A 115,343-nucleotide genomic window follows, 5' to 3' on the forward strand; every position below is an offset into this window, starting at 1 on the left:
TCGAAGTTGTGACACGACATGCCATGATTCAGGGGTTTGGTGAAGAAGAAATAGAGGAGCTTAGCGTCTTTTCCCTTTATATCGGGGTAGATTTTAGTAAAATTGCAGCCTCCGCTATCATCATGAGCACAATAGGAGCGATTACCGATGTTGCAATTTCTATTACGTCTCCCATGCGTGAAATTTATAATCATAACCCTTTGATTAGGAGGAAAGAGTTATTCACCTCTGGATTTAGCATTGTGAAGGATATATTAGGCACAAATACAAATACGTTGTTTTTTGCCTTTTTTGGAGGATATATGGCGTTGCTACTATGGTTTAAAGACTTATCTTATTCCGTAGGAGAAATCATAAATTCAAAAGTATTCAGTGCCGAGATGATTTCTATATTTTGTGCAGGAATTGGCATCGCTCTCATTATTCCAATCACCTCCTGGATTAATGCCTATTATTTGATAAAGAAAAGAGAGAAATCACATGAAAGTTAAAAAAGAATGAATGTTTTTATTTGAGACCACGGCTTTTCTCATTTAAGTGACGAAAGTTATACTTGATTATTAAAAATGAACGGGAATTGAAAGAACTAGGGAATTTACCACAATGTGTTGAAAATGCATTGTTATTGCTGGTGCTAGGAAAAAGATGGGATACCAGCAATATAAATGGCTTCCTGGAAATAGTTTAGAATAAACAAGTCACTTTGGATGCCACCGTCCAGGCCTTGTAGGGGTTGGTATTGGTTTTGTTGTTGCAGTCATATTGGTTAGCTAGGAAGAGGATACCCATCCATATGTCTTTCCGAACGCGATTTTGCTCCACGTCGACTGTTTTTCATAGACTGTAACAACCTGATTCTTTTTCAAGGATTCGATTCTGGAATACTGGGTTCCTGGCTTGAAACGGACATTTAAGCTGTCCACATTCACCTTCATTTGAACAGAAGCCGCGTCTGATAAAAGGAGCTTGTTACAGGAAGCCATGCTTTTACAGAAATCTTCGGAGTAGAAAATTTAGCCAAGAAACTGAAAGAATGACATAACGACGCTGTTAAATGATTTTTGCAAGTGTTTTTTCAATAATTTTTTTCAAATAAAAAAGCCAACCACAATGAGTTAGCTAACGAAATACATTTACAAGTAGCACGGGAGGCCTATTTCTATCAAGAAGACTTATGCTAATATCAAATTAACCCGTATCCTTAATTGTAGAGGGATCTTTAATCTTTCCCTTCTTCAACTAACCTGCCCCTTTAGTTGAACAAGAAAAAAACCTTACTCCTTATTGAAGTAAAGCACCCGTTAGTTTAAGTAGAAACCTTCACAATATCTAATTATTGACAGAGACAAAAATAAGAGGGCAATAAAATACAGCCCCCTTTCCAACAATTTTATATTCATGTAGCACCAATGAATTTCGGTTTCCAATACGTGTAGTTTGTTTGTTTAAAATCACTGAATACTCGTATCCCAATCATTTAGAGTCTTAGGATAGCAGCAAATATATCTTATTGTATTCCTGATTAATTTTTATATGCTCCGTACAGTCGATCCACTTGATTTTACTGCTTCTTAATTCCAGTTTTGTGGTTATCTCATCCTCTATTTCATGCATTAACATCAATGTTTTGCCAAAGGTCAAATTAAATTCATTTGCCGCTTTTTGGTGCGGAGAATGGTTCTTCAGTAACCCCAAGAACTCTTCCGGTGTTTGAGATTTACTGGCCAATTCATCTTCTAAATTAACAATGAATTCATAGACCTTTCTCTTTTCAGGTGCAAGGCTCGCCACAACTTCTCTGAACAGGATTTCAAGGAGTCTTTCATTCATTGTCATGTCACCTCTCCTTATACTGTTCTTTATACTAGATTACATTTACCAGCTCGCTTTTCGTATCCCGGGAATCTGTCCTTTAAGGGCAAGTTCCCTGAAAGCAATACGTGACATCTTAAACTTTCTCATATACCCTCTCGGTCTACCTGTCAATTCACAACGGTTGTGTAGCCTATTAGGTGCTGAATCCTTGGGCAGCTTTCTCAACGCTTGGTAATTACCCGCTGCTATCAACTGCCTTCTTAAATCTGCATACTTTTGAACGATTTCCTCTCGTTTTAGTTGTTTCGCCTTCTTTGACTTCTTAGCCATATAAAAACACCTCCAACAATACCGTAATGATTACGATTTAAAAAACGCATAAAAAATTTACTTTGTCTCCCTATGAAGGGTATGCCTCTTTAATCAAAATATAAATTAAATTAAAGTTGATGATTCCTTATCGTAGGAGAATCGGCTTTACTAAGCTGTGAAACATGCTTGTCTAAGTATAATCAGGCTACTCCTTTAATGGCTCATCATCTCATGGGCAATATCGTGTCCATCCATTTTTGATGGATAGTAGGTAGGCCAGTTGATGACTTCAGCCAATAAAGCTGCACGGTTGTCCCCCCAATACAGGTGATAGTGACTAGCTTCATTCGGATAGATGCTATGATCACTAAATTGAATATATCCAGGTAGTCCTTCAGATTCTTCTTCGAGTTTAAATATGTATCTTACTCCTCTATTTCCCGCATTATATGTTAGAATTTCGTAACCGTCATAAAAATAATTACCAGAATACTCTTTTCCATTTTTGAAGAACGTTACAGTATCATCTTGAATCAAGATACGGTCAACATCTGTTTGATACCCGTCATTATAATACTCTTTATATTCTTCAGCTGTCATGTCACCTTCATGTTCTGCTTTATAAGCAAATACCTCGTTAAGCGTGCCATCTTGTAGATATGGATATACAGATTGCCAGTCTCCTTCCCAGTCGGAAAGGGAACGATCCTTCACTTGGCTGTCCTCAAAATAGCCTTTATAAATTTGTTCTGATACTTCATCATGTGAATGTCTATGATCGTGTTCATGTTCACTTTCATGTGTGTGACTTCCAGATGTTTGCTCTTTCTTTTCAGATGAGTCTTCTGCAACTGATGAGGAAGTTGTTTTTTCATCAGCAGACTCTCCTTCGGATGAATCTGTAGTCTGACAGGCTACAAGTAGTGAACTGATAACTAAAATACTTAGCCCTTTGAGAAATAAAACCTTCATTGAAAACACTCCTCTTGAATAAATAGTAATGATTACGATTTAAGGTGTATAAAAATTTACTTTGTCTCCCTATGAAGCGTATGCCTCTTTAATCTCGGCGAGTATTTTTTGAGTTCCAGCCTTTCGGGATTGGTTCTTTTATTTTTTGTTGTGAGATAATTCTTGTCTCCAGTTTCTGTACATCCTAATGTAATTTTCACTCTCATAACTATTTCAGCCTCCATTTTACTTAATATACGCTGGCAACTGGTCAGGAAAAGCCGTCCAATCCTTTTCCATTTCCTCTTCTGTCAGCAAACATCTATCCAATGTTTCTTCTATCGTGCTTTGATCCATTTCAATACCAATCATGACAAGCTCCGTCATCCTATCGCCGTACCTTTCATCCCATCTTTCCAGGAGATCAGGTTCCTCTTCCAGTATTCTTTTCCTTTCGATTTCTGGATAAGCTGCAAGCCACTCCCCTGCTCCCTCAATCGTCAGGGATGGGCCTGCCTGCGATAGCAAACCTGCAACATCATTCCTTGAAGACAGCCAAATGAAGCCCTTGGCACGGACTACCTCAATTGGCCACTCCTTCAGCCACTGCAGGAACCTTTCGGGATGAAATGGCTTTATCCTGCGATATACAAATGATGTGATTCCGTATTCCTCTGTTTCTGGAACATGTTCCTCAGTAAGCTCTTTAATCCACCCTGCACTTTGGCTTGCATGTTCAAAATCAAAAAGTTGCGTGTCAAGCACCTGATCCAACTCTATTCGTGCATGGTCCGCTTCTACCAGTTGTGCGTCGGGATTTAGTTTGTGAAGCACTGCCCGCAGCTCCCATACCTTCTCCTTTGTAACTAAATCCGTTTTATTGATAACGATGACGTTTGCAAATTCGATTTGGTCGAGAAGCAGATCGACAACCTCCCTTGCATCGTTATCATCATTGCCCTGTTTTCTGTCAAGAAGCGTCTCTCCTGATGAAAAATCGCTCCAAAACCGATTCACGTCCACTACCGTCACCATTGTATCCAGTCTGCAATATTTTGACAGGTCGATGCCAAGCTGTTCATCTACATAGGTAAATGTCTGTGCGACAGGTAACGGCTCACCGATGCCCGTGGATTCGATAACTATATAATCCAGTTGTCCTTGGTTGCAGAGCTTCTCGACTTCCAATATCAAATCTTCTCGTAGCGTACAGCAGATACATCCGTTTTGGAGTTCCACTAATTTTTCATCAGTGCGTGAAAAATGCCCTTGTTTAATAAAAGATGCGTCTATATTTACTTCACTCATGTCATTTACGATGACCCCGATCCGCTTTCCCTCTCTGTTATGTAATATGTGGTTCAATAAGGTTGTTTTTCCTGAACCTAGGTACCCGCTCAATACTGTGACCGGAACTAATCTGTCTTGCATACTCGTCACTCTCCTTACATGTACAAATCAAAATCATTACGATTTAATCGTGAGAAAATGCCCAGGTTTGACCTAATCGAGTCATTGGGCAATCATTATCCTTTCTCGGAACATCATAAATCATAACCATTCCGATTTGCAACATATTCCTGGTAATAGGGATGGATTTAGTCAAAAAGGTCTACTAATTGACAGCTTGGTTTAAATAACACTATTTGTTTCGTGATGTTGACTCATCCTTTAAAAAGATAAAGCACTTTATAACAATAATAGTAATCATTACGATTTGCAATAGGATTTATCATATTCATTCCTCCCTATAACGAAAGGAATCGACAACCGTTACTTTGTACATTGTGTACAGTTAGTGAATTATGTTGATATTTGTCAAAAATGTTAAACTATTCGTTTCTTTAGACCTGGCAGCTGTTACAATGATTCCTTCATAAGACTAATAAGTACAGCTCTAAAATGTTCACTGGAACTTAATAAACCTCTATTTGTCGCCAGTCCTCATGCTTTAATAAGGTTTAGAAAAGGTAAGAAAAATGATGTTGAAAGCACTGAAACTGATACAGAGAACTCCGCTGAATAATAGCGGGGTTTTTTCTTTTTAAAGGAGATATAGAGAAATGGCTTACTACGATAAGGAAGAACAAGAAACAGTAATTATTTATGACCCTTCTTCAAAACGTTGGGACATTTACACCACTGTACCAAAGCATATTAAGAGGCTAGAAAATGAGGCTATAGCTTCAGTTTTTAAGGTTGAAAAAGATTCAGAAGGTAAAACCATTGCTATACGTGTAAAGGTTAAAAAACTGCCATCTAGCTACACTTTTAACAAATAAGGGGTTGATATCAAATGGATCAACATACTAATAAACGATATACAAACATGATGAAAATTCCTAAGTCCAGTGAAGGTAGTAACAAGGCATTATATTTTTATAGGAAACAGAATGTACAGAACTGTAAAGTAACATTTATAGACGGATCTGTTTATTGGCAAAAAATGTTCTTTAACGATAAGTTTCTTTCAATTAAGGCTGAACCGAATACTCTGTACTTGGACGAACAATGTACCATTTTAGCTAAGGTCACAAGGAAACAGAAAATACAGGAATGTAAAAGATTAGGTTTAATCTAGGGTTGGGGTACTTAGTATCTTAACCTACTTTTTTATAGAATTTTTTAACTAACCCCTTTTACAGACTAACGTTATTATCCGGTGAAGCAGACATAAAAAAAGGAACGCTAGTAATTAGCGTTCTGTGGTTTCATCATCAGATTAACGTCCTTCTTATTAACAAGCTGTACGTTAAAGGCTGTATTCAGTTCTTGTATTTCAATCATACCGTTCTCGTAATCGTGGAGAACTCTATGAACCTTGTCATTTTATATTACGAGAATCATTTCTTAAAGCCCTGTTTGGTCTACACCGTAAGTCGCTTCTTCTGTTGTAAATCCGTCAAACTTTAATTGATCAATAAGACCTTGACGAGAAAATGAAGTCATATCAATATAATCCTGTGCTTTCTTTCCAGCCTGTTCTTTCCAATTCACTTTTAGGTTATTTACAGCAAAAGTAGCGTCAGCATTTGAAAATTTATCGAACTCTAATTGCTTAATAAGTCCAGTTTTAGAAAAGGCAGTCATATCAAGATAAGCCTCAGCCTTTGATACAGCGTTTTGTTGAGAAACAGACATTTCAGGTTCTTCTGGCTTTTCTTCTTCAACAGGTTCTTCCTTCTTAACTTCTTCCTTAACAGGTTCAGTTGCCTCAGTTGATTCAGTGTCAGTAGTTTTAGATTCACTTGCTGTATCATCAGAACCTTGTCCAATGATAGAACCCACGATAATTACAGCAAGCAGCCATACCCACCACCGCTTATAGAAAGGCTTTTTAACTTTTTCCTTTGCCATTATGTACTTTACCCCATAAGTTTACTAGATACTATAACAGAAACAATTTTAACATATCTGTAAATTTATTGGAATAATATATTTTGACATTCATAGGAAAATAGTTATATATAGGAAATATTTATTCGACAACTATTATAGAGAACACTGTATATTGAAATCAAATGTACCATTTGTACCATTACCTTACTAACTAAAGTTAATTGCGTTAGAATCGTTCTCGTTGTATTCAAAAAATCTGGTATACAAAGACCGTCCGATGGTTTGAACAGAATACAACTAATGATTGAAAATTCTAATGTTCTGATTACTGCTTGGGATAATGACCGACTCGTTGGTGTTGCAAGGGCTATTACCGATTATTGTTATTGTTGTTATCTATCAGATTTAGCTGTAAATCAAGATTATCAAAACAAAGGTATAGGCAAAGAACTGACGAGATTAGTACAAGAACATATTGGAGAAGAAGTTTCCTTATTGCTTCTGTCTTCCCCTATTGCGATGGACTACTATCCTAAAATTGGTTTCGAAAAAATTGAAAAGAGTTTGTAATTTCTAGAAAAAGATAGTAATTGTGAAGTGGCTTTACGTCACTTCTTTTTTATTCCTTATTGTGTTAACCTGCCCCGTTAGTTTAAGTACATTACTTCACAAAGATCAATCTGGCTATAGTTTAACGGATAACAAAATTTTATATAGAAACCCTACCTCGCTGTCACATCAAAAAAAGCCGAAGCTCCATTTAGGTGGGTCGACTTTTTCTTCTGACTAGCTATATTCATTTTTAACTCTAAAAAAGGATGTCTGACCATAACTTTATAGAAGTAATTAATATTAACAATGCTAAGGACCATTGAAGGACTTTATGATTTATCTGCCTGCTTATCTTCACACCAAGCGGGGCAGCGATCAAACTCACAATTATGATGAGTACGGCGGGCAGGTAAGGAACCTGACCTGTGGTTACTTTTCCAATGACTCCCCCTATAGAAGATACAAAGGTGATGGCCATGGAAGTGGCAATCGTGATTCGCATAGGTATCTTTAATATAATGAGCATGATGGGGAGTAAAATAAAGGAACCCCCTGCTCCTACTACACCGGATGCAAGCCCTACGACCAATGCCAGTACAGCTGCCAGAGGCTTATTGAATCCTGTAACTGTTTCTCCATTCGTTTCTTTTTTCGGTATAAATATGATAATGGCCGCAGTGAGTGCCAATACCCCGTACATGACATTGACAATGGTTTCAGAAACATACTGAGAAATATACCCTCCTGCAAAGCTCCCGACCATGATACTGGAACCCATTACAACAAACAACGGCTTGTTGATATATCCCCCTCTTCGATAAGCCCACACACCGCCTAAGGTCGAAAAAAACACCTGTACGGCCACAATTCCAGAAATCTCGTGAGCCGTAACCCCATCTAAACCTAATAGGGGTGGAATGTAAAGGTGGATCGGATAGTTTATGATTGCACCGCCAATCCCTAGTAATCCCGAAGAAAAGGAGCCTATGAACCCGAGAAGAAGAAAGGTGATTATAAAGGCTGTATTCATATCTGCACTCCCTTCTTAAAAAAGGAGATCTCTTTGGATCTCCCCTGTGCTTTATCCTTTTTTAATCCAGAACTTCATGATGCCACCCTCGCCTTGAGTATCCAACAACTCATGACCGCCAGATGCGGACCAGGCAGTCAGATCTGCGTTGGCTCCTTTATCCGTTACATGAACCTCTAATACTTGGCCCGATTGCAGCTCGTTCATCGCCTTTTTCGTCTTAACTATTGGCATCGGGCAAGCCATGCCCTTTGCATCCAACACTTTATCTGCATTCATTTTTCTACTCTCCTTAAATGTGTAATGTGTCCCTGTAAACCTATTATTATCTCACCGCACAGCGGTTAGGTCCGATTTCCATCTCGCGTTGCTGCTCTTCATCCGTAGTGATCTTTCCCATATTGGTTTCACGGATTTCTTGATATGCGTTCGGCTGAGGTGGAAGGTTGCCCGTTACCATATTTCTGAACTCTTCTTCATCTGCAATGTTCAAACCATGATTTTCCGCGAATAGTGTTCCTAATTTCTTCGCTACACTGCCGTCATCGTTCAATTCCTCGATGATCATGAAATGAGCCGGGAGCACAATCAGTTCTTCTGAAAGTTCTCTGTAACGCGTATATAGCGTTTCTCTTAGGTCCCCCACCCAGTCCTCAGCGAGTCCTGCCAAATCCGGTCTTCCTATGGAATCGATGAACAGGATATCTCCGGAAAGCAGGTATTTTTCATCCACTACAAAAGAAGTGGAACCAATCGTGTGACCTGGTGAGTAAAGGGCATCAATGTTAATCTTTGTATTCCCAACGGTTACACTGTTGCCGTCCTCTAACGGCTGGTATTCGAATGTTACCTCCTTGGCATCTTTAGGCGGCAGCCAGTACATGGCATTTGTCTTCTCCGCAATCATTCTGCCGCCAGAAATGTGGTCAGCATGAAGGTGTGTATCAAATACATTCGTAATTTTTGCCCCGATACTGGCGGCGAATGTTGTGTATACTTCCGTCATACGGGTGGAATCGATGATTGCTGCCTCTCCATTAGAAACGACCATGTACGACAGACAGCCTTTCCCAATGCGGACAAATTGGTAAATCGCACCACCATCTTTTAGTTCCCCAACTTTGACAGGTTCTAAATATTCACTCCACGCTTTCATTCCACCCTGCAGATAGGAAACTTCACGCCCTGCATCTGAGAGCATTTCAGCCACCATGATGGATGAGCCTTCTTTCGCACAGACGACCAATACTTCTTTATTGCTAGGAATCTGATCAAGAATTTCTTCTACCCCGTCCAGAAGGTCAAAATATGGAATGTTTAGATGCTCAAACTGTTGTCCCTCGATCTTCCAATCTTGAAACGCATCCTGATTTCGTACATCCAAAATGAACAATTCCTGTTTATTAAATACTCGCTGTGTAATGTCTTTGGCCGTGATAATGTTTACTGCCATGTTAATACCCCCTAAGGTATATTTGTTGGTAAAAAAAATTATCTGATTAAACGTCAATCTTGTGTGACTTTATGCAACGCGACTGTAGTACGTAATTTTGGAAATAAGGGGGATTGAATCAAAGAACGACCCAATTCCCTATGAATAAATTGATTAGATATTACAGTTCATGCTAACAGTATCCCCTGACCACTTACTCATGCCGGGCATGACATTGACCACTTTAGTAAATCCATTGGCTGTTAACTTTTGTGACGCAAAGTCACTGCGGCTGCCTGTACGGCATATAACAAATATTTCATCTTCTTTGTTAAGTTCGTGTAGACGGCGGTCTAATTCACCTAATGGAATAGAGATCGAATTAGGAATATGGTTAAACGCATACTCTGCTTCTTCCCTTACATCCAGAACCACGATATTCCCATTGGACGTTAATTTTGCTTGAAGGTCATCATTGTTGATGAAGTGAGGATGCTTCTTTTCCGCTGCTTCTTCATCAGATGTTTTTCTGAGGTAGTGCTTCAGGATTTCTCCTTCTTCAATTGTGCCCAAATATTGATGCCCTGTACTCTCAGCCCATGCTTTTATGTCTGCCTTGGAACCTTTATCAGTAGCTTGAACCTCCAAGACTTGGCCTCCCTCTAACTGAGTCATTGCCTTTTTGGTTTTCACTATCGGCATTGGACAAGCAAGTCCTTTTGCATCCAATGTGACATTTGATTTAATAATATCCATGAGAAGCCCTCCTTCAGATTATACCGCTATGGGTATTACACATAACAAAATTTATTATACGGTTTCTCCTTCCCATGCGAGCATTCCGCCCGTCATGTTTATCACCGTAAAACCATGGTTTTCTAAGAATTGACATGCTTTTCCACTTCTTCCCCTCGAACGGCAGACCATAATATATTCCTTGGACTTGTCCAGCTCGTTCATCTTGAATTCAAGCAAACCTAAAGGAATATTAACCACACCTGGAATCTTTACTTCAGCTACTTCTTTAACCTCTCTCACATCTATGATGATAAGGGAAGTACCTTGCTCTACCAATTCTTGAACTTCTTTTGCTGTGATGGTTTCCATTTTTATTTTATCCTTTCTCTTTATTATCTCCAGGCGTTCATGCCGCCCTTTACATTACTGACTCGATGGTATAATTAATAAGGAGGAAAAACAGCATGAATGCAGCGAAAATCTTAGACGCAAAAGGGCTGGCTTGTCCTATGCCGATCGTCAAAACAAAAAAAGCCATAAATGAACTGGAATCAGGTCAGGTATTAGAAGTGCATGCAACCGATAAAGGGGCGAAAGCGGATATGACCGCCTGGGCCAAATCCACAGGCCATGAGCTTGTAAGACACGAAGAAGAAAATGATGTCCTGAAGTTCTGGATCAAAAAAGGATAATTTTTTTGCTTTTAAATATACCCCACCGGGTACTGATGAGGAGGAATTAGAGTGTCTGACAAAAAGAAAACGACCATTGTATTGTTCAGCGGGGATTACGATAAAGCAATGGCTGCCTACATCATTGCGAATGGTGCTGCAGCCTATGACCATGAGGTAACCATTTTTCATACATTCTGGGGATTGAATGCGATACGCAAGGATGAACCTATTACATTAAAAAAAGGATTCCTGGAAAAAATGTTTTCAAAAATGATGCCGCGTGGAGCAGACAAGATGGGACTATCCAAGATGAATTTCGCTGGCATGGGACCTCAGATGATCAAACACGTTATTAAAAAACATAACGCCATGACCTTGCCGCAGCTCATTGAGATGGCTCAGGAACAAGAAATCAAGCTGGTCGCCTGCACCATGACCATGGACTTATTGGGCCTTCAGGAAAAGGAATTGCTGGATAACATTGAATATGCCGGTGTTGCTGCGTACCTAGGGGATGCTGAAGAGGGCAATGTGAACTTATTTATCTAAAAAATAGAGGGGACCCCATAAGGTCCTTGGCTTTAGGAGGCTTGGGATGGAGTACCTGAATTATGTATTGATCGGACTCGCCATTTTCTTTTTATTGCAGCGTTTGCTTCCTGTTAGAGGAGTAAAACAAATCACGATATCCGCATTGAAAAGTGAGCTTGCCGACCGAAACAAGCAATTCATTGACGTACGTACAACTGGGGAATTTAAAACGAATCACATTAAGGGGTTCAAAAACATTCCGCTACATGAACTCTCCGGGAAAACGAACCTGTTATCAAAAGAAAAGGAAGTCATATTGATTTGCCAGAGCGGCATGCGAAGCAATAAAGCAAGCAAGTTATTGACAAAAAAGGGGGTATGGGTATATATTTTCTAAAAAAAGAAAGGACCAATAATACCCCTAAGGGTATATTACAGAATACAATCCGGGATGTCAATCCCTAAATTGTTTACCTGCTCTTCACCAGTAAATTGACCGCTTCTTTTACAAATTCATCCGCATCTTGTCCTTTTTCAGTAGCTTCACGTACACATTCAACCAAATTGGAGCTGACAACAAGTCCTAAAGTGCGATCGATGGCCGTTCTCGCAGCCGAAAGTTGAGTGACTACATCCTTGCAGTCCTTTTTTTCTTCCATCATCTTTAGAATCCCTCTCAGTTGCCCCTCAATACGCTTGACTCTATTCTTGATTTGATCATCGTAATACATCTGGTAATCCTCCCTTTAAGCACTTTATTTAACGCACGTATATGCAGTCACCTTAAATCCATTTTCCCGCATCATCCTAATTCCAAGGTTTCTTTCCAGTTTATCAGAAACAATCAGATGGACATTCTTGCTGGTGATACCCCCTATTTCGCGTTTTAGGTAGGCTACAGGCAAGGGCATGGCCCCTCCTACTGGATTTTTAGCAGATATATGATAATCCCTTAGATCCACAATGGCTACCTTTTGGGCTGAATCTGAATATTCCGGAACTCTCGATGGAACTCCTGGGACCGGGACATATCTTCTATATATCAAAACCAATAAAATAAGGAGAATGAATAAAAACGGATAGTACATGTGATATCAACTCCCTAATCATATATAATTAAGGACAAGATGTTATGCACTAACTATATACCCTGTGGGGTATAATGTCAACAACCGGATTCTCATATTATACCCAAACTGAAAAAAGGACTCTAAAAGTCCTTTCTTACGGAACTAGACGCTCCACTATTACTATCTAACTGCACACCGGGGGGCCAATCTCCATCTCTCTCTCTTCGAGCATCCACTGCTGGAGTGATTTTTCCCATATTAGCCTGCCTTTATTTGTTCGTATGAGGTTAGCTGTGGGGGCAGATTTTCTGTTACTGTTTTTTGAAACGTCTCCTCACTATCAATGTTCAGGAAACTTTTACTCTCCAAGGTAGTCTTACTTTTTGTTAAACACTCGTTTTTATACACTCTTATCTATACACGAGAGCAATCGTCTTTCAATGTCCACTGCGATTTCTTGTAGAGCAGGCTCATCCAGCATACTAATCAGTGCAGTAGGTTTCGGCAGGCCAATCTTCGTCTGTTCGGCATCCTTGTAGACTACAATCTTGTACGGCAAAAAATAGCCAACGAGTTTGTTTTCCTTGAGCACCCGCTCAGCCTCTTTTGGATTGCACACCTCCAGCACTACAAATTCTTCGTCCAGTTGGAAGCCTTTTTCCGCCAGTTTGTCCTTTATATCGAATTTCCATAACACACCAAACTTTCCTTGCTGCAGGCTGCTTTCCAGTGCATCAATTGCGTCTGAAATCGTTTTGCCAGTACTTACTGTATTTATCCATATGTTTTGAATAATCTATGTAATGTATACTGCAGTGTTCGCCGACAGCACACAAAAAAATCAGAGATTAAAAAGAAACTCTCACGACTTCTGAATTTCTGAATCATAATGAGGTTGTGTTAACTGGTTTTCTCCTTAACTACCCTGCCCCTTTAGTCAAATAAGAAAAACCACCTTGTTGGTGGCTCAAGCAGAAACAGTATTACTGTAAGGCTGATTCCAAAATAATGTAGAGGCAGCTGGAAGTATAACTGAAAACAAAAGAACAACTAAGTTAACCACAAACCCTACTATTTTTATGGCCCCTTTTTTACTTAAAAGTACTGCTGTTAATCTAGTTAAAGGCAGAATAACGGAAAAGAAGATTATTACTGGGTCAGAAAATGCACTTTCATCAAAAACCATATCCCGAAGATTATAGTTGAAATTAAAAATATTCCAACTGACAATACACTTAATTTTTCCAATGATATCCACCTTTTCTATCTAATATAAAATATATAACAAAAAATCCCTTTATTTACCTTTTATTAATGCATTTCTTCTTCAACTAACCTGCCCCGTTAGTGAAACAAGAGAAGCTGCCACAATGACAGCTCCTTTGTTACCCCGTAAATTCGTAAAATAGCCACCTTTATATGTAAGAAAAGCTGCCCAAAAACAGATAGGTGAAATTGTCTCGCTGGAAAGAGCAGGATCAATTGGCAGAATCGTTCCACCGTGGTAAGGGGAAAAGGTGGTAAGGAAAGGGAAGTGTATTTCAGCACCCGCTGCGGAATTTGGCTAAAACGCTATCTTGAGGAACGGCATGATGGAGATCCGGCCATTTTTGTCACCGAGCGGGACCCGCATCGGATGAGTATCGCCCAGATGAGATACATTATAAGACGGATTTCAGACCGTGCCATGATCAATAAAACGATTCATCCGCACCGCACTTAGAAATAAAAACTTTGAAATTTTTTCTTTTAAAAATCTTATAATGGCACAGGTTTCACACCATTTTACCATATATTCGAATTTTCAATTTAATTCCGGGTCGCAAAAAGAAAGGAACCGCCGCAGCGATCCTGTGATGTTCTATATGCTGTTTGGTAATACCTGTCACCTATGATTATGGTTCGCACTGCTTCGACTACTTTTTAGCTAACTTACCCATTATGGAGACAACAATTACCCAATATCTTCTAGAGCTTGTTGAAGTGTGGCGTAAGTTTTAATACTCGGAAAATTGATGCCTGAGTTGATAATTTTTGATACTAAATCCGTTCTAATCCCTGTAAACACCGCATTAATCCCTAGCAACCTAAGAACATCATATATTGTAAAGATTCGAGCCGCAGTTTCGGTATCGATAGAGGCAATGGATGAGAAGTCAATAATAACACATTCAATTTTCAACTCAGTGACTCTGGGTATTACTCTATTCATAATAAATTCACTTTTTTCTACATCAATATCTCCAATTATCGGGAGAACCGCGATACCATTTTGTATAGGGATTATGGGTGAAGATAGTTCTCTGATCTTCTGGTCCTGCTTTTCTTTGGTTTCTTTTGTTATTCTCTCTCGCTTAAGAATAGTTTCAGTAATACTTAAATCGAGAAAGTAACTTAATCTACTGGTAACAGTGATAACTTCCTCAGTAGTTAGTCCATGGTCAATGCATAATTGAGACAAAATTTTTATTAATAGCTGTCTAGTTTCCGCATAGGGTTTTATAAGACTCGATAATTCCTCAATATATTGAGCATCTTCCGGTGTTTCCTGTTTGATGAGCCATTCAATGAATCTAGGTTCAACCTCTTCATTCGAAAATTTAAGCGTAATCCCTAAAAATTTAAGAAATTCAGCATTAGTATCAATTGATTTATCTATTATTTCTTGTGGTAATGTTATTTCTAACTTACTCAAATTATAATTAACAATTTCCCTGCTTATTGATTCAGCACGCTTACTTAAAAAATGTGCGAATTCTTTAATTGAATTTACCTTTTCAAAACCCATAGAGCATTACTCCTAAGTGTCTAATTTTTTCTTAAGTATATTGGTTGCAAGCACACTTGTCTATCAGCTATAAATAACAGAATAAATCAAAAAGGTAATCCATTTAAAGGTCATGAAGTATCTCGTAAAATTCTTACCGAGTTGATTGTTAAATTAGCTGAAACACCAGGAGTGAAAGTTGGTCGGAGTGTAGGAGTGAACAAACCCGAATAAAGGCTTTAAGTAGATAATGTGTCTAAACAGCTAAATGTTAAATTGAAAAGAAAGCTGATTTTCCTATTGACTTTGTGAAAAAATGCACTTAATCTAAGCTGCCCCTTTAGCACAATAAGGAAAAGCTGGAGAGATACAACTCTGGATCTTCGGCTCTTGCACCCTTTAATTTTTCACAAATTCCTCTTTTTACATAGCTATGTTAAATAATATTGTTGATAATGTTCATAAAACAAGTACCCGATTTGGGGGCCTTGTTTTAAATCCTTATTGAAGATTAGCACCCTTTAGTTGAAGAAGTTAAATCACTTTAAATTTCCTACCTCCATTTATTGATCAAACAAGGTAGAACTAAATCAGTTCTTACCTAACATTGATTTCTTTACCGCTTTCATCGAATAACTTAAACGTTAAACCCATTTAATTGGCTCTGTCGCCTTTGTAGTATGGTAGTGACAGGTCTTTTGGGACTGGTTTAGCGATGAAGAAAACGTCTTTGTTCTTTGGTACGGAAACGGTTGTTTTGATGTGTGATGTAACATGTTTTTGTTTGGTGACGGAAAATTGTTGTGCTTGTAACACGACGCTTGCAATGGGTACATTCCCGTATAAATCCTTGATTCGGTTTCCGCCAACTAATAATAATACCATGATTAATCGTTTCATCAATTCTCCTCCAAGATACCTGTTATAATAATCTTATTTATCAAATTACAAAAGCATCTCTCCAACTTCATAATTTCGATTAGAAAAGACTTTTCCCCTTCTTGTTCAACTATCCTGCTCCTTTAGTTGAACAAGAAAAAGCCTTACTCCTTTTTGAAGTAAAGCCCCCGTTAGTTTAAATGAATTTATTCACAATTTCATAAATGAAAGCAATTTTATTTATCAGTTAGCAGTGTTTTTAGTTACCTAATTCTTTACCTCATTTCCTTTTTCCATAGTGATGCTACCAATCGTAAGAAGAACTCCCCCGAATACCATGATAGAGGCCACCCATGGCGTGTGGTTTATTCCTATGGTATTCGTAACAATCCCTCCCACATATGCACCTAATGCAATCCCACCATTGAACGAAGCAATATTAAGTGATGAAGCAACATCGACCGCACTAGGAACATAACGCTCCGCAAGCGTTAAAACGTATGACTGCAAAACTGGAACACTCATAAAAGCCAATAACCCCATACCTATAACAGTAATAAGACCAACCACTTTAAACGGAGCGGTAAATGTGAAGAGTAACAAGATAATTGCTTGAACGATAAAAATATAAAATAAGGCGATAAGCGGTTTTCGGTTTCCGAAACGCCCTCCAATTGCATTTCCAAAAGCAATGGCTATCCCATACAAAAATAGAATGATACTTATGGTTGCAGCACTAAAGCCAGTAATTTTTTGGAGGATTGGGGAAAGATACGTAAAAGTAACAAACGTTCCACCATACCCCAGTACCGTAATTGCCAAGATCAGTAAAATCCTCCCATTTGTCACTAATTTTAGTTGATCTTTATAGGATGGCGGCGTTTCCGCTTTAGACAGTTGATCTGGAATGGCGACTGCATTTAAGATTAACGCCAGTATACCTATAAACGCAATTCCATAAATCGGGTATCTCCATCCGAACAGTTCACCGACATAGGTCCCTAATGGAGCACCTATTGCAGTAGCAACTGTAAACCCGCCAAATACGAATGCAATTGCCATTGCTCTGCGGTCCGCAGGGACAAGACTTGCAGCCACTGTTGAACCTATTGCAAAAAATACGCCATGGGCGAATGCAGAAATTACTCGTCCTATCAGCACAATACTGAATGTAGGGGCTGCCGCTGTTATGATATGCCCGATAATAAATAAGATAATGACAGACAATAGAATCTTTTTCCTCGAAAATTGTGCCGTCATGGATGTCAAAATAGGGCCTCCAACTGCAACTCCCAAAGCATACATGGAAACAATCAATCCAGCAGTAGATACCGATATACCAAATTCCGATGCAACCCCTGGTAGGATTCCAATGCTGATAAATTCCGTTATCCCAACGCCGAAAAACGTTACAGCCAATGCTATTAACGCAAACAGGTTTCCATGTCGTGCTTTAGGTGACGTGTGTGCAAGTTGTTGTACGTTCATTTGAAATTCTCCTTACAAGTAATGTAGTTTATAAATTTTGTACCAATCCAATTGTTTAATTAGATTTGTTAGTTACAAACGTTATTCTAATACTTGACCATATATAAAACAAATTATGTTTTTATGTATTAATGATAAAAATATTTATAGATGTTTTAATTCTTAATTGAAAATACAAAAAAAATCACCCAAATTATATGGATGATACACTAAAACGAGTACAAAGTTACCATTGATTCCGTATTTTTTGGATAAAGTCATTAATTTCAGGAAGATGTTTATCTTTCGTCTGATATGCCATAAGAAGTTTGTTCTTAACTTTCAAATCTTCGAATATGATTTTAGATTTTGCTTCATCCATTGAATTTCTTAATAAATAGGTTGGAATTAAACTTATTCCAGCTCCGTTTTCAATTGCCTTAAGAATCATGTGCAAATTTGGAATTACATGAATAGGTTTCATGATTGGACGCTTTTTAACGAGAAGAATACAAAAGATTCTTCAAGCACAGCTTCAAGCTCAGTTACAAGCTCAAGCACAAAATCAAACACAGGCTCAAACTAGCACTGATACTGACACAGTTACTTTAAGAAATGTGGGCAACCCCATTGTTAAAATTTCCAGTAATCTCTCGGTAGTCTGGTGTAATCCACTTTGTAAAAGTCATATCTGTTCTGATCAGCCTTATCAATGTTTAGGTATTTAGGTCGTCGGCCAACCGTAGATAGTGCAATAATAAAGGCAACAGACAGTATAATGGCTAGTGTCCAACCTATCAATTCGATTAGTTGCATCAAGTCATCTCCCTCGGAAATTTTATTAATTCATCTATGATAAGAACAGCCGCCTCCCTAAATCATATTATTTTACAGTAACTATCCTGTTAGGTATATTAATTACAAAAAAGTGTATAGAATTATGGGGTAATATATACAAAGAGAGGGTATATGATGGATAAATTTTTCCAGATTGGTGAAGTAAGTAATTTCATCAGTGAAAACAAACAGAGATTTGAAGATGCATTATTACATGAAGCAGCGAATGTCAGGGATAGAATAGATGACATTCTTAAATTCGGCAATATTGACCTTGTCAATAATGCCCATAAGTTGGTCGGCTTTATTCTTGAAGGTAAAAATGAAGAACTCAGACTATTTGCTAAACAGGAAGGTATAGCGTGGGCATCTCATGAACTAACATTATCATTCAAGTTAGAGTGGGTTCAGGCAATTCGTAGAACATTGTGGGCATTTATACAAGAAAATAACAAGGCAGCAAAAGAAATAGCACTTGATGACTTTTTTTTGTTTGAAAAACAAATTAATAATGGAGTGGATGCATTTTTAAATGCCTTCTTTATTAATTTTAGTACATACAAGGATGCCTTAATAAAGTCCCAAAGAGAATTGGTTGAAAATCTGTCCGTACCTATTATACCAATTTCACCCACAATATGTATTTTGCCGTTAATTGGAACGGTCGATACTTTCCGAACAAATGTGATGGAAGAAAAAGTCTTACAGGAAATAGGAAAATTACGTATTCAAACTTTGATTTTGGATTTGTCAGGGATTGCAGAGATGGATAATGAAGTAATTGATCATTTATTGAAAATTATCGATGGCAGTTCAATGATGGGATGTCGGACTGTTATAACTGGGTTGAGAGCTGAGGTCGTTAGAAAAATGATCCATTTAGGTTTCAGGTTTGGAAAGGACACCGAAACATTTGGATCTTTACAACAAGCATTGAATAAGCACATAAGTTACTTGGAATTAGATATTAAATCCAATTTTTAGAGAGGAGAGTTGCTTTGGCAACTCTTTTTGAATCGTAATTTTGTTTATCAGAAGTCGAATCATCTAAATTCTTTCTTGAACTAACCTGCCCCGTTAGTGGAATAAGAAAAGCTGCTTCAAAAGCAGCTAGGATCTTATACACAAGCACCCGATAGTTTAAGTGTATTTATTCACAAACTATATTGATATTGTAGAATAATCAATACAATCATTACAGGAATGCTGCCCCGTTATTGACATAACAAAAAAAGACTGCTAATTAGCAGTCTGATCTTAAGCTCTAGCACTCGATAATTTAAGTGTAATTATTCACAATTTTTTAGGATAACATTAAATAAATGGATTTTCAAAAGCTTAACTTCTTGGTGTATTACAATTGGGTCGGAAATTAAACCATATTTTTCATCTTCGGGGTAAGTAACAGCAATAGTTGGTTCACTACCTGCATAAAGATGAATGGCATCCCACGATGACCAAACTGTACATAGAAAGTAATGGGCAAATCTATCTTGCTCTACAATTTTTACATATGCACCTAAATTTCCACCTAGTAAAATAGCATTTTCAACCCCTGTTTTGTTTAAATGGTCTTCAAAATCTGCTTTTTTTCTATTGGTACTATTCCGTGCCAGGTACGTGTTATCACATAAATTCCTCTTTCATTTCTGATGAATATTTATAACTAAAATTTTATAATTATTCGTATACATTACCATAGACCATACTTTGCCAACAAGAATTATTTTTATTTCTTATAAAACTAACCTGCCGTTTAGTTGAAGAGAAAAAGCCTTGCTCCTTATTGAAGTAAAGCACCCGTTAGCTTAAGTGCATTTTTTCACATTTTGGGTTTACGTAAGTGTCGTTTCTTTAATACTTTCAAATTTCATAATAACTTTATCTAATTTATTCATGGAATTAATTAGATAATCCGCATCATTAATAATGGCATTATTACTTTCTTTTGTAAAAAATATCGTATGTATTCCAACAGCTTTTGCAGGAACAATATCCTTTTCGTAATCGTTACCGACCATTATACATTCTTCAGGTCTAAGGCTTAATTTTTTCACTATTTTATTGAAAAAATTAAGGTTTGGTTTTGAAACCCCAAGTTCACAAGATGTGAATAAATGTCTGAAATATTTCCTAATATTTACCCTATTTAAAGCTACTCCCATTAGTTCTGCATTTGAATCGCCGGCGTTAGAAGCTACACAACAAATATAATTCCTGCTTATAATTTCTAATGCTTCCTTCATTCCAGTGATTTCCTCTACTTTTTCCCAATATGCCATAGCACCTTTATATTCAGGGAAATCACGCATTATAGTGTCACCCCAATCAAAAATTACTGCCTTTATTTGTCGTGTCATATTATTTCTCCTTTTTTACCAAATAAGATCGTTCAATGTTGTTTATGATTTCAACAAAAGTTTGGCAATCCCTTATTCAGCTAAACTGCCCGTTAGCTGAATAAGAAAAGGCTGCCGAAATGACAGCCGAGATATTAAACAAAGCACACGTTTGTTCAACAAGAAACGTTTATATTTTCCAACTCTTTGGTTAAATCCCATTGCTTTGGTTTCTCTTTTCCCATAAACCATTCAAAGGTCACCAGATATTTCTGGTTGACCATTTTTTATTTGGTCTTATGATATCAGTAGCCAGGGTAGAACGTACCTGCCCGTGGGGCTTTGACCCCGTCAGCTAAACCGTTCGCCCCCTACTTGCAGAAACATGATTGAGGCTGGTTGGGAGATAGATCTCGTATAACAAGCGAAGCTGTGACACTGCATGGAGGAATTAGGGGTACTGGCACTGGCAAAATTATTAGTTTAGAGGAGGATTTAGACGGTGTTGAATGCACAAATTCAGTCGAATAAAAATACAAAAAGAAGGCGTTTTATTTTGCCTTCTTTCTTTTTATTTCAAAACCGATTTGTTCAATTGCAAATTCTACCCCTTGTTGTAGCGTAGCAAAGGTATGTACATTATTCAGTTGAATGTTTGTTTTTGACATCATAATTGCTTGTTCTGCGGAGATACCTACAACAAAGCATTCCCCACCTACTAAGCGGATAGAAAGAATCAGCTTTTGTATCCCATCCATAGTGTAGCTGTCCAATCCTTTCACACCTGTTAGGTCAATTAGCAGATAACTGCCTTGTTGTCTGGAAAATCCAAGCAGTGAACGTTCAATAAAATTTGCTACGCGTTCTTCATTAAAATTACCTATAAGTGGTACAACAAGAATACCTTTTAAAACTGGAATAATAGGAGATGATAATTCTTTTACAAGGGTGGAAAGTTCTTCAGTTCTTTCTTTTACCTTTTGCTCCAACTCTAAAATATGTTCTGTCTCTTTTTGTCTTGCCAATTCGAAAATGTTTCTTGAGGGTGTCACATCAGAAGGAAATATTTCAATTTCATCGTACTCATTTCCATCCAATTGACTTTTATTGATCTTGTACCATACTTTTTGTTCAAATAGACCTGTAAAAACCCCTGCCCAATGGCTCGGCAATAACACGCCAGCAGTTTCCTTGTCTGTATTATTAAAAATTCTATGTTCCCAGCTGTTGGTCAACTGAACGACTGCTCTCTTTTCCTCAAAATTATAGTAAGCAATTTTAACATTACCCCAGCCTGCGTTTCTGTATATGTCGCTATATTCTTCAAGGAGTTGTTCGAGGTCCCTTCGGCCACTATAATAAGATGATACTAAGTGACCCATTCGGTACCCTGTTGCTTCGTAAACAGTTTTAGATACAACTTCACCAGAAACTTCTTCAATGGTTTTTAAAAATAATTCTATTGCTGAATCCCAAAACAAAAGTGCTGGTGCACCATCAAAGGTAAAGAGCCCGTTTTTTGGGTCCCAGACGAACTCGTTACTGTTTACTTTAACCGTAACTTTGTCCTTTACAAACGCCATAGTATTCCCTCCCCGCTATTAATACACCCGTTTATTTTAACATGCATCATTTAGTTTTCAATAAATCATTCTACATGAAGTACCGTTATTAAATCCACCGTTCTTGTTACTTATACGAATTAAAACTATCTCATAAAGAAAATGTTAGCTTACTATTTGAACACATTAAAGATATCATTAACCAAAACAATAATCAGCCTGTAAATAATTGGTTCTATTTCGTTGACCTATAATATCCAAAAACAGCAACCGTAGTTGAAAAGGTCATTAGGAATTTTCCTGAATTTCACCTTTCTTATACGAGGATTTCCATTATGAACTTGATTATTCTAAAGGAGAAATTGCCTTTAAGAAAAAAGCAGTATCAAATATGGTTCAAGGCTATTGGCATAGTTTCAACCCTAATGGACACCACAAAAGGGTGGATTAATCAACTTTGGAAGAGGTCGCCACAAAGATTCCGAGGACCTTACCCGTTTGGAGAAGCCATATTAAGTTTTGAGAATATTGATTGGTCTAAGACAGATGAACCAATGAATCGAACTGAAATTAACCTAACTCATTTCGCTGAATGTGATTTTTTGCCAACAATTAAACGTTTCTTTCCAATTCCATTACTTTTACTAATGGCTGGGATATACGCCATAGGTATTTTCTTCTAAATACTATTGTAGAGATTCCACAACACCTTAATAGTTGTGAGTTACAATCTTCTCTGTCTAAAATTGAGGACAGCATAAAGAGCTTAAGCAAGAGAAATAAGGTCAAAACACTTACAGTCCCTTAAATAGGAAGGAGGTCCTTTTTTCCTCCTTCAAAGTGAATGTATTCTTCAACTAACCTGCCCCGTTAGGGAGCTCAATAAGGATTTCAACAAAAAAGGCCGTTAATCCTGCTGGATCATCGCACCCCTTACTCTAAAATGTTGATTTTTAAATAGTAAATAGGGGAACCTTCATTTATTGAGGTTCCCCATTGTTGTTCAACTAACGCTTCTGTTAGCGTTAGTACATTTTAAAAAATTATTTAACAGCTTCATAAGCAAATGTCTGTTTACTATTTGTTGGTTGTTTGCCGTTTTCAAAATCCGCGGACACCATAACATCAGAAAAACCGATGCTCTCTAATACTAGCTTAAATTCTTCCACACCGTACCATCGTAAGGCAAAACGCTGTAACTCAGATTGAATTAGCTTCCCTGCCCTCCACTTTTCATACTTTAAAAAGGAAACTTTGTGCTGATTAAACAAATCAGCTTCAACAAGTTTCTCCTCCATTGTAATAGTATCTCCATTTGGAAGGTTGAATACGGATGTCCCTTCAAATCTGCCTCCCACCTCGAAATTATGATCAGGCAGGAAAAGGTCAAGTATTATTTTTCCACCTGGTTCAAGGTGTTCATAAAGTCGTTTTAATACTTCGATTGATTCTTCTCTTTTTTCAATCAACAAAAAAGAACCAGCTGGAATTATAATAACCTCATATTTATTGGGTAATGAAAGTTCCTTTAAATCTGATTCAAATAAATTAGGTTTTAGTCCTCGTTTTTCACAACGGCGACGGCAAGAAGCCAACATTTCAGGGGAATAATCTACGCCATCCACTTGAAGACCAGATTCTAAAAGTGGGATAATTACACGTCCTGAACCAACCATCGCTTCAAGGATACGTCCTTTACAATTTTTAAGTATTTCTCGGTAATATTCTATATCCCCGCCAAGTGATTGTCCGACCCTTTTTGTAAAGTCGTAAACCTCGGTACTAAGCTCTCCATAGTAACTAAAAGACATTTATTCACCCTCCGAATTTGTTTATCACGAAAGGGTTCCAACAAAGTAACTATCCCTTTCGTACCTCAAATTTACATGTAGTTACAGAGGAACTGACTATCACAAGAATCACTCACTTTCTAATTTAATATAATAACTGTACCACAGAGGAAAAAACCGGACAATATGGTATCTTTTGTAAATGAATTTTCTCTTCTACTGCTATCCTGCCCCGTTAGCTGAAGAAATCAAGTAATAATAATGGTTTCCAATTTGGATCCTTTTCATCATTCTCATTAGGATTTCTAACAAACTCCGCACACTTTCTTCGCAGGCTCCAAACACAAGGAAATTTTTTTGAGCTTGCTTTAAGGAGGGAATATTGGCTCCTCCCTCATAATCTGGATCACTGAACTGTACTCCATCATCTTCCTAAAAACAAATATCACAAATGTCATATGTTCCAGGTGGTTCTTCATCTAAAGTTTTATAGCCGCTACAAGGACAAATATATTTCATACTACACCCCCTTTTGAAAAATATCCTTCTTAAGCTAACCTGCCCCTTTAGCTCAATAAGAAAAATAAGTCGTCAAATAACACGACTTTAATCCTTTGGTTGATTCCTAACTTGCGATTCTGCCTTACTTATTCTGTACTTCGCTTGTTCTATATCAAAATTTTTCTCTATTCTTATGAGTGTATCGATTAATTCATTATCCGCTTCTTGTGCAATGCTTTCTAACCTTTTAATGATTCTCTCTGTTGCCTGCAAATTGATTCCTTCATTACGGGTTGTTATCGTTTGTATAAGATATGATTTAATCCGATCAATATCTCTCAGTATATTTGTCAATAACTTAAATAGCTCTTTATTCACTACCCTCCCACCTTTTTGCTCTGGACTGTTTGATTTTCCTTTACCCACGACGACAATGGTATATGCAGAGATGACTGTAACATCCATTAGTTTCCATTTTCTATACGGAGCATATCCTATATTCAATAACACAGACGTCATATTGAAAACACACTATTTGTCTTAGTAAACTAACCTGCCCCTTTAGCACAAGAAGCGACTGTTCAAATGGAACAATCGCCCCTGTTAGCTGAACATAATACTATTCTTTGTCAAAAAACCTTTTGATGTCCTCAGTAAATCCGTGGTACTCTATCCATTCAAAAATTTCATTCTCTAATTTATGTATTTCTTTATTTTCAATATCATCTTCTGAATAAAGGTAAAAATCATTAAAGCGTGCTATCGTCTGAAATAGGTTGCTTTCCCTTTCCATTATTTCCTTTATTTCATTATGGTTATCTTTACAACTAAATTCATCGTGAAGCCGATTTAATTGGTGTGCTCCCTTTTGTAGAAAGTACATAGCAATTAAGTAACTTACGTTTTTCCTCGTCTGTCATTTCATTAAACTTCATAAAATCACCTCTCTATAGTCATTCCCTAGTTCATATGAGTCATTACCTTATTCAACTCCCTCAGTTTGACACAAATATCTTTCGAATGCTCACTTATTCTCGGAATTTCATAACCCTTGTAATTGGATTTACGGATAAATGAAATGAATTCACATCAGTTTGGCTTCGTAAAGGGATACTTTAATAAAGGAGTCAGCTACTACTCCATATTTTACACACATGTTAAATAAGGTGAGGAAAATATTTACAAGCAATTCTGTTCGACAAAAAATACGCCATTCATCACCTCATTAAAATTAGGTGAGTTCTGGCATTATTATCGTAAAAAAATTCCATAAAGATGAAAGGTCAAAAACCAAGCAAAACGATACTTTATATTTATGGAAAAAATTAACATTTTACATATGGTGATATTAAGGATTCTAGAGTTTTTTCAAAGAAAACGGCGAAAAAGAAGGGTTTTGTGGAATAAATTTCTTTTTGCAAGATTCCCAATTATTCTGTCCATGCTCTATACTCTACCTTATAGTTCTTTTTTGAGAACAAGGGTGATCTTTAAAAAGAACTTCATGTATTGGTATTTAGCGTACACACGCATAAATATAAACATATTACATAGACCGGAATGAGGTCGAGGGGAGAAAAAGTTATGAAGTTTTTGTCCACGGTAAAAGGCAAGGTCGCAGTGTCGGTATTGACAATAGGGGTAATCGGGGGCGGAGTGGCTGCTGCAGCCAGCAATGGCGTCATTAGTTTTACTGGCAGCAGCTCAATAGACTCAGCCGTAACAAGGATCCAAAGCCTAAGCGGCAAGGTGGAGTCGTACAAACAAAAAGAAAGCGATCTAACAGCAGCCGTCAACCAATTAAGGGAAGCAGCCGCACAAAAGATCGGCCTTGCTAACGGCCAAATCGCCACTAAAAGCCAGACCATCCTTACGTTAGGCGGCCAAATCAATGCCAAACAACAAGAAATCACGGCTCTAAATGGAAAAATTAAAAATCTAGAGGAAGAAATTGACCGTCTCAAGAAAGAAAGTGCCGACAAGACAACCCAAATCACTGCTCTGACACAAGAGCGGAACCAAGCACAGGCAACTGTGGAAAAGTTAACGAAGGATGTCGCAGATTTAACCAGCCAACTCACAGCTGCAAAAAATGACGTTGAAAGACTGCAGGGTGACGTTGCGAATCAGGAACAAGTAATCGCAGGCCTAGAAAGCGACAAGAAAAAACTGGAAACTGATAAAAAGAATCTGGAAGATGAAAATGCACGCCTTGCAAAGGAATTAGAAAATGCTAACACTAAGGCCGCTCAGTTAGAAAGTGCGGTCCGTGCATCTGATGCAGCCAATAATTCATCACCGAGTAAAACTCCTGTAAACACGACGCTGCCGGAAGTGAATGGCAGCCCGTCAACCGGCGGAACTATCCCTAATCCAAACACACCTATTCCCCCTCTGGAAGGCGGGCCAATCAACGGTAAACCAGGCACGCTTGAACCTGAGCCGCAACCGGGGCCACAGCCTGTTCCAGTTCCGCCAGACAGTGCAACATCTGGTGACCAATAATCAACAGCACAGCAATCTTAGAATAACACACCATATTCCATGGGTCCATTTATCTATATCCCTAATGGCAACGGTGAATAAAACAACATAAACGTACATTCGTGCTATAGACTACCTTTCGACCAGTGACTGATCACTGGTTTTTGTTTGGCTCTGTTACATGGCTCTGTTGATATATAAGAAAAATGGCAATAATTTAAGGCTTATACTGCTGAAAAAGGAATGGAAAAGGTCAGACGTCTCTATCAAATCCAAAATGTACATGATTTGAAAAAAGGACGTCGGCTGGCGTCCTTACGATTTCTTATGATTATTTGCGTTCCAAAACCAATGTATACCACCAAAAAAGCAGATTAAGCGAAACCGCTAGTTATTCATCGTTTCCAGTAGTGAGTTCGGCACTAGTCCACGTTATTGTACACCCTCAAGATTTTTAGCATTAATTTAATTACAACACATTAAAGAAGGCAAGCCAGTTTATAGTCTCGCCTTTATCTATATGATAAAGAAATAAAAACGCAGTAAGTTAACCACGTCTTCCTCCTCTTCCTCCTCGTTTTCCTTCAGTGTTACGTTTTAGAGAAGACAAGCTCTCTTCACTACTCTTTAAAAATTGAGACATTTTATCTTCAAAGGTTTCTCGTGGTTTAAAGTTACCCTTAGAACGATCATTCCCTCTTCCTTGAGTTGGGCGAGGACGTTGCTTGTAAGAAGATTGTCCTTCAGGTTTATCTATGGTTTGCTTGATTGACAATGCAACCTTACCGTCTTTCTCACTCATCACTTTTACTTCAACCATATCGCCTATTTTCAGATGATCATTAACATCTTTTACATAGCTATCAGCAACTTCACTGATATGCACAAGACCTGTTGTTCCTCCAGGTAATTCTACGAAGGCTCCAAAATTAGTGATACCTGTTACTTTACCTTGTACCTTACTTCCTAGTTCAATTGACATTAAAATACTGTTCCTCCTCGATATGTTAATAACAGTTTATTATAACAAAGTATTAAAGGTTGTAATATCAAATTTGATACTTTAGAGCAGAATCATTGTTTATTTTCGTTTATTCGCTATCGTGTCGGTTGTGGCGGTTGGCATACGTCACATTTACGTTGGTTATTATTTTTAAATTTCGTAAATGTTTTTTCAAAGTTGCTACCACATGCACATTTAAATAGTAACTTTTGAGAAAAACCGTGATATTCCGTTGTTAGCAATTTACTTTCCGAATTGTTCTCAACAAATTGTTTGATTTTAGCAATTGTCCATCGTTTATTCATTCTCTTACACCTCCATATTTTATCGCTTGCGGCTTGCGGAGGCTTTTTTGGCATCCGTTCAATTATTAGTAAAAGTCGAAATTACTCTAAGTTCCTGATTATAACATGTTAAACTAATCTGCCCCTTTGTACAATAAGAATAAGCTGAAGAAAAGCAGCTTTGGATCTTCTACTAAATGTGTAATAAGTTACACTAAGGTAGAAATTAACCACCAAAATACACTTCCAAACTTATTTATTTTTGTTTATACATATACTCTTCTACTATCCTGCCCCTTTAGTGGAACAAGAAAAGTTGCTTTAAAAGCAGCTAGGATCTTATACTCAAGCACCCGTTGCTTTAAATACAATCTTTCACAAAGTCCTTTACCAACCCTGACGATTACACAATGAAGTAATATGTGCAAGATGATGTCGACCGTGCCAAGCATAGATTCCTATATTTTTACCTACTGAAACTTCACCTGAATCTGGGTGAATAAATATCTTTTCCATATCAGAAGGACTTAGATTTCGTAAAAGGTTTGTCCAGCGTTTGTGCAAGGCTTCGAGCAGTGATAGGGAAATATCAATTGGTAATTTATAATCAGAAAGCTCAGCCCATTTCGCTTCGTCATAAGGCTTAATTACAGGTTTTTCTTCCGTAAGAGCCAATTTAAAGCGAACATAGGCATTCATATGACTATCCGTAAGGTGATGTATTACTTGTCGAACAGTCCACCCTCCTGAACGATATGGTGTATCAAGCTGTTTATTGTCTAAGCCTTTTACAGCACCTCTTAATAACCTTGGTAAATCTTCAATCTCATTTATCCAACCATTTGTAACACTAATAGTAATCTCACCATCAAATCTAAAATCCCTTATATTTTTTCGGCTAACTAATTTTGAAATGGTCCAAAATTTCTATTTCGACCTCATTTCTTTTAAATCCTTTAACACCTTTTAGTGGAACAAGAAAAGCTGCTTCAAAAGCAGCTAAAATCTTATATTTTATTTTGCTTATTTTAAAAGACCACCTAAATTATACTTGTCCTTTTTACCTAATCTTCTAGTTTGATTGGTTTCCGTTTTTTTATCATTTACATGTTCGTCTTCTGTAAACACCTTGACTAGTTACGCAATTAATTTAAAGCTCTATGGCGACTTTTTAACGGCTAACGATCGATCATTTGTCTTAGATGAGTTCAAGCATCCAGTGTGCACCATTTGTGCAAGATCAGGTCATCAATCATGGAATCAATCCAAGGACGCTACAACATGGAAATTCGTGCCTGAAATCGTTCAGCCAGTATTGTTTAAAGGAAAATTATTTGAAACCCATTTTCCGGTGTCAAATTACTTGAAAAAACATTTCCCTTACAAATTTTGTGCAGGGCACATAACAAAAAAGCCAGCTGTTAACCGGCTTTTTTGTTGTTTATATCATGCTATTAAACCCAACCCTTGATTACAATTCTTTTAAAAAGTTTTTAACAGGATTTTTTATGAAAATTTCTATTTTTATCTCGGCTGCATACGAATGGCACCGTCGAGACGAATGGTTTCACCATTTAGCATTGGGTTCTCTATGATACTTTGTGCTAACATGGCATATTCGGATGCATAACCCAATCTTTGTGGAAATGGCACCATTGCCCCTAAGGCATTCCGGACTTTTTCAGGCGCTCCGGCTAATAATGGAGTATCCATTAGTCCTGGAGCTATAGTCAAGACACGAATCCCATGTGCTGCAAGGTCACGGGCAATAGGCAAAGTCATTCCCACAATGCCTCCTTTTGATGCGCTATAGGCTGCTTGCCCCATTTGTCCTTCAAATGCTGCTACGGAAGCGGTGTTAATAATGACTCCTCTCTCCCCTTCTTCATTTGGAGTATTTTGTATCATCCTCTCCGCGGCTAGCCTAATTACGTTAAATGTACCAATAAGGTTAATTTGAATAACCCTTGTAAAAATGCCCAGATCATGGGGTTTTTCTTTGCCAACAGTCTTTTGTGCAGCTCCAATTCCCGCACAGTTAATGGCAGTATGGATTGCCCCAAATTTTTCAATGGTTTGATTGATTGCTGACTGGACATCCTCCTCGCTTGTAACATTTGTTTTTAAAAATAACACTTTATCAGAGCCTAACTTCTCGAGCAAGGCAGCTCCTCTCTCTTCCTGTAAATCAAGAATTGCTGCACGTCCCCCATTTTCTACTATTCGTGTAACTGTGGCTTCACCCAGTCCGGATGCTCCACCGGTTACAACTGCTACACTCCCTTTAATTTGCATGATATAATCTCCTTTTTTCATTAGTGGAAAAATTTAATGATGATTAATTATTTCATCCTTAGAATAAAAATTAGCTTATTCTTTCAATGATCGTGCCGTTAGCCATCCCGCCGCCTTCACAAATGGCTTGAAGTCCGTAACGCCCTCCTGTTCTTTCAAGTTCATGCATCATCGTCACCATAAGGCGGGCTCCTGAACAGCCAAGTGGATGCCCTAATGCGATGGCCCCGCCATTAGGATTAAGTTTCTTTGGATCCGCTTTCAACTCATCCCTCCATAACATGGGTACCGGCGCAAAAGCTTCATTCACTTCATAAGTATCCATATCTTCAATCGTAAGTCCTGCTTTTGATAGAGCTTTCCTGGAGGCTTCCGCTGGGCCAGTCAGCATAAGAGTTGGATCTGAACCCACCACTGAACGAGAAACGATACGAAATCTCGGTTTAAGCCCCAATTCTTCTGCTTTTTCTCTTGACATTAATAGGAGAGCAGCTGCGCCATCACTCATTTGGCTGGAATTCCCTGCATGGATTCTTCCACCCTCCTTGAAAGCTGGCTGCAGTGATGCTAACTTTTCAATAGAAGATCCTCTCCGTGGTCCTTCATCTTGTGTAACAACTGTTTGTGTTCCGTCTTCCAATGTAATTTCAATCGGCATAATTTCACGTTCGAAACGACCCTGCTCTTGTGCTTTAAGAGCTCTTTCGTGGCTCTCCAGTGAAAATTCATCCAATTCACGGCGGCTATAGCCCCATTTTTCAGCAATCCGCTCGGCAGACAGACCTTGATGTATCATTTCATATCTGGAAGTGAGAATTTCGCTCCAAGTTGAGTTTCGGCGGGACGCGCCCATTGGGATTCTTGACATGCTTTCTACCCCGCCCGCGATAGCAACATCCATGTCTCCAGCCAAAATGGCCTGTGCAGCAAAATGAATTGCCTGTTGGCCAGAACCGCATTGTCTGTCAAGGGTGGTCCCAGGAACGTGGATTGGGAAGTCAGCCATTAATGCCGCTATGCGCGCGATATTTAATCCTTGTTCTTCAACCTGTAACACACAACCCATCACTACATCTTCAACGATTTCTGAAGAAATACCGGCACGTTTAACCAGTTCCTTTAAGACTTTGGCAGCCATTTCATCGGGACGAACGGTGCTCAATGCTCCCTTTCTTTTTCCAACTGGTGTACGAACAGCTTCTACTATCACTACTTCACGCATATTTACATTCCTCCCTGATATTAGGATTTATTGGGATCATAAATAATGTATCTATATGAAAGTGGAACCCTTGTACCCGCAGTAATCCATAATTTAATAGATATGACAAGATATTTCCAAGTAGAACGTAATATTACGAAACTGACTATCTTATCCTTTAGTGTTTTCTCTATAAATTAGAAGATTGAATTAAACAGTTGAAAGCGAAGATAGACTTTTTCGAATAAACTCCAGCGATTGATTAGCTACATCAGTCATTTGATGGAACAGGTCCCGAATTCGCAGGAATTCTTTTTTTAAGCCCTTCTGATTGCCGTCATGACCAAATACCGCCGTCAATATCACCATCGAAATATACGGATTTTGCCCTTTGCCCTGTAATTAATGGAAGTAATTGTTCGTTTGTGGCACCTTCCTGCTCAAGACGGTCCATTTCCTGGCAGTCCCTCGGGAGTTACTTGTGTTTTGAATGTTATAAATCCTAATCCCCCAGCTTCGGACACAGCAGCAAGCTTAGCCCGGCCAACCTAAAACATTCCTCCGCAAATAATGGGGTATTCGATTCCTAATAGTTCTGTAATCCTTGTTTTACTGTTTTCTCATCTATGCCATATGTAGCTAAAACTTCAGTAAGATACTGTGTTTTTGGAATATGCCTTAAATGAATAGTCGAAAAAACATTTAGATCTAACATCGTTTTTTAATGTCTGTATGAACCAATTCTCTCTTCACGCTATATCAAACTATAAAATTTCAAGCCAAACAGTAAATGTCAATGATTGGGCGTTAGCCTGCTAACTTATTTCACATGGGAAACGTCTCTTAAAACCCGCTTGAGAATTTTGCCTGACGGATTTCTTGGAAGTTCATGAAGAAACTCTACAAATTTAGGTTTTTTATATGAGGCTATTTGTTCCTTGCAATGTTGAATAATTTCTTCCTCCGTGAGGACCTTACCCTTCTTAAGGACTACGTAAGCCTTCACACTTTCCCCCCATTCTTGGTCTGGCACGCCAATGACAGCGGCTTCAAGAATGTCACCGTGTTTATAGAGAGCAGCTTCCACTTCTGCAGGATAGATGTTTTCCCCGCCGCTTATAATCATGTCCTTTTTGCGATCCACTACATAAATAAACCCTTCATCATCCATGCGAACTAAATCGCCGCTGTGAAACCAACCGCCTTTAAATGACTCTTTTGTTGCATCTGGATTTTTGTAGTATCCTTTCATTAGGGTTGGTCCACGGTAAACAATTTCTCCAATTTCACCTATTGGGACATCGTTCATGTTATCATCTACCACCCTTACTTCTACATTTAAAACAGGTTTTCCTACCGAGTTTGTTTTCCTCAAGGAATCTTGAGGTAATAAGCAAGTAGTTGTCGGGCTCATTTCGGTTTGGCCAAATGCATCAAAGATACCTGCGTTAGGAAAATATTGCATGATTTTTTCTTTTATTTCGATTGGGCAAATGGCAGCCCCTGTTGAACAACGTACAACGGATGTAAGATCATAATCATCGATATGAGGGACTTGCATGACAATGTTCCACATAGCCGGAACCAGGAAAAGACCATCTATTTTTTCCTTATGAATGGTATTTAATACTTTGACCGGGTTAAATTCATGATGAATGAATGTGGTGCCGCCTACCGTACAAGTGATAAGGATATTTCCTATTCCGGCTATATGAAATAGTGGGGTTACGACCAATTGTTTATTGCCCCTATCAATTTTAGAATCCACTACACTATTCAACGCACTCATCAGCAGGTTTTTGTGGGACAAAACTGCGCCCTTAGGATATCCTGTAGTACCAGATGTATAACAAATCATGCAATCATCGTCGTCGCTTACATGTTCATGTATTGATCTGTAAGTGGTTTCAGTTTGAAAGATTGATCCGTAGGCAATCATGTTCTTCAATTTGGGTTTTCCAATTACAACAATTTGTTCTATGGAGGAAAGCTTAGGAAGGATTGATTGAATTACATCTTCGTACTCTTCCTCAATAAATAGAATTTTAGTATCCGAATTGTTGATTATATAGACAAATTCTTCAGGTACCAGGCGAAAATTAATAGGCACGCTTACCCCTCCGGATAACGCAATGCCAAATATTATTTCAACAAATGCTAAATTATTTTTTGAAATGATTCCCACTTTTTCTCCAATTCGGGTTCCTTTTTCTTGAAGCCATCCAGCCAGATGAAGGGTGTTTTTTTCAAGTTCCTGATAAGTAATTCTTTCCTCTTCATAAACAAAAGCCAAAAGATCTGGTGCTTTATGTGCTGATCTCCTTATCAATTCTCCCATTAATAATTGACGTGACATATGGATAGAAGACGTAGTCAATACGTTCACTCCTTTAATCTTTATATAGCATCTGGATACTATTCATATTAAGATTAAACTTTGGGGACGATCAGAGTTTATACACTGAAGATAGAGGTGCATGCAGATAAATTTTCAGTCTAAAAAAAGACATTGGAACCCTTTATTAGGAAATTGAGAGTAGTAGATTGTAAGGTGTAGAATGGTACAAAATAAAGAGTGTATCCATTAATTTAGATTTAATTGTTGTTCATACATTAGTGGAGTCAGTTCACTACTGGGTGTTTTTGCGGAGCTCAATTATGCTGAATTAAGATTGAGTAACAGGAGCAACACCGTAGAACGAACAGCTCCTGCTCTATAGTTGCGTTATAATCCAATATTCTTTGCAATGATGGTTTTCATGATTTCATTGGTACCCGCATAAATGGAGCCTACGGCGACATCCCTGTACCTCCTGGCAATCTCGTATTCTTCCATATAGCCATATCCACCATGAAGCTGCATACATTCACTGGCGACACTCTTGGCCAAATCAGTGAGCCACCATTTTGCCATCGAAACTTCATTAACGACATTCTTTTTCGCCATATGGTCCATTATTAATTGATCTACGAACGTTTCACCGATTTTGATTTTCGTAGCCATTTCGGCAATCTTAAATTGGGTATTCTGAAATTTACTGATCGGTCTTCCAAAGGCAGTACGCTGTTTTACATAATCAACGGTTATATCCAACATATGCCTACTGGCTGTAATACTCCCTATTGAAAGCATGAGGCGCTCTTGCTGAAGCTTTTGCATCAGGTAGTAGAACCCTTTTCCTTCCTCACCAATTAAATTTTCTTTCGGGATGACTGCATCTTCAAAAATCAGTTCAGAAGTATCATTTGCATGTTGTCCCAATTTCCGAAGCTTCTTTCCTTTTCTAAACCCAGGTGTTCCTTCTTCCACAACGATTAAACTGATACCAGTGTGTTTTGGAGTGGCATTTGGATCTGTCACACATACAACGATCACAAAATTGGCAGAATAACCGTTTGTAATAAAGGTCTTTTCTCCATTTAGAATGTAATGGTCCCCGTCTTTATGGGCGGTTGTTTGCACTCCAGCCAAATCAGAGCCGGTTCCCGGTTCAGTCATCGCAATGGCTGAAATCATATCCCCGCTAACAGCTTTAGGAAGCCACCTTTGCTTTTGCTCCTCGGAGCCAAATGCATCGATATATGGGATGACAATATCATTATGAAGGCCTATGCCTACTCCCGACCCTACTTTATCCAATTCTTGTGCGATGATAATTGAATAACCAAAATCAGCATTAGAGCCGCCATATTTTTCATCAATCCATGGACATAAAAACCCTTGTTCCCCAGCTTTTTTCCAAAATGATTTAGGTACTTGCTTCTGTTCTTCCCACTGTTCAAAATAAGGATAAGCTTCAATCTCCAAAAACTTTCTAAAAGCTTTTCTGAAAATTTCATGCTCCTCAGAAAAATATGGTTTATTCATTATGAAAGCTCCTTTGTATTTTCATTTCTTATTACTATTCTTGTATCCTATCTATTTTTCAATGGCGTTTTTAGGATCTTTCCTGTTGTTGTTTTTGGAAGCTCCTCCATAAAGTATATTTTTCTTGGGACCTTGTAATGTGCCAGTTTCTCTTTACAGTAGGTAATAATGTCGTCTGGTGTTTTTTCTTGTTTCACGACTACATAAGCAGCTATTTCCTCACCAAATGTCGGGTCTGATTCACCCACCACTGCACACTCTACTACATCTGGATGACCGTAAAGTACTTCCTCAACTTCCCGTGGATACACATTGTATCCGCCGCGTATAATCATATCTTTTTTGCGGTCAACGATATATAGAAGGCCGCGTTCATCTTGTTTGCCAAGATCTCCAGTATAGATCCATCCATCCTTAATCGTTTCTCTTGTTTCTTGTTTCTTTTTGTAGTAACCTTTCATCGCATTCGGCCCTTTGAAAATGATTTCCCCAACCTCGCCAGCTGGTACCTCTTTTCCATTTGGATCAATAACTTTTAATTCTATGCCAGGCAGCGGGTAACCGACCGATCCGTGAACCCTTTCGGAATTTGGCGGGAAACAGCTGATCATAACAGTGCTTTCTGTTTGGCCGTAGCCCTCACCAATATCTACGCCCATTGCCTTATTGACTTTTTCCAGTATTTCTACAGGCAGGGATGCACCGCCACACCCAGCGACTCTTAACTGGGAGAAGTCTAATTCATTGATTTGCGGGAGGTTCACAAACATGGTATACATCGTAGGAACACCTAGGAAAATCGTAATTTCCTCTTTCGCAATTCGATCTAGAATAATATTTGGGATAAATCGCTCTTCTAAGTATATGGTTGAGCCTGTTATTACACTGTTAAGTAATCCTTGCAGCTTTGCATAGGCATGGAATAGTGGGAGAACTACCAGAACCCTATCCTCACTGGAAAGCTCTAACATGTTTACACTTGTTTGCGTCATCCACTCCAAGTTGCCATGTGTAATTAAGGCACCTTTTGGCTTGCCTGTGGTTCCAGATGTGTAAATAATCTGGGCATAATCATCTTTATTTTTCTGTTCGATAAAGTAATCTTCAGCATCACCGCTGACATCATGCCAGGAAACGTACGGGGCAGCATCCTGCAACGAAAAAATCATATTTACTGAAGAAAAGCCCTTCTCCGCTTTTTGTACCTCAGTTAATCCGATCTCATCAACAATTAATGCGACTGCTTCCGAATCATTTAGAATATGAGTAATTTCATTTTCTTTAAATGTTGGGTTGATTGGAACCACAATGGCACCAACTGATAACAAAGCAAAGTAGGTGACAATGTATTCTGGCTTATTTCCCATCATTAGTCCCACGTGGTAATTGTTTTGAATACCGTATTGTCTAAACCCAACTGCTTTTTGTTTTACTTTTGTTGCAAGCTCCTGATAAGAAATTCTTTGTTCCTTAAAAACAATCACAGGATGATTCGGTCTAGCTTGAGCCGAGTTTAACAATAACTGAGAAATATTCATTGTTTTCCTCCTTATGATTTGGTTTTTTAAAGATTTTCTTTCCTCATTTAATCAGGCATTTACTTTCGATGACTTTCCATTTTTGAGGTATTTGATAACAAGGGATCTCGCTCGGTTTTAAGCGCTTACATTCATCCGTATGCCATAAAGATAAGGATATGTAATCGCATAGGATGCCAAAGATACAAGACATATCGATGATAATTGAAAATGTGTGAAATAAAATTTAATTACCACTCCAATTTGGCTTCCGTTTTTCCGCAAATGCACGGGGTCCTTCCTTTGCATCCTCACTGCCAAATACTTCTGCGGTGTATTGGTCATTGAACGTCCATGCTTCTGGCGGGAAACTGATCGTTGAATCTAAACCATGGTAAACGATTTCCTTACTGGCTTTAACAGCCAGTGGAGCATTTTCAGTGATTTCTTCTGCCAGTTTGATCGCTGCCTCAAGAACTTGGCCGTGAGGAACGACCTCATTCACTAATCCCCACTGTTTTGCCTCTTCTGCGGAGATACTTTTACCAGTCAGGATTGCATGCATAGCTACTTTAAGAGGAATTTGTCTTGGCAAACGCAATAGTCCCCCAGCAGCTGCGATAAGCCCCCGCTTTACCTCGGGTAAACCAAAGGATGCTTTTTCGGATGCAACAATTAAATCACAGGCTAACGCAATTTCTGATCCGCCACCAAGAGCAAAACCATTTACAGCTGCGATAATTGGTTTAGAGATGTGATTTTTTACAATTCCGGAAAAGCCCCATTCCTTCATCTCTTCAGTTGTTTTGATTCCGCCAGCGGCTATTTCTTTCAAATCAGCCCCCGCTGAGAACGCCTTTTCACCAGAACCGGTTAATATGGCCACCCAAAGATTTGGATCCCCATCAAATTCCTTTAGGGCAGTTCCCGTCTCCAACCATAACTGGCTATTGACTGAGTTCATTGCCTCGGGTCTATTAAAGGTAATAATGGCAATTTTGTCTCTTTTTTCAAATGTAATTGCTTTGTAATTCATGAAATTCCTCCATTATAAATGATGTGTTGATCAAAACATGCATAATCAATCTATAGGATTGGAAAGACTTATTGTCATCCAATACTCAAATTCTTTGGCTGTAAAAGGAATAGTTATTACTAAAATACAATCTATTTCCGTTTAATTTCAGGGAAATAATAGTTTTTTACCCTTTAACGTCATTGGACGATGCTATGAGTAACGTCCAGGTTTATTGTTAACTTGGCAGAATATTCAGTATATGAAAATTATAAGATGCCTCTTAAGAACTTACAACTTACAATAATTTATATACTGTTCGTTATTATACATATATATAGCATTTTGTAAAAAAACTGCCCTTTTTTTAACCAACGGGATAAATAGGGGGAAACTGGATCCGTCCGTTTAATTTTCTTTAAAAATTTCTCTATCATTCGAATTATGGTTCAGGATTAATATTACCTGTTCTGACATATATGCAGGAGGCAGTTTCATTCCACATCTCACCCAGTAAGAAACCGTCCCGATAATGGAAAATGTGATGCAGTCGATCAAGATTTCAAGGTTTGTACATTCTGGGCCCAATCCATGCATACATGAATGTAATTTCTTTTGAAAAAACATTCCCAATTGACATCTTAATTTCGCTAAAAATCCGGGGACAGTCCGGCCAGAAAACATAACTTTAAAGAAAACTTCTTGTTTTGCTACATAGTAAAAGATTTGTTCAATTGCTTGAAACTTATTATCACCTTGTTGTGTACGATCTTTGGGTAAAGGCGTGTTCATGAAGTGCAGCAAATCTAGGATTTTTTCATCCATCAATTCAGAAGCTAACTCCATTTTATTTTTATAATGGGCATAAAAAGTAGCTCGGTTGTAGTTCGCTTTGTTGCAAATGTCCGTTATCGTTATAGCTTCATAACCTTTTTCATTAATTAATAAAAGCAGCGCATCCTGTAAATTCTGCCTTGACCTTTGTACTCTGCGATCTTCTGTACGTAAAACCTGTGCTTTGGGCTGGTTTAAGAGATTAATAAATAACATATTTGGTGGGTTTATGTTTTGGAGGTTGATAAATTGTTGAGCCAAATAAGCCGGTGAATCTTTCATTTCTGTTTTAATCCAGTAAGATATGAGCCCTATCGTAGCAGATGTTACATACTTTCGATATATCTCGAGATCAATGATTTTCTTGTCAGATAGAAGAAAATGCTTATAGGTTTCTTCAATACAACTGATAAATAGCGGGATAAAACCTGGTATTCTTCTTTCACTAAGCATCGTTTTGAAGAAAAGTGAATGGTCATGAATATATGTGAGCATCGCCATCAAAATCGATTGCTCTTTTTGGTTGCCATGGATTCCTCCCTTTTTCGGTATACCAATCACCGATTCTTGAAAACCTTTTAATGTATTGTCAATGACATCCTCTAATAATTCATATTTATCATGGTAATGGCTATAAAAAGTTACACGGTTCACTTCAGCGTGCTTTGAGATTTTGGTCAATGTTATATCTTCGAATTTATGATAACGGAGCAGGGAAAGAAGGGCATTTCTCAAACGGGATCTTGTTTTAATTTTCCGTTGATCTATTTTCAAAGCCATTCGAACACCTCATTTCGGGAGCTTACATTTACTTCTTAACCAAACCAGATATCACTTTGTTACTTAATAATTGTGTTCGTATATACGTTAGTGATGAATTATTCTGTACATTATGATCCATGCCTTTCTTAGTAAGTAAGCAATGGCCATTCGCATGTCGCTTTTCATGGAAAATGGTTTTATGTTACAAGATGTTTGATTATTTGAAAATTTTCGGGGGATATTCATGATAAAAAGAAGTACGATGCAGTAGAAAAAAAGATTTATAGCTATAATCCATATACCAATTGAAGAAGTTCGGTTTTTGAACATTATAGATTCATCTTATACGCTGAATTTGGGCAGGAGCCACCTATATTCCATTGTAACGGATTTTTATAAACCAACACACTACTTTTTTAAAATTAGTTCAATTAGTGAAAAAGATATAAGTTTTCTTTCCTTCCATTAAAAAAGTGCCATTCATATTTAGAACGACACTAAATGGATCATACTTCCCTTTTCATGGAATCCTTATTGCTTGTGGCTGCATCTACCATAAGGAAAATAGCAGTTATGATATGAAGTATCATCCCGACAACCGGAATCCATGCGATACAAGACGTTACTATGCCCAGAATGCTTCCGTGCTTTTTTTCATTGTTTCGTGCGCAAAATACTAAAGTTATGATATGTAAAATTAACATTGCTATTAATGGTGTCCAAGCCATTCCGATAACGATCGTTCCACCTAACACAGGAATGCCTAAAATTGCTTCCAGGCCACCTGTAACCCATTTCAAAATAGTTACTACATTCATTTTGTCTCCCCCTCCCTTTTCCAGGATTATTATTCTATAACTATCCAGTGATTTTTTGTCGTCAGACCCATCCATACCGCTTGCTGTTTTAACTATATACTATACGTTTAAATCAAAGTATATTCCAATCTTTCTTAATCTATTATTTTGAGTTTTAGTAACTTAAATGGGTGCTCTGCCTTTTTCCCTGATTCATCCCTCAACGTTGTTGTAAGCTCAAACAAATCATTAGGAGCATTTGACATAATGAACGGAATTGAACAGGAATTGATCAAACAAAACTAAAGAAAAAAGCACAGCTCCTGCTAAATAGAGAAAATGGTGTCTAACCAATAAAATGCCCCAATGATTGTCACTGTCCCCCATTCCGTACTCAAAGTGGTGCGCGTTTTTTGGGGAAGTTTAATGCCCACATTGGGGATTTAGACCGTCTGGATAATCCGTCATAACTTATCCAATATATTTTCATTATCAGCTTCTTTATCAAAGGTCAGAACCTCATTCACCGGCTGATATGATTCGCCATAGAATTCCTGATCCTTATAGGTATGAATCATCTCGTATGTTTTTTTCATGGCATCGTAAATCATTTTTTCTGATTCTTCATTCGGCGCCCAAAACAGGATTTCCATTTTATTATTTTCTTGCGTTGCCAGCGATTTTCGCTTATAACCGATGGAAGCGGCATGCTGAAATCCCTCGCGTTTATAAAAATGCAGCCTTTTTTCTGAATCGCTGTCTTCGTAATTCACTGGTTCTACCTCAAGTATGATCGGCTTCCCCTTTCGTTTCAATTTTTCTATTAATTTATGGCCAAGGCCCTGTCCTCGGGCATTTTTTGAAACAAATAGATAATCCACAAACACAAAATTGTCTAATTCAACATACAGTAACACATGATTAGGGCTTTCATCTTTTTGATAAATATCTGACCGTTCTTGTAGTAAGGATTCCATATGTTCCCTTGATTTCATCTCTTCAACTGGAAAGTACTGATTTAACTTTTCGTACCAATGCATGAGCGTGCTCCTTTTATAAATTCTCCTGTCCCCTCTCGCATTAAGCCAATAGGAGATTCTTGACGGGAATGTATTTTTTGAATTTCGATATTTCATACCCTTTAAATTTTCCCTATCAAATTCATTTCATGCCATTTCCAACTGATATTTTATTAAATTTACATCTTCTATAACGAGATTTACCATATTTTTTTATTTTTTTGGTTACCTTATTTGTAGGAGGTGAGAAAATGGACCGTAATACTGATAAGGTGGAAGAAAAGTTCAATGTTGAACTTGGAGGGATGGGCATGTACGGAACGACTTCCAATGAACCATTTGCCGGTTACGAAGCAACCAGGGATATTGAAAATGCGGGAAGGCTGGATAAAGGCTTTAAAAAAGAAGAAGGACATAGGGGCGCTACCTCTTCTTTGAAGGGAAAACACCAGAGGGACTAATAAAACTTTTTTGCGTGTTCTATTATGTAAGCTCGTTGGAATTGGATGAATTTTCGGCACTTCCAGGAAGAAACAACATAAGGCTGTCGTAAATAAAAAACTGCTAATTTGCGGCTTTTTCTGCTTTTATTGGGTCTTTATATGAAATTGTCCCAGATTATCGGCTAATAAAATTATGCAGCTTATCCATTGAGATTATATTCTGATTACAATTTTGGCTGTGCCGGCGACTGTAATTTCCTCTCTTAATAAAAGCATCTTTTGCCGCCCCTTTAATTACAGAATTAACGCATTATTATAGATTACACAGATACCTTTTTTATATTCACAAGATAATGCCCTCTGTATTCCCATTAGTGTATCACCACTGGCTGCTATGGTAATTTTTTATTTGTGCCCTTCATCATTTCAGGCTAAAATAGGTGATTTGGTTTTAGTAATGAAAGAATTTTTTGCATGTACTGCTTCTATAAGATTTTCAGGTAAAACCGTGGATGCTTTGACATTTTCTTTTCCGCTAGCCCTTTTGTCTTTTTTAGGAATAAAAATAAGGGGCAAAGCCAAATATTAGAAAAGAGTCAAACGGCTTTGATGAAAGGTATACCCGAAACAAGAATTCGCCTTTCCAATATCCGGCTTTGCAGGAGTGGCTGCAGACTTTGGCGTAATACTATTTGCCAATTTTCCATGTCATTATGCACTCTGTTTCCATTTTTTGTTGCCATTCCATCATTTTGTGGGGCTCTTGTGCAAAATAAAAGAAATCCTTTTTTGGTTCAAATAGCACAGTTGAGCAGGCGTTGTTATTTTTACTATATCCTAAGACTGTGAGTGGCTACTATGAATCGCAAAGTCATTTTGATTTTTAGTGTGGTTTTTATCCTTTTTATGGCTGGCTTATTCTTCTATTATTTCACCAAACACGATACATCCCGCTGGCAGGTTGCAATTGGCGGAATCGTGGTAAGCTCCCTGCCAATTTTATTGCTTTTTGTAAGAAGCAATCCGTTTAATATTCCGATCATTTTAGGTTATTATGCTTCGATTTTTTGTACGACTTATTTGGGTTCAATAGCAAATTTCTATGTTACTTTCAAGTGGTGGGACACTTCGATTCATTTTTTCAAAGGAATACTCGTAGCTTTTATTGGCATTGCTCTATATAAATTATGGGTTCCCGAAAAACTACGAAAAAGCATTTCACGGTGGATCATTTTCCTGTTTGTCCTTTCACTTGCAGTGTGTTCAAGCGTTTTTTGGGAGATATATGAGTTCATAGGGGATCTGTATGTAACACATACTATGCAAAGAGGCGGAAACAAAGATACGATGTATGACTTGATCTTTGGTTTTGCAGGTGGTCTTCTCATTGCTATCTATGCGTTCATCAAAAAAGAGAGAGTTTAACAGGTAAGGGGTGAAAAAATGAAACGCAAGCTAGTTTTTGCGTTGAGCTTCATTTATGTGCTTTTCATGGCAGCATTAGCTATAAAGTTTTATGTGGACGAAGAATCTTTCAAAGCGATTGTAGCAATTGGCGGGATTGTTTGTGGAGCCATCCCCCTTTTATTAAGCCTGTTTACCAAACTGAAATTCAATCTGCCACTGGTCATATCCTATTTAATTTTCTTATTCTGTTCACAATTTTTAGGATCAATTTTAGGTTGGTATGGATTAGGCTGGTGGGACATCTTCCTGCACTTTTTGAGCGGTGCCCTGCTCGCATTTACTGGAGTTGCGTTATATGAACGATTGGCTCATAGAAGTGCCGGCGAAGGAATATCACCTTGGTTTGTCTTTCTTTTCATCCTTTCTTTTGCAGTTTTTGGAGGGGTTTTATGGGAATTTTATGAATTTACCTCGGACCAATTATTCGATATGACCTTGCAAGGGGGGGGAAATAAAGATACCATGACTGATTTGGTGGCTGATACTGCAGGGGGTCTAGTGATTGCCATTTGGTCAGGGATACGTACCAGGCTGAAGTTAAAGCAAAAATGAATCTTTGGGCCTAACCAGGTCAAAGAACCTTCGATTGTTAAGAGCCAGAGGGATGCCCCGCTGGCTTTTTAATTACGCCTTCTTAATCCTGGCTAAATCTCAATCTTCTTCCAAAATCTCATCAAACGCGGCAGAGACTTTCTCAAATTCCCCGTCGCTCTCTATTGCTGACAAATCGCCCTCCTCGTCCACCTTTAAAAAGAAGATATCAATATCACCTTCACTGTCTTGCTGAAGGTCCTCGACAAAGCTGACTGCTACATAATCTGTATTTTCGATCGTTAACATCGCCAGAACTTCAACTTCCTGCTCTTCGTCATTTTCATCGCTGATCGTAAAGATTTCGCCTACTTCAACTTTTTCCATGGTATATACTCCTCCCCAAACATTGGACTGATATTACTAATCATTATCTTCCCAAAACCAATGGGTTTCATGCGTTAAAAGCAATTTTTCTAATCACTGCCGAAGAGATTGTGGACACTTAACATTGTCTAATGAGAGCAGATGTTGATAATCCAAAGCTGACTTTTGTTCCATCAGCTTGCGTACTTCATTGGTTACTGTAGCCTTAAACCGTGTTTCCCGGTCAATTGTGGCGAGGATGGCTTCGGCTTGGACAACCAGCTCCTGTTTCTCGTTGATTATAGTCTGCAAAAAGGAAAAGCTCGTGATTCCAACGCGATTGATCCATGTTTTTATCCATAGCTTTTCTTTATCAAAGACTTCCTTTTTATAATCCATACTAATATGTACCACTACGGCTTCAACTTGATTAAATATACAAGTAGTACCATTATTTGCGTGCCTGGTGCAAATAGCCAATAAGTGTAACATAGCATACGTGGCCATGGCCCGAATTGGCTGCGAGTTCAAGTACCGTATAAGTCATTATGATGGCACCTTCTTTTCTAAAAATAAGACTGGTTTACAGTCCTAGAATGCTTACCACTGTAGTTCGCATATGACTGGTAAATTCCTTCCCGCAGCGTGTGCATAGAGAAAAAATATAGATTTTTTGGTTTATTTGTCATTTTATAGGAAGATTTGTCACATCCCTTCCATTTACTAATTATTTTCTGCATAATGTAGTTTATGTCCAAGAGTTTTATTGCAGTAAACGGTTAAAGAAAAAATCGATGATTAGGGGAAATTTTTTATGTTTTTGACATCAAACGATCAATTAGAAGTTAGGATTAAGCAGCTAAAAAAGGATTTAATCCGCATCGTGGAAGCAACCGGCTTGAACAGCCATGAAACTCTCAATTGCAGTCAAAAACTGGACAAGCTAATCACAGACTATCAAAAGAATAGCAGTAAAGCTGAACACAATAAGAGAGAGAAGGTAAATGTGTGAAATTGATTATTAACACAAATGAAAAATCCCCTTTGGTTAGACAGTAAAGAATGTCCTCTTTAGTGAAAGCTATCACTGTCTAACCAAACTCCCTTTCAATCTTTTCCCCGTCTAACAAGGTTCGTTATATCCCCACATTGCTTAATTCATTAAGGAGTGACTGCATTTTAATCCCTAAAATCCTTCCAAAACATTCTTTGAATTGGTATTCACGTCCATTGTAGCCGCTTCCATTTTGATGCTTATTCATATTCTATTATGAAAGGCGGTAAGAATATGGAAGAGAACCTCGTTTTGTATTTGGCGGTTTATTTCTTTCTCTTGTATGCTGGTGTTTTTCTGATTGGAACGGTATGTTTGGCTGGTATTGCCGGCGTGCATCTTTTGAGGAAGCTAAGGCGTAATAAGAGTAATTAAAATTGAAGAAGGGGTCAGGCCCCTGGTATGTTAACACGTTAACGTACCGGGGGTCTGACCACATTATTCCGGGGCGAATCGTGTCGCTGGCAAGTTATTTTAGGTTAGTCAATTAGGACGCTATTTGAATGAGCGGTTACCGAATGAACTGCACCCCAATTTTTAGCAATTGGGGTGCAGTTCAGAATGGATTGTTCTTTTTTTATCGGAAAGGAAACCGCCATCCTGTTGGAACACCTGTGTAACAAACTTTCTGTTCGGGCAGCGTGTCTGTCTTCGTCTTTTAGAGAAGGATTTTCCAAAATGTAGGAAAGCTTAGACTTCCCCCTGGTAATCCATTTCCGTAAGAGAATCCATATGACTGGCAATCATCGCTATAATGGTGCTTGCTTCTTCCTTGCTGAAAATGAAGTTCGTCTCGTCCCTGATCATATCATCATCATCCGTCCAAATCCGGTTTACGCGCTTAAGGACGCCATCCCCGGTTTCTTGTACAATGCCGAACTGATAGGTCACTTCCACATCATTTTCTTGATAAAATGCAGTTACTTCAGGGGTTTCCCAGTCTACATCGATTTCCTCCAACAGCTGTATTTCGCCGCGGTCATCCAGATCGCGCAATTCCTCTTCTTCCATATACAGTCCTTCATCCACATATTCTTCATCAATTAAATCTTCTTCCACACTGTCACCATTCACATAATCATGAAAGCGTTCATGGACAGCATCGACGATATCCTCTATATCGGTCAAGACCACTTTGCTGATCTGGCCAAGGTCTGGTTCAAAGGCTTCCATATAAAATTCTTCATTATGAGGGTCAAAAAACAGTGTGCAAAAATACTCCCTATCGATATCTTCGCCTTCTGTGTAAAATTCAATTCTCGGATGCTTCGCACCGCGCTCAATCGACATACCGCCGTTTTGATCATATTTATCACAGATTGATTCCAGACTATCCTGAAGTTCGCCGCTTACTCTGTCAAACCATTCTAACGACATGCTAGCCATCCCTTCCTTTCGAGGTGATCGCTCTTATTATTTCCTGTAAGCGAAGATTCTCCCCGTTCCATATGGTGGGAATATGTTTTATGACAGGTTAGACGGGGAGACTTGGACTTCGAGATGTACGTTATCAGCTGTATTATAATTCAGATTCATTACTTGAACTCGCCGTGGGCATGGGTATTGGTTCATGCACGGAATACTGTTTGAAACTTTTAAAATAATCTGCAAAGTAGTACGAAATTGAGTTGTATATATAGAATTGTTAGTTTTCCCCAAAAAGAAAAGAGGCCAGAGCCAGGGTCCTATATCTAAAGCAGAACAGTTCATTAATAAGCTACATGAGAGGGATTTGGTGTTTTGGTCCCATAGAGCTTTCAATGGGCCTATTTCTCTTTATTAAAAAAAAGTCTTAATAATTTCTTGATGTTTATTGCAAATTGTACATCGGTATTCTATTTCAAGGACATCTTCTTCTGCCTCATGGACTGTTTCGGACCGGCAATGTTCACAATATCTCTTAATCCGCGCTTTTTCCATTATGCCTTTCGCTCCCATCTTTTTTCCTTTTTATAATCGTTTTAACCATTTTCGGCCATTTTTTAACGCATTGGAAACCATTCATTGTTTGTAGATGCGTTTAAAAATAAATTCCTGTATGTACTCATCCTCTTTTAGTTTGACAGAGTGAGTAGCAGCCAATTCCCAACCGTGAGCCCCCAATTTGTTCATTTCATGCTCGGTAGGAGAAATGGCTTTGATGTATTCCCATTGTACCGGGCTTAGTTTTAGTTTCCGCAATCTTGTCAGTTCCTTTTTATTCCACTGATCTTTTTGTTTTAATTCTTCAGCCTTTCTTGCCTGAATGGCCTTTTCGAAAATAAACTTTTTGGGTTTATCACAATTTGGGCATGTGTCGGCAATAAATGTCACTAGTTTTTTACAGTAATAACAAACATTTGTGTTATTTTCCATTTACATCACCTCTTATGAAAATGATATTCCAGAGGTTAGCAAATTTGACTGATTACATGCCATTACAAGGCTTTTTCAATAAATGAAAGGATCTCATCCAGGTTTTGGGTGTGCTTTTCTGATGTAATAACAGAAAACAGGTCCCCTTTTTGTTCGATTCGTTTTTTCATATTTAGAATCGTAAAATCGATTGGCAAAAAACCTTTCTGGACTTCTTCCCAGGTAACCGGTGCAGCGACGGTAGCGTTTGGTTTGGCCCGGGCAGAATATACGGCTGGCATTGTTCTCCCTTTCCATAATTGTAAGTAGTCGAAATAAAGCTTCTTCCCTCTTTTCGAAACCACCCGTTCCAATGTGATTTTTCCAGGCAATTTCTCGAGAAAATAATTCGCAATGAATGTATTCATTTTCCTTGCCTGTTCAAAGGTGTATATAGGTGCAATCGGCACAAAAATTTGCATGCCGGTTGACCCGGAAGTCCTTGGTATAGCCTGAAGTCCAAGCGAATCCAGCACCCGCTTCAATTCAAATGCTACTTCCAATACCAGTTCGAAGCTTTCATCATTTGGCGGGTCTAAATCGAAGGCAAGCTCCAGCGGGTAATGTTCTTTTTTAACGCTATCAAATGGAACGTGAAATTCCAAGGCGCCGTAATCGGCAGCCCAAATAAGTGTTGCTGTGTCATTTAATAACATCCGTTGTTTTTCCTTATAAAAAGTACTTGGTATCCATAGAGGTGCGCTGGATGGAAGCGATCGTTTCTCAATTCTCTTACCTTTTATTCCATGGGGATATACCCACATCATTAACAAACGATCTTGTGAATGCCGGAGAAGACTTTGTGATATTTCAGCTAAATATAGTAAATAATCTAATTTTCGAATCCCTAAATCAGCCCAAATCATTTGTTCCGGATTTGTTATGGGAATCCGTTTTTCATCAATAATTATTTCTTCCACTGCTATGCCCCCCGTCTATCCATATTTTCAGTGGAATCAGCGGAAACTATGTAGCAAGTAATGCTTTTAACGCAGCCAAATTGTTTTTTCTCTTAACGCGCGAATAAAAAATTGGTATGATATAAGGTAGCATTTCCCCAAAAAATAGGAGTGGACGCAGAATGAGTGTACATAAAGATCTAATTAAGCATGCCAATAAACAGCATCAAACATATAAACAGTTTCTTGCGCTTGATGAGGAAAGGGAGCGGTATATCCAGGAAGCAGTCTTATTGTGCCAGCAAGGTAAATCCTTTACAACCGCGAAAATTAATGAAGTGACCGATAGAATAAATTTGCTTGCGAAATTGAGGGTAGTTCCTTCAAGGAAAAATGTAACCGGCCAAATGATTGAAGAATATGTAAACAAAATCTCTTCTAGATAAATTGCTTAGAAAAACCGCATATTGGCGGCATTGGAACGCGGGAAAAAGAGATGGTCTTAAGTACCAGAGAGAATTGTTTTCTTTACTGTCTCCCAAAAAGGGGAATCGCCTGCCGGCGATTCCCCTTTTGTGTTTCTACACCAAAATGTTATTCTTATCATCGGTGTAAATATGCTGTACACTGGCATTGTCAATCCCAGCACCAATCTCGATTGGTTTTGCAGCATCATCGGCTTCAACGTTCTGTAGCGCGACATAATCTGCCCGCTGCCTGCCGCCAAATATTTTGATATAAGCACCCGCGTTTTTAAAGCCGCTGATTTTGATGTTATTGAACACTACGTTTCTTGCCCGGTATTGAATCGCGATAACCGGTTCCCCTTTGTAGTCATATTCTGGATCCCCAATGAGCGTAAAATCGTTGACAGCCACATTTTTATAAGCGGAAACCACCATGCCGCGCGGAGTGGAATTCACATATAAATCTGTGAAGACGGGAGCGATGGAGACGATATTCGTAGCTTTAATATTAAAGGCGGTTTTCGACTCAGGGTCATTCAGTTTATGGTGCCCTATATGCCGGAAATTGTACGAGCGATTGTCATTCACAGACAAATGCCCAATGATTTGTACGTTCGAAGCGGCCGAAGCATTATGGTGTGCTTTAATTTCTACGCCTCCAAAGCATCGAGTTGTAGAATTACCCACAAGCCACACGTTCCTGGAACCGTCATCCACTTCGATTCCATTAGAATTGGAAAACCCTTTTTTATGGGCTCTTCCGCTGGGGTCACACATGTGGGAATTTGTAATCAAGATATTGTCGCTATGGTGGGTGGTGATTCCATCGTCCCCAAACCCATGGCCGTTTAAGTTATCAAGCCAAATATATTTGCTGCCGCCCCGGCTGCGGGTTCCGTCCCCCAGATAGGTGTACAGGGTCGAGGAAACGTCAAAACAATGCAGTCCTGGATTTATCGCTTCAACATCCTTCACCCAGCCAAAGGTCACATTCGCCAACGTCAAACAGCTTGATCGATTGTTCCCACGGCTGGTATATTCCTCGTTGCCAAGCCTTTCTACATTCCAATCCAAACTCATGCCTTCTACACGTATATTACGATTTCCTTTTACATGATTCGCATTTGTTATGATCCATTCTCCTTTAGGGGCCGCATCATGTAGTTTAAGAATGGTTTTTCCTTTCCCTGCGCCGGCCAACAAAGTGAACGAGGGCAGTTTTAACCCTTTTATTACAAAGATACCTTCTGGAATGATTACCTTTACCCTTCCTTTTGCTATCGCCTTCTTGAAAGCATCGGTATCATCTGTCACACCATCACCAACCGCGCCGAAGTCGGTTATCGATACTTCCCTTGAAATCTTGTTTAGCAAGTGTCCTGATTCTTGGTCCAGCAGCGATTTCCACTCAGGATAAACGGTGCCCTCCTGATTTACGGACGTGGCGCCCATCCTTGCAGGATATCCACTTGCATTTTTGACAAAAAGAAAAACGCCAATTTTTTTAATGCCTGTTAACACAGATTTGATAGAAAAAGCGGACGGCCACAGATAATTCCTGCTGTATTTCATAAAAAGGCGGTCAGTTTGTTCCAGTACACCCTTGAATTTACGTTTGTTTACTCCAGTAATTCTTTCTATTAATTCCCTGTTATTTTGGGGGTCGTGGTTTCTGCCTAAATATATCATGGTTGGTTCTTCACCTCGTTTTATCCTTACTCGGAATATTCCCTATTTATGAGGCACGTAACCGAATTCCATGATTTGAATTAGAAAATAAAAAACATATGCACTAGATGCATATGACCAAGGTAAACATTCATTACTATTTATTTAGAAAATAAGTCAACCTAAGAAACAGTTACACCTGAACTTTATCGGCATAGGTAGCGTAGCTTTCTTGTTGGGGGAGATGGAGCAAACTTTCAGCTTTGATTGTAAGGCATTTCCGTGGTTCACATGATGAAAAAAACATTGGGAGGGCAGGTTATTCCATCATTCATTTTAAATTACTGTGCTGAAGATCACTATTTTTCCAGGTTGACGGTTATATCATATTTTTCGCTGTTTGTTTTTCCATGAGACTGGTTCCAGGATAAGCGGATTTTTTTTATAGCTGAAAGATCGATATTATCTTTAAGCTGGAACCGAACTTTACCTTCGCTTATAGCACCGCTCAAAATCTCCCCTCCAAAGTTATCACTTGTTGAGGGATCGGCATTCATTTGTGCTTTTCCGATAATTAACATTCCTTCTTCGGGAGTAGCATAAATGCTGTGTCCTGTTGTGTTTTCAATCCTGAAGGAGACTGCCAGTTCATGATCATAACCGCCATCTACGATTTTCTCTGTCCGGTAAAGCTCCACACGGTCAATAGCCGTAATTGCCCCAGCTTTTTCCTCGCTCCAGCTGGTGGAGTATACCGTCCGTCCATGATGTTCTTCACTGTTGGAATGTGCAATGGGAATACCGATAAATACAAGCGCCAAAACAATAAGCAGCATTATTAACCCTTTTGGGTTGTCTTTTTCTCTCTTTTCCCCCACAATGTTCACCCGCTCTTTCTTCTATGTGCTTGCTAAAAAGCCTCATGAATCCTATTTATTAAATACGATTCAGGGAGGCTTTTTTCCTTTTTTTATAATTCATTCTTATGATAATTTTCGTTCGCTATGTTCAAATAAAGAATATTCTTGTGTTAAAGACATGGTTAAATTATATCCAGAGGAATTTTCTTTTGCGGTCTCGGGAAGGCTTCATCCAATCTCTCCAGTTCATCCTGAGTGAAATGAATTGTCGCTGCTTGTGCGTTTTCAAAAATATGCTGCTCTTGCACTGCTTTTGGAATCGCAATTACTTGATCCGTTCGTATCGTCCAGGCTAAAGCAATTTGCAGAGCCTTTACGCGATGATCTTCTGCTATTTCGTTCACGATTGGACTACTCTGAAGCTGTGTCCGCAAGGAGTCTCTATGTGCAAGCGGGCTATATGCCATAATTGGCATATTATGTGCTTTCTGCCATGGCAAAAGGTCAAAATCAATCCCTCGGGAACCCAAGTTATATAAAACCTGATTCACCGTACAATTTTTACCGTTCTCTGTGTTCCATAGTTCCTCCATATCATCCGTATCAAAGTTCGAAACGCCCCATCTCAAAATCTTGCCTTCCTTTCGCAGCTTTTCCATGCCGTCTATTGTTTCGGCTAATGGAATCCGGCCTCTCCAATGTAAAAGATAAAGATCTAAATGGTCTGTCTTCAATCGTTTTAAACTGTTTTCACATGCTTTTGAGATCATGTCTAGCCCTGCATGATGAGGATAAACCTTTGACACAAGGAACACATCATTCCTTCTTCCTTTGATGGCTTCCCCTACCATAAGCTCAGAGTCGCCTTCACCATACATTTCAGCGGTATCAATCAGCTTCATGCCTAAATCAATTCCCGATTGCAGCGCTCTGACCTCTGAATCTCTTGCCTTAATGTTTTCACCCATGTACCACGTCCCCTGACCCAGGCACGGAACCGCCGTGCCATCAGCCAATGTTACTGTGCGGTTTTCGAGCCGGTTTCTGATAACTTCAAGTCCTTGCTTTTCAAAATACGCCATTTTCGGCCTCGCTTTCTGGGTGTAAACCCGTACGTTGTATCAGCTCTTAGTTACTGATTTATCTATTAGTGTACCGAGCGCCCCCTGTAAAATTCATACATTGTATTCCTGCCTGGACGGGGATTCCAATGGAAACATTTCATATATAGCCAATATTTACAAAGTATTAACATGCACAAAACAAGGGAGATTAAGAGTACAAACCAAAAGGAGGTGAAAACACATGTCAAGAAGCGGTGGAAATCGTGACAAGCTAGTGCCAGGCGCTCAACAAGCTATCGATCAAATGAAGTATGAAATTGCTACTGAATTCGGTGTACAGCTTGGTGCTGAAACAGTTTCTCGTGCTAACGGTTCAGTTGGTGGTGAAATCACTAAGCGTTTAGTTGCTACTGCCCAATCTCAATTAGCTGGCCAATTTGGTGGTCAAATGGGCGGAACTACTCGCTAATCGGGGTAAGGCAAGATAGAAAATCACATTTTATCTCCAATTTATAAAATTAAATATTTATGGCTTAGGCTACCTGTTTCCTTACAGGTAGCCTTTCAATTGTTATTCCGCTAAGTAAGAAGCTAAAGCCCTTTTCCGGCTTTAGCTTACTGTGTTGCTTAATCAGACGAAACGATCGGAGAACCTGTGGATGTATGTTTATTCACCCAGTCCCGGGCCGTTTCGGCAACAGCAGGCCAGTCTGGTATGTTCCCACTGTGTTCTTCAACCCAGCTCATGCAATATTGCGGATCAATGCTGTGCTTACCGCATTCCGACAACAATGCTTGAAGGGTGCTATGATTACAATTCTTCCAGTTGCCGCAGGTCGTACGCCATATGTCTTCAACTGTCTTCTGCACATAGGGATCCGGCGAGAATACATTTTCTTCGGGCATTATCTGTCCCCTCCTTTAATAAAGTTCCAAAACAGAGATTGTTCAACATGAACATTATGCCCAGTTACTCAAAAACAACTTCCTTCCAATAAGAACTATTTATCCCAGTATTCACTGCTTTTTCGATTGTGTTCATCTTAAGTTCCATGTCCAATTCCGGGCTGTATGATCTCCCATAAATACTTTTATAAACCGTTTCTCCATTTTTCTCTTGTTAAATAAAAAGGGACAAAACCCAGATGTAAGGTTTTGTCCTCGCCCAGGAAAATCCTAAATTGAGGTATAAACTTGGAGTTCAATTAGATTTCCTGAGGGATCTTTTGCAAAAGGAGTGCCATTTTCTTCTATTACGATTGCGCCCATTTCACGTACTTGAGCAACAGCTCTGCTTCTTGCTTCTTGGCTTGGCAGTACCAAAGAGAATAATTTAAGCCCTACGCTGTTTTCATCAGCGGCCGGGGCCCCTTTGCTGTGCCAGGTATTCAACCCGATATGGTGATGGTAGCCGCCTGAGGAAACAAAACGGGCGCTTTGTCCATATTTGCTGTTCACAAGTATCAAACCAAGCCCTTTGCAATAAAACTTCTCTGCCGCATCAAGATCAGACACCTGCAAATGGATATGTCCCATTATTGTTCCGCTTGGCAGCCCCTGCCATTCGTTTCCCTTACCCTCCGCCAACAGATTTTGGGCCTGCAGTGGCTCGGTTGTCATCACTACATCCCTGCCGTCCCAATTCCATGACTCGGAAGGACGGTCACGATAAATTTCAATTCCATTCCCGTCGGGATCTGCCAGATAAATGGCTTCACTTACAAGATGGTCGGAAGCCCCTTGCAAGGGATATCCTGCCTGAAGCAAGTGTAGCAGTACTTCGGCCAAATCTGATCGCTTTGGGACAAGCAAAGCAAAATGGTACAAACCAGTGCGATTAGGTTGGTTTGGCGTTACGTTTTCTGGTTGTTCAATTTTTAGCAGCGGAATCTTCCCATCGGCTGTGAGCAACACTCTATTTTCGGTTTGTTCCAGTATCCTGAGTCCGATTATTTCCTGATAAAAATTAAGGGAACGATTCAAATCTTGAACCTTTAAATGCACATGTCCGACATAAGTACAAGGAGCTTGATGGAAATTCACATTAGGAACCTCTCTTCTATTATCTAATTTTATTAACTTACTTTATGTAAGTAAGTATAGATTGATAAGTATTAATCTGTCAAGGATATAATTTTTAATAACCCAAAGAAGGATTTTTTCAGCTTTTTATGGGAGAGCTGTTTGGTTTTGTATCCAGGGGATATAAGAAGGGTGCGCATTATTTTAAGCAATGGCACCCCTTTTCATACAGAACAATTGTAAATCAATGAGGTTTTAGGACAACCTTAATGCAGTTAGCCGTTTTCGCATCAAAAAATTCATAACCTTTTTCTGCATCGTCAAGAGGAAGAACATGTGTGATAATATCTCCGGAACCGATCTTACCTTGATTAATCAAGACGTGAAGATAAGGCATATAGTGAATAACGGGCGCTTGTCCGGACTTAATTGTAATATTGCGCTGGAATATATCGCCTAGCGGTAAAGCATTATACCTTGCCCCGTACGCACCTGTTATCTGAATGGTGTCTCCCTTTCTAACAGCCTGGGTGGCCATAACTAGTCCTGCATTGATCCTCCCTGGAGTAAAACAAAAGATGCAAGATATTCCATCGGGGTCATTTTCCCATCCTGCCCAACGAATCCAGAACGACATCGGCTCCACCTTTTAACATTTATTTCCAAAAAGAGGTATTAGGCGCTAATTATCTATAAACATATAAAGTACAATTAAACACTTTCCATTTTTCTTGATGGATGAAGGATCCTGCTGCCAAAAGGCAGCCTGGCGAATGGTCGCAGGCTGCCTTCTGGAGTGTATGAATACTTACAGCATTTCGTCCGCTATCAGCTGATAGGAACGGATACGGTCTTCGTAAGTTGGTGTGATTGTGACGATCATGAGTTCGTCAGCGCGGTATCGTTCTTGCAGGTCGGTAAGCCTTTGTTTTACTTCTCTGGGGTTGCCAGCCACAAGCTTAGAATTTGCTTGGACCTGTTTTTTATCTTCTTTGGAACTAAAGAATTGTTTTGCTTCATCGAGTGAAGGAATGCCGCCGTTTCCTCCGCCTTGTTCTGACTGTATGCTCCATAAATGGCTGCTCAATGCCAGCTCCTCCGATTTTTCGGTAGTTTCAGCACAAATGACGGAAACGGCAAGAATTACGTTCGGAACATTTAACGCTTCTTTCGGCTTAAAATTATTTCTATAGTTTTCTACGATTCCGGCTCCATCCTGATCACTCATGAATTGTCCGAATGCATAGGACATTCCATTTTCCGCTGCCAGGACAGCGCTTTTCCCGCTGGTCCCGAGAAGCCAGGTTTCAGGTGCCACAATTGGAACCGGTGAAGCAGACACTTTGGAAAACATATGGCCTTCCGGAAAATCGTTATATAAGAATTTCAACAGCTCCTCAACAGACTCGGGCATGTTTCGCACGCCTTCCAGAAAGTTGTTCGAGAGGGCCAGGGTTGCTTCCGCTGAAGCGCCGGGTGCCCTGCCGATTCCTAAATCAATTCGATCAGGAAATAGCGTAGCTAGCATATTGTAGATTTCCGCAACTTTATATGGTTTATAGTGTGGCAATAATACCGCCCCTGAACCAATTCGTATCTTGTGTGTATTTGCCCCGATATACGGAAGCATGACCTCAGGTGCAGAACATGCAAGGCCCTCCAGATCATGATGTTCTGCAATCCAGTACCGTGTGAATCCTAGTTGCTCTCCCAATTGCGCAAGTTTTACTGATTCCTGTAAGGCATCTGTTGGTGTGGCGCCGGACAGGATTGGGGACTGATCTAAAATACTAAGCCTCAAAATAGCTCCTTCTTTCATATTTCGATTGTGCTTCCTAACTATATGGGTGTTTTCTAATTATCTTAGTCACTTTCCCTTTTGATTGCAATTTTTTGGCCCTCCTGATAATGGGTTTCAATTCTTCTTCACATGAAAAGATGATTTCATTCCATACTAAATAAGGGAGGTGAGCTCGAAAATGAAATTTTTATGGGTAACAGCCATTTTTTTACTAATAAATCCATACAACTCCAGTGGTAATATATCATTCACACATAACGGCCATGTGCTTTCAGAAGTTGAACAGGCGGAGTTTCTCTTGCCTTTTCCTGGAATAAAAATGATCGATACGGTGAAATTCAATAAACTTATTAATGATCTGGATCAAAAGGTGTACCGGGCACCCGTAAATGCAGTACTTGATGATAATGGAAACATTATAGCGGAAAAATCTGGTTATAGGTTGGATCGGGCAACTTTTATTGATCGTTCAGCTGCTTCTTTTTTTTATGGCAAACCATCGGTGGTACGGGTTCCGGTTCAATCCCTCTATCCAAAAGTCGATAGTGAGCTGCTTTCGCAAATCCGGGAAAAACGCATAGGCCAATACGTTACTTATTTTAATGGAAACAATAAGCCCCGTATCCACAATCTCACTCTTGCTGCAAAAGCGATTAACAACTATGTGGTTATGCCCGGAGAGACGTTTTCCTTTAACCAGGTGGTGGGGAAAAGAACTGCCGAAAAAGGGTACTTGCGTGCACCCGTTATTGTGAAAGGGGAATTGGCGGAGGGAATTGGCGGAGGGATATGCCAAGTGTCCTCCACTTTATTTAATGCGGTTGACCATGCGGGAATAAGGATTGTCCAACGATTCTCCCACAGTAAAAGAGTACCATACGTTCCTTCAGGACGAGATGCTACAGTAAGTTGGTATGGGCCTGATTTCAGATTTCAAAATAAATATAATCAGCCAATCTTAATCCGGACAAAAGTCGGGTACGGAAGCTTGGCCATAACGATTTACTCATCGGAAACACTACAATATCAATCCAAAATGATTCCCGGTATGACACGGGCTCTCCCAAGAGAAATCAAAGTAAGAAAAAAACTATAATGTCCCCCAGCATATTCGAAAAAAAGCGATGCTGGAGGATAGTTTCCTGGAGTTTTTAACTGGCGGCCTATTCCTATTTCCGGATTTGCCCTTGTCCGTAAATAAAATATTTCGTTGAAGTCAGGGCGGGCAGTCCCATCGGACCTCTTGCATGAAGCTTCTGTGTACTAATACCGATTTCTGCCCCATATCCAAATTCAAAGCCGTCGGTGAAGCGGGTCGAAGCATTATGGTATACAGCAGCTGCATCGACATTGGTCAAAAACAACGCAGCGTGTCGTTCATTTTCGGTGAGGATTGCTTCTGAATGCCTGGTTCCGTATTGATTAATATGGTTGATGGCTTCTTCTACCCTGCTTACCACTTTTATGCTGATAGAAAGTGCTAAATACTCGGTTGACCAATCTTCTTCCGTTGCCTGTTTCGCTTCAGGAAAAACATCCCGAACCACCCGGTCACCAAAAATTTCGACATGGTTTTCATGTAAGGCGTACAATAATTGTCTGCCATTGCCAGCAAACCATTTTTCATGGATAAGCAAGGACTCTATTGCATTGCATACGCTTGGCCGCTGGGTTTTTGCGTTTAAGACTATTTGTTCAGCCATACGATAGTCAGCTGTTTCATCGATATAAATGTGGCAGTTTCCAGCTCCAGTTTCCAACACAGGTACTGTCGATTCTCTTACGACTGTGTCAATCAGATTTTTGCCGCCTCTCGGAATCAAGACATCTAAATACTGGTTTAAGGTAAATAGTTCTTTCGCCGTTTCCCTGCTTGTATCCTCGATCAATTGGACAGCTTCCTGTGGGATCATTGTTTCTTTCAAGGCGTTGTGAATGCATTGTACCAGCGCCTGATTGGAATATGCGGCCGAAGAACTGCCTCGTAAAATAACGGCATTTCCAGTTTTCATTGATAATGTTGCGGCATCAATGGTCACATTCGGCCTCGCTTCATAAATCATGCCTACGACTCCTAGCGGAACCCTTCTCTTTTCAATCAGCAATCCGTTTTCTTTATTTATCGTTTCAAGCTTTTCTCCAATCGGGTCGTTCATTTCTATCAATAACAGGATGGCATCAGCCATTGCTTTAATTCGATCCTCGGTTAAAAGGATCCTGTCTAAAATCGATTCTGATAGTCCTTTTTGTTTTCCCTGTTCAATGTCCTTTTGATTTTCATTAAGGAGGCGGTTTTGCTCCTTTATGAGCTGCTCGGCAATCTTGCCCAGCGCTTCATTTTTTTCTTCCGTCGTTTTTCCGGCCATTGTAAAGCTGGCCAATTTAGCAGCCTTGCCTTTTTCAATTACCTCGCTCATTTTCCTTCCCCCTTCTTGGAATATGGGTTAATCGCAACATTTTCGATCTTTCGCTGCCTTTATTTTCATCGCATTTATGAGTTTGAACCGGACGCTAATTTTTACATACTATCGACTGCCCGAACCCATTGATCACGGTGAATCACTTCAATCGTAACTTTCGTATCAAATTTCAAATCCTCGCTTCGCTTGCCGATGATGTTTTGAAGTGTTTCAGATGAAAAAAGAACTTCTCCTTTTCCGGCCAGCCCATTTGCCCCAATGACCTCTACGACATCTCCTTTTTCAAATGTTCCGGCAATTTTATAGATTCCTGCAGGAAGTAAACTTTTTCCTTTGTTAAGCAGGGCTTCCTCTGCCCCTGCATCAATATAAATTTGGCCCCTTACAGAGGAATGAAGGGCGATCCATTGTTTGCTGCCTTTTACCTGTGCAAGTTGATTTTCACCGATATATGTTCCATCCCCGCCGCCTTCGAGAATTTCAAGCAGCTTGCCGCTTCCCTGGCCGTATCCAATGAATGTAGGTACCCCCAGGGAAAGGGCTGTTTTTGCCGCCATTAATTTTGACAGCATCCCCCCTGTGCCGACCATGGAACCGGCTCCCTCTGCTCCTTCTAGCATTTCTTCCGTGATTTCTTTGATCTTGTCAATTCTTTGGGCTGAAGGATTTTTTCTCGGATTGGAATCATATAATCCGTTTATATCCGTTAAGATGATTAACTGCCCGGCATGAACCATCCCGCTGACTAGTGCAGATAACATATCATTATCCCCGAATGTCAGCTCCTCTACAGACACCGTATCATTTTCATTGAAAATCGGCAAAATGCCGCGTTCCAACAGCTCCATAACGGTTGCGTATGCGTTCCTATATCGTTCTTTTTTGGAAAAATCGTTCCTCGTCAACAAGATTTGTGCGGGCACAATCCCAAATTGGCCCAGCTTTTCCATGTAAGACTGGATCAACAAGCTTTGGCCAACGGCGGCGGCTGCCTGTTTTCCTTTAAGCGTAACAGGCCTTGCCGGATAGCCTAAACGGGTGAACCCGGCTGCAACGGCTCCTGATGATACTAACAGGACTTCATGCCCAGCACGCTTTAGAGCAGCGATTGCCTGAATATGGTCCATGAACTTTTCCTGGTCAATTTCACCTTTTGGGTTTGTTAAAGAACTGCTGCCGATTTTCACCACAATCCGTTTTCTTTCCATTTTTTTCTGACCTCCAATGAGCTTCATCCTTTATGACACAGGTTAGTATGCAAGGGCCTTCCCAGCCAATGTAAAAAAGCCCTGTTCATCCTGTCAAAAAGGACGAAAGGGCTTATTTTCCGTGGTACCACCTTAATTGGATGCATAATGGCATCCCGCTTTGCCGGATAACGCCCGGTTTTAGGCGCCCATGTTTTGCATGGGACTCGGGAAGCAGGTTCTACAGGCTTATCGTGGCAGGGCCTTCCAGCTAATAAACCCCGCTCTCTGTCACTTAAGGATCTGAATACTATTCTTCCTTTAACGTTCATTATTTTTTAATATTATCCTAGTCATTTCCGAAAATGTCAATGGAAAGATTGTAAAAACATATAGCAGAATGCCCCATTACCTTTCGGTGAGTTGCTTTCCAGCAAACAATTCCTGATAAAGTGTTTTATATTCTTTGGCTGAAGCTTCCCAGCTATAATCCAGTTCCATCGCTTTCTCAACAAGCTTCTGCCATTTTTTTGGCTGGAATCTGTATAGCCATACGGCCTTTTCAATGGTATATAACATGTCATGTGCATTATAATTCGTGAAACTAAAGCCGAATCCTTCATCGGTAAATTCATGATATGGAACTACAGAATCCTTGAGGCCGCCGGTTTCCCTCACGATTGGCAGCGTGCCGTATCTCATGGCGAGAAGCTGTCCGATTCCGCAAGGCTCAAATTGGGAAGGCATTAGGAAAATATCTGATCCGGCATATATTTTGCGGGCCAGGGAGTCATTGAAATAATTCGCAAACCTTATATGCTCCGGGTATTGTGCGGCTAAATCCCTGAATGCCTGTTCATAGTTCCAATCTCCGGTTCCAAGGACGACCAATTGGACACCCTGGTTCATAATTTCATGTATCACATGAAGAATTAAATCGATGCCTTTCTGTTCAACAAGCCGTGTGACCAATGATATGATGGGAATATGCTTCCTGGCAGGAAGATTCAAATATTCCTGCAGCATCTGCTTGTTTTTAAGCTTACCGTCCCAATCTTCATAGGAAGCGAATATCGCTTGATCGGATTCAGGATTGTAATCATTCGTATCAATGCCGTTTAAGATGCCGATCAACTGGCCGCTGCGTTTCCTTAAGAAGCCGTCAAGGTTTTCACCAAAATAAGGCATTTGGATTTCGGCAGCATATGAAGGGCTTACCGTTGTCAATTGGTCAGAAAAGGCAAGTCCCGCTTTCATGTAACTTATATTTCCATGAAACTCCAATGCATCGATATGAAAATAAAGATCGCTTAAATCCAATAGTTCGGCTAATACATTTTTCGGATAGATTCCTTGATAACGTAAATTATGGATGGTAAAAACCGTCTTGATTCCTTTGTAGAAAGGATGATTATGGTAATGTGCTTTTAATAAGACACTGACAGGTCCCGTCTGCCAATCGTGGCAGTGGATGATATCCGTTTTTTTCTCTAAATGCGGTAAAGCTTCAAGGATCGCCCTTGAGAAAAAGGCAAACCGTTCGCCGTCATCAAAAAAACCGTAGCTGCCATGCCGTTTAAAATAGTACTCATTGTCAAGAAAATAATATGTAATACCCTGGTATTCCAGTTTTTCTATTCCGCAATATTGCCTTCTCCAGCCAACCGGAACTTCAATGCTTGCGAGGAAAGATAATTGCGTTTTATATTGCAGCGGCAGGTCACCGTACTTTGGTAGAATTACACTGACTTCCATATCATACTTTTTTAATGCCCTGGGCAAAGTGCCGATTACATCCCCGAGGCCGCCTGTTTTTATGAATGGGGCACATTCGGAAGCGGCAAATAATACATTCATCATTGATCCTCCATTAGATGATTTCTTCTTTTTTGATGACTACTGGCTGCAAGCCGCCCACTACCGTTGCATTTTCTTTGATTCGTGCTTGTTTATCCATAATTACATTTTCAATGTAAGCTCCAGGGCCAATTTCCCCTTTTTGCATGATGATGCTGTTTTTTACGACTGCTCCCGGGTGGATTTTTACGCCGCGGAAAATAATGCTATTCTCGACAACCCCTTCAATTTCGCAGCCGTTTGCGATCAAAGAGTAGCTTGTCCTCGAGGAAGCCCCATAATATGCTGGTGCTTCATGCTTCACTTTTGTGTATAAATCCCATGTTTCATAGAAATACGAACGCACAATTTCAGGCTTTAGAAATTCCATGTTGCCGGAATGAAAGCTATCAACAGAATGGATAAATGGCATTTCTCCTGTAAACTTGTAAGATTTCACCCTAAGGCTGTGGAGGTTCGCCTTGACCGCATCTTTAATCAAGTCATACTCACCGTTTTCCACACATTTGGTTATTAGTTCAATCAATAAATCCTTGCTGATTACGAATGTTTCCAAGCACACTGCTTCCCCTGGCATCGGGTAGGTATAGAGCTGGATATCGGTTACTGTCCCTTTGTCATCAATTGAACAAGTATGATAAACCGGTTTCTCAACAGGGTCCCCTTGATAGTCTTTGTAAACGACAGTTATATCTGCCTGTTCTGCTTTATGCTGGGCAATCACTTCATTATAATCAATTTTGCTTACATGCAGGCCTGGGGAAATAACCACGGTGTCAGCGTGCGATCGTTGAAAAAACTCGAGGTGGTCATGAAAATGTTCCAGGTCGCCTTTTAGTCTTTCATCAGGATGGATAGGAGGCAAAATGAATAAGCCGCCATTTCTCCTGTCTAGATCCCATTCTTTCCCTGACCCTAAATGGTCCATTACCGACCTGTATTTGTCTTTTGTGAAAACAGCCACCTTTGTAATGGATGCATTGATGAAGTTCGATAATGTAAAGTCGATAAGGCGATAACGCCCTGCGAACGGAACGGACGCCATGCAGCGGTGCTGTGTTAATTCTTTTAGAAATGGTTTTTCATTTATTAGGTTTATTACTCCCAACACGCTTCCCATATCCATCACCCCTATGTATCTACTGTTTTTTATTATTTTTAAATATGAGACGAGATTCTTTGGCTGTCCCCATACAGGATCACATCGCCGGATTCTTTCGACGGACGTATTACAGCACCATCTTCTATGACGGCATTATTTGATATGATGGCTTTTTCAATAATCACATTTTCCCCGATCGTAACATTCGGCATGATGACTGAATCAATGATGGTAGAGCCGGCTCCTACCTGTACATTGTAAGAAAGTACGGAATGCCGGATCTTGCCGTAAATGATGGAGCCTTCGTTTACAAGTGATTGTTTCACTTCGGCTTCGGCTGAAATGTACTGGGGCGGATGATTTGGATTGCCCGCGTATATTTGCCAATTTGGATCAGTAAGTGTAAGTGTGGAATTTGCGTCCAAAAGGTCCATATGCGCTTCCCACAAGCTTTGTATTGTCCCGACATCCTTCCAATATCCATCGAAACGGTAAGCATACATGCTGCTGCCGGCACCAAGCATTTTCGGTATGATATCCTTTCCGAAATCATTTGAAGAGGCGGGATTCTGTTGGTCCTGGATTAAATAACTCTTTAGGACTTTCCAATTGAACAGATAAACTCCCATCGAAGCGAGATTACTTTTAGGGTTCATGGGCTTTTCTTCGAATTCTATTATTTTATCTTCATTATCTGTATTCATAATGCCAAACCGGTTTGCCTCATGCCACGGCACTTGTATGACTGCAATTGTTGCATGTGCACCTTGTTTCATGTGATACTTTAGCAGTTTGTTATAATCCATTTTATAGATGTGGTCTCCAGAAATGACTAATACATTTTCAGGGTCATATTGGTCGATAAATTGAAGGTTTTGATAAACTGCATCTGCTGTCCCTTCATACCAATGCCCGCCTGTTTTCCCTTGATAAGGAGGGAGAACTGATACCCCGCCGCAGTTTCGGTCCAGGTCCCATGCCCTTCCATTTCCCACGTAGGCATTTAATAAATGGGGCTGGTATTGGGTTAATACTCCCACCGTATCAATCCCGGAATGGGTGCAATTGCTTAATGCAAAGTCAATAATTCTGTATTTCCCGCCAAATGATACTGCCGGCTTTGCAAGCTGATGTGTCAGCTCCCCAAGCCGAGACCCTTGGCCGCCCGCCAATAACATTGCAATCCATTTTTTATTTCCCATTGTGATTATCTCTCCCCCGCCGTTTTTTTGTTTGTTTCATAAAGATGGCGATTCCTAAAGGAGGAACGGTGATTTCCATGCTGTATCGTTGATTGTGGTAAGGCAGTTTTTCAGCCATGATTGCCCCATCATTCAATTGTCCGGACCCCCCGTATGAATCCCCGTCGCTGTTAAAGACCTCTATAAAACTTCCGGGTGATGGAATTCCAATGCGGAAATTATTATAGACATTTGTGGAAAAGTTGCAGACAACGATACAGTAATCCCCTTTCCTCTTTCCTTTTCTGGTAAATACCAACACATTTTCCTTGTGGCTATGATTGATCCAGCCAAAGCCATCTTGTTCATGGTCAAGCCGCCATAAACTGGATGTATCCTGATAAAACCTGTTCAGGGATTTCACATAATGATTTAGCTTCCTATGCGATGGGTAATCCAGCAAATGCCAATCTAGCTGTTCCTTATCCTTCCATTCAGCAAATGGTCCCAGTTCGCTTCCCATAAACAATAATTTTTTACCGGGATGTGCCATGAAATAGCCGTATAGCAGCCTTAAGTTTGCGAATTTTTGCCAATAATCCCCTGGCATCTTGTCCAGTAAGGAAAGCTTCCCATGTACGACATCATCATGGGAAAAAGGAAGAACAAAATTTTCGGCGAATGCATAGAAAAATGAAAAGGTCAAAAGATTAGGGTGATGGACCCTTTCATGGGGATCAAGTTTCATATATTTAAGAATGTCATTTACCCATCCCATGTTCCATTTATAATTAAACCCAAGGCCACCTGCATCAGTTGGTCCGGTTACAAGCGGCCACTCAGTTGCTTCTTCAGCCACCATCAGTGCCCCGGGATATTTCATAAAAACTGTTTCATTAAGCTTTTTCAAAAAACTGATTGCAGCCTCGTTTTCTTCCCCGCCGTATTGGTTTGTAAGCCTCTCTGGCAGCGGGTTGTCATGGTTTAATAAAATCATGGAAGACACGGCGTCCACGCGGAATCCATCTATATGGTAATATTCCATCCAAAACAGGGCATTGGAGATAAGGAAACTTACAACCTCCGGCTTTTCAAAATCAAAGCTATAGGTTCCCCATATAGGTCGCTCGCCCCTGCGAGGGTCAGCATGCTCGTATAGGGAGCTCCCATCAAATCGCCCCAGGCCGTGAATATCTTTACAGAAGTGGGCCGGAACCCAATCGAGGAGGACACCAATTCCATTTTGGTGGCATTGGTCGACGAAGTACATAAAATCTTCCGGTGTGCCAAACCGGCTTGTTAAGGAATAAAAACCGGTAATTTGATAACCCCATGAGCCATCGAATGGATGCTCCATTACCGGCATGACCTCAATATGGGTAAACCCGTTTTCCAGCACGTGCGGAATAAGCTCTGCGGCAAGATCCCTATAGCTGTACAGTTCACCATTTTCCTTTAACTTCCATGAACCGAGATGAACTTCATAAATCAGCAAGGGTTTATGGTACGGGTTTGATTTTGCCCTAAGCGACATCCATTTTTGGTCTTTCCATTCATAATTGCCAAACCGGTGCACGATGGAAGCTGTGTTTGGCCGTAATTCAGAAAAGAAGGCATAGGGGTCAGCCTTAAGCACCACACTGTTCCACTGGGTAAGTATTTCGTACTTATATAATTCGCCCTCCTGCAGGCCAGGGATGAAAAGAACCCATATCCCTGTGCTGTTTATACGGTCCATCGTATGATGTGAACCATTCCAATTGTTGAAGTTGCCGACAACAGACACCTTCCTGGCATTTGGAGCCCAGACAGTAAATTTGACTCCATCGACTCCGTTTAGTGTAACTGGATGGGCGCCAAACGTTTTATAGCTTTCAAACAACGTACCTTCATGAAAAAGATATAATTCTAATTTACTTGGGCTTATTTCTTGCCTCATTTCTAGTGTTCGGTCCAAATTAGCACTCACATCCTTTCTGAGATGTTTTTCTTGTTAACAAAGATGTAAGTATAATTCGATAAGAAATTTGCGATTCCTTTGACAAGTAATGTCTTTTATTGTCGAAATGGTTAAAAAATGAAAAAACAGTACTTTAGTAATGCACAAAAAAAGGGGTAATCCCCTTCGCCTTATAGGCCTTTAAGGATAACCCCTTTTCATCTTATGCTTCATGTCTGATTTCATCCTGCTCTCTCTCTTCCAAAAACAAGTATGAAAGCGCAACCGCCCAGGCAAGCGGTGTATTTTTATTCGGTGTATTTTTGCCTCCGATATATAATTCCGGCACTTCCCAATTATCAGGGACGATACGCTTTGTTTTCAACCTATATTCGTGTACCATATCCATCTTTCCAAGTTCCCGGTAACATAACCCAAGCCAAGGCAATCCAAAGCACCACTCTGCTTCGCTTCCTTCATTATAATACTGGTCGTTTTCATAGCGGATGACACCGTTTTTGCGCTCCAGCTTGCTGGCTACATTGGTAACGATTTTAAGTGCCATATTTCTGTCAACTATTCTGTAAGGGTATACGAGTGAAAGAAGGGCCAAATCGGTTTCCTTTGTTTCACTTTCCCGGGGCAGCATAAAGCGGAGCGTTTCTTCCCCTTTATGGATGAGGTCCTCTTTGACGTGCACGAGCATTTTGACAGAATGCAAACCGGCTACACAGGCCCCGACACTTGAAGCATGAACTTCCATGTTTTCTTCCCACATGCCGTTATCTTTTGTTTGCCAATATTGCAAGCACTCGAGATAATGGACAAGCTTTTGAAGAATCTGTAAATCCTTGGCATCCCTGATTACTTTTTTGCCATGGCGCACACCCTCCCCTACACCCCATAGGAAGGCCCCGATTGCATCATTCTGGGCATGGCCCCATTCGACATGCAGCTCCGTTAAGTCAGTGGAATAACGCGAATGGATAAACTCAAAGAGATACTGAGGTCTTTTTTTTGTATGGATATCGATTTTCCACTCGTAATTTCTGAATAAATCAAACATACTGTGGTAAGCCTGTTCATACCTTTCGCAGGGGGTGTGCAGGAATGGCAGGACCGTATATACCACGTCCCGTATCCAAACATAGCTGTAATCATCCGAAACACTTGCTGTATAGGCCCCATTTGGCAACCTCATGCTATCAAGAACAGAAATGGCTTTTTGTCCATTCATGAATATACACTCCTTAATGAATTGGATTATATTCTCATTTTTCCAAAAATCAAAGATCATAAACAAAACAAGAGAAATAATATTCAAGAGCTGGATATTCTCGCTGAATAAAGCGCTTACACTTCTCGTCCCCGCAACTGCTCCAAACATTTTTCTGTATGTAACCAGTTTATGCAGATTGTCGGTTTTTGACAACATAAATCGTAAAGCAGTATTGTAAAAAAATTTATTCCAAAAAAATTTACGGCTTTCTGTGATAAAAGCCGCCCTTTGCTATTTGGAAAATACAATGAGTTTTTGGCCGGTGTAATTGGACACTGTATAGATGCAAGTTCCAAGGACCACTGAAAGATTTTGCTTTGTGAAAGGCAACATGCCGTAAATATGGCTGCTGATCCACTCGCTTAAGGAAAAAGAGACAAAATAGCAGCTTATGATGACCGTGAAAAATAACAATCCCCCTTTTTTTAGGGAAATTCTACTTTTGAAGGTAAACGCCCTGTTTAAAAGAAAGCTGACAATAGCGCCTGCCCCATTTCCAATGAATGTGGCAGCCCAATAATTCAGCCCGGCCAGATTCAGGAGTATGAAAATCGTTGAAAGCCCTATAATCGTGTTAAGGACCCCTACCAGCAGAAACCGGATAAAGGAATTAGTTCGTTTCAGGCAGATCTCTAAAATCAAGGTTATATTGGTCATAATGGTCTCTTTTTTGATTTTTTAATAAAAGTGACATCGGTAGCGAATAGGAATCAAGCTCAACGATGTATCTTGGCCTGCGTTTTGATTCTTTATATATCTTTCCGATATATTCTCCGATCAGGCCAATAGCAATGAGCTGCAATCCCCCTATCAGCCAGATCGAGGTGATCAAAGAAGTCCAGCCGGTTGTTGTGTTCCCTGTAATTTTTAATGCAAAAAAGTAGCAGCCGAACAAAAAACTGATTAAAAAAGACAGGATGCCAACCAAGAGAACAAGGCGGATGGGTGTAACGGAAAAGGATGTGATTCCATCAAAAGCAAAGGCAAGCATCTTCCTCAGGGGATACTTTGTTTCCCCTGCCATCCGTTCCTTTCTGTCGTATAAGACAGAAGCCGATCGTAAGCCAATCAGGGGAACAATTCCCCTCAGGAACAAATTCACTTCTTCAAACCGTTCCAATTCATGCAGGGCGCGTTTTGACATTAACCGAAAATCGGCATGGTTGTATACCAGGTCGACCCCCATCTTTTTCATTAACTTATAAAAGCCTTCAGCGGTGCTCCGTTTGAAAAACGAATCTGTTTCCCTTTTTTCCCGGACGCCGTAGACAATGTCAAAGCCTTCCCGGAATTTTAAAACGAATTCCCGGATAACGGATATATCATCCTGAAGGTCGGCATCGATGGATACAACACAATCAGCCTTATCCTTTGCTGTAAAAAGGCCGGCCAGCAGGGCATTTTGATGACCGGCGTTCCTTGAAAGCTTCAAGCCCGCCACCCATTCATTTTTGAGGCTCTCTTTATGGATAATCTGCCAGGTAAGATCCTTGCTGCCATCATCAACGAAAAGAATTTTGCTTTTATTCGAAACTAGTTGCTCCATAGCCAGTGCCTGTAACAAATTACTTAATTGGCTGATTGTTTCAGGCAGGGCTTCCTGTTCATTATAACAAGGTACAACAATTGTAAGAATCGGTTCTGACATTCGTGCAACCTCCCTGGTGTTAAATAGCTTTGTACAAGTAGATTTTCCAGGCTGCCTGCTTAGATGTGAATACTTTCTCAAGCAATAAATGGTTCTTTGGGGCATTGTCGATTGGAACGGCCGAAAAAATATAGCTTCCTCCCATTTCTTTAAAGGCTGCTGTATTTAATTCCAGGCTTTTTAGCCGCTTTTTTGCATCCTTTCTATACAGGTAGTGCTTTCCGAGCTCAGCGGAAAAAATATAACACCGCCCTCCCCATTCATCAAAATATGTGCGGATGGTTTTATTTTTTGCCAGTTCACCTTCAATTATTTTCCGGAATTGATATTTATACCGCAAAGGATAAAAGTTATTGTATGTATCCAGCGTATAGAATCCATTATACTGTGCGATTGCAGGGTGCAGCCCAATGCTGGCCACCCGGTAATCCTCCTGAGGCAGGGCAATATGTTCTTTAATATCGCGAAATAATTGTTCAGCGTAAAATTCCTTCACGGAAGGTTTTTTTTGATAAATGATTTCATCATTAAAAGCAAAAAGAAGCAAGATTTGGGCGACAATCACCGCCGTTATCGATTGTTTGTTTTTAGTACAAATCCAGATGATCCTTAACGCCAGGGCAAAACCGGCATAAATGACGAGCGGGCGTAAAAAATGATATCTGGCAAAATTAAAGGTATCTAAAAAATGGAAGCGTTCGGTTAACGGCAGCCATCCTTTGTAGAACCAGAATGCATACCAGACCGACAGGGTAAAATTAAGTCCCATGAGGACCACGAAGGCTTGTTCTTTCCGCCATAATTTAAGCTTTATAACAAGATAAAAAGCGAACAGCAGGACAGGAAGGATCACCAGGCCATGGACGGTCATTACATGGGTATGCCCGAGCACAAAATTGCTAAAAGCGAGCTTTGTAGATTGCAACAAAGAGAGGCGCGCATGAAAATATTCGTCCCGGCTGTTCGGTTCGCTTGAAAATAGAAACGAATGGATGAGCCTATACTCAACAAGCAAATAAACCAATGTCATAAAGGCAATTGACCCGATGAACCTGAGATTCCATCCCCTGCCCCTGATAACGTCTGAAAGCCAGAAGATCCCCATAGCGGTCAGGAAGAAGAAAAAACCAAGAACAAAGCTTGAATACAATGGAAGCAAAGCAAGCACAATATAAAATTTGCCTGAAGAGTGCCCGTTTCTGATATGCAGGAAAGCCCATAGGGCAAGCGGCATCCCTAAGGTGCTAAGCATTCCCGAAGGCCAAAAAGGGGTGAGTGCAAAAGCCAAAGCTGTTCCTACCCTGATCACTCCCCAGTCTTTCTGTGTTATAAAATGGTCTTTTAATAATAGATACATACCTAGAAAAGCAATAAATCTTGTAACTGCCTGGCTGAAGGCATAAGCGACCATGGGCGGAAACATGGCATGCAGCCAAACGATACCGCTCCACTCTGTCCCAAATGCATTTCTGGATAAGCCGTTTATGATTTGGGGTATGACTGAAGCAACCGGGCCAAACATCTGTCCGCTTTCGGACAATACTTTATACCAGGCAATATTGGAATCTAAATTATCGTGAACCCGGATATGGGCATTCTCACCAAGAATGAATAGCGGGCTTAAATAAATGCTTATCATTATCAGTGCTAAGGCGATCATCTTCTGCTCTTTTTTGTTAACATTTGAGAACAATCCATACACCCCATTAGGAAAGCGTAAGCGCCATGTTTTTGTACCACGGCCAATCGAACGAGTAGAAATACACAGTGGTTTTAACTTGTGCTTACCCACTGGAATTTATTCCTGTTTTTTGGAAACTCCACCTAATAAGGGTAAAAAATAGCTGCCCCCGTAATTCGGAATGGCAGCTTTCATTCAATATCCTTTTGAAATAACTTCTGTTTATTCCATTTGCCGTACCGATAGTAAAGAAAAGCAAATCCACTGCTGATTACAAAGCTGGTTCCCATTCCAATAGCGATTCCCTCTTCGTCCATCATTTTTGAAAACAAATAGGTCAACGGATATCGCAGAACCCAAAATGATAGTATGTTTAATACCAGCACCTGGAACATTGCCCCAGAGGCGCGGACAATCCCGTTCAAAATGAAATTAAGCCCGAGAAACGGGTAAAAAAAAGCTATGATGATCAAGTATTGGGTACCGAAATCTATTGCTTCTTCTTCCTGGATAAATAAACTGATGCCAAACTCGGCGAACAAAACAATGAAAACTGCAATGAAAAGCATGATCAGCAAGTTATATAATACGCCGTACACGGCAATCTTTTGGACCCGGTCCCAATTTCCAGCACCTATATTCTGCCCGGCCATGCTGTTTACTGCCGTACCTATTGCCATTGCCGGCAGCATTATAATGCTATCGATGCGCTGTGCAGCACTAAATCCAGCAACGACATCCCCGCCAAATGAGTTCACGACGCTCATGATGGCCATGACCCCCGCTGAAATCACTGTCATCTGCAATCCAGATGGAATGCCGAGCTTGAATATAAGTGCTGCTTCTTCCCTTTTGGGAATGACGGGCAACGAGAATGGCGCCAGTTTGCGGCGGAGTATAGAATAAATGCCAACCAAAAAGGCAATGCCCTGCGATAGAATCGTCGCATATGCGGCGCCTTGAATCCCGAGCTTAAACCCGGCGATGAGTATCGGGTCAAGCACGGCGTTTAAGATGACTGCGACCAGGACAAACCGTAATGGCGATTTGCTATCCCCAAGTGACCGGAGCACCGTCCCGATAAAATTATAGCCAAACAAAAACAATATGCCGAGAAAGTTAATTTGGAGGTATGCTGTGGCATCATCAGCCATTTCCGCCGGTGTACCAAGCAACTGTAAAATTGGTTCTGCAAAGATGAAGCCGATAGCCCCTAGCGCTACGGACAACAGCGTTAAAATAACAACGAAGGCATTGAGGTACCTTTTCAGCCCTAGTTCGTCTTTTTGCCCTCTTTGTTGGGAAAGAACCGTCAAGGCAGCATTATTTACACCGATAATAAAGGATAGAACGGTGAAAATGACTGTTCCCGAAATCGAGACGGACCCTAAGGCATTTGCCCCGATAAGGTTGCCGACCCAGAGGCTGTTGATGAACTGGCTAGATACTTGAAGAAGATTTGCAAACATAATAGGCGTTGAAAAAACAAACAATTGCTTCATGATATTTCCTTGCGTGAAGTCTTGCCCGGACATAAAAACACCTTTTTCCTCTTGATAAGACGAGATTATATTCTTTTATTATTAGAGTTTTTATGTGAATCTTCAAGTTTTGGAGGTCAGTCCGCTGCAATTAAGCTAAGAATGCTATCAACATATATAGTTATCATTTATGTCTATTGATAAGATAATCAGAAATTTTCCTTCCATTCCTTTACTTCCTCCCTTTCATTGCTTGGCGATTTGTCAGTTAGTGTAAATCTTTTTACTATAGATTTTAATTTGAATTTAGGGAGTTTACAGTATGTATACAGTTCAATGGCCAAATTTGAAAGATTCGCTCGGCGTATAGCCTCCCCTTGGGTATAAAACTGTTCAATATCTTGAGAAATGTGACAGGACAACATGATTTTCTTTAAATTCCGTTCCTCTTCAGAGATGTCAATGATGGTTTCATCAATTGTTGTAAATGGATTAGGCAAGAAAATGATTTCTTTAGTTCCAATGGGCTGTTTTCGATGATATTCCGCCCATTCGAACACATTGCGATAGCCTATTTTTTCACAAGTGTATTTAACGACAAAACTTGTTATATCATGATCGATATGGCCTCCTTCAACACTATGAACGTATACCTTCTCAGGGTTGAATGTTTGTAAGAGGTTTTTAACGTCATCTGACATGTTTGTTAAATACCGTTGAGTGCCGCCATCTGGATAGCCTAAACAAAATATATTTTCTTTTGGGATATTTAAGAGTGATAGAGCTTTCACGCCTTCCCTATATCTCTTTTCAGCTCTTTTCTTTGATGTATCAGCTCTTATATTCCAACTTTGAGCCCCAAACCAGTCTGCTGATCCATTCGTTGTATAGACTATTTTTATGTTATCCCTTTTTTGAGAGTGCCGGTATAAAGTGGCGCCTAAACCCAGGATCTCATCATCGGCATGTGCTGCAAAGACAAGGACATCAGTTTTCTCACCATTAACATCCTGATTATCATAAAATGGTAATTTTCGACCTAACATCTTATCTGGATATTGATACAATCCTCTTTTAATTTCTATCTTCTTTATTATTTGTTCACTCCATGGAATAAGATTTAATAGTTTAGGAAGGTGTCTTCTGGTAAATAATCTTTTTAGCAACAAATGAATCCCTCGCTTTTTTGAATTTATTCGAGTTGGTAGAAATATAACCTGCTAGGCGTACTGATTGTAGTTGGAGATTAGGGAATTCTTTTAGTTTTGGGGTTGAGTGATTGGGGGGACCAAATGTTTTTTATTGGTGCAACCCAAAAACGCGCTGAAAATTGTTTTCGCTGACTATAATTTCAAGCTGGCCACGGGCATGTTATTTTGCCGTCACCATAGGCTTTTTCGGATAGGAAACGATGCCCTAGGAACAAAATCTTCGCCGACGGGCATCTTCAGCCATTCCTGCCGGGGTATCCAGCAACTGTTAGGTTACTATTTCCAATTTTTATTTTTTCGTTTTAAAGTTAGTACATTGATTTCCGGCGGATTAAAGAATCGAAAATTCAAAAATGTTATGGCGTTGCTGCTACCTAATCCTGTGCTTACATATTGTTCAATTCCACGGTGTTCCCATAGTCCTTTTACCCTGTCTTGAGGCGGAAAGAGGCCCTTTCGCTGAAACAAGGGTTCCGGTACATAGAGTGCACCAAAAAAAGGGAGACGAATTTGGCCACCGTGGTAATGTCCTCCAATAAGTAAATCGTAATCCCTAAATACAGTCTGTTTGTCCTTTTTTAGATAATCGATCCTTTGATCAGGTACTGGGTAATGATTCAGGGCGATTATTATACCTTTTGTATGATTTACGACTTTTATTTCTTGCATTAATTGCTTTTGCTTCTCAACATTGACATTTTCCGAATTCTCATAGGCATAAGGGGAACTGTATTTATTTTCTTTTCGCCTTGAGTTCTTCTTTATTGATAATTCGAAATTAACAAAATGGATAATGGAATCATTTTTTTTAACAGTATGTATGGATTCCAACAGTTTAACCCCGCGTTTTTCCATACCAATGATATAGTTATTCTTTTCATAATGATGATTCCTTAATTTATAAACTGCAGGATCAGCGTTTCCAGGCACAAACAGTGCATTTTGTTTATTTTGAATTCCTTCAATCAAAGAATAATAAGGCTGATAATTTGTGCTTTGGGGAGATTCCATCATATCCCCGGTTAAAACAATTGTGTCATAATGTATAGAATTGATGATATTGATCAATTTTTCCTGATTTTTACCGAATACTTTCTCATGCAAATCTGTAACTTGCAATATAGTGTAACCTTCAAGGCCTTCTGGGAGATTTTCTATAAATATTTCTTGTTCCGCTACTGTTACACGGTTATTGTCCCAGATAGTATAAATTGTTAGAATTAAAATCATTAATAAAGAAACAGCAATACCTCTTTTTAAAAGTACTCTCAATGCTAACGCTCCAATTTGAATGGATTCATTACACAGCAAGATAACTGCCAAATGTACTAAATGTAATATATAAGTTTAAAGAAAAATCGAATGCAATCTTTCTACTTCTATATAGGGGGAAATAACTGTCTTGGATACCAGCCGGTTGATTTTTAATTATTTTCTGTAAGAGTTCATTGTAAACTTTAATATTTATAATGTTTTTACCAAGAAAGTAATCAAAATTATTATTGTTGGTAAATGACGTTTTAAATTTAAAAAGATTATCATTTTCTATATATCCACCACCCAAATGGAGGCTTTTCAGACCTAATGACTTAGCGTATTCTACCATAGCATCGAATAATATATTATTTGGCCTTAAAGCTAAATACTTTGTTTTGGAGGCACCTAAATGATAATGGGCAAATTGTTTCCCAACTAGCATTATTACACCACCAATAATTTCTTCATTATATTTTGCTAATAAGAGATAAGGTTTGCCTACAACTGTTTCCTCCATTTGGTCATAAAAATAAGATTTATTAAAATAGTAAAAACTAGAGGCATTTTTGCGATCCATTGTTTCATAATATAACTCCATAAAAATTTCAATATCCTCTTTTTCGTTTGAAATGAAAACTTTTACTCCTTCTTTTTTTGATTTTCGAATATTTCTCCTATTGTTCGATTTATAACTTTTTCTAATATCTTCTAAAGGAAGAGTTAAATCTACTGCTGTTGTTTTCCGTATATAATCTACAATCATAATTTCCTTTAAATCTTCAGCATTCTTCAATAATGGATGTAATCCAATGGTTTCGGTAACGATATTGTTTTGAAAACAATGATCTTTAAATTTATCATAAAATTGTTTAATGACCTTTTTATCTCCTTCATATATCGGACCACCGTATCCGTAAGCAGTTATAATATCAAAATAACCTACCTTTATATCGATTTTCCTTTTAATAAATGGATAAAATACTTTACCATTCTCATTTTCAAAATATACAGCTTGTGGTATACCTTCTTCCACCTTAGCAAATAAATTTGTATACTCTTTAGAATGATAAATATCCGCATCCTGGAATTTTTCGATAAGCTTGTTCCAGTCATCATTTTGGCTAACTTCTATTATCCTGTTATAAAAAACAGGCATATTAATCATGTTAGTTTCCTCCCTGATTCCCCTCAAGCATGATAGTTTGATAGGGTTTTTCCCACTCCACCACTTTCATATATTCGATGTAATATAAGTCCTGTTATATTGTTTAAGATAAAATTGAATTGTTTCTTCGATCCCTTTATTAAACACATACTTAAACTTAAAGCCCAATTCATTCCTTAGCTTAGTATCATCAATCGCATACCTGAAATCGTGGCCTGGCCGGTCCTCTACATATTCAATTAATTGTTTATAACTATTTATACCTTTTTCATTTACCGGGATCGGTTTTTCCATATCCAGGAAATCACATATCTCCTGAGCAATTTCAACATTGGTCTTTTCATTATGGGCACCGATTAGGTATGTCTCCCCCGATTTTCCATTGAAAAATACTTTTTCTATCGCACGGCAGTGATCAAGAACATATAGCCAATCACGAATATTTTGACCGTTCCCGTAAATTGGGATTGTTTCAAGTGCCAGTGCTCTTCTAATAATTGTCGGTATAAGTTTTTCAGCGTGTTGTTTTGGCCCATAGTTGTTCGAGCAATTAGTCGTAACAACATTCATCCCGTATGTTTGGTAATAACTTCTAACAAGCATATCCGAAGATGCTTTACTTGCGGAATAGGGGCTATTTGGGGCATAGGGTGTATTTTCTGTAAAAAACCCTTCCATTCCGAGTGAACCATATACTTCATCGGTAGAAATATGATGAAACCGGGCGTGCTGAAAGGCAGTTTTATAGCTTCCGAAATCTTCCATCCAAAAACTGCGGGCTGCTTCAAGCAATGTTAACGTACCAAGTACGTTTGTTTGCACAAAAGATAGAGGTTTTTTAATTGAGTTATCAACGTGCGACTCAGCAGCAAAGTGAATTACACCTTCAATTTGATATTTTTCAAACAAGTTATCCAAAAGTTGGCGGTCACAAATATCTCCTTGTACGAAGTGATGACGTGGATGATGCGATACTTCTCCAAGATTTTGAAGATTTCCTGCATAAGTTAATTTATCAACATTCACAATATGGATATCTACATGTTGATCTAATATATATTGAACAAAATTAGACCCGATAAAGCCGGCCCCGCCTGTTATCAGTAGATTCATTAGCTAACCCCTCCATTATCAATTTCGATATTTTTTCAACATCACAAACGTGCAATTCGCTAAAAAGCGGAAGACATAAAATCCGTTTCGATATGTCTTCAGATATAGGACAGGAACTATTGTTTTCTAAATAGGGCAATTTATTTAAAGATGGATTGAAATATCTTCTTGTCGCTATATTATTATTTTTCAATTTATTCATGACAGATATCAGTTCTTGTTCATTTTCAAAAATAATGGGGTAATAGGCATAATTATATTCAACCCCTTCTGGAATGCTTGGCTTTTCGACCCAATTTGCAAGCATTCCGTCATATATTTCAGTAATCATTCTCCTTCTCAAAATGATTTGATTAATATACTTTAAATTGCATAAACCCATGGCTGCATGGAACTCTGAGTTTTTAGCATTGATTCCGACTGTTTGATAATTTTCTCCCTCGAAGCCAAAGCTTCTCAATAATTTAAGGTGTTGATCAAGTTTATCCCCTATATTATTAATGATCGCACCGCCTTCCACGGTATGGAAGAGTTTAGTCGAATGGAAGCTAAGTGTCGATATATCACCGAACTCCAACAGTGATTTCCCATCGATGTGAACGCCGAAAGAATGTGCCGCATCATAAATAACTTTGAGATTATGCTTTTTCGCAATTTTTTCAATCCTGGTTACATCACAAGGTATGCCGTAAACATGTGTCGCTAAGATAGCTTCAGTCTTGTCTGTAATGGCTTCCTCGATTTTATCAGGGTCAATACATAGTGTCCTAGGATCAATGTCCACAAATACTGGCTGGCAATTCTCCCATAGAATAGATGTTGTCGTTGCAACAAAGGAAAAAGGAGTCGTAATAACCTCTTTTTTTATCTGCAATGCTTTAATTGCGAGTAGGAGGGCAGCCGTCCCGTTGTTGACAAATTGAAGAGAAGGAACATGTAAGTATGATTTAAGCTTATCCTCCAGCTGCTGGACATAAGGGCCATTATTTGTCAGCCATTTTGTATCCCACAGCTTTGAAATCAAGCTGTTATACTCATCAATTGGTGGCAGAAACGGTTGCGACACTGGAATCATCTGCAAACCTCCCGTTTACTAAGTCATGTAAATATGAGCCATAATCATTTTTATATTGAATCGCCAGACCCAACACCTCTTCAGCAGAAATCCATTTGTTCCGATAACTAATTTCTTCCAAACAGGCTATTTTGAAACCCTGTCGCTTTTCAATAGTTTCAATGAATTGGCTAGCTTCAAGGAAACTCCCGAATGTTCCCGTATCAAGCCAGGCAAATCCGCGGCCAAGAAGTTGCACCTTCAATTTTTTTCTTTGTAAATATTCTTTATTAATATCAGTTATTTCAATTTCACCTCTGGCAGAGGGTTTAACCTGTTTTGCGATTTCAATAACATCATTGTCATAAAAATACAAACCGGTCACGGCATATTGTGACTTGGGATGAGGTGGTTTTTCTTCAATGGACAATGCGTTATATTCCTCGTCAAATTCAACCACTCCAAAACGTTGTGGATCTTTAACTTGATAGCCGAAAACAATTGAACCTTCTGCTAAGTTTGCGGCTTTTTTCAAAACTGGCGTGAACCCTTGCCCATAAAAAATGTTATCTCCTAAGACGAGGCATACGTTATCGTCACCAATGAATTCCTCACCAATAATAAAAGCATCCGCCAGACCGCGCGGATGCTCTTGTACTGCATATTCAAGCGTAATTCCCCATTTCGACCCATTTCCAAGTAAATCCATAAAAAGCGGTATATCCTTTGGAGTAGAAATGATTAGTATTTCCCGGATTCCGGCCAACATAAGAACGGATAAAGGATAATAAATCATTGGTTTGTCATAAATCGGCAAAAGTTGCTTTGATATGGCTTGTGTAATGGGATAAAGCCTTGTCCCGCTTCCCCCGGCTAATATGATACCTTTCAATATATACACTCCTTCTAATTAGTTAATTTGAAAGCTTTCTTCATCCCTATTTAATGGTACTCCTGACCTAACATTATAAATGGGTTTCCATTTTGATGAATCCATATTAAGCAGTGAAATTATGGCGTCTGCAGCATCCCGCACGACTAAGAAATCCGGACATTGAGAACTGCCTTTTATTTCTTCAACTTTTATTGTTTCTTTTGATAATGGATATGGCAAGTTATCCATTCCCATACCTTTATCAGGACCTATTAGCGATGATAATCTTAATGAAGTGGTGCTTGTTTGAACATTATCTTGATGAATGGATGATACCATTAGCTCGGATGCCCAGTTTGCTAAGGCATATGGAGATTTCGGACTAACTGGATCTTGTTCATTCCAAACAGCGGGATTTGAAGCTCCATAGACTAACTGGCTTGATATATTAATGATTGAAGGAATATGAAATTTTTTGGCCATATTAAGAATCCAGGATGTGTAGGCTAATTCTTTTGCAATAGCTTCCTCCTCATATACTGATCCCAATGCCGCATGGATTAAGACATCAATACTGCCAAAGTTTAAAAGGCCTTGTTCAATGTCAGAGTCAGAAACCATTTTTACTTTATCATGATTGCCGTACATTAATTTTGCTTTATTTTCATTTCTAAGAAGGCAAATAACGGTTTCAACATTTTCTGTATCGATCAGCTTTCTGACTAAATGATTTCCTAAAAATCCTGTTGCACCTGTTACCAACACAGATTTTTTACTATTTTTCCAAGGGTAAAATCCTGTTTTTGTAACCAGGTTATCTAAATCAGCATTTCTTCCAAATGTAACTGTTCGGTCGGTTACTTGCCTCATACCAATGCGTTTATTGTTTAGTTCAATTTCTGTATCGGTCGAGTTAATATCATAAGCATCACGTACCATAGCGTCCACTTCATTAAAACCCATCATCGCCCTTAGTCCAGTAATACCAGTAAATCTAGCATTCATTTCAAACCATTTTGGCCCATGCTCTGTCATTCTTCCTTGTATATTGATCGGGCCTCTTAACCCTATTTTCAGGAAGTATGGGATAATTTTTCCAAGATCTTCCCAAACTGAAGCATTCTCAAATGGAATAATTTCTATGGGGACACCGTTGTTTAATTTGTTTAAGGTTGCACATTTTCCTATAATTCTGCCATCTTTACTTACAACAATTTGTACTGACACTTCTGAAACCTGGGAGACCAATCCCTTCTCTAAATTACTCACAAAACTCGAATAATTTATATCCTCTTTATGAGGGATGGCGAGCTCTTGTACTACGTGATCATTATTTATAATGTCAAAATCATCAACAGAACGTATTACTAACAAACCGCGGGAGGCAAATCCGCTCCGGGGTTTTGCGATTAAAGGGAAATTAATTTCATTATTATTATATGCTTCTACTAATGATTCTTTATCGTGGCTAATAACAAAAGAGTTAGTAAAATGATTCAATACTCGGCTCATTTTTACTTTATCTCTACATAGTTCAATCATCTTGGTACTTGAAACAATAGGCGTAATTCCGTTTGACTTAAATTTCTCAATATTCTTGGATATATTGTAAAGCTCATCATCCAATCCGGGAATTAATATTTCTATATGGTGTTTTTTGCATAGGTATAATAATTGATCAATATATTCATCCGAATAAATTGATGGTAGTGTATCATAATCATCACAATCATATTGCCCGAAAGCCATTGGGTTGTGGCCCAATCCAACGACATATAATGGTAATTCTGATAGCCGGCAGGAATTTATTACACTTTGTCCAACTCCACTGCCAATGCTCGTTATTCCTACTCTAATCGTTTTTTTCATCAGAGATCTCCTCCGGAAATAGTTTTATTATTTTAAGACTTTTAAAGATTTTTAACTATTAATTAATTTTGGTTATTTTTACCAATGAAGTCCTCGCCAATTATAAAAGCATCCGCCAGACCCCGCGGATGCTCTTGAAATGCACATTAAACATTAATTCCCCATTTTGAACCATCTCCAAAAACGGTCTATCCTTTGGAGTGAGAATCATCAATATTTCCCTATTATAGTTGGACCAATTTTTCAGTGTTTTTATCAACTACTTCAATATTTACAATAATGTCCTCAATAGATTTTTCAATCGAGATTTTTGGATTCCAAGCCGTATCATTTTTCAATCTTTCTATACTTATTCGTATTCTACAGACACCTCTGAAACCTGGGAGATGATCCCCTTTTGTAAATTACTCACAAAAGGAATAATTGATATCTCCTTTGTGAGGGATTGGAAGCTCTTGTACAACATGATTTTCACTTATTAAATGAAAATCTTCCGCGGAATATATTAGGTTTAACTCGAGTGATCCCAATGCGCTTCGTGGTTTAGCAATTACAGGAAAAAGCATTTCATTTTTTTATAGGCTTGCATGAAAGATTCTTTATCGAAGCTAGTCACAAAGGAATTAGTAAACTGTTTCAACACCCGGCTCATCTTCACTTTATGTCTGCATTGTTCAATCATATCAGTACTAGCTACAATGGGTTAACCCGATTTCTAGAAATTTATCGTTATGGCTGGAAATATTGTAAAGCTCATCATCCAATCCAGGAATTAAGATATCAATTTTGTGGTTCTTGCATCGATCTAGTAAACAATCAATATCCTAAATTTTTATGGGAAAAGGGATTGATATTGCTTTCTTACCAAACTACGAATTGTTTTTAATCAATGTGGTTTGAAGAGATCCATCATCAGCTACCGTTACTTTATAATTTGAATTGTTTGGTGACACAAGAACCGTACTAAACTGTACAGATTTATCGAATTGCTGGAAGGGCCGGCCCTGACAATTGACGATGTCGTATACTTCACCAATCGACAGCTTCCTTTGGAAAAAACCTGCCATCGACATAATCCCTTCCATAGTATTGGATGGATGTTCCCGCCCGGTAATAAACACATTTGTTGGTTTTTCAACAGGGAATTTCTTTGAAAACTGTATCTTGGCTTTCTCTCCGTAGGGGTCGATCAACTCGACTGTTTTTTCTTCCGGGTTAACATATATAAATTGCCAAATATTCTTTAGAGTATTAGAATTGTAACGGCCTGTTTCCTGTGATTTTGGCCACTCTGAAAAAAAACCGCTGGATAACCCTGCACTTAATGCACTAACCGTAGCCCCGGCGCAAAAGTAAGTATCTTTTCTGGAATCTGATAGGTATAAACCAATCGGTGCAGCCTTCCAATCTTCGGCCTCGAACAGACTATAGTTATAAATAAACGTGTAGGGTTTGGTCCAATCGACAGTATCAACCGGTATGGAAATTTTTCTGCCATCTGAGCTTTTAAAATGAACGCCAGTCCCCCAGGTGCCATTTTTAACCCAGGTAGGGGAACCATGTAATTTAGCGTGTTTCGTTTCTCCCGATTTATCCAATATTGTAGATCCGCTGCCTTCATTAAAGAACCATAACGCTTTTAGTCCCATATCCTCTAATAAAGGAGCCTTTGTTAAGTCGCTATAAGGGGATGCTGAACCGTTATCACTGAAAAGCATTGCTCCCTCGCCCACTTTATTTATATAAGTTCCATGAGAATTAATATGGGCGGTTCCAGAAAGGATTTCTATATGGGTATTGGTATTCTCGATCCAAAATTTTTCAAAGTAATTTCTGATTCCTCTAGCAGAATAAATGGCCGTGTCACAGTCACTGACCTGACCATGGCTAAAATTATTTACAGATCCACCTTCTATATATATCCCATACGAATCCTTATCAGACATTCCAGGGCCTCTTATGAATTTTATAGAAAAGTTATTTCCATTTGGTGTCAATGTTTCATCATCCTTACCTGCCGCCGTCTTTAAATATATCCCCGTTTTTTTGAAATAAAAGATATACAAGTTAGAGACATCACATACATAGACAGCTCCCTCTAGAACAATTCCATTTTTGGGATTGAATATGTTAACATTATCAATTGTTATTAACATGCTATCTTTAACAAAAATACCAGTGAACTTGTTTTTAAAACCTTCTGGAGGCTCAATTTGTAAATCTTTAATGACATGTGACTGTCCTTTGATTATTTCAAAGACGTTTCCTTTGTGTTGTGGACGAATGACCGTATTTCTATTACCCGCGCCACGTAACTCAAAGCCTTGTTTTGACGGAATTGATAATGGTTCTGTAGTTGTATAATAGCCTGATGGCATAAAGACAATCATGTTATTTGAAGAAGCATAGTTAAAAATCTTTTGCAGAATTAACGTGTTTTCTCTAGGAGTATTTTTTGGATCGTAAGCTTTTAATGGAAAGGGCGGAAACCGAACGTTTATATATGGAGAGTGTATTTGATTTTCCATCTTCTCCGATTGCACCGACAAAATCTTAATTTTATCAGAAATCGACTTTCCTTTAAGAGTGTTTGCATCGGCTCGTTGTAAAATAACATTGTCATCCTCATCTTTAATTTTATATCCAAAAATGAAGGCAAAAAGAAAAAGTATTATATTTCGTATGAAGCTTCTACGAATCATTGTATGTCCCCCTGGCATTTTTTTGATCCCCAAGATACACCTTTCTTCTTCCCCCGCAAAAAACCTTCAAATAAAGAACTTTATAACCTTTTTATTTTTAGCAAGGATTGGCAGATCGATATCAAAAAATAAGATTATCGCATTAATCCCATTTTGATGACAATACTTCAATAAAAACGGAATATACGATCTGTCGTAAATAAGTGAAGTTACAACACATTTATCAGCATATTGCATTGCTGTGGAATTATTGGAACTATTCGCAATGTGTATTACACCTTCATTGATAACTTCTTTAAAAAACCGTACGATCTATCCTCGCCTGCCTGCAGATGTTAATAACAGTTTCATAGTTACCTCCAACAATTCAATAATTTTTATAAATAGGTTGTTCTGCTGATAAAATTTGTATAAACATTCAATTTGCTTTATCGGCGATAGAATACTTCTTATGCCTGATCCTTTTGATTAGGGGGACAATCATTTCATATATGGTATCGAATTCTTCAATTTTTGCTAATTTACTGGCTATGACATAAAATACAATTCCAATAATAATTTGACATGCTAATGTAACGAGATCGTTGCCTGGCAAAACCATTCCACTAAGGAATGTAATGCCACCCATTGCAATGGAAATGATAAATCCCGGTGCCAAGTCTTTCATTTGTTCTTTTACTGGGTATGAAATTACCTTCGATGAAAAATATGTGTTGAGCAGCAGGGAAACAAATGAATTAACGATAGCTGACCAAATTAATCCAATAATTCCAGACCCATTCCATATGGACATGATGATAAGTAAAGTTAAAAGGGTTTTTTTGATAATTTCCACAAGGAGAAATAAATCCGACCTTCCTTTAACTTGAAGAATATTTAAATTTATCGCATGAAGTGGATACAGCATCCCCGCAATACACAGCAATTGAAAATACAATATTGAAGTCACCCATTTATCTCCATAAATAAGAGGTATAAGTGGGTTTGCGATGGCTGCTAAACCTAACATAATAGGGAAGAAAATAAACAGGGTTGTCTTCATTACCTTCCTAAATCCAATTTTCAATTTTTCTTCATCATCTTGGATTCCGCTAAGAACAGGATAAGTCACACGCTGGATTGAAGCTGTTATAGATTGAGAGGCAACATCCCGTAACTTGACGGCGTTAGTGTAATATCCCAGTTGTGAAGAAGAATACAATCTGCCAATTAAAATAAAATAGATATTATTGTATGCTGTATCGATCAAGCCGGAAACTAACAGCTTTGAACCAAAGCCGAAAAGCCTCTTAAATGACTTGATGTTAAAGACAAAAGAAGGAATCCATTTATTAAATAACCATAGCAACACTGTTTGGATAAGCTGCATGGATATTGTTTTGATAACAAGACTCCATACACCATAGCCCCGAACTGCGCAGATCAATGCTAAAATGCCGGATGCGACTCCAGCAATTAAGTTTATTTTCGTCTGAGTTTTGAAATCCACATTCTTTATTAATATTACTCGTTGAATAATTCCAAAAGAATCGATGATCAAAACCAGGGCAAGAATTTTGAGTATCGGGGCCAGTTCCGGTTCTCTAAAAAAAACACCAATAGCATTGGAGGAAATGAATATTATAAAATAGAGAATAGAAGCCATAAAAAAATTAAAATAAAAAACTGTGGAGTAGTCCTCTTGGCTTGAATCCTTCTCCCGGACCAAGCCTTGGGTGAACCCACAGTCGATGATAGAGGTGGATATGGCTATCAGAACGGTCATCATGGCTATTAAACCAAAATGTTCCGGCAATAATAATCTGGCTAGAACGATTTGGATGATAAATTGAATCCCTTGATTTGAAATCAAATCTGCCATGCTCCAAAATAAGCCTGATAAGGTTTTCTTTTTCATAGGATTTATTTCCTGCATCTTTGATACCTACTTTACTTATCTTTTTATTTTCAGCTTGCCATAACTCTTTAATTCAACGATTGTTGAATATATCTTTGGAAAAAAGAATTTCGAGTTGATTTTAGTTTTTTCCTTTATGCTCAAATTGTCATAAAATACTTTATATTTGGATTTTTTAATATCGTTTATCCTGTTTTCAAGTAATAGTATTTCAAACTCCCTAAGCATAATAGTGTTTTCAATTACACTTTCATATTTATTATAAGTGTAGTGATTAAACTCGTTAAGCAGCTTTATATCCCCTTGTTTTACTTTAATTTTTTTATCTACTACATTCACTCCTGAATTTAATTTACTGGTCCAGGAGCTGTGACCTCCTGCTCTATAAGCTGCCATCACTTCATCTATATAGTATGCGTATCCTTGACTGGCAACGATCATCTGCATGGGATAATCTCCTACGTGCGCATTTTTATAAAATTCAGGTGGATCTTCCATGAATTTTTTTTTGTATAAGATTGAAGGTGTTGCACAAAAACCCCCTCCACCACTAATGATATCTTCGATCGGACTTTTACAAGTTTGCTGATAGGGTCTTACAAACTCCTTTGTAGGTGTCCCTGATTCTTCAACTATCTCTGCTGCATGAAAACACATGGAGCATTCAGGATTGCTTTCCATATAATCAACTTGTTTCTGAAGTTTATAGGGATCAGTCCAAAAATCATCACCCTCACATATTGCTATGTACTTACCTTTTGCATTGCTTCGAAGCCTCATTGAATTTTGTCTTGCTCCCACATTCTTTTCTGAAGTTATTAATTTAATTTTACCAGGGTGCATGCTTGCATATTTTTGGACAATAGTCCTTGTATTGTCTGTACTGCAATCTTCCCCAATTTGTATTTCAAAATCAAAATTTGTTTTTTGCATAATAAAACTTTCAATTGCATCAGCTATATAGTTTTCATGGTTATAAGTAATGCAATTTATACTAACTAATACATCCATGTTAAATTTCCCCTTTTTACTGTCCGTTGGAACAAGATATGGTGAAAAAAAATCATCTAGCATCATTTCTTTCAAAGGTCCAAAAAGAACAGGAGTATTTTTAATTTCGATGAGCGATTATTTCAGCACTGGTAACATTATCACTGTTGGGTGTTAAATAGTTCCTTGCGAGTATGATCAAAAGCGTTAAATAAAAAAACTCATCAAAGTAAAGCATATCCAATACTAACCAAGGCAGGATGCATGCAAATATCAAGATTGAAAGATTGAGGATTTCAGAGGGACCTAATTTCACTTTATTAGATAAAATAGAGCCAACCATGCCCCACCATACAATAAAAAAACCTGAACCAATGATTCCCACTTGATAAATGATCTGTATTAAAGTGTTGTGAGAGCTTTTCCCATTCAATAACTTTGACGTCAATCCTTCTCCAAAAAACAATCGATCACCATTGGAAAATAGATAATGAATATACATATCGTACAGGTCGGTTCTTCCTGTGGTAAGTGACTGAGCATCCGAGATCATTGTGAATCTTTTTAAATAAAGGTTGAATTCTTCAGTGAAAAGATGATTTGCAACAGCAATGCCTGAGACAATTAATATTGTTATAGCCACCCCAAACTTATAAAAGATATTCCGCTTTGCCACGACCAGACTGAATATCCAAAGTGCAATGATTCCAGCGATACATAATAAGAACATTTTTGAAACAGAAAGCATACCATAATACAATAATGCCAATATTGAAATGATTTGCAGTGTTATCAACATACTGGTCCTGGTTTTGTAAAGGACGATTAAAAGTGACGCAATGGCGACAATGATATTTACTGAGTAAAAGTTAGCATCACCATAAAAACCGCTTAACCTGGTTAAACCAATATCTTCCCATTTATACACATCTATATAGGCAAGCATATGCGGGAAATTCATTAGTGTTTTGGCAGAAATGCAAGCCGATAAAACCCCCGTAGTTAAGTATAGTACGCATGTTTCAAAATCAATTTCCTGCTTGTATATACTTATATAAACGGGAATGAAAATTAGCATCATAATAAAGAACAGATAAGACATATCAAAAGAAAAACCATTAAAGAGTTTAACTAGCAGGGTATAACCAATAAAAAAGAATAGAAGAAATAAATACTGAATACGATAAAGCTCTTTTTTAAAAAACCTCCACGTTATCAGTACTAAGACGCATGGAACAACAAGTGTAAAGAATGTAAACGATTCAGGACCTGTCTTTAATACTGGCGACCAAGGAAGATAGAAGAGCATGATTGGCAAGAAGTATTTTTTGTTCGCAATCAATGTTATCCCCGTAAATAATAGTAATGAACCGAAAAGCAACATTTGATTGTCATAGCTATGGCCAATAGAGAGGATAATTATGTTTAGTAAGCATAAAATCAATAATTTAATATTCTTTTTCCTTACTTGTTCCATTTTTCCAGCTCCTCGTACTATATCAAGTTACTAAACTGCTTAATAGCTGTTTCATTGCTGAAATTTTGTATTCTTAAATATTCTTTATACTTTTGAAGGATTGCTGGCTGATCCACAACTCTCCTTAAAGAGTTATATAATTCTTCTTCATTATTTCCAGATACAATACCCTCTTTGCCCTCTCTTATCATTTCCCTAGCGGATATGGTGTTTGTTGTAATTATGGGTACACCTAGGAACTTAGCCTCTTCAAATACCATTGGAGCCGCTTCATGAATTGATGGTAAAAGAAATACATCCGCGTTTTTGATATATCGGTATGGATTTTCTTGATTTCCATAAAGGATGATGTGTTCTGACAAATTGTTGTTAAGAATTTCTTTTTCAATTTCGCTTCGTTGGGGACCTCCACCGATTATATGCCAACGTATTCTGTAATTTTCTTTAATAAGGCGTTTGATAATACTTATCCCTCTTATAATCCCTTTTTCAGGGCTTAGCCTGGCAACTGTTACAATATTCAAACAATCTAATGGATATTCAATGGGATTAATGATTGATTTGTCATAGTATTCAGAGAAATTATGGCAGTTATAAACACAGTAAGTTTTTTCTTCTAATTCGGGAACTGCTTTTATAAAATTCCGGCGGCATCCCTCTGAGACAGCAGCAATCTTGTCAAAATATTTATATATGGATCGGTTTCGAGCTGTATTTGTTCCATTATTTAAAATATCGCAGTGGATGAATGTAATCCTCTGTTTTGCTTTTACTCTCTTTAAAACAAACTCATTGCATCCCCCGTACAAGATTTTTTCATTCTCGTTGTGTAAAAATGAAATGGCGACATCAAACCCTGATAACTTTTTTTGAGTTGAAACTAAAAAGGATAAAGGGAAATGATTACTAAAAATCTTTGTGTATAATGCACAAGCAGCTCTTGCTACATAGAATATAATTCCCATTTTTTTAGTCTGGGCTTGAGACATACCAAGTAATTTTAAAAATGGCGACGCTTCAATGACTTTCACTTCAGGAGGTATTAGTTTGGCATAATCTCCACTGCAGTTAAAAACAAATAGGGTAATTTCATATTCATCTTTAATTTGATGAATCAAGTTGACTAAAGAACGCTGGACTCCACCTGCTACAAGGTTATTATTGACAAACAGGACTTTTTTTTTTTCATTTATCATACTAGTCTCCATCATAATATTTTATGGATTTATAATCACTTTAGGATATAAAGCTTTTGATTAAACTAAATGCTTCCTTTTACCTTCGATCATATATTTAATAGCTTGTATCAATCCCATTTCGTCTTTATACAAATTATGCCTCCTTATTGCATACTGAAGGATGAGCAAATACGATAATTTTTTTGATAGAGTAGCATAAAAAATACCTTTATCAATAAAATATTTTTTATTATGACCCGTAAACCAAGTCGAATCTTCTTGAGTAACAATACCGATTTGAGCAGGATATTTATAAATTTTTAACCCCTTTTTTAGACATTCATATAAAAATAAAGTATCTTCACCCGCACTATATTTAGCACCGCCACCAAATAATAAAGAGAAAAAAACATTGGCTCTGATTACACTTTCTCTCCTAAATGCAATACTAACGGCTCCATATCGCATAAAATTAAAATAATTAATAGTCGAACCTTTATTAATTTCCATTGGCCCTTGCCTATCTTTATTTAGACTGGGGACATTAAAAAGTATTATGTCTGCTTTAGTGTTATGCTTAAAAGCATCTAATACAATGTTTTGATAATGATCATCATAGACAACATCATCATCAGCTAAAATGCATATATCTCCTGTAGCCCTCATTAACGCGGAATTCCTGCTTAGGCCGATGCCTCTTTCATTAAATGAATACATTTTAATATGCCTGTTTTTTTCTTTAAGTTCTGTATAATCGGTTTTCTTGCATTGGTTTATTATTAGGGCGTTTCCATTTATATTCATTTTATTTACCAGGGACATATCTACTTGGTGCATTGTTGATACCAAAACTTCGATTTCCATTATCTTCTCCTTTTCTCATTTAACGCCTCTTACTAACCCTATTAGGGAACCAAATCCGTACGAAATATGAAAGACAGGAAATAATATAATCAGCAATGGTACGAATTTTGCTTCTGATGCTGCCTTGATTGAAAATACTATATTTAATAGAAGGTAGAGACCCAGTTCGGCTGCCAGCAGCCAGCCGAAAACTGGAATTTTAATTGTAAGTACTGGCAGGATTATTAGGGACAGCAAAAATAAAAATGGAATAAAATGCCTAATTCCCATGGCCCCTGGACATAGCCTGGATGCAATTACGTTCCATTTCCCATTTTTTACTGCCATATCGACAATGCCTTTAATACTGTCCCTACAGTAATATGCAAGCTTTATATCATCCGCCAAATAAATCTTCCCTCCGTTTTTTCTTATACGATAGTTCAATTCGTTATCTTCATTCCTGGTCAATCTTTCATCAAAAAGGCCATACTTTTCAAACACTTCTCTGCGAAATGCTCCAAAAGGTACAGTGTCGACTGATCCGCTTTTTCCATTTGTCCTGAATTGAGAATTGCCAACGCCAAACTTGGATGACAGCATTAGCGCTATTGCATTTCCAACAAATCCCCTGCTTTTAGTTATAGCCACCCCTCCCACATTCTGGGCATCTGTCGTCTCCAGATAATGTACGCATTTTGATATGTAGTCGATAGCGTATTCTGCATGTGCGTCAAGGCGAATGATGTACTTGCCAACTGCCTCTTTGATCCCGATATTCATGGCATATGGAACCGTCCTGTGGGGATTGTCTAGTATTTTTATTAAGTTGGGAAACTTTTGTTTGTAGTTTTCCAAAATCTGCTTGGTATTGTCCTTGGAATAACCATCGACAAATAACCACTCCATAGAATCTTTTGGGAAGTCCTGCTTTATCAAAGACGAAATGCATCCTTCAATATAATTTTCTTCGTTATATACCGGCATTACAACTGATACGGCCAGGTTGTTTGAAGTTTTATCAATCATTCGACTGAGCCTTGTAAGGTTCGTTTCTGCCATAGCTGCAGCAATTTGGGAGGTTGTCTTGCTATTACTGTCTTTTCTCCCAACAGCTATGATGGTTCTAACTAACATTTTAATTTCACCTGGAAAATTAAATTCTTCAATACTTCTTAGGTTGAATTCCATTTTCTGGGGCAGTACTTCCTCAAGGTATGCTTTATCTATATCTGCAACGTTGGTAAGTAATTTTTCTTCATCCTTATACACAATGCTTGCTTCTGAAGTCAACCCGGCTGGCAGAAGGAGAGTTGCCCTCATACTGTCTGTATATTTTTCGACATACTTAACGACTTCAGGCCTTGTTCCCACAAAGCTCATATCACCGGATAGTATATTAAAAAGCTGTGGAATTTCGTCAAGTCTGTATTTTCTGAGTATTTTTCCGACTTTAGTTACCCTGTTATCATTATTCACTGTTACGTGTGTACCGAGATTTTCAGCGTTATTTACCATTGTCCGGAATTTCATGATTCTGAATTCCCTGCCGTACTGGGTAATCCTCACCTGTCGAAACATAATGGGTCCCTTGGAATCCAGTTTAATCATGATACAGATGATCAAAAATACAGGGAATAATAGTACAATTAAAATTAAAAGGCTAAAGACTATATCAAACAATCGTTTGATGATGAGGCTAGTCTTTTGTCGTTCCAACACATCATAATACTTTCGAACATGTTCATTTTTCATATGTTTCGGCAACTCTTCCCATTTTCTAAGTAACATAGTGATAGATTGACTCCTTTAAAATTTCCAGGAAGTTATTAATCACATACTCAACATCCTCATCCTTCAATTGAGTGTGCAACGGAAGAGAAACCTCATTTCTGTACATGTCAAAAGCGTTAGGAAAATCATTGATTTGGAATCCTAACTTTTTATAGGCGGTATGCATTGGCAATGGTTTGTAATGGACATTGGTGGCAATGCCTCTCTTTGCCATTTTTTCTATTAACACATTTCTTAGTGATTCGTTTTTTATCGGAATTCTTGTAAGGTACAAATGGCCGCTGGACGAATATTCATCAGTGTAATGTTCCATCACTTCAATGCCTGCTTGCTTTACAGCTTTATCATACATCTTGATGATCTGCTTTCTACGTTCCAGGAGCTCGGGATATCTTTGCAGTTGGCCAAGTCCAAGAGAAGCCATAATATCCGTCATATTGCATTTATAAGCTGGGATAATTATGTCATATTCCCATCCCCCCAGCTTAGTCTTGGCAAGAGCATCCTTTGACTGGCCATGAAGTGATAAAAGCATGAAGTGATTATATATTTCCTGGTTGTCAATACCGGGTATATCGCGCCATGTTACGGCGCCCCCTTCACCAGTCGTGATATTTTTTACTGCGTGGAAAGAAAAACATGTAAAGTCCGCTAGACTTCCACTTCTTTTTCCTTTATATGTTGCACCAAATGAATGAGCAGCATCAGCGATTATAATAATCCTTCCTAAAGCTTTTTGCAGTTTATTTGAAGGGTTGAACAGCCCCCTCATTTTATTGGCGATTTCAAATAGCTTTTCGTAATCACACATCACACCGGCAATATCAACAGGTATAATAGCTTTGGTTCTAGGAGTAATAGCTTTCTCTAACTGCTCATAATCCACATGAAAGGAATTTTTCTTTGTATCAACAAGAACAATTTTTGCTCCAACATGTTCTATTACGCTCGCAGTTGCGGTATACGTATAGGCAGAAGTAATCACTTCATCACCTTCTCCCACCCCTAATAATCTCAGGGTTAGTTCCATGGCAGCTGTAGCTGAATTTAAGCATACTCCCATAGAGGTGCCGGTATATTGCGCAATTTTATTTTCAAATAATTTAGTTTTTGGTCCAGTTGTCAGCCACCCTGATTTTAATGTATCAATAACTTCATTCAATTCAATATCTGATATATCGGGAGGGGAAAATGGAATATTCATGAATAGGCTCCCTTCTATTGTTAGGTTTATCTGAATAAATTTGCACCTTTTTAGAAATATTCGATAATAGTTTATTACAAGCCTAATCTTTTAGAATTGCTGATTTCTAAAAGATGCCCAAAATCCTTTTTTTCATTTGAAGTGGTTGTGAGATCGAAAGGGATTGCCCCTTGATGAGCAGTTCCGCATTTTCCTTAAAATACATTGTGTACCCGATTCCATATGTTTTCGTGATAGCTTCATAAGCCTCTTGAAGGGTAAACCTTCTTGAACCGTTATTATGGGCATCCGATGCGACGAAATGTGCCAAATGATGGTCGATGATTTTATTTGAAAAATGTTTTATTTTTTTTCCGAAATGTCCGATAATGCTTCCAGAGGTAAGTTGGGTCAATGCTCCCTCTTGAACTAATTCAAATAGAAGATTGCTATCCTCTATAATTCCCAAATTTCTTTCCGGATGTGCGATAATCGGTGTAATTCCTTTTAATAGGAGTTCATATACAAGTTCTTGTGCATAAGAAGGAACTTCCCCAGATGGAAGTTCTAACAATAAGTATTTCCCTCTGTTATCGAGGGTGAGTATTTCATCATTCTCAAGTGAATTCACTAATTCGGGGTGAATTCTTAATTCCTGGCCCAGATGGACCACTAGAGGGATATCCAACTGGCTTAAAAGCTTATTAAAATTATTTACATCGCGGAGAACTTCAATTTTAGGATTTTCATAACGTCCATTCAGATGATGCGGTGTCGCGAATACATGAGTGATTCCTGAACTAACTGCCCTGCTCGCCATATCCAAACAATCTTGAAAATTACTGGGACCGTCATCTATATAAGGGAGAATATGGCAGTGTATATCGATCAAAACTCCAAGCCTCCTATTCTCAGACGGGATATTGATTGTGATATTTAGTTTAAAAAATATACTTATTACATAGGGTTCTTTGTTTAGCTTTTTATAAAATTAGCAAAATTAAAATCACAATCGTCCCAAACCCGTTTGCCAAATATGCCTTTCCATGAATAAATCTCTCCGATATAACTTTCTGTTTCAAATCCTTTAACATAACAAGCGGATTTAATTTCTTTATATGGCTTATTGACAAAGACAACTTTATTTTTGCATTGCAGTTTATCAAATTCTGTTAAATCTTCATAAGAACATCCATCCCTGTCAGTCATCATTAGATATAGATTATCTGAATCAATTCTTTTACATCTCTCTATCCATTTTTCTTTTGCTTCATCAAAGCTATGATAGTGTACGAAATGAATAATGATATCATCAATTTTACCTAGAGGATAAGAATATTCTTTTGAATCAACTCTTTCCATCGGGGTGTGGATATAGTGTTCGATGTTTTTACAAAATTTAATGAAATCAGGGACTGAAAAATATAAATTTATGGTAGGAGTCAAGAATTTCATTTTATGATCATGTAAAAAAATTCCACCATTACAATTCTGACTAATTACAGTTACTTTTTCATCTTTCAACAGTTTAATATCTTTATCCAGACGAACTTTTCTCCCGAAAGAACGAAATGATTTGATATAATTCTTTAATTTATGCATAAACGAATCTCCTTTAAAAAATGGTTAATTCCCTGTTCGCGGATGAAATTGAACAGATTGTTATTCTCGTATGCCATAATGTCAAAGATGGAATTTTCGAATCCTTCCAGGGTAATGCCATTCGTCTACAATCCCAATCATTTCTTTGGAAGTAATGAGGGATTTTCATTGTTCTTTCAGGGGTTTCGTTACTTCCGTGATCCGGTCGCTGCATCTTTCAAAGGTGATCCGCTTAGGCATTTTATTTACCCCTCTGAAAAAGTCAAAAAGAAATTATGGAGAGGTATTTGATGGAAGAGATTTTTTCTACTTTTAACGGAAATATATATGCTTTCATATAGGTACTTAATTTTTTCCGTATTCGTAATAATAGCCGTCTCTTTTTGAGTCCACTCCATTCACAACAACACCAATAATCTTGGACTTTGTCTTTTCCAGCAATTCTTTTGTTTTAACTGCGTGTTCCTTATTAGTCTTTCCACTGGCCACCACCATCACAATTCCATCGCATTTATTAGCTATGATTTGTGAGTCTGTTACAGCTAGTACAGGGGGTGTATCAAAAATTACAAATTCGAACATCCCTTTAAGTTTCTCAATGATCATTTCCATTGCCTTAGAGTCTAATATCTCCGCTGGATTTGGCGGTATGGGCCCGCTTGTTAAAATATTAAGAAATGGAACGTGTGTTTTATATATTGCTTCCTCTAAATCAGTTTTCTTTGTAAGCACACTGGTTAAACCCTGAATATTGCTAACCTTAAACGAATGGTGAACAGAGGGTTTTCTTAGATCTGCGTCTACGAGTAATACATGCTTTCCTTGTTGTGCTAGAACAATGGCCAGATTGGCAGCTGTTGTTGTTTTTCCTTCAGAGGGTTCCGGTGATGTGACTATAATCGTTTTTAAGTTCCTGTCCACCGAGGAAAAAAGGATATTCGTCCTGACTAGCCGGTATTGTTCAGTAATGTGCAACTTTGGTTGATTATAGGCAATTAAATTAACCGCTTTAGTATTTTTACCTTTCAACTTGCGACTCAAGTGGTTCACCTACCATTTTTTGTATTGTAGAATCTTTTTTCAGTTTTTCTTGAGAGATTTTTTGAATCGACCCAAGCACTGGCAATCCAAGTACGGCCTCTACATCTTGGGCATTAACCAATGTATTGTCCAAATACTCCAAAAGGAAAGCTAAGCCTATTCCAAACATTAAGCCGATCACCAATGCAATTGCGATATTCATTATTGGATTGGGGCTAACGGGAGCAGGATTTTTTATGAATTTCGCTTTTGCAAGAATGCTTACATTATCAACGTTCATTATGCCTGGAATTTCTTTCTGAAATGTCTCAGACACTGCATTTGCAATCTCGACTGCCTTAGTCGCATCATTATCTTTCACTGACAAAGAAAAAACCTGGGAATTTTCTTGGATGGTAACTGAAATATTTTGATTAAGCTGAGCAACCCCTTGTGATAATGCCAGCTGTTCGATAACCTTTTCTAATATGGCAGGGCTTTTGATGATCTCGCTATACGTATTGATCAATTCCACATTTCCTTGCATCCGGGTGATGTCAAGCGGGCTCTCCGAATTTTTCTGATTTACCAAAATTTGTGCAGTAGCCTGATATACTGGCGTCAATGCAAAATAAGAAATTAAACCACTTATCAACACAGCAATCATTGTTATCAGCGTAATTAACTTCCAACTCTTTTTTAAAATAGTAAAAACTTGTTTTAAATTGATAGTATCCTGCATAATGACCTCCAAATTGTTAATTGTTTGGGTAAAACTTTATCTATTTCCAGCCAATCTAATTTGAGATCTTCTTTTAAAATGATCAAACAAAACTTCAAACCATAATGAATTGCCGTAATCATTAGGGTTTACATAATCTGAAGCTAACATATCCACCAATAAATTATTATGGTCTTTTAATTTTTTTTCCATGCCTTCCATGGTGTCCAAATACGCCCATTTATTTTTATTGATCTCCTTCTCAGACTCTTTAATATAATCTAAGTAAGTAAGCCCTAGTTCATTTTTATTTTTACTATTGGAAATGGGATTTGGAGACATAATTAAAATTTTTGCATTAGGAAGGCTTTTCTGCAGGATGGACATAATATTTTTCAAATCTTCATTTGTTTGTTTAATACTTATTGATTTTACATGATTGATAATCAAAGAATTCTCAAAAATAACCAGGTCTGGATTATCATTAATCACTACATCGGTTTTTTTGCTTTTTAATAAGTCAGATGTTGAATAACCTGAATAGCCCCGTTTATTTATCTTTAATGATTCCAGATCGGGAGAATAAAATCGTAAATTTTTCTCCAAGAGTGCCGGCCATGCCTTAGATGAATCACTCGCACCCGTACCGACCGTACCATTGCTCCCTAAAACTGTAACAACAACCTTTTCTTGAGTTAAGGCCCTGTATTTTAAAAAATCCATTAATGATTGAGGCTTGTTTTTGCTGGGTGTTAATCTATTAATTAAAGCCTCCCTTTGCTCTTGTTCTTTTTTAAGGTTTTTTTCAGCAGCTATTTTCACCTCCATAGCAGCTGATTCATTTATTTTTTTCCAGTGGAGATGTCCGAAAATTAAGATAACTAAACAAATTCCCCCACATAATAGAACAATATATTTATTCATTTTTACCTCCATCTCTTGATTAACTTCTATATCTATACTTTAGGTTTTATTTGCGATCCGAATTCTGGTTTTGCCATTTAATAAATTCAATCAACGTTTTGTATTGTTGAATCTGTTCCTTGTCAAGTCCTAATTCTTTTAGTTCATTTACAAAGTCGACCCACTCTTTTTCAATGTAAAGATTTGTTTCTAGGTCAGTTTCAGCTTTCAATAATGTAACGAGATCAATCTCTAATACAGCTGCAATCCTTATCATGACCTGGAGGGAGGGATTCTTGTTAAGTCCCCTCTCAATATTACTTAGGTATGATTTTGATACTTTCGCCATTTTTGCAAGCTCCGATAAGCTATACCCTCTTTTTTTTCGAATTTCAGCTATTTTTTTTCCGATCATTGGTTTACCTCTTTATCCTATTTTGCCGTAACAATTCGACCTAACACGTCATTCCCCCTCTAACTGTTTTGATTGAAGGCATTTCTTGTGTTGATTTGATTATTTTTCTAAATTGTATCCTTGAATGATAAATTAGATCCTGAGGGTAAACATTTCTCTTTATGAAAAATCTAAAATGAATTTTTTTCTCATTGGTCTTGAGGATATTTCTACATTGTTAGGCAACGATTTAAGTGGAGTTGCTTCCGTACCAATCTGTTAATGTGTTCACTTCCAACTTTTTTGCGCAGAAATAATTTGCTTCTTAATTTCTTCTATTAAAACCAAAACCTTGATGTTTTCTACTTCATTTCCTCGTTTATAGGCATCGGACAAAATGCATTTAAATGTTTCTTGGTTTAGTTGATCTTCATCCAAATTCTTTCACCAGGCCTTCTTTTCGTTTGTTGACAAAAAAATCCTCGTTCTTCGTTTTACGATGATCTTCATCTTGGATATAACCATCAGGGTTATTAAACTGCCATCTCCATGAATCTTCACACATTTCTTCGATTCCCTTCTCTGCGTTCCAACCAAGTTCTTGCCGGGCTTTTTCTGGATCGGCAAAACAAATCGCTGCATCACCATTCCGTGGACTGGTAATTTCATAGGGAATTTTAAGCCCCGTAACGGATTCGAAGGCGGACACTAATTCCAGCACACTATGGCCTTGGCCTGTTCCTAGGTTATAAGCATTTATACCTGATGAATGACAAGTTTTTTCAAGTGCCAGAAGATGGCCAATCGCCAGATCAACGACATGGATATAATCTCTTACTCCGGTGCCATCGACAGTTTGATATTGATCTCCGAAAACCTTAAGCAGAGGCAGCTTCCCTGCCGCAACTTTCGTAATGTATGGCATCAGGTTGTTTGGGATGCCATTTGGGTCTTCTCCTAACCGGCCGCTTGAATGGGCACCAATCGGGTTAAAATATCTTAATAAAGCAATACTCCATTCCGGATCTGATGCATATAGATCATGCAGCAACTCTTCAATTACCAGCTTTGTCCTTCCATATGGATTCAGTGCTTTTAAAGGGGAATTTTCTGCTATCGGTACTTTTTTCGGATGACCATACACAGTTGCTGATGAACTGAACACTAAGTTTTTTACCTTGTATTTTTGCATCAGCTGACAAAGGATGATGGTACTCATTAGATTATTTTTATAATACAAAAGAGGATTATTGACCGATTCCCTTACAGACTTAAGCCCTGCAAAGTGAATCACTGCATCTATGTCATTTTCCGAAAAGACCTGTTCAAGTTGATCTTCTTCCAACATATCTACTTGATAAAACTTAAAACTCCGTCCGGTTAGTTCCCTTACCCGATCCAGAGATTCCGGCTGGCTATTCAAAAAATTATCGATAACAATCAGTTCATAGCCATTTTGTATAAGTTCTACACAGGTATGACTCCCAATAAATCCCGCTCCTCCAGTAACCAGTATCACCAAAAAAATACCTCCATTATAAAAAAAATAGGAAGTGCTTTGTCAATTCTATATTTTGTTAAATCTATACAGACATTAAGCGTTGAGGAACCACCCTGTTGTTTGCCAGATCCAACAGCCTCTTCCGTAATACTTCTTTGTCTAAATTTAAATAGGTTGATATAAGCTCTTCAATTTCATCCGAATAAATTTGCCTGGCTTGCCCTATGTAAATATTTGAGAAGATTTGCTCGTGATGAATCTCGTCATGATTCAACAGTTCTTCAAAAAGCTTTTCTCCAGGCCGTACCCCGGTAAATTTTATGCCAATTTCTTCTACGGTCTGCCCTGAAAGTTTTATTAAATTTTCTGCTAAATCGACAATTTTCACAGGTTCCCCCATGTCCAACACGAAAATTTCCCCTCCCTGGGCAAGTGCCCCTGCCTGGATAACCAGTCTGGATGCTTCTGGTATGGTCATAAAGTAACGGATCATGTCAGGATGGGTAACTGTTACCGGGCCTCCTTTCTCTATTTGCTTTTTAAATAACGGGATGACGCTGCCCCGGCTTCCTAATACATTTCCAAAGCGGACGGCGACAAATTTCGTTTCGCTTTCCATATTTATTTGCTGTATGGCCATTTCTGCCAGCCTCTTTGTTGCACCCATCACACTTGTAGGATTGACCGCTTTATCGCTTGAAATCATAACGAATGTTTGTACGTTATAGGTTCTTGCTGCATTCGCTGCGTTCATTGTGCCAATGATATTATTTTTCACAGCCTCTTCTGGATTATGTTCCATCAATGGTACATGCTTATGGGCAGCAGCATGGTATACAACATGTGGTTTATAGGTTTCCATCACTGTCATCATTTTTCCATAATCCTGTAGATCAGCAATTTCTGGAAGAATTTCAATTTCCTTATATTTAAGAATTGCTTTTAATTCCATCTCAATGTTGTAAATACTATTTTCGCCATGGCCAAGGAGAATGAGCTTCTTAGGTTTAAAATTGGCGACTTGCCGGCAAATTTCGGATCCAATTGAACCCCCGGCGCCTGTCACTAAGACAACTTTATCCGTAACATACTCTGAGATTTTTTCAATGTCCAATTCAACGGGCTCTCTGCCCAGTAAATCTTCCACTTTTACATCCCGCAATTTATTAACTGAAATTTTTCCCGTCAGCAAGTCCTCCAGCATAGGCAATATTTGTGTTTTTACTCCCGTTTTGGCACATTCTTGGAAGATTGTATTTAATTCCCGCCTTTGTAATGAAGGGATGGCTATAATGATATGTTCAATACCCATTTTTCGGACAACTTCCAATATTTTAGAAACACCTCCAACTACCGGTATCCCCAAAATATCCAAATTTTGCTTCTTGATATTGTCATCGATAAAAGCGGTAGGCATCAATTCGGACTCATTTCTTTTTAGCAGTTGTCTGGCGACCATTGTACCTGCCGCTCCGGCTCCCACAATCAACGTCCGTTTTTTGTTCGTTTTTTTCGTTAGATACTGATCACGGTAAATTCTCCAGCAAAATCTTGAACCGCCTATCAGGAGCATATTCAATAACCACGTTACAGTAAGAAGGCGAGAAAATACTTCACCAAAAACAATTTTCTGCACAAGAACTGTGGTTAAAATAGTTGCTGTGACAGTCTTGAATATGATGATTAATTCCCCAATGCTGGCATATTCCCATGATTTTCTGTATAGATGAAATTGAAAAGAAAAAAGACAAAAACTAAGTAATATTACAATACAACTGGTGATAACAGGAATAGTCACTACATAAAAGCTAGAGTCGACAAGGAAACGGCTGAAATATATGGCCGTAAATACAATACAAGTATCAATTAATAGGAATAATGATAATCTTTGCCTATAAGTCATCTACCTCCATCCCTTCTTATTCTAAAATAGTTGTATTTTGCTTATTTCTTAAGATGTCTTTTCGCCTTTTAATTGCACGGTTCAACATCCTTTCAAATTCTTCGAGTTGTTTAGTAGTGGCCTCTTGTTTAATATACCTGATGGATTTTGTAATACTTTTAGGACATTGATTCTTCATCTTACAGCTCCTTTTCTAAGTAAAATAAAATACTAAATTATGAGGTCTCTCTAGCAGAAACAGCATAATTTAATATTTTATTTTAATAATGGGGCATCTAACCCCTCCTCACATCACACTCTTGACGACTGGCGTCTAAGGTTTTTTCAACCCACAGCATGATCGAGTGCCTCCTTTGATAACGGTAAGGAGACATCACCGCATTATTATCTCTCTTTAGAACAAACTTGTTCTCGAACAAGAACAACATTCCAAAAAAATATACCCTGCTACTAAAAATTTTACAGATTTGATCTTTTTTGAATGTAATAATCACGTCTGTGTTATTCTTAATCAAGAACGTTTCATGTTTAAAAAGGTTTGAAAAGGGAATCAAATTAACAAATAGGTTGTTTTAGATAATGGTTGATAATTACATATTAGTTCTATATAAAGAACATGTCAACAGATTTGGTTTTTTTTTTCAAGAATCTACATTTTTTGTTTCACAGAAGTTTTTTTTTGTTGGGCAGTGAAAATTTCATAAAAACAAGAATGACATTCCTTTAATCGTGGAATTAGAAAGTTTCTACACTCGACCAAATTCCAGAAAAAAGGAGTTGTCTAAGTTCATGGTCACTTTCTATTGGGCAACCCCCAGTCAATCCACTTGTTTCCATCATGCTTGGAATCTTGGGTCTACCGGACGAAAGACAATTACACAGATCCGGACCCATTCCGGGAAGGACCGTGACCTCAGTTGTATGACCTGTGAGCACACCGGGTTCATCGCAGTAAGAAGAACCACTTGATCTGTTCCATCCGACGCGCCTGCCAAAAGGAGGTAGACGACAGGTCGATCATCTTTCTGATAGTCAATGATTCGGGTTGCCAAAAGGAGCGTTCCACCAAAACAATGGAAGCGTTGGATTTCTACTTCTCCCAAACCGAAGGAAAAAGGGTCTGGTCGTATTGTCTCATTACAGCATCTGTTATGGCTAAAGGCTATTAGTTTACCTGGGATTTCCGTCCCTAATTTAGTGGGGTTTACCATGAACTTGGGATTCATATAAAAGCAAGAATACCCTTACAAGGGAGATGGTTCAACCATTCCCTGCCAGATCTATATCCTTATGGACAGCTGGTACACAAGCAGGAAACTGGTGAATCCTTGTAACGCCTAGGGCTTCCCTGTAATTGGAACTGTTAAATCCAACCGCAAGATCAATTTGATTGGAATTTAGATGACTTCCCGGACATTCACTTCTTTACGATGCAACTTATTTTCCCCGGTTCTTCTGCAATTGAGAAATTTCTTCCTTGTGGGTAATTCCTTCCTTGGACGGTGTCTCCAGTATAAAGGGTATGTTTATTAAAACTTCTGAATTTAATAGGGAAGAGAATTGTTCCTCGTTGATATAACCTCCCTTAAAAATATTCGCATGGCGGTCGATTCCAAGGCCTGTCTGGTATTTACAGTTATTGAAATGAATCGCGTATAAGTGCTCGAAATAATTCAGACCAACACCCTTATCAACTACTTCATCCCAGTTATCGCCATTCCAGAGCCCGCTCGCGAAGGCATGGCAGGTATCTAAACAGAATCCTATTTTTTCGGGTTCAACACAAAGATTGCGAACCTGGACAAGCTCCTCAAGAGTTGTTCCTATTGTCCCCGGTTTTCCCGCATTGTTTTCCAAAAGAATTTTACACATTCCATCCCAATGTTCCAGGACTGAGTTAAGCATTTCAATCATTAACCGATAGCTGGCCAAGGGATCGCTTTCGCTGATCTGGCTGCCAAAATGCACGACAACTCCAGTGGCCCCGCAAGCTTCGGATATCTCTAAATCTTTAATGAGTGATGAGATTACTGCCTCCTTTTTACCCGCAGAAGGTGTCAGGCTTGTTGGATAGGGCGTATGGGCAATTGAAATCATGTTATGCTCCTTGCAAAACTCTTTGCAGTGCTCAGCATCGATTTTATCGAATTCCTTGACTGTCAGGCTCCTTGGATTTTTTGGAAAAAATTGATAGGCTGCTGCGTTCATTGACGCAGCACGTTTGGCAGCTCCCAGATATCCTTCCCTTATACTGACATGGCTACCGAATTTCATGATATCTCCGTCCTGTTCATTCTGGATATTTCATTCTATTTTTGGCAAGATCCGCAATAAAACACTTTACGGGAAGAAACGATTTCCTTAATGATAACAGCACCACAACGGCTGCACTTTTCCCCTTCCCTGTCATACACTTTGCACAATGCATCAGAACCGCCAGTTATTGAGTCTCCTTTATAGACAGGATTCTCCATGTACCCTCCATGTTTAATGGCTTGTTGCAGAATGAACCGTATGGAATGATAAAGCTGGGTTATTTCGGGTTGTGCCAGATCATTCATATCCCTAGTCGGCAATACCTTAGCGTGAAAGCAAATTTCATCGCTGTAGCAATTGCCAATTCCAGAAATGAATTGTTGATCAACAAGCTTCATCTTTAGCCGGCCTCTTTTACCGGCGGTCATTTTTAAAAACATATCTAACGTGAAGTCGCCATTCAATGGCTCTGGCCCTAAATCTGACAGCTGTTGTCTTGCCGAATCTCCATCATATAAATGCAAATACCCAAGACGCAAACCAATGAAGTAAAGGTGGTGGTCGCCGAAGCACAATTGGACTTTAATGGTCCTTTCTGGCTTATCCTCTTCCCTTCCAAAATATATCCAGCCGCCGAGCATTAAATGCAATAGAAGGACCCTGCCGTTTTGCAGATGGAACAATAGATGTTTTGCCCTTCTTTCAATACGGGCAACCGTTTGGTTCATAACCTTGTCGCAGAATAGTAGAATGCTGACATTGATGGATTTTTCACGATTTATATGTACTCCTGTAATTACGCGGCCTGTTATTTTTTCAGAAAGCAACAACCTGTAATTTTCCATTTCGGGAAGCTCTGGCATTCATTCATCCTCCAAAAGTAAAATCAAGATGTATTGAATGTAGTTACTATTTCCTGAAGAAGCCTCTGGGATACGAAGAATTTGCCTCACTGGCTGTAGCTAAAAGATGCAATTAATAAAAAAACAGCTTTACCATAAAAAGTAAAGCTGGGATTTGATTCTGGACTTTATTTACTTTTCAAGGAGCCCTTCAGACCGCAAAAATTCCTTGGCCACTGCTGCCGGGCTTTTCCCATTTACGTTTACTTGATAGTTCATTTCACGCATCTGGTCATCCGTAATTTTCCCGGCAAGTTTGTTTAACGGCTTTTTCAGTTCCGGATAAGTTTTCAGCGTTTCCTTCCTTAGCAGCGGTGCCCCTTGATATGGAGGGAATAAATGCTTATCATCTTCCAGTACCGTAAGTTTGTATTGCCTTAATTCACTGTCGGTTGAATAGGCGTCCACGAGATTTATGTCGCCAGACTCAATGGCCTGATAGCGAAGCTTTGGCTCCATTGTTTTTACATTGCTAAAAGTCAGTCCATAGAGCTTTTGGATTCCCCGATAACCATCCTCCCGGTCGGAAAATTCCAGAGTGAAGCCAGCTTTCAATTGCGTGCGGACCTTGCCAAGGTCGGATATCGTTTCAAGCTGATTTTCCTCTGCCATAGCCTGTGGTACGGCAAGCGCATAGGTATTGTTATACTCCGTTGGTTCCAGGAGTTCCAAATTGAATGTGTCAAGCATGCCTTCTCTTGCCTGTTTATAGACTTCGTTTCTGTCCGTACTGTCTGCGGTTTCCTTGAGGAATTCGGAAATGGCTGTGCCCGTAAATTCTGGATAAATGTCTATTTCTCCTGATCTCAAGGCATTAAATACGAAAGAAGTTTTGCCTAATCCTGGCTTTAACTCAACATGTAAATCGGTGTTTTCCTCAATAAGCAGCTTATACATGTTTATTAATATTTCTGGCTCAGAACCAAGTTTTCCCGCGATTATAATGTTCCTTTCTTTCCCGGCAGAAAGCAGCGGCAGAAAGATGATCAATAATCCGGCTACAGATAGGGAGCCAAAAGTAATCATCGCTTTTTTAAAGGACATACGCTCGAATTGACGGAGCAATATATCAAATAGGATTGCCAAAAGGGCTGCAGGTATAGCGCCAAGAACGATAAGAGATGTGTTATTCCTGTCAATGCCCAGCAATATTAAATCTCCAAGACCTCCTGCACCAATGAGGGCAGCCAGTGTTGCGGTACCAACGATTAACACCATCGCCGTCCGGATCCCTGCCATGATTACAGGAAGGGCAAGAGGAAGTTCCACCTTCATTAACAGCCTGCTACGGTTCATCCCCATTGCCCTTCCCGCTTCAATTAAGGAAGGATCCACTTCGTTGATGCCTGTATATGTATTTCTCAGGATTGGCAATAAAGCATAAATAACAAGAGCGATAATGGCAGGTATCGCACCAATGCCGAATAGCGGAATAAGAAGACCTAAAAGCGCCAGTGAAGGAATAGTCTGCAGAACCGCAGTTACGCCGATAATCCCTTCTGCCGCCCGTTTATGCCTGGTCAAATAAATTCCGAGCGGGATGGCAATAATGACTGCCAAAAAGAGTGCAATGAATGATATTTGAATATGTTCGAGAACGGCTCCGGCTAGTTCTGCCTTTCTTTCACTAAATACATGAGAAAAATTAGCCATGTTGCTTCCCTCTTTCCCGCGAACGTTCAGCCAGATACTGAATAACGGATTGCCTGCTTATTACTCCGATTATTTGCCCTTCTTTTTCTACAGCCAATACATCGTGTTGCGAGAGGACTTTAAGCGCTTGTTCTACTGTTGAAGATGCTGGGATTGCAGCCTTGGGATTCACAGAAACGGATTCTTCGGGTATTTGCATCAATGCTTTTTCAACAAAGTCATCCAGCAAAAGGCCGGGTTTTTGGTCACCGATAAATTCTTTGACAAAGTTGTTTGCGGGTTTCAAAGTGATTTCTTCAGGTGTACCAATTTGGACAATCTCCCCATCCTGCATCACACAAATCCGATCCCCCAGCTTCAACGCTTCCTGGATGTCATGCGTCACAAATACGATCGTTTTCTTTATCCGTTCTTTAAGCTGAAGCAAATCATCCTGCAGTTTTTCCCTGCTTATCGGATCAAGTGCGCTAAAGGGCTCATCCATCAAGATTATTTGGGGATCTGCAGCGAGTGCGCGTATAACTCCTATGCGCTGTTGTTGTCCACCGGACAGTTCCTTTGGTTTCCTGTCCCGGTAAGTATCCGGCTCAAGTCCGACCAATTCAAGGAGCTCATCAACTCGTTTACGGATCGTATCCTTGCTCCATTTTCTTAACTCAGGAACAACAGCGATGTTTTCTTCAATGCTCATATGAGGAAAAAGAGCGATTTGCTGCAGGACGTAGCCGATGTTCCATCTTAGTTCATGAATATCATACTCACTGATTTTCTTTCCATCGATGTAAATATAGCCAGTCGTCAACTCATGCAACCGGTTGATCAGTTTTAATGTAGTTGTTTTTCCGCACCCACTAGGACCAATAAGCACGAAAAACTCCCCTTCTTTGATATCAAAATTAAGGGATTTCACGGCATGGGTGCCAGCTGGATATTGCTTCGATACGTTTTCGAATCTGATCATGTTTCGTCCCCTTATTGTTATTGTCTATAATTAAAACATTCTTTTACCTATTTTCCTAATAATATACTATTGGGAATTAGGGACGACAAAGCCTGTTTCCCAATGAATACAGGAAACAGGCTTGTTAGTTTTGATCAATTTTGCGTCATCCGGAAATTACTCCACTTCAATCGGAACAATTTTCCCTTTCTCGACAGCACCGACAATTAAATCCGATTGAAAGCCTCCGTCTTCCTCTATGCCAGGAATCACATATACCTTTTTCTCTTCAGGAATATTCTTTAATCCTTCATCCATTGCTTCGCGGATTTTCTTAGGGTCATCTACAGATCCTGCCGCTTTCATGGCTTCTACGAAAGCATTCATGGCCATGTAGTTCAATCCTGCCTCGGACCCTGGGTCTTCATTATGCTCTGCTTTATAGTTCTTAACGAATTGGTCTGTTCCTGGATTCTGGGTATCGACCAATGGCAAAACACCAATTGAGCCTTCAAGAGCTTCATATGTGCCTGTGACTTTTTTCATTTCATCCAGCTTTGCCTGGTCCATGATGATAAAGCCGCCTTTGAAGCCCAGTTCCCTTGCTTGCTTAGCCACTTTGGCAGTCGGTTCGGATGCACCGCCGATGAAAAGGACATCCGGCTTCTTTTTCAATGCATTGGTTACGATCGTAAAGAAGTCAGTGTCTTTTGTGAAGTCGATAGCCGAGTTATAAACGACCTGTCCGCCTGCTTTTTCCCAATGAGGAAGAAGCTTTTCTGTCCAGTCCTTGCCGTACTGGGAAGCGGTTGGAAGAGCTGCAATTTTCTTGCCGAATCTCTCCATTGTATACTCACTGAATGGTTCGATATAGCCATCATAGCGAGGCGGGATCCGGACTGTCAGTTTGTTCCCGGATTCTGTCACTTTCGGTTCGCTTGTATAAGCTCCGACGATAAAATTGTCTTGTTGATTAAATACCTGCAAAGCAAGCACTCCGCCGCTGTGAGGAGTAAAGATGATAGGCGTCTTATGCTCCTGAATCAGCCTTTTCGCGTTGGCACCTGTTTCATTTGGCAAATATTTGTCATCTAGGGAAACGACATTGATTTTATACTTCTTGCCTTTCACTTCAAAACCGCCATCTTTGTTAATTTCCTCAGCAGCCATTTTCAACCCGTTTAAGGTACGTTCACCGTAGAACGCTGCCGGTCCGCTTAAAGGTCCGCTAAAACCGACATTTACCGTATTTCCATCTTTGCTGCCCCCGCCGCCGGATGATGAATTGGTAGAGCTCGAGCTATTGCAGGCTGCCAAAGCAAAAACTAAAGTTAACATTAGACTTACCACAAACATTAATTTGACCTTTTTCATACTTTTCCCCCTCTGTTATCTAATTGGCATATTTTCGATTTGAACATAAGATGGTATCGTGCACCACCTCCTTTAATGCGGATGTTTTGTTCCAGTCAGGCTTAAGCCCCAATATACGCCTTGCGCACTTCCTCATTGGCAAACAGCTCATCGGAGCTTCCCTTAACGACAATTGAACCGTTTTCAAAGACATAGCCTTTATTAGCAATTTTTAATGCGGCATTGGCGTTTTGTTCCGCCAATAAAATGGTTGTCCCCTCTTTGTTTATCTGCTGGATTACCTCGAACATCTGTTCAACGATCAATGGGGCCAGGCCGACGGAAGGCTCGTCGAGGAGCATGAGCTTCGGCTTGGACATCAAAGCCCTTCCAATCGCGAGCATTTGCTGCTGCCCTCCACTCAACGACCCAGCGGCATCGTTCCTTTTATCCTTCAATATGGGGAACAACTCATATACATGTTCGATTGATTGTTTGATTTGTTCCTTCTTCCTGCGATGGACATATGCGCCCATCCGCAAATTTTCCTGGACGGACATATCGGAGAATAACTTTCTCCCTTCCGCGCATTGAACAACGCCGGACTGGACGATCCGATCGGGTGACCTGCCTTTTATTGATTGTCCTTCAAATTCGATTTCCCCTTCAAAGGGCTTATTTAGCCCACTTATTGTCCGGAACGTGGTGCTTTTCCCCGCTCCATTCGATCCCAGCAAGACGACTATGTCTCCCTTTTCGACTTCAATATTGACCTGCTGGATGGCGGTATAGCTTCCATATTTTACAGAAATACCGTTTAGCTTAAGCAATGGCACTCCCTCCCAGATACGCCTTAATTACCGCTTCATTGTTTTTTATTTGTTCAGGTGTGCCTTCCGCAATTTTTTCACCGTAATTTAAGACCATGATTTTGTCTGCCAGCTTCATGATCATTGACATTTTATGTTCGATTAGGCAGACTGTAATCCCTTTTTCGGCCATTTTCTGCATAAGGACCGCAAGGCCTTCGGTTTCGTCTGGATTCACGCCTGCTGCGGGTTCATCGAGGAACACGATTTCAGGGTCCGTGGCCAGTGCCAGGGCAAAGGCGACCCTTTTTTTCTCTTCCTGGGAGATACCGGCTGCCTGTTTATGTGCCACATGGGTCAGGCCGACAAAGTCCAGCACCTCGATTGCCTTATCCTTGCATTGCTTTTCCTCTGCCTTCAACCGCTTGGTCCTGAGTATTGCGTCAAGAAGATTGGATTTTGTCCGAAGGCGGTGGCCGACGATGACATTGTCCAAAACGGTTGATTGTTCAAATAGATTCGTTGTTTGAAAGGTTCTGGCGACCCCAAGCTCAGCAATCTTGTTGGAAGGAAGCGTGGTTATATCCTTCCCTTTGAAAATTACTTGTCCGGAAGTGGGTCGGTGAAACCCGCTGATTAAGTTAAAAAAGGTTGATTTTCCGGCTCCATTCGGTCCAATGATCGCATTAATCTTCCCTTCCTCGATGGAAAAGTCAACGGAATTTACCGCCCGCAAGCCGCCGAATTGTTTTGTCAGGTTTTTTGTTTCCAAAAACATCTGTTTACCCCTCCTTCACCTGTTTTTCCGGTTTCACCAATGAATTGACCGATAATTTCCTGTTCTTTTTCTCCTGATATTTATGTCGCCAATCCACTACTCCGCCAACAATTCCCCTTGGGTAGAAGATGATTAACAGGGTCAATACCGGCCCGAAGATCAACATCCGGTAGTCTTGCAGAAATTGAAGCTGCTGGGAAACCCACACAATGATGATCGTACCGACAATCGGTCCTGATAGGGTTCCAATCCCGCCGACAAGCAGGTAAGTCAACAAATCAAACGTGATTGCAGTCGAACCAATGTCCGGGCCGATGAATCGTACAAACGATGCATAAAGCGCACCCGCCAACCCGGCAAAAAACGTTGAAAGCACAAATACGGTCAACTTGTTTTTCATTGTAGAAATCCCAATGGTCTGGGCAAGGTCTTCACTGTTTCTGATCGCAAGATATGTCCTTCCATTCAAGGAATGAACAATGCGGTAAACTACTAAAATGACAAGTAGCAAAATGGTCAAGACCAGGTAATATATTGAAAGAGCATTATCAAAGGCAATCGGGCCAATGTTCGAAGGGGCAGGTATTCCGATTAATCCCCTCACACCTTCTGTCAAGCTCTCCCATTTATCAATCACAAGATAAATAATGTAGCCGACACATAATGTATAGATGGCGAAAAAATGCTCTTTGGTCCGCAATGCGATCAATCCGACGAAGAGACCAACTACACTGGTAATAAGGCAAGCGAGCACGAACGCGAGCCAGAAGTTCATTTGAGCCTTAACTGTCAATAAGCCGAGCGAATATGCCCCGATGGCAAAGAATCCTGCATGGGCAAGGGATAGATAGCCTGTATATCCTGCGAGTAAATTCAAACCATAAACCCCTATCATCCAGATAAACGAGAGTGTCATGATATGTAAAAAGTACTCGTTTTGTGTGATAAAAGGAAAGGCCACGGAAAATAAAACAAGCAGGGCAATTACATTTCTTTGATTGAAAAAGGCTGCCATTTACCTTCCCTCCTTTGCAAACAGCCCTGTAGGCTTAACAGACAGGATTATGACCAACAGGACGAACGCGATGATGTCTTTGTAATCATTTGAAACATATGTAGCACCTAAACTTTCGCTAAAGCCAAGAATATATCCGCCAACGATTGCTCCAGGGATGCTTCCCATCCCTCCGAGGATAATAATGACAAAGGCTTTTAGTATGACCAAATGGCCCATTCCCGGAAATACGAGATTGATAGGAGCTGCGAGCGAGCAGGCGATTGCAGCCAATGCACCGGAAATCATAAATGTGAGCATCGCAACTTTGTTCGTATTTATCCCGACCAGGTTTGCTCCTTCCCGGTTCTGTGCCATGGCAATGATGGTTGAGCCTATGAATGTTTTCTTTAGGAAGAGGTATAACAAAATCATGACGGCTATGGCGGAAACGATGATCAATAATCTTTGCGAAGTGAAGGTGATGCCAAAAAGGTTTATCACTTTATCGTAAGGAGTTGGCATGGACTGGTAATCTGCGCCCCATACGAACTGGGCAAAAGCTTCCAAAAATAAAAGGATACCGATTGCAGCAATTTTGTCATGGATGGGAGGCGCGTGCCTCAGCGGGTGGAAAACAAGTCTTTCCAGCAATACCCCTGTCAATCCGACTACGAGGATCGAAACGAAAATAGCCAGCCAATAATGAAGCCCGGCTGAAGTCATCATTGTTAAGGTGATGTACCCGCCTAACATATATAAGGCACCGTGGGCGAAATTTGGAATATGCAGGATTCCATAGACCAGCGTTAACCCCAAAGCAACAAGGCTGTAAACGCTTCCAATCGTCAGGCCGTTAAATAACTGTTGGATTAATATTTCCAATTTGTATCCCCCTTTGACCAAAGATAATTTTATTGATATAACATGCTGGTTTTGCGCGGCGATATTCCTGTTTCCCTGCTATTTTACAGGGATGAAGCTTCATTCTTTGAGAATTGCTTTCTTAAAGCCCGGGCTGCATCTTTGATTGCCCGTTTACTGTCATCCAACGGCTCCGTCATGGTCAGGAATCCATGAATCATGCCGGGATAACATACATACATCGTTTCCACGCCTGCTTTTTGAAGTTTTTTCGCATACATTTCCCCACCGTCACATAATGGGTCATATTCTGCTGTCATTATGTAAGCAGGTGGCATTAATCCCGTTTCTGAGTCTGGAATGATCATAGGGGCAGCCAACGGGCTGTGAGTATCTTCAAGGGAATTCAAGTATTGCTCCTGGAACCATTTCATCGTTGATTTGGTCAAATGGTACCCTTCACCGTATTTATCAAAGGAAGGCGTTCGTGCATAGCCGGTCGAAGGGTAAAATAACATTTGATACATGATGGATGGCTCCTTTCGCTGGTTGGCTAAATAACAAACAACGGTTGCAAGGTTGCCGCCTGCGCTGTCTCCTGCTACTGCAATGGCCGATTTGTCAATTCCTAGCTCCCCGGCGTTCCCGGCTGCCCATTTTACAGCAAGGTACGCATCCTCCACAGCATTAGGGAATTTGGCTTCAGGTGCGAGGCTGTAATCTACTGAAAGCACTTTACATCCAGACTCAATAGCTAGGGCGCGGCAAAGGGCATCATGGGTTTCCAGATTGCCGATGACCCAGCCTCCGCCATGGAAATAGATGAGTGCAGGGAGTGTTTCTTCTTCGCTGGGAGTGTAAATTCTGATAGATATATCATTCTTGTATCCTTTTATTGTCCGGTCTTCTGTTTGAAAAATCTCTTGGGGATTATTTAAATAGCTGCACATTTTCGCATAGGCTGCGCGTGCCTCAGAAACGGTCAGTTGCTCAAGAGGCGGAGCTGAATTTGCAGCGAAGATATCGAGCAATGCACGGGCTTGGGGGTGCAAAGCCATAATTGTCATCCTCCTTCAAATCGTTGCTTGTCCTTTATTCAGCTGGGTTGTGAGGGAGAAGCGAAGGCCGTTCTTCCTCACAAGCAGCCAATTGGTATTTTTAAAAATCGATAACTTTTACCCGCGCTCCAGAATGGTCGCAATCCCCTGTCCCCCGCCGATACAAGCGGTGATCAGGGCGTACCTCCCGCCTGATCGCTTCAATTCATAAACGGCTTTTGTGGCAAGGATAGCTCCGGTAGCGCCGAGGGGGTGTCCGTGCGCGATGGCCCCGCCATTGATGTTCACTTTTTCAAGGTCCATTTCGAGCTCCCTGTTGCAAGCAAGCACTTGTCCGGCAAATGCCTCATTGATTTCAATGACATCCATATCCCCCAATGATAGTCCGGCTTTCTCCAGCACTTTTCTTGTGGAAGGAACAGGGCCAATTCCCATGATATTTGGGTCCACACCGGCTACTGCGTATGAACGGACGGTCGCCAATGGTGTTAGCCCCAGCTCCTCGGCTTTTTCCCTGGACATGATCACCAGGGCGGAGGCAGCGTCGTTTAACCCAGAACTATTGCCTGCTGTCACTGTACCGCCCTTCAGAAAGGCTGGTTGCAGTTTGGAGAGTGCTTCCACTGTCGTTTGAGGCCGGGGATGTTCATCAGTCTTAAAAATGATTGGATCCCCTCTTCTGACAGGGATGCTTATTGGAACGATCTGTTCATCAAAGCGGCCCTCCTCCATTGCCCTTGCCATCCTTTTTTGGCTTTGAAGCGCGAATTCATCTTGTTCATCCCTGCTGATCTGATATTTTTCAACCAGGTTTTCAGCAGTGATGCCCATTGGCGGGTCCCCGATTTCCTTTGGAGAAAGCTGTGATTTCCTAAATTGAGGAGGAGCCGCGCTATATGCCTTTTCTGCGCGTTCGAGCAAGTAAGGCGCTCGGCTCATGCTTTCCGTGCCTCCTGCAATATAAATGTCGCCGTCACCAGCCTTAATGGCCTGTGCCGCTAGGTTGATTGCGTTTAGGCCCGATCCGCATTGCCGATCGACGGTCAACCCGGGCAGGTTTAGTGATAATCCTGTTTGAAGCGCTGTCAATCTTGCAATATTTCCTCCCCCGCTGAGAACATTTCCAAAAATGACGTCATCCACGGTCCCAGGATCGATGTTGGCTCTCTTTACCGCTTCTTTTATCGCTTCGGCGCCGAAAACATGCGCCGGAATGCCTGCAAGTGCACTCCCCTGCCTGCCTATAGCCGTTCTTACAGCTGAAACGATCACTGCGTCTCTTTTCATGTTTTCCCCACTCCTTCATGGATTCTATTTATCTGTTTTACATACTAACTAGTTGGTATGTATCTTTAAGTCGATAGTAAACAATAAATTCAGAATATTCAAGATAATATTTTGTCGTTTTTGCAAAAATATTATCTTTTTGCGTAAAATAATGGAATTATGTTCCTTTTCTCGGAGCCTTATTACTTGTAGTTTCAATTAAAAAAATTGCCAGGAATCAGGACTCTCTCAGAATCTTAAAGGTCCCGATTCCTTTTGCCAGCAATTTGTTGCCGGAATCTGTGATTTGCCCTTCAAGGGTAGCGATTTTATAGCCTAGCTGGAGGATCTTGGCTTCCGCGAATACATCTCCCTCTGTAACACTTGCCAGAAAGTGGGTGTTAAGGCTTATGGTCACGCATTTGGTTTTTGTTACAGAACGAAGCAGCATCCCCTGGATGAAATCCAACATGCTGGCAAGGACTCCACCATGCAGGGTTCCGTTTGCATTTAATAAATTCTCTTTTACTGCCAGCTTGATTTTCACATTATTATCTTGAAATTGTATTATTTCAAGCCCTAAATGGTTATAAAAGGGACTGTTCAGAAAACTATCCTTTACTAGATTAATATCTTCTTTTAACAGCCTGCTCACCCTTTCAAGAAATCTTTTTACTTCAAGTGCAGTTCGTCCCTTAGGTGAAACTAAATTAGATTTCAGCAATATTTTCAATCATGATTGCCATTCCCTGGCCGCCGCCTACGCATAGGGTGGCAATGCCAAGCTGATTGTTTCTGCGTTTCAGCTCATGCAACAGGGTGGTCACGATGCGCGCTCCCGTCGATCCTACTGGATGCCCTAGGGCAATGGCGCCGCCATTTACGTTAACCTTTTCCTGATCTAGGTTTAATTCGCGAATGACCGCAAGAGCCTGGGAGGCAAATGCTTCATTTAATTCAAACAAATCGATATCTTCCAGGGTTTTACCTGTACGTTCCAGCAATTTCTTAACGGCCGGTACCGGACCGATCCCCATGATTTCAGGTGGAACCCCTACTGCCGCCCAGTCTACTATTCTGGCAAGCGGTTCCAAACTCAACTCCTTTGCTTTTGCATGGCTCATTACCACTAGAGCTGATGCTCCGTCGTTGCGTCCGCATGCATTACCGGCTGTAACACTGCCGTCGTTTCGAAATGCCGCTTTCAAAGAAGAAAGTTTTTCAATCGATGTTTCAGGTCGCGGATGTTCATCGGTATCAAATGTAAAAGAATGTTTCTTTTCCGTTATTTCTATCGGGATGATTTCATCTTTAAATTTGCCCTGGGCGATGGCTTTCCCGGC

General features: G+C 39.3%; 115 protein-coding genes and 3 pseudogenes (1 of these 118 running past the window's edge). 17 read left to right on the forward strand and 101 right to left on the reverse strand.

The window, feature by feature from the left end; translation table 11 throughout:
• The coding region (locus tag D0466_RS01680) for a YibE/F family protein (RefSeq protein WP_142919869.1) at nucleotides 1–491 on the forward strand (491 nt) is incomplete at its 5' end.
• Between the two features lie 279 nt (nucleotides 492–770).
• Here D0466_RS01680 and D0466_RS01685 read toward each other — a convergent pair.
• From D0466_RS01685 to D0466_RS01710, 6 genes are all read right to left on the reverse strand, one after another.
• Nucleotides 771–935: an SH3 domain-containing protein gene (locus D0466_RS01685; protein ID WP_158555778.1), complete on the reverse strand. Its 165-nt coding sequence runs from the start codon at nucleotides 933–935 to the stop codon at nucleotides 771–773.
• A 550-nt stretch (nucleotides 936–1,485) separates the two neighbouring features.
• Complete coding sequence (locus D0466_RS01690; RefSeq protein WP_117320841.1) at nucleotides 1,486–1,836, reverse strand: hypothetical protein; 351 nt, start codon at nucleotides 1,834–1,836, stop codon at nucleotides 1,486–1,488.
• Nucleotides 1,837–1,875: 39 nt separating this feature from the next.
• Nucleotides 1,876–2,145 (reverse strand): 30S ribosomal protein S14, encoded by a 270-nt coding sequence (gene rpsN, locus D0466_RS01695; protein WP_117320842.1) that lies wholly within the window; start codon nucleotides 2,143–2,145, stop codon nucleotides 1,876–1,878.
• A 195-nt stretch (nucleotides 2,146–2,340) separates the two neighbouring features.
• Nucleotides 2,341–3,099 carry a ZinT family metal-binding protein gene (locus D0466_RS01700; RefSeq protein ID WP_117320843.1) on the reverse strand — a complete coding sequence of 253 codons (759 nt, stop codon included), beginning with the start codon at nucleotides 3,097–3,099 and terminating at the stop codon, nucleotides 2,341–2,343.
• 56 nt (nucleotides 3,100–3,155) lie between these two features.
• Nucleotides 3,156–3,305, reverse strand: coding sequence for a 50S ribosomal protein L33 (gene rpmG, locus D0466_RS01705; protein WP_117320844.1), 150 nt, complete (start codon nucleotides 3,303–3,305; stop codon nucleotides 3,156–3,158).
• Between the two features lie 19 nt (nucleotides 3,306–3,324).
• The gene (locus D0466_RS01710; RefSeq protein WP_117320845.1) at nucleotides 3,325–4,509 is read right to left on the reverse strand and encodes a GTP-binding protein; all 1,185 of its coding nucleotides are present in this window, start codon (nucleotides 4,507–4,509) and stop codon (nucleotides 3,325–3,327) included.
• Nucleotides 4,510–5,141: 632 nt separating this feature from the next.
• Between D0466_RS01710 and D0466_RS01715 the strand changes: the two genes are divergently transcribed.
• Entirely contained in the window at nucleotides 5,142–5,360 is a 219-nt protein-coding gene (locus D0466_RS01715) for a hypothetical protein (protein ID WP_117320846.1), read from the forward strand.
• A gap of 568 nt (nucleotides 5,361–5,928) precedes the next feature.
• On the opposite strand, the gene D0466_RS01725 is transcribed toward D0466_RS01715, so the two are convergent.
• Nucleotides 5,929–6,435, reverse strand: a complete 507-nt coding sequence (locus D0466_RS01725; RefSeq protein WP_117320848.1) for an Ltp family lipoprotein — start codon at nucleotides 6,433–6,435, stop codon at nucleotides 5,929–5,931.
• Between the two features lie 282 nt (nucleotides 6,436–6,717).
• Here D0466_RS01725 and D0466_RS01730 point away from each other — a divergent pair, with 282 nt between their 5' ends.
• Nucleotides 6,718–6,987 carry a GNAT family N-acetyltransferase gene (locus tag D0466_RS01730; RefSeq protein ID WP_117320849.1) on the forward strand — a complete coding sequence of 90 codons (270 nt, stop codon included), beginning with the start codon at nucleotides 6,718–6,720 and terminating at the stop codon, nucleotides 6,985–6,987.
• A gap of 238 nt (nucleotides 6,988–7,225) precedes the next feature.
• Here D0466_RS01730 and D0466_RS01735 read toward each other — a convergent pair whose 3' ends face one another.
• From D0466_RS01735 to D0466_RS01755, 5 genes are all read right to left on the reverse strand, one after another.
• The gene (locus D0466_RS01735) at nucleotides 7,226–7,999 is read right to left on the reverse strand and encodes a sulfite exporter TauE/SafE family protein (protein ID WP_117320850.1); all 774 of its coding nucleotides are present in this window, start codon (nucleotides 7,997–7,999) and stop codon (nucleotides 7,226–7,228) included.
• 51 nt (nucleotides 8,000–8,050) lie between these two features.
• The gene (locus tag D0466_RS01740) at nucleotides 8,051–8,278 is read right to left on the reverse strand and encodes a sulfurtransferase TusA family protein (protein WP_117320851.1); all 228 of its coding nucleotides are present in this window, start codon (nucleotides 8,276–8,278) and stop codon (nucleotides 8,051–8,053) included.
• Between the two features lie 46 nt (nucleotides 8,279–8,324).
• Nucleotides 8,325–9,452 (reverse strand): MBL fold metallo-hydrolase, encoded by a 1,128-nt coding sequence (locus D0466_RS01745; protein WP_117320852.1) that lies wholly within the window; start codon nucleotides 9,450–9,452, stop codon nucleotides 8,325–8,327.
• A 153-nt stretch (nucleotides 9,453–9,605) separates the two neighbouring features.
• Nucleotides 9,606–10,187: a sulfurtransferase TusA family protein gene (locus D0466_RS01750; RefSeq protein ID WP_117320853.1), complete on the reverse strand. Its 582-nt coding sequence runs from the start codon at nucleotides 10,185–10,187 to the stop codon at nucleotides 9,606–9,608.
• A 54-nt stretch (nucleotides 10,188–10,241) separates the two neighbouring features.
• The gene (locus D0466_RS01755) at nucleotides 10,242–10,538 is read right to left on the reverse strand and encodes a rhodanese-like domain-containing protein (RefSeq protein ID WP_117320854.1); all 297 of its coding nucleotides are present in this window, start codon (nucleotides 10,536–10,538) and stop codon (nucleotides 10,242–10,244) included.
• Nucleotides 10,539–10,633: 95 nt separating this feature from the next.
• On the opposite strand from D0466_RS01755, the gene D0466_RS01760 reads away from it, so the two are divergent.
• The 3 genes from D0466_RS01760 to D0466_RS01770 all read left to right on the forward strand — a co-directional run bounded on the left by D0466_RS01760 (nucleotide 10,634) and on the right by D0466_RS01770 (nucleotide 11,771).
• Complete coding sequence (locus tag D0466_RS01760; protein ID WP_117320855.1) at nucleotides 10,634–10,861, forward strand: sulfurtransferase TusA family protein; 228 nt, start codon at nucleotides 10,634–10,636, stop codon at nucleotides 10,859–10,861.
• 108 nt (nucleotides 10,862–10,969) lie between these two features.
• Nucleotides 10,970–11,392, forward strand: coding sequence for a DsrE/DsrF/DrsH-like family protein (locus tag D0466_RS01765; protein WP_233522570.1), 423 nt, complete (start codon nucleotides 10,970–10,972; stop codon nucleotides 11,390–11,392).
• Between the two features lie 46 nt (nucleotides 11,393–11,438).
• On the forward strand, nucleotides 11,439–11,771 hold the full coding sequence (locus D0466_RS01770; RefSeq protein WP_117320857.1) for a rhodanese-like domain-containing protein: 333 nt from the start codon (nucleotides 11,439–11,441) through the stop codon (nucleotides 11,769–11,771).
• Between the two features lie 73 nt (nucleotides 11,772–11,844).
• On the opposite strand, the gene D0466_RS01775 is transcribed toward D0466_RS01770, so the two are convergent.
• The 5 genes and pseudogenes from D0466_RS01775 to D0466_RS21850 all read right to left on the reverse strand — a co-directional run bounded on the left by D0466_RS01775 (nucleotide 11,845) and on the right by D0466_RS21850 (nucleotide 13,702).
• Nucleotides 11,845–12,105 carry a metal-sensitive transcriptional regulator gene (locus D0466_RS01775; RefSeq protein WP_117320858.1) on the reverse strand — a complete coding sequence of 87 codons (261 nt, stop codon included), beginning with the start codon at nucleotides 12,103–12,105 and terminating at the stop codon, nucleotides 11,845–11,847.
• Between the two features lie 24 nt (nucleotides 12,106–12,129).
• The gene (locus D0466_RS01780; RefSeq protein ID WP_117320859.1) at nucleotides 12,130–12,462 is read right to left on the reverse strand and encodes a sulfurtransferase; all 333 of its coding nucleotides are present in this window, start codon (nucleotides 12,460–12,462) and stop codon (nucleotides 12,130–12,132) included.
• A gap of 166 nt (nucleotides 12,463–12,628) precedes the next feature.
• Nucleotides 12,629–12,828 (reverse strand): annotated as a pseudogene (locus D0466_RS22725) (MBL fold metallo-hydrolase); the annotation flags it as partial.
• A gap of 16 nt (nucleotides 12,829–12,844) precedes the next feature.
• Nucleotides 12,845–13,141: a DUF302 domain-containing protein gene (locus tag D0466_RS01790; protein ID WP_325048665.1), complete on the reverse strand. Its 297-nt coding sequence runs from the start codon at nucleotides 13,139–13,141 to the stop codon at nucleotides 12,845–12,847.
• Nucleotides 13,142–13,411: 270 nt separating this feature from the next.
• Nucleotides 13,412–13,702: a hypothetical protein gene (locus tag D0466_RS21850; protein WP_142919870.1), complete on the reverse strand. Its 291-nt coding sequence runs from the start codon at nucleotides 13,700–13,702 to the stop codon at nucleotides 13,412–13,414.
• Nucleotides 13,703–13,945: 243 nt separating this feature from the next.
• Here D0466_RS21850 and D0466_RS01795 point away from each other — a divergent pair, with 243 nt between their 5' ends.
• On the forward strand, nucleotides 13,946–14,167 hold the full coding sequence (locus D0466_RS01795) for a tyrosine-type recombinase/integrase (protein WP_325048666.1): 222 nt from the start codon (nucleotides 13,946–13,948) through the stop codon (nucleotides 14,165–14,167).
• A gap of 231 nt (nucleotides 14,168–14,398) precedes the next feature.
• On the opposite strand, the gene D0466_RS01800 is transcribed toward D0466_RS01795, so the two are convergent.
• From D0466_RS01800 to D0466_RS01815, 4 genes are all read right to left on the reverse strand, one after another.
• Nucleotides 14,399–15,232 (reverse strand): STAS domain-containing protein, encoded by an 834-nt coding sequence (locus D0466_RS01800; protein WP_117320862.1) that lies wholly within the window; start codon nucleotides 15,230–15,232, stop codon nucleotides 14,399–14,401.
• A gap of 633 nt (nucleotides 15,233–15,865) precedes the next feature.
• Entirely contained in the window at nucleotides 15,866–16,111 is a 246-nt protein-coding gene (locus tag D0466_RS01805; protein ID WP_117320863.1) for a hypothetical protein, read from the reverse strand.
• Between the two features lie 246 nt (nucleotides 16,112–16,357).
• A complete protein-coding gene (locus tag D0466_RS01810) occupies nucleotides 16,358–17,578 on the reverse strand; it encodes an MFS transporter (RefSeq protein WP_117320864.1) in 1,221 nt (406 codons plus the stop codon).
• 226 nt (nucleotides 17,579–17,804) lie between these two features.
• Nucleotides 17,805–18,041 carry a LysR substrate-binding domain-containing protein gene (locus D0466_RS01815; RefSeq protein ID WP_117320865.1) on the reverse strand — a complete coding sequence of 79 codons (237 nt, stop codon included), beginning with the start codon at nucleotides 18,039–18,041 and terminating at the stop codon, nucleotides 17,805–17,807.
• Nucleotides 18,042–18,526: 485 nt separating this feature from the next.
• Here D0466_RS01815 and D0466_RS01825 point away from each other — a divergent pair, with 485 nt between their 5' ends.
• Nucleotides 18,527–19,378, forward strand: a complete 852-nt coding sequence (locus D0466_RS01825) for an STAS domain-containing protein (protein WP_407675595.1) — start codon at nucleotides 18,527–18,529, stop codon at nucleotides 19,376–19,378.
• Nucleotides 19,379–20,229: 851 nt separating this feature from the next.
• On the opposite strand, the gene D0466_RS01835 is transcribed toward D0466_RS01825, so the two are convergent.
• The gene (locus D0466_RS01835; protein ID WP_117320868.1) at nucleotides 20,230–20,754 is read right to left on the reverse strand and encodes an HAD family hydrolase; all 525 of its coding nucleotides are present in this window, start codon (nucleotides 20,752–20,754) and stop codon (nucleotides 20,230–20,232) included.
• A 530-nt stretch (nucleotides 20,755–21,284) separates the two neighbouring features.
• Nucleotides 21,285–22,316: an STAS domain-containing protein gene (locus D0466_RS01840; protein ID WP_117320869.1), complete on the reverse strand. Its 1,032-nt coding sequence runs from the start codon at nucleotides 22,314–22,316 to the stop codon at nucleotides 21,285–21,287.
• Between the two features lie 314 nt (nucleotides 22,317–22,630).
• Here D0466_RS01840 and D0466_RS01845 point away from each other — a divergent pair, with 314 nt between their 5' ends.
• A complete protein-coding gene (locus tag D0466_RS01845) occupies nucleotides 22,631–22,978 on the forward strand; it encodes a hypothetical protein (protein ID WP_117320870.1) in 348 nt (115 codons plus the stop codon).
• Between the two features lie 360 nt (nucleotides 22,979–23,338).
• Here the strand turns inward: D0466_RS01845 and D0466_RS01850 are convergent, their stop codons facing one another.
• The 3 genes and pseudogenes from D0466_RS01850 to D0466_RS01860 all read right to left on the reverse strand — a co-directional run bounded on the left by D0466_RS01850 (nucleotide 23,339) and on the right by D0466_RS01860 (nucleotide 25,051).
• Nucleotides 23,339–24,106 carry a class I SAM-dependent methyltransferase gene (locus D0466_RS01850; protein ID WP_117320871.1) on the reverse strand — a complete coding sequence of 256 codons (768 nt, stop codon included), beginning with the start codon at nucleotides 24,104–24,106 and terminating at the stop codon, nucleotides 23,339–23,341.
• A gap of 214 nt (nucleotides 24,107–24,320) precedes the next feature.
• Nucleotides 24,321–24,604 (reverse strand): annotated as a pseudogene (locus tag D0466_RS01855) (CPCC family cysteine-rich protein).
• An 87-nt stretch (nucleotides 24,605–24,691) separates the two neighbouring features.
• A complete protein-coding gene (locus D0466_RS01860; RefSeq protein WP_158555780.1) occupies nucleotides 24,692–25,051 on the reverse strand; it encodes a hypothetical protein in 360 nt (119 codons plus the stop codon).
• Between the two features lie 1,119 nt (nucleotides 25,052–26,170).
• Between D0466_RS01860 and D0466_RS01870 the strand changes: the two genes are divergently transcribed.
• Nucleotides 26,171–27,091, forward strand: coding sequence for a hypothetical protein (locus D0466_RS01870; RefSeq protein WP_117320874.1), 921 nt, complete (start codon nucleotides 26,171–26,173; stop codon nucleotides 27,089–27,091).
• A gap of 526 nt (nucleotides 27,092–27,617) precedes the next feature.
• On the opposite strand, the gene D0466_RS01875 is transcribed toward D0466_RS01870, so the two are convergent.
• The 12 genes from D0466_RS01875 to D0466_RS01930 form a co-directional block, all read right to left on the reverse strand.
• The gene (locus D0466_RS01875) at nucleotides 27,618–28,052 is read right to left on the reverse strand and encodes a S1 domain-containing RNA-binding protein (protein ID WP_117320875.1); all 435 of its coding nucleotides are present in this window, start codon (nucleotides 28,050–28,052) and stop codon (nucleotides 27,618–27,620) included.
• A gap of 116 nt (nucleotides 28,053–28,168) precedes the next feature.
• Nucleotides 28,169–28,378 carry a hypothetical protein gene (locus D0466_RS01880; protein WP_117320876.1) on the reverse strand — a complete coding sequence of 70 codons (210 nt, stop codon included), beginning with the start codon at nucleotides 28,376–28,378 and terminating at the stop codon, nucleotides 28,169–28,171.
• A gap of 366 nt (nucleotides 28,379–28,744) precedes the next feature.
• Nucleotides 28,745–29,272 (reverse strand): YfiT family bacillithiol transferase, encoded by a 528-nt coding sequence (locus tag D0466_RS01885; RefSeq protein WP_407675615.1) that lies wholly within the window; start codon nucleotides 29,270–29,272, stop codon nucleotides 28,745–28,747.
• A 609-nt stretch (nucleotides 29,273–29,881) separates the two neighbouring features.
• Nucleotides 29,882–30,652 carry a 3-hydroxyacyl-CoA dehydrogenase gene (locus tag D0466_RS01890; protein ID WP_117320878.1) on the reverse strand — a complete coding sequence of 257 codons (771 nt, stop codon included), beginning with the start codon at nucleotides 30,650–30,652 and terminating at the stop codon, nucleotides 29,882–29,884.
• Between the two features lie 70 nt (nucleotides 30,653–30,722).
• A complete protein-coding gene (locus D0466_RS01895) occupies nucleotides 30,723–31,874 on the reverse strand; it encodes a thiolase family protein (RefSeq protein ID WP_117320879.1) in 1,152 nt (383 codons plus the stop codon).
• 799 nt (nucleotides 31,875–32,673) lie between these two features.
• The gene (locus tag D0466_RS01900; RefSeq protein WP_233522501.1) at nucleotides 32,674–34,230 is read right to left on the reverse strand and encodes an acyl-CoA synthetase; all 1,557 of its coding nucleotides are present in this window, start codon (nucleotides 34,228–34,230) and stop codon (nucleotides 32,674–32,676) included.
• 348 nt (nucleotides 34,231–34,578) lie between these two features.
• Nucleotides 34,579–35,721, reverse strand: coding sequence for an acyl-CoA dehydrogenase family protein (locus D0466_RS01905; RefSeq protein ID WP_117320880.1), 1,143 nt, complete (start codon nucleotides 35,719–35,721; stop codon nucleotides 34,579–34,581).
• A gap of 47 nt (nucleotides 35,722–35,768) precedes the next feature.
• Nucleotides 35,769–37,259 (reverse strand): class I adenylate-forming enzyme family protein, encoded by a 1,491-nt coding sequence (locus tag D0466_RS01910; RefSeq protein WP_117320881.1) that lies wholly within the window; start codon nucleotides 37,257–37,259, stop codon nucleotides 35,769–35,771.
• A 226-nt stretch (nucleotides 37,260–37,485) separates the two neighbouring features.
• Nucleotides 37,486–38,274, reverse strand: a complete 789-nt coding sequence (locus tag D0466_RS01915; protein WP_117320882.1) for a crotonase/enoyl-CoA hydratase family protein — start codon at nucleotides 38,272–38,274, stop codon at nucleotides 37,486–37,488.
• A 387-nt stretch (nucleotides 38,275–38,661) separates the two neighbouring features.
• Entirely contained in the window at nucleotides 38,662–39,867 is a 1,206-nt protein-coding gene (locus tag D0466_RS01920) for a TetR/AcrR family transcriptional regulator (RefSeq protein ID WP_117320883.1), read from the reverse strand.
• 488 nt (nucleotides 39,868–40,355) lie between these two features.
• Nucleotides 40,356–40,667, reverse strand: a complete 312-nt coding sequence (locus tag D0466_RS01925; RefSeq protein WP_117320884.1) for a hypothetical protein — start codon at nucleotides 40,665–40,667, stop codon at nucleotides 40,356–40,358.
• A 443-nt stretch (nucleotides 40,668–41,110) separates the two neighbouring features.
• A complete protein-coding gene (locus tag D0466_RS01930) occupies nucleotides 41,111–41,686 on the reverse strand; it encodes a GNAT family N-acetyltransferase (RefSeq protein WP_117320885.1) in 576 nt (191 codons plus the stop codon).
• A 230-nt stretch (nucleotides 41,687–41,916) separates the two neighbouring features.
• On the opposite strand from D0466_RS01930, the gene D0466_RS01935 reads away from it, so the two are divergent.
• From D0466_RS01935 to D0466_RS01945, 3 genes are all read left to right on the forward strand, one after another.
• The gene (locus tag D0466_RS01935; RefSeq protein ID WP_117320886.1) at nucleotides 41,917–42,126 is read left to right on the forward strand and encodes a hypothetical protein; all 210 of its coding nucleotides are present in this window, start codon (nucleotides 41,917–41,919) and stop codon (nucleotides 42,124–42,126) included.
• Nucleotides 42,127–42,966: 840 nt separating this feature from the next.
• The gene (locus tag D0466_RS01940; RefSeq protein WP_117320887.1) at nucleotides 42,967–43,533 is read left to right on the forward strand and encodes a membrane-spanning protein; all 567 of its coding nucleotides are present in this window, start codon (nucleotides 42,967–42,969) and stop codon (nucleotides 43,531–43,533) included.
• An 18-nt stretch (nucleotides 43,534–43,551) separates the two neighbouring features.
• A complete protein-coding gene (locus tag D0466_RS01945) occupies nucleotides 43,552–44,127 on the forward strand; it encodes a hypothetical protein (protein WP_117320888.1) in 576 nt (191 codons plus the stop codon).
• 99 nt (nucleotides 44,128–44,226) lie between these two features.
• On the opposite strand, the gene D0466_RS01950 is transcribed toward D0466_RS01945, so the two are convergent.
• Together D0466_RS01950 and D0466_RS01955 are read right to left on the reverse strand one after the other, a co-directional pair.
• Nucleotides 44,227–44,493 carry a DUF1292 domain-containing protein gene (locus tag D0466_RS01950; RefSeq protein ID WP_117320889.1) on the reverse strand — a complete coding sequence of 89 codons (267 nt, stop codon included), beginning with the start codon at nucleotides 44,491–44,493 and terminating at the stop codon, nucleotides 44,227–44,229.
• Between the two features lie 93 nt (nucleotides 44,494–44,586).
• A complete protein-coding gene (locus D0466_RS01955) occupies nucleotides 44,587–44,964 on the reverse strand; it encodes an acyl-CoA thioesterase (RefSeq protein WP_158555781.1) in 378 nt (125 codons plus the stop codon).
• Between the two features lie 322 nt (nucleotides 44,965–45,286).
• Here D0466_RS01955 and D0466_RS01960 point away from each other — a divergent pair, with 322 nt between their 5' ends.
• Nucleotides 45,287–45,484 (forward strand): aspartyl-phosphate phosphatase Spo0E family protein, encoded by a 198-nt coding sequence (locus tag D0466_RS01960; protein ID WP_117320891.1) that lies wholly within the window; start codon nucleotides 45,287–45,289, stop codon nucleotides 45,482–45,484.
• 732 nt (nucleotides 45,485–46,216) lie between these two features.
• Here the strand turns inward: D0466_RS01960 and D0466_RS01965 are convergent.
• The 3 genes from D0466_RS01965 to D0466_RS01975 all read right to left on the reverse strand — a co-directional run bounded on the left by D0466_RS01965 (nucleotide 46,217) and on the right by D0466_RS01975 (nucleotide 48,840).
• Entirely contained in the window at nucleotides 46,217–46,903 is a 687-nt protein-coding gene (locus D0466_RS01965; RefSeq protein WP_117320892.1) for a hypothetical protein, read from the reverse strand.
• Nucleotides 46,904–47,527: 624 nt separating this feature from the next.
• The gene (locus D0466_RS01970) at nucleotides 47,528–47,881 is read right to left on the reverse strand and encodes a hypothetical protein (protein WP_117320893.1); all 354 of its coding nucleotides are present in this window, start codon (nucleotides 47,879–47,881) and stop codon (nucleotides 47,528–47,530) included.
• Between the two features lie 62 nt (nucleotides 47,882–47,943).
• Nucleotides 47,944–48,840, reverse strand: coding sequence for a DNA polymerase domain-containing protein (locus tag D0466_RS01975; RefSeq protein WP_233522502.1), 897 nt, complete (start codon nucleotides 48,838–48,840; stop codon nucleotides 47,944–47,946).
• Between the two features lie 161 nt (nucleotides 48,841–49,001).
• Here D0466_RS01975 and D0466_RS01980 point away from each other — a divergent pair, with 161 nt between their 5' ends.
• A complete protein-coding gene (locus tag D0466_RS01980; protein ID WP_117320894.1) occupies nucleotides 49,002–49,265 on the forward strand; it encodes a DUF2533 family protein in 264 nt (87 codons plus the stop codon).
• Nucleotides 49,266–49,400: 135 nt separating this feature from the next.
• Here the strand turns inward: D0466_RS01980 and D0466_RS01985 are convergent, their stop codons facing one another.
• From D0466_RS01985 to D0466_RS01995, 3 genes are all read right to left on the reverse strand, one after another.
• On the reverse strand, nucleotides 49,401–50,975 hold the full coding sequence (locus D0466_RS01985) for a glycosyl hydrolase family 28-related protein (protein ID WP_117320895.1): 1,575 nt from the start codon (nucleotides 50,973–50,975) through the stop codon (nucleotides 49,401–49,403).
• Between the two features lie 338 nt (nucleotides 50,976–51,313).
• Nucleotides 51,314–51,832 (reverse strand): hypothetical protein, encoded by a 519-nt coding sequence (locus D0466_RS01990; protein WP_142919873.1) that lies wholly within the window; start codon nucleotides 51,830–51,832, stop codon nucleotides 51,314–51,316.
• Between the two features lie 164 nt (nucleotides 51,833–51,996).
• Nucleotides 51,997–52,896, reverse strand: a complete 900-nt coding sequence (locus tag D0466_RS01995) for an aldo/keto reductase (RefSeq protein ID WP_117320897.1) — start codon at nucleotides 52,894–52,896, stop codon at nucleotides 51,997–51,999.
• A 223-nt stretch (nucleotides 52,897–53,119) separates the two neighbouring features.
• Here D0466_RS01995 and D0466_RS02000 point away from each other — a divergent pair, with 223 nt between their 5' ends.
• Nucleotides 53,120–53,347, forward strand: coding sequence for an alpha/beta-type small acid-soluble spore protein (locus tag D0466_RS02000; RefSeq protein WP_117320898.1), 228 nt, complete (start codon nucleotides 53,120–53,122; stop codon nucleotides 53,345–53,347).
• 158 nt (nucleotides 53,348–53,505) lie between these two features.
• Here D0466_RS02000 and D0466_RS02005 read toward each other — a convergent pair whose 3' ends face one another.
• The 4 genes and pseudogenes from D0466_RS02005 to D0466_RS02020 form a co-directional block, all read right to left on the reverse strand.
• Nucleotides 53,506–53,748: a hypothetical protein gene (locus tag D0466_RS02005; RefSeq protein ID WP_233522503.1), complete on the reverse strand. Its 243-nt coding sequence runs from the start codon at nucleotides 53,746–53,748 to the stop codon at nucleotides 53,506–53,508.
• 306 nt (nucleotides 53,749–54,054) lie between these two features.
• Entirely contained in the window at nucleotides 54,055–54,921 is an 867-nt protein-coding gene (locus tag D0466_RS02010) for a VOC family protein (RefSeq protein WP_117320900.1), read from the reverse strand.
• Nucleotides 54,922–55,144: 223 nt separating this feature from the next.
• Nucleotides 55,145–55,547: pseudogene (locus tag D0466_RS02015) on the reverse strand (glutathione-dependent formaldehyde dehydrogenase); the annotation flags it as partial.
• A gap of 161 nt (nucleotides 55,548–55,708) precedes the next feature.
• Nucleotides 55,709–56,701 carry an LLM class flavin-dependent oxidoreductase gene (locus D0466_RS02020; RefSeq protein WP_117322175.1) on the reverse strand — a complete coding sequence of 331 codons (993 nt, stop codon included), beginning with the start codon at nucleotides 56,699–56,701 and terminating at the stop codon, nucleotides 55,709–55,711.
• Nucleotides 56,702–56,879: 178 nt separating this feature from the next.
• On the opposite strand from D0466_RS02020, the gene D0466_RS02025 reads away from it, so the two are divergent.
• Nucleotides 56,880–57,797 carry a VanW family protein gene (locus tag D0466_RS02025; protein WP_117320901.1) on the forward strand — a complete coding sequence of 306 codons (918 nt, stop codon included), beginning with the start codon at nucleotides 56,880–56,882 and terminating at the stop codon, nucleotides 57,795–57,797.
• Between the two features lie 73 nt (nucleotides 57,798–57,870).
• On the opposite strand, the gene D0466_RS02030 is transcribed toward D0466_RS02025, so the two are convergent.
• The 51 genes from D0466_RS02030 to D0466_RS02270 form a co-directional block, all read right to left on the reverse strand.
• Nucleotides 57,871–59,118, reverse strand: a complete 1,248-nt coding sequence (locus D0466_RS02030) for a glutamate-5-semialdehyde dehydrogenase (RefSeq protein ID WP_117320902.1) — start codon at nucleotides 59,116–59,118, stop codon at nucleotides 57,871–57,873.
• Between the two features lie 101 nt (nucleotides 59,119–59,219).
• Complete coding sequence (proB, locus tag D0466_RS02035; RefSeq protein WP_117320903.1) at nucleotides 59,220–60,329, reverse strand: glutamate 5-kinase; 1,110 nt, start codon at nucleotides 60,327–60,329, stop codon at nucleotides 59,220–59,222.
• Between the two features lie 387 nt (nucleotides 60,330–60,716).
• Nucleotides 60,717–62,165 (reverse strand): glycogen synthase GlgA, encoded by a 1,449-nt coding sequence (gene glgA / locus D0466_RS02040; RefSeq protein ID WP_117320904.1) that lies wholly within the window; start codon nucleotides 62,163–62,165, stop codon nucleotides 60,717–60,719.
• A gap of 13 nt (nucleotides 62,166–62,178) precedes the next feature.
• Nucleotides 62,179–63,285 (reverse strand): glucose-1-phosphate adenylyltransferase subunit GlgD, encoded by a 1,107-nt coding sequence (gene glgD, locus D0466_RS02045; RefSeq protein ID WP_117320905.1) that lies wholly within the window; start codon nucleotides 63,283–63,285, stop codon nucleotides 62,179–62,181.
• A 38-nt stretch (nucleotides 63,286–63,323) separates the two neighbouring features.
• Nucleotides 63,324–64,469: a glucose-1-phosphate adenylyltransferase gene (locus D0466_RS02050; protein WP_117320906.1), complete on the reverse strand. Its 1,146-nt coding sequence runs from the start codon at nucleotides 64,467–64,469 to the stop codon at nucleotides 63,324–63,326.
• Nucleotides 64,459–66,405, reverse strand: coding sequence for a 1,4-alpha-glucan branching protein GlgB (gene glgB, locus D0466_RS02055; protein ID WP_199484485.1), 1,947 nt, complete (start codon nucleotides 66,403–66,405; stop codon nucleotides 64,459–64,461). The genes D0466_RS02050 and glgB overlap by 11 nt, the downstream gene beginning before the upstream one ends.
• A gap of 205 nt (nucleotides 66,406–66,610) precedes the next feature.
• On the reverse strand, nucleotides 66,611–67,624 hold the full coding sequence (locus tag D0466_RS02060) for a glycoside hydrolase family 15 protein (RefSeq protein ID WP_117322177.1): 1,014 nt from the start codon (nucleotides 67,622–67,624) through the stop codon (nucleotides 66,611–66,613).
• A 273-nt stretch (nucleotides 67,625–67,897) separates the two neighbouring features.
• A complete protein-coding gene (locus D0466_RS02065) occupies nucleotides 67,898–68,323 on the reverse strand; it encodes a GtrA family protein (protein ID WP_117320907.1) in 426 nt (141 codons plus the stop codon).
• Nucleotides 68,277–69,314: a glycosyltransferase gene (locus D0466_RS02070; RefSeq protein ID WP_117320908.1), complete on the reverse strand. Its 1,038-nt coding sequence runs from the start codon at nucleotides 69,312–69,314 to the stop codon at nucleotides 68,277–68,279. Before D0466_RS02070 ends, D0466_RS02065 begins: the two co-directional genes overlap by 47 nt.
• Before the next feature lie 19 nt (nucleotides 69,315–69,333).
• Entirely contained in the window at nucleotides 69,334–71,007 is a 1,674-nt protein-coding gene (locus D0466_RS02075; protein ID WP_199484486.1) for a DUF6044 family protein, read from the reverse strand.
• A gap of 179 nt (nucleotides 71,008–71,186) precedes the next feature.
• Nucleotides 71,187–72,530, reverse strand: coding sequence for an MATE family efflux transporter (locus D0466_RS02080; protein ID WP_117320909.1), 1,344 nt, complete (start codon nucleotides 72,528–72,530; stop codon nucleotides 71,187–71,189).
• Nucleotides 72,531–72,685: 155 nt separating this feature from the next.
• On the reverse strand, nucleotides 72,686–73,642 hold the full coding sequence (locus D0466_RS02085; RefSeq protein ID WP_117320910.1) for a PIG-L deacetylase family protein: 957 nt from the start codon (nucleotides 73,640–73,642) through the stop codon (nucleotides 72,686–72,688).
• A gap of 321 nt (nucleotides 73,643–73,963) precedes the next feature.
• Nucleotides 73,964–74,959, reverse strand: coding sequence for a metallophosphoesterase (locus tag D0466_RS02090; RefSeq protein ID WP_117320911.1), 996 nt, complete (start codon nucleotides 74,957–74,959; stop codon nucleotides 73,964–73,966).
• Between the two features lie 28 nt (nucleotides 74,960–74,987).
• Nucleotides 74,988–76,109 (reverse strand): lipid II:glycine glycyltransferase FemX, encoded by a 1,122-nt coding sequence (locus D0466_RS02095; RefSeq protein ID WP_117320912.1) that lies wholly within the window; start codon nucleotides 76,107–76,109, stop codon nucleotides 74,988–74,990.
• A 66-nt stretch (nucleotides 76,110–76,175) separates the two neighbouring features.
• Nucleotides 76,176–77,222 (reverse strand): dTDP-glucose 4,6-dehydratase, encoded by a 1,047-nt coding sequence (gene rfbB / locus D0466_RS02100; RefSeq protein WP_117320913.1) that lies wholly within the window; start codon nucleotides 77,220–77,222, stop codon nucleotides 76,176–76,178.
• On the reverse strand, nucleotides 77,179–78,297 hold the full coding sequence (locus D0466_RS02105) for a DegT/DnrJ/EryC1/StrS family aminotransferase (protein ID WP_117320914.1): 1,119 nt from the start codon (nucleotides 78,295–78,297) through the stop codon (nucleotides 77,179–77,181). The genes rfbB and D0466_RS02105 overlap by 44 nt, the downstream gene beginning before the upstream one ends.
• Nucleotides 78,260–79,168: a glucose-1-phosphate thymidylyltransferase RfbA gene (gene rfbA, locus D0466_RS02110; protein WP_117320915.1), complete on the reverse strand. Its 909-nt coding sequence runs from the start codon at nucleotides 79,166–79,168 to the stop codon at nucleotides 78,260–78,262. The genes D0466_RS02105 and rfbA overlap by 38 nt, the downstream gene beginning before the upstream one ends.
• An 18-nt stretch (nucleotides 79,169–79,186) precedes the next feature.
• Nucleotides 79,187–81,019, reverse strand: coding sequence for an NAD-dependent epimerase/dehydratase family protein (locus D0466_RS02115; protein ID WP_117320916.1), 1,833 nt, complete (start codon nucleotides 81,017–81,019; stop codon nucleotides 79,187–79,189).
• A gap of 689 nt (nucleotides 81,020–81,708) precedes the next feature.
• On the reverse strand, nucleotides 81,709–81,840 hold the full coding sequence (locus D0466_RS23540) for a hypothetical protein (RefSeq protein WP_407675616.1): 132 nt from the start codon (nucleotides 81,838–81,840) through the stop codon (nucleotides 81,709–81,711).
• Nucleotides 81,841–81,888: 48 nt separating this feature from the next.
• The gene (locus D0466_RS02125; protein ID WP_117320918.1) at nucleotides 81,889–83,721 is read right to left on the reverse strand and encodes a right-handed parallel beta-helix repeat-containing protein; all 1,833 of its coding nucleotides are present in this window, start codon (nucleotides 83,719–83,721) and stop codon (nucleotides 81,889–81,891) included.
• Nucleotides 83,722–83,787: 66 nt separating this feature from the next.
• Nucleotides 83,788–84,033: an ATP-grasp domain-containing protein gene (locus D0466_RS23545; protein WP_407675617.1), complete on the reverse strand. Its 246-nt coding sequence runs from the start codon at nucleotides 84,031–84,033 to the stop codon at nucleotides 83,788–83,790.
• A gap of 106 nt (nucleotides 84,034–84,139) precedes the next feature.
• The gene (locus D0466_RS02130) at nucleotides 84,140–85,618 is read right to left on the reverse strand and encodes a lipopolysaccharide biosynthesis protein (protein ID WP_233522505.1); all 1,479 of its coding nucleotides are present in this window, start codon (nucleotides 85,616–85,618) and stop codon (nucleotides 84,140–84,142) included.
• 36 nt (nucleotides 85,619–85,654) lie between these two features.
• On the reverse strand, nucleotides 85,655–86,629 hold the full coding sequence (locus D0466_RS02135; protein WP_158555782.1) for a glycosyltransferase: 975 nt from the start codon (nucleotides 86,627–86,629) through the stop codon (nucleotides 85,655–85,657).
• Nucleotides 86,630–86,729: 100 nt separating this feature from the next.
• A complete protein-coding gene (locus tag D0466_RS02140; RefSeq protein WP_117320921.1) occupies nucleotides 86,730–88,085 on the reverse strand; it encodes a hypothetical protein in 1,356 nt (451 codons plus the stop codon).
• Nucleotides 88,086–88,102: 17 nt separating this feature from the next.
• Nucleotides 88,103–89,281 (reverse strand): glycosyltransferase, encoded by a 1,179-nt coding sequence (locus tag D0466_RS02145; protein WP_158555783.1) that lies wholly within the window; start codon nucleotides 89,279–89,281, stop codon nucleotides 88,103–88,105.
• A gap of 60 nt (nucleotides 89,282–89,341) precedes the next feature.
• Nucleotides 89,342–90,127: a glycosyltransferase gene (locus D0466_RS02150; RefSeq protein ID WP_117320923.1), complete on the reverse strand. Its 786-nt coding sequence runs from the start codon at nucleotides 90,125–90,127 to the stop codon at nucleotides 89,342–89,344.
• Between the two features lie 15 nt (nucleotides 90,128–90,142).
• Nucleotides 90,143–91,861 carry a sugar transferase gene (locus D0466_RS23750; RefSeq protein ID WP_456107144.1) on the reverse strand — a complete coding sequence of 573 codons (1,719 nt, stop codon included), beginning with the start codon at nucleotides 91,859–91,861 and terminating at the stop codon, nucleotides 90,143–90,145.
• 25 nt (nucleotides 91,862–91,886) lie between these two features.
• Complete coding sequence (locus tag D0466_RS02160; RefSeq protein ID WP_117320925.1) at nucleotides 91,887–93,104, reverse strand: DegT/DnrJ/EryC1/StrS family aminotransferase; 1,218 nt, start codon at nucleotides 93,102–93,104, stop codon at nucleotides 91,887–91,889.
• A gap of 106 nt (nucleotides 93,105–93,210) precedes the next feature.
• Nucleotides 93,211–93,975, reverse strand: a complete 765-nt coding sequence (locus tag D0466_RS02165; RefSeq protein WP_117320926.1) for a tyrosine-protein phosphatase — start codon at nucleotides 93,973–93,975, stop codon at nucleotides 93,211–93,213.
• 83 nt (nucleotides 93,976–94,058) lie between these two features.
• The gene (locus D0466_RS02170; protein WP_117320927.1) at nucleotides 94,059–94,685 is read right to left on the reverse strand and encodes a DUF1919 domain-containing protein; all 627 of its coding nucleotides are present in this window, start codon (nucleotides 94,683–94,685) and stop codon (nucleotides 94,059–94,061) included.
• Nucleotides 94,686–95,030: 345 nt separating this feature from the next.
• A complete protein-coding gene (locus D0466_RS02175) occupies nucleotides 95,031–95,726 on the reverse strand; it encodes a CpsD/CapB family tyrosine-protein kinase (RefSeq protein ID WP_117320928.1) in 696 nt (231 codons plus the stop codon).
• Nucleotides 95,704–96,447 carry a YveK family protein gene (locus D0466_RS02180; protein WP_117320929.1) on the reverse strand — a complete coding sequence of 248 codons (744 nt, stop codon included), beginning with the start codon at nucleotides 96,445–96,447 and terminating at the stop codon, nucleotides 95,704–95,706. Before D0466_RS02180 ends, D0466_RS02175 begins: the two co-directional genes overlap by 23 nt.
• Before the next feature lie 36 nt (nucleotides 96,448–96,483).
• Entirely contained in the window at nucleotides 96,484–97,350 is an 867-nt protein-coding gene (locus D0466_RS02185; RefSeq protein ID WP_117320930.1) for an SGNH/GDSL hydrolase family protein, read from the reverse strand.
• 46 nt (nucleotides 97,351–97,396) lie between these two features.
• Nucleotides 97,397–97,744: a helix-turn-helix domain-containing protein gene (locus tag D0466_RS02190; RefSeq protein ID WP_117320931.1), complete on the reverse strand. Its 348-nt coding sequence runs from the start codon at nucleotides 97,742–97,744 to the stop codon at nucleotides 97,397–97,399.
• 267 nt (nucleotides 97,745–98,011) lie between these two features.
• Entirely contained in the window at nucleotides 98,012–98,161 is a 150-nt protein-coding gene (locus tag D0466_RS22010; RefSeq protein ID WP_158555784.1) for a hypothetical protein, read from the reverse strand.
• Nucleotides 98,154–99,245, reverse strand: a complete 1,092-nt coding sequence (gene galE, locus D0466_RS02195; RefSeq protein WP_117320932.1) for a UDP-glucose 4-epimerase GalE — start codon at nucleotides 99,243–99,245, stop codon at nucleotides 98,154–98,156. The genes D0466_RS22010 and galE overlap by 8 nt, the downstream gene beginning before the upstream one ends.
• Before the next feature lie 61 nt (nucleotides 99,246–99,306).
• Nucleotides 99,307–101,127, reverse strand: coding sequence for a nucleoside-diphosphate sugar epimerase/dehydratase (locus D0466_RS02200; RefSeq protein ID WP_117320933.1), 1,821 nt, complete (start codon nucleotides 101,125–101,127; stop codon nucleotides 99,307–99,309).
• An 836-nt stretch (nucleotides 101,128–101,963) separates the two neighbouring features.
• A complete protein-coding gene (locus D0466_RS22740; protein ID WP_233522506.1) occupies nucleotides 101,964–102,353 on the reverse strand; it encodes a hypothetical protein in 390 nt (129 codons plus the stop codon).
• Nucleotides 102,354–102,564: 211 nt separating this feature from the next.
• Nucleotides 102,565–103,401, reverse strand: coding sequence for a deoxyribonuclease IV (locus D0466_RS02210; RefSeq protein ID WP_117320935.1), 837 nt, complete (start codon nucleotides 103,399–103,401; stop codon nucleotides 102,565–102,567).
• Between the two features lie 35 nt (nucleotides 103,402–103,436).
• The gene (locus D0466_RS02215; protein ID WP_117320936.1) at nucleotides 103,437–104,246 is read right to left on the reverse strand and encodes an Fpg/Nei family DNA glycosylase; all 810 of its coding nucleotides are present in this window, start codon (nucleotides 104,244–104,246) and stop codon (nucleotides 103,437–103,439) included.
• Nucleotides 104,247–104,417: 171 nt separating this feature from the next.
• Nucleotides 104,418–105,938 carry an osmoprotectant update ABC transporter permease/substrate-binding subunit OpuFB gene (gene opuFB / locus D0466_RS02220; protein WP_117320937.1) on the reverse strand — a complete coding sequence of 507 codons (1,521 nt, stop codon included), beginning with the start codon at nucleotides 105,936–105,938 and terminating at the stop codon, nucleotides 104,418–104,420.
• The gene (locus D0466_RS02225; protein ID WP_117320938.1) at nucleotides 105,931–106,899 is read right to left on the reverse strand and encodes an ABC transporter ATP-binding protein; all 969 of its coding nucleotides are present in this window, start codon (nucleotides 106,897–106,899) and stop codon (nucleotides 105,931–105,933) included. Before D0466_RS02225 ends, opuFB begins: the two co-directional genes overlap by 8 nt.
• Before the next feature lie 156 nt (nucleotides 106,900–107,055).
• Entirely contained in the window at nucleotides 107,056–108,252 is a 1,197-nt protein-coding gene (locus D0466_RS02230) for an ABC transporter substrate-binding protein (RefSeq protein ID WP_117320939.1), read from the reverse strand.
• A gap of 101 nt (nucleotides 108,253–108,353) precedes the next feature.
• Entirely contained in the window at nucleotides 108,354–109,061 is a 708-nt protein-coding gene (locus tag D0466_RS02235; protein ID WP_117320940.1) for an ABC transporter ATP-binding protein, read from the reverse strand.
• Nucleotides 109,054–109,818 carry an ABC transporter ATP-binding protein gene (locus D0466_RS02240; RefSeq protein ID WP_117320941.1) on the reverse strand — a complete coding sequence of 255 codons (765 nt, stop codon included), beginning with the start codon at nucleotides 109,816–109,818 and terminating at the stop codon, nucleotides 109,054–109,056. Before D0466_RS02240 ends, D0466_RS02235 begins: the two co-directional genes overlap by 8 nt.
• Before the next feature lie 4 nt (nucleotides 109,819–109,822).
• Nucleotides 109,823–110,833, reverse strand: a complete 1,011-nt coding sequence (locus tag D0466_RS02245; protein ID WP_117320942.1) for a branched-chain amino acid ABC transporter permease — start codon at nucleotides 110,831–110,833, stop codon at nucleotides 109,823–109,825.
• Nucleotides 110,834–111,697, reverse strand: a complete 864-nt coding sequence (locus tag D0466_RS02250; protein ID WP_117320943.1) for a branched-chain amino acid ABC transporter permease — start codon at nucleotides 111,695–111,697, stop codon at nucleotides 110,834–110,836.
• Nucleotides 111,698–111,780: 83 nt separating this feature from the next.
• A complete protein-coding gene (locus D0466_RS02255; RefSeq protein WP_158555785.1) occupies nucleotides 111,781–112,734 on the reverse strand; it encodes an alpha/beta hydrolase in 954 nt (317 codons plus the stop codon).
• A 117-nt stretch (nucleotides 112,735–112,851) separates the two neighbouring features.
• On the reverse strand, nucleotides 112,852–114,021 hold the full coding sequence (locus tag D0466_RS02260) for a thiolase family protein (RefSeq protein ID WP_117320945.1): 1,170 nt from the start codon (nucleotides 114,019–114,021) through the stop codon (nucleotides 112,852–112,854).
• A gap of 217 nt (nucleotides 114,022–114,238) precedes the next feature.
• Nucleotides 114,239–114,724, reverse strand: coding sequence for a PaaI family thioesterase (locus D0466_RS02265; RefSeq protein WP_233522507.1), 486 nt, complete (start codon nucleotides 114,722–114,724; stop codon nucleotides 114,239–114,241).
• Nucleotides 114,711–115,343 carry the 3' portion of a thiolase family protein gene (locus D0466_RS02270; RefSeq protein WP_117320946.1) on the reverse strand. The gene runs 564 nt beyond the window's last position, so the window shows 633 of its 1,197 coding nt (coding positions 565–1,197); its start codon lies off the right edge, out of view; its stop codon occupies nucleotides 114,711–114,713. Before D0466_RS02270 ends, D0466_RS02265 begins: the two co-directional genes overlap by 14 nt.

The sequence above is a fragment of the Peribacillus glennii genome, assembly GCF_003429105.1.
In the GTDB taxonomy this organism is placed as follows: domain Bacteria; phylum Bacillota; class Bacilli; order Bacillales; family DSM-1321; genus Peribacillus; species Peribacillus glennii.

Bases quoted from the DNA above. Each gene is read 5' to 3' on its own strand.
- D0466_RS01960 (WP_117320891.1), top strand. From the start codon at position 45,287: ATGTTTTTGACATCAAACGATCAATTAGAAGTTAGGATTAAGCAGCTA.
- rpsN (WP_117320842.1), bottom strand. From the start codon at position 2,145: ATGGCTAAGAAGTCAAAGAAGGCGAAACAACTAAAACGAGAGGAAATC.
- D0466_RS01765 (WP_233522570.1), top strand. From the start codon at position 10,970: ATGGCTGCCTACATCATTGCGAATGGTGCTGCAGCCTATGACCATGAG.
- D0466_RS01965 (WP_117320892.1), bottom strand. From the start codon at position 46,903: ATGTCGTTAGAATGGTTTGACAGAGTAAGCGGCGAACTTCAGGATAGT.
- D0466_RS01950 (WP_117320889.1), bottom strand. From the start codon at position 44,493: ATGGAAAAAGTTGAAGTAGGCGAAATCTTTACGATCAGCGATGAAAAT.
- rfbB (WP_117320913.1), bottom strand. From the start codon at position 77,222: ATGAATCTACTGATAACAGGCGGGGCCGGCTTTATCGGGTCTAATTTT.
- D0466_RS01730 (WP_117320849.1), top strand. From the start codon at position 6,718: ATGATTGAAAATTCTAATGTTCTGATTACTGCTTGGGATAATGACCGA.
- D0466_RS01845 (WP_117320870.1), top strand. From the start codon at position 22,631: ATGAACTTGATTATTCTAAAGGAGAAATTGCCTTTAAGAAAAAAGCAG.
- D0466_RS01925 (WP_117320884.1), bottom strand. From the start codon at position 40,667: ATGAATGTAGTAACTATTTTGAAATGGGTTACAGGTGGCCTGGAAGCA.
- D0466_RS02230 (WP_117320939.1), bottom strand. From the start codon at position 108,252: ATGAAAAAGGTCAAATTAATGTTTGTGGTAAGTCTAATGTTAACTTTA.
- proB (WP_117320903.1), bottom strand. From the start codon at position 60,329: ATGGAAAGAAAACGGATTGTGGTGAAAATCGGCAGCAGTTCTTTAACA.
- D0466_RS02240 (WP_117320941.1), bottom strand. From the start codon at position 109,818: ATGTTTTTGGAAACAAAAAACCTGACAAAACAATTCGGCGGCTTGCGG.
- D0466_RS01745 (WP_117320852.1), bottom strand. From the start codon at position 9,452: ATGGCAGTAAACATTATCACGGCCAAAGACATTACACAGCGAGTATTT.
- rpmG (WP_117320844.1), bottom strand. From the start codon at position 3,305: ATGAGAGTGAAAATTACATTAGGATGTACAGAAACTGGAGACAAGAAT.
- D0466_RS01880 (WP_117320876.1), bottom strand. From the start codon at position 28,378: ATGAATAAACGATGGACAATTGCTAAAATCAAACAATTTGTTGAGAAC.
- D0466_RS02025 (WP_117320901.1), top strand. From the start codon at position 56,880: ATGAAATTTTTATGGGTAACAGCCATTTTTTTACTAATAAATCCATAC.
- D0466_RS02125 (WP_117320918.1), bottom strand. From the start codon at position 83,721: ATGATTCGTAGAAGCTTCATACGAAATATAATACTTTTTCTTTTTGCC.
- D0466_RS01985 (WP_117320895.1), bottom strand. From the start codon at position 50,975: ATGATATATTTAGGCAGAAACCACGACCCCCAAAATAACAGGGAATTA.
- D0466_RS02190 (WP_117320931.1), bottom strand. From the start codon at position 97,744: ATGATCGGAAAAAAAATAGCTGAAATTCGAAAAAAAAGAGGGTATAGC.
- D0466_RS01715 (WP_117320846.1), top strand. From the start codon at position 5,142: ATGGCTTACTACGATAAGGAAGAACAAGAAACAGTAATTATTTATGAC.
- D0466_RS02200 (WP_117320933.1), bottom strand. From the start codon at position 101,127: ATGACTTATAGGCAAAGATTATCATTATTCCTATTAATTGATACTTGT.
- D0466_RS01740 (WP_117320851.1), bottom strand. From the start codon at position 8,278: ATGAATGCAGATAAAGTGTTGGATGCAAAGGGCATGGCTTGCCCGATG.
- D0466_RS01870 (WP_117320874.1), top strand. From the start codon at position 26,171: ATGAAGTTTTTGTCCACGGTAAAAGGCAAGGTCGCAGTGTCGGTATTG.
- D0466_RS01860 (WP_158555780.1), bottom strand. From the start codon at position 25,051: ATGGATGTTACAGTCATCTCTGCATATACCATTGTCGTCGTGGGTAAA.
- D0466_RS02225 (WP_117320938.1), bottom strand. From the start codon at position 106,899: ATGATCAGATTCGAAAACGTATCGAAGCAATATCCAGCTGGCACCCAT.
- D0466_RS01770 (WP_117320857.1), top strand. From the start codon at position 11,439: ATGGAGTACCTGAATTATGTATTGATCGGACTCGCCATTTTCTTTTTA.
- D0466_RS02095 (WP_117320912.1), bottom strand. From the start codon at position 76,109: ATGATTAATATGCCTGTTTTTTATAACAGGATAATAGAAGTTAGCCAA.
- glgD (WP_117320905.1), bottom strand. From the start codon at position 63,285: ATGGGAAGCGTGTTGGGAGTAATAAACCTAATAAATGAAAAACCATTT.
- D0466_RS01735 (WP_117320850.1), bottom strand. From the start codon at position 7,999: ATGAATACAGCCTTTATAATCACCTTTCTTCTTCTCGGGTTCATAGGC.
- D0466_RS02070 (WP_117320908.1), bottom strand. From the start codon at position 69,314: ATGTCAGAACCGATTCTTACAATTGTTGTACCTTGTTATAATGAACAG.
- D0466_RS01810 (WP_117320864.1), bottom strand. From the start codon at position 17,578: ATGAACGTACAACAACTTGCACACACGTCACCTAAAGCACGACATGGA.
- D0466_RS01710 (WP_117320845.1), bottom strand. From the start codon at position 4,509: ATGCAAGACAGATTAGTTCCGGTCACAGTATTGAGCGGGTACCTAGGT.
- D0466_RS01780 (WP_117320859.1), bottom strand. From the start codon at position 12,462: ATGTACTATCCGTTTTTATTCATTCTCCTTATTTTATTGGTTTTGATA.
- D0466_RS01800 (WP_117320862.1), bottom strand. From the start codon at position 15,232: ATGGGTTTTGAAAAGGTAAATTCAATTAAAGAATTCGCACATTTTTTA.
- D0466_RS02050 (WP_117320906.1), bottom strand. From the start codon at position 64,469: ATGGGAAATAAAAAATGGATTGCAATGTTATTGGCGGGCGGCCAAGGG.
- D0466_RS02140 (WP_117320921.1), bottom strand. From the start codon at position 88,085: ATGGAACAAGTAAGGAAAAAGAATATTAAATTATTGATTTTATGCTTA.
- D0466_RS02080 (WP_117320909.1), bottom strand. From the start codon at position 72,530: ATGTCCGGGCAAGACTTCACGCAAGGAAATATCATGAAGCAATTGTTT.
- D0466_RS01815 (WP_117320865.1), bottom strand. From the start codon at position 18,041: ATGAAACCTATTCATGTAATTCCAAATTTGCACATGATTCTTAAGGCA.
- glgA (WP_117320904.1), bottom strand. From the start codon at position 62,165: ATGAATGTATTATTTGCCGCTTCCGAATGTGCCCCATTCATAAAAACA.
- D0466_RS01825 (WP_407675595.1), top strand. From the start codon at position 18,527: ATGATGGATAAATTTTTCCAGATTGGTGAAGTAAGTAATTTCATCAGT.
- D0466_RS02145 (WP_158555783.1), bottom strand. From the start codon at position 89,281: ATGATAAATGAAAAAAAAAAAGTCCTGTTTGTCAATAATAACCTTGTA.
- D0466_RS01755 (WP_117320854.1), bottom strand. From the start codon at position 10,538: ATGGAAACCATCACAGCAAAAGAAGTTCAAGAATTGGTAGAGCAAGGT.
- D0466_RS02130 (WP_233522505.1), bottom strand. From the start codon at position 85,618: ATGAAAAAGAAAACCTTATCAGGCTTATTTTGGAGCATGGCAGATTTG.
- D0466_RS01955 (WP_158555781.1), bottom strand. From the start codon at position 44,964: ATGTTACACTTATTGGCTATTTGCACCAGGCACGCAAATAATGGTACT.
- D0466_RS01945 (WP_117320888.1), top strand. From the start codon at position 43,552: ATGAAACGCAAGCTAGTTTTTGCGTTGAGCTTCATTTATGTGCTTTTC.
- D0466_RS01850 (WP_117320871.1), bottom strand. From the start codon at position 24,106: ATGTCTTTTAGTTACTATGGAGAGCTTAGTACCGAGGTTTACGACTTT.
- D0466_RS01935 (WP_117320886.1), top strand. From the start codon at position 41,917: ATGGACCGTAATACTGATAAGGTGGAAGAAAAGTTCAATGTTGAACTT.
- D0466_RS01775 (WP_117320858.1), bottom strand. From the start codon at position 12,105: ATGTATTACGATGATCAAATCAAGAATAGAGTCAAGCGTATTGAGGGG.
- D0466_RS01915 (WP_117320882.1), bottom strand. From the start codon at position 38,274: ATGAATTACAAAGCAATTACATTTGAAAAAAGAGACAAAATTGCCATT.
- D0466_RS01685 (WP_158555778.1), bottom strand. From the start codon at position 935: ATGAAGGTGAATGTGGACAGCTTAAATGTCCGTTTCAAGCCAGGAACC.
- D0466_RS02255 (WP_158555785.1), bottom strand. From the start codon at position 112,734: ATGGCTTTGCACCCCCAAGCCCGTGCATTGCTCGATATCTTCGCTGCA.
- D0466_RS02215 (WP_117320936.1), bottom strand. From the start codon at position 104,246: ATGCCAGAGCTTCCCGAAATGGAAAATTACAGGTTGTTGCTTTCTGAA.
- D0466_RS02150 (WP_117320923.1), bottom strand. From the start codon at position 90,127: ATGGAAATCGAAGTTTTGGTATCAACAATGCACCAAGTAGATATGTCC.
- D0466_RS02170 (WP_117320927.1), bottom strand. From the start codon at position 94,685: ATGCATAAATTAAAGAATTATATCAAATCATTTCGTTCTTTCGGGAGA.
- D0466_RS01970 (WP_117320893.1), bottom strand. From the start codon at position 47,881: ATGGAAAATAACACAAATGTTTGTTATTACTGTAAAAAACTAGTGACA.
- D0466_RS02180 (WP_117320929.1), bottom strand. From the start codon at position 96,447: ATGCAGGATACTATCAATTTAAAACAAGTTTTTACTATTTTAAAAAAG.
- D0466_RS01700 (WP_117320843.1), bottom strand. From the start codon at position 3,099: ATGAAGGTTTTATTTCTCAAAGGGCTAAGTATTTTAGTTATCAGTTCA.
- D0466_RS02030 (WP_117320902.1), bottom strand. From the start codon at position 59,118: ATGAGCGAGGTAATTGAAAAAGGCAAGGCTGCTAAATTGGCCAGCTTT.
- D0466_RS02160 (WP_117320925.1), bottom strand. From the start codon at position 93,104: ATGAATATTCCATTTTCCCCTCCCGATATATCAGATATTGAATTGAAT.
- D0466_RS02245 (WP_117320942.1), bottom strand. From the start codon at position 110,833: ATGGCAGCCTTTTTCAATCAAAGAAATGTAATTGCCCTGCTTGTTTTA.
- opuFB (WP_117320937.1), bottom strand. From the start codon at position 105,938: ATGGCTAATTTTTCTCATGTATTTAGTGAAAGAAAGGCAGAACTAGCC.
- D0466_RS01930 (WP_117320885.1), bottom strand. From the start codon at position 41,686: ATGCATTGGTACGAAAAGTTAAATCAGTACTTTCCAGTTGAAGAGATG.
- D0466_RS01805 (WP_117320863.1), bottom strand. From the start codon at position 16,111: ATGAAACGATTAATCATGGTATTATTATTAGTTGGCGGAAACCGAATC.
- D0466_RS02000 (WP_117320898.1), top strand. From the start codon at position 53,120: ATGTCAAGAAGCGGTGGAAATCGTGACAAGCTAGTGCCAGGCGCTCAA.
- D0466_RS01835 (WP_117320868.1), bottom strand. From the start codon at position 20,754: ATGACACGACAAATAAAGGCAGTAATTTTTGATTGGGGTGACACTATA.
- D0466_RS01905 (WP_117320880.1), bottom strand. From the start codon at position 35,721: ATGAATAAACCATATTTTTCTGAGGAGCATGAAATTTTCAGAAAAGCT.
- D0466_RS01875 (WP_117320875.1), bottom strand. From the start codon at position 28,052: ATGTCAATTGAACTAGGAAGTAAGGTACAAGGTAAAGTAACAGGTATC.
- D0466_RS02115 (WP_117320916.1), bottom strand. From the start codon at position 81,019: ATGAAAAAAACGATTAGAGTAGGAATAACGAGCATTGGCAGTGGAGTT.
- D0466_RS02185 (WP_117320930.1), bottom strand. From the start codon at position 97,350: ATGAATAAATATATTGTTCTATTATGTGGGGGAATTTGTTTAGTTATC.
- D0466_RS01980 (WP_117320894.1), top strand. From the start codon at position 49,002: ATGAGTGTACATAAAGATCTAATTAAGCATGCCAATAAACAGCATCAA.
- D0466_RS01840 (WP_117320869.1), bottom strand. From the start codon at position 22,316: ATGGCGTTTGTAAAGGACAAAGTTACGGTTAAAGTAAACAGTAACGAG.
- D0466_RS01940 (WP_117320887.1), top strand. From the start codon at position 42,967: ATGAATCGCAAAGTCATTTTGATTTTTAGTGTGGTTTTTATCCTTTTT.
- D0466_RS01760 (WP_117320855.1), top strand. From the start codon at position 10,634: ATGAATGCAGCGAAAATCTTAGACGCAAAAGGGCTGGCTTGTCCTATG.
- D0466_RS02260 (WP_117320945.1), bottom strand. From the start codon at position 114,021: ATGAAAAGAGACGCAGTGATCGTTTCAGCTGTAAGAACGGCTATAGGC.
- D0466_RS01725 (WP_117320848.1), bottom strand. From the start codon at position 6,435: ATGGCAAAGGAAAAAGTTAAAAAGCCTTTCTATAAGCGGTGGTGGGTA.
- D0466_RS01920 (WP_117320883.1), bottom strand. From the start codon at position 39,867: ATGGCTTTGAAAATAGATCAACGGAAAATTAAAACAAGATCCCGTTTG.
- D0466_RS02210 (WP_117320935.1), bottom strand. From the start codon at position 103,401: ATGAAATTCGGTAGCCATGTCAGTATAAGGGAAGGATATCTGGGAGCT.
- D0466_RS01890 (WP_117320878.1), bottom strand. From the start codon at position 30,652: ATGCAAATTAAAGGGAGTGTAGCAGTTGTAACCGGTGGAGCATCCGGA.
- D0466_RS22740 (WP_233522506.1), bottom strand. From the start codon at position 102,353: ATGAATCCCAAGTTCATGGTAAACCCCACTAAATTAGGGACGGAAATC.
- D0466_RS02105 (WP_117320914.1), bottom strand. From the start codon at position 78,297: ATGATTCCAGTGTCGCAACCGTTTCTGCCACCAATTGATGAGTATAAC.
- D0466_RS01690 (WP_117320841.1), bottom strand. From the start codon at position 1,836: ATGACAATGAATGAAAGACTCCTTGAAATCCTGTTCAGAGAAGTTGTG.
- D0466_RS01750 (WP_117320853.1), bottom strand. From the start codon at position 10,187: ATGGATATTATTAAATCAAATGTCACATTGGATGCAAAAGGACTTGCT.
- D0466_RS01995 (WP_117320897.1), bottom strand. From the start codon at position 52,896: ATGGCGTATTTTGAAAAGCAAGGACTTGAAGTTATCAGAAACCGGCTC.
- D0466_RS02135 (WP_158555782.1), bottom strand. From the start codon at position 86,629: ATGGATGTATTAGTTAGTATAAATTGCATTACTTATAACCATGAAAAC.
- D0466_RS02065 (WP_117320907.1), bottom strand. From the start codon at position 68,323: ATGACCAATATAACCTTGATTTTAGAGATCTGCCTGAAACGAACTAAT.
- D0466_RS23750 (WP_456107144.1), bottom strand. From the start codon at position 91,861: ATGAAAAATGAACATGTTCGAAAGTATTATGATGTGTTGGAACGACAA.
- D0466_RS01895 (WP_117320879.1), bottom strand. From the start codon at position 31,874: ATGCGTGAAGTAGTGATAGTAGAAGCTGTTCGTACACCAGTTGGAAAA.
- D0466_RS01910 (WP_117320881.1), bottom strand. From the start codon at position 37,259: ATGAATATTTCTCAGTTATTGTTAAACTCGGCTCAAGCTAGACCGAAT.
- D0466_RS02060 (WP_117322177.1), bottom strand. From the start codon at position 67,624: ATGAATGGACAAAAAGCCATTTCTGTTCTTGATAGCATGAGGTTGCCA.